This window comes from Nocardia takedensis NBRC 100417 (assembly GCF_000308695.1).
GTDB classification, from domain to species: Bacteria; Actinomycetota; Actinomycetes; order Mycobacteriales; family Mycobacteriaceae; genus Nocardia; species Nocardia takedensis.
The window spans coordinates 114793-221744 of sequence record NZ_BAGG01000123.1 but is presented as its reverse complement, the minus strand read 5'-3'; the positions used below and the strand labels follow the sequence as shown (position 1 = coordinate 221744).

General features: G+C 70.1%; 94 protein-coding genes and 1 pseudogene (1 of these 95 running past the window's edge). 47 read left to right on the top strand and 48 right to left on the bottom strand.

The window, feature by feature from the left end; all coding sequences use genetic code 11:
• Nucleotides 1-259: 259 nt before the first annotated feature.
• Nucleotides 260-673, bottom strand: coding sequence for a DUF5318 domain-containing protein (locus ON30_RS26930; RefSeq protein WP_169334950.1), 414 nt, complete (start codon nt 671-673; stop codon nt 260-262).
• Nucleotides 674-751: 78 nt separating this feature from the next.
• Here ON30_RS26930 and ON30_RS26925 point away from each other — a divergent pair, with 78 nt between their 5' ends.
• From ON30_RS26925 to ON30_RS26910, 4 genes are all read left to right on the top strand, one after another.
• Nucleotides 752-1873: a DUF1707 SHOCT-like domain-containing protein gene (locus ON30_RS26925; protein ID WP_051030015.1), complete on the top strand. Its 1122-nt coding sequence runs from the start codon at nt 752-754 to the stop codon at nt 1871-1873.
• A complete protein-coding gene (locus tag ON30_RS26920) occupies nt 1873-2664 on the top strand; it encodes a DUF1707 SHOCT-like domain-containing protein (RefSeq protein ID WP_040711337.1) in 792 nt (263 codons plus the stop codon). The genes ON30_RS26925 and ON30_RS26920 overlap by 1 nt, the downstream gene beginning before the upstream one ends.
• A 117-nt stretch (nt 2665-2781) precedes the next feature.
• Nucleotides 2782-3339, top strand: coding sequence for a PadR family transcriptional regulator (locus ON30_RS26915; protein ID WP_040711334.1), 558 nt, complete (start codon nt 2782-2784; stop codon nt 3337-3339).
• Nucleotides 3332-4432 carry an inositol-3-phosphate synthase gene (locus tag ON30_RS26910; protein ID WP_040711332.1) on the top strand — a complete coding sequence of 367 codons (1101 nt, stop codon included), beginning with the start codon at nt 3332-3334 and terminating at the stop codon, nt 4430-4432. The genes ON30_RS26915 and ON30_RS26910 overlap by 8 nt, the downstream gene beginning before the upstream one ends.
• 70 nt (nt 4433-4502) lie before the next feature.
• On the opposite strand, the gene ON30_RS26905 is transcribed toward ON30_RS26910, so the two are convergent.
• The 6 genes from ON30_RS26905 to ON30_RS26880 form a co-directional block, all read right to left on the bottom strand.
• Nucleotides 4503-4928, bottom strand: a complete 426-nt coding sequence (locus ON30_RS26905) for a GyrI-like domain-containing protein (RefSeq protein WP_040711330.1) — start codon at nt 4926-4928, stop codon at nt 4503-4505.
• 9 nt (nt 4929-4937) lie between these two features.
• Entirely contained in the window at nt 4938-5396 is a 459-nt protein-coding gene (locus ON30_RS26900) for a GyrI-like domain-containing protein (RefSeq protein WP_040711328.1), read from the bottom strand.
• A gap of 389 nt (nt 5397-5785) precedes the next feature.
• Nucleotides 5786-8080: a transglycosylase domain-containing protein gene (locus tag ON30_RS26895; protein WP_040711326.1), complete on the bottom strand. Its 2295-nt coding sequence runs from the start codon at nt 8078-8080 to the stop codon at nt 5786-5788.
• 127 nt (nt 8081-8207) lie between these two features.
• Nucleotides 8208-9092, bottom strand: coding sequence for a carbohydrate ABC transporter permease (locus tag ON30_RS26890; RefSeq protein WP_174387578.1), 885 nt, complete (start codon nt 9090-9092; stop codon nt 8208-8210).
• On the bottom strand, nt 9092-10024 hold the full coding sequence (locus tag ON30_RS26885; RefSeq protein ID WP_040711462.1) for a carbohydrate ABC transporter permease: 933 nt from the start codon (nt 10022-10024) through the stop codon (nt 9092-9094). Before ON30_RS26885 ends, ON30_RS26890 begins: the two co-directional genes overlap by 1 nt.
• Nucleotides 10025-10165: 141 nt before the next feature.
• Nucleotides 10166-11467 (bottom strand): ABC transporter substrate-binding protein, encoded by a 1302-nt coding sequence (locus ON30_RS26880; RefSeq protein ID WP_040711323.1) that lies wholly within the window; start codon nt 11465-11467, stop codon nt 10166-10168.
• Nucleotides 11468-11637: 170 nt separating this feature from the next.
• Here ON30_RS26880 and ON30_RS26875 point away from each other — a divergent pair, with 170 nt between their 5' ends.
• Complete coding sequence (locus ON30_RS26875; protein ID WP_245554231.1) at nt 11638-12480, top strand: DUF2786 domain-containing protein; 843 nt, start codon at nt 11638-11640, stop codon at nt 12478-12480.
• Nucleotides 12481-12589: 109 nt separating this feature from the next.
• Nucleotides 12590-13102: a TIGR04338 family metallohydrolase gene (locus tag ON30_RS26870; protein WP_040711459.1), complete on the top strand. Its 513-nt coding sequence runs from the start codon at nt 12590-12592 to the stop codon at nt 13100-13102.
• Nucleotides 13103-13173: 71 nt separating this feature from the next.
• Here the strand turns inward: ON30_RS26870 and ON30_RS26865 are convergent, their stop codons facing one another.
• Nucleotides 13174-14142, bottom strand: coding sequence for an o-succinylbenzoate synthase (locus ON30_RS26865; protein ID WP_040711320.1), 969 nt, complete (start codon nt 14140-14142; stop codon nt 13174-13176).
• 94 nt (nt 14143-14236) lie between these two features.
• Between ON30_RS26865 and ON30_RS26860 the strand changes: the two genes are divergently transcribed.
• Nucleotides 14237-14515, top strand: a complete 279-nt coding sequence (locus ON30_RS26860) for a hypothetical protein (RefSeq protein WP_040711318.1) — start codon at nt 14237-14239, stop codon at nt 14513-14515.
• A 2-nt stretch (nt 14516-14517) separates the two neighbouring features.
• On the opposite strand, the gene ON30_RS26855 is transcribed toward ON30_RS26860, so the two are convergent.
• Complete coding sequence (locus ON30_RS26855; RefSeq protein ID WP_040711316.1) at nt 14518-15687, bottom strand: acetyl-CoA C-acyltransferase; 1170 nt, start codon at nt 15685-15687, stop codon at nt 14518-14520.
• Nucleotides 15688-15787: 100 nt separating this feature from the next.
• Here ON30_RS26855 and ON30_RS26850 point away from each other — a divergent pair, with 100 nt between their 5' ends.
• Nucleotides 15788-16282 carry a winged helix-turn-helix transcriptional regulator gene (locus tag ON30_RS26850; protein WP_085999413.1) on the top strand — a complete coding sequence of 165 codons (495 nt, stop codon included), beginning with the start codon at nt 15788-15790 and terminating at the stop codon, nt 16280-16282.
• 31 nt (nt 16283-16313) lie between these two features.
• Here the strand turns inward: ON30_RS26850 and ON30_RS26845 are convergent, their stop codons facing one another.
• From ON30_RS26845 to ON30_RS26835, 3 genes are all read right to left on the bottom strand, one after another.
• Nucleotides 16314-17396, bottom strand: coding sequence for an ABC transporter ATP-binding protein (locus ON30_RS26845; RefSeq protein ID WP_040711314.1), 1083 nt, complete (start codon nt 17394-17396; stop codon nt 16314-16316).
• An 84-nt stretch (nt 17397-17480) separates the two neighbouring features.
• Nucleotides 17481-18707, bottom strand: a complete 1227-nt coding sequence (locus ON30_RS26840; RefSeq protein WP_040711313.1) for a serine hydrolase domain-containing protein — start codon at nt 18705-18707, stop codon at nt 17481-17483.
• Entirely contained in the window at nt 18704-19681 is a 978-nt protein-coding gene (locus ON30_RS26835; RefSeq protein WP_063719944.1) for a universal stress protein, read from the bottom strand. Before ON30_RS26835 ends, ON30_RS26840 begins: the two co-directional genes overlap by 4 nt.
• Nucleotides 19682-19837: 156 nt before the next feature.
• Between ON30_RS26835 and ON30_RS26830 the strand changes: the two are divergent.
• The 5 genes and pseudogenes from ON30_RS26830 to ON30_RS26810 all read left to right on the top strand — a co-directional run.
• Nucleotides 19838-20452, top strand: a pseudogene (locus ON30_RS26830) (LLM class F420-dependent oxidoreductase); the annotation flags it as partial.
• A gap of 163 nt (nt 20453-20615) precedes the next feature.
• Nucleotides 20616-22406 (top strand): ABC transporter substrate-binding protein/permease, encoded by a 1791-nt coding sequence (locus tag ON30_RS26825; RefSeq protein ID WP_040711311.1) that lies wholly within the window; start codon nt 20616-20618, stop codon nt 22404-22406.
• A 2-nt stretch (nt 22407-22408) separates the two neighbouring features.
• Nucleotides 22409-23161, top strand: coding sequence for an amino acid ABC transporter ATP-binding protein (locus ON30_RS26820; protein WP_040711308.1), 753 nt, complete (start codon nt 22409-22411; stop codon nt 23159-23161).
• A gap of 110 nt (nt 23162-23271) precedes the next feature.
• Nucleotides 23272-23568, top strand: coding sequence for a hypothetical protein (locus tag ON30_RS26815; RefSeq protein ID WP_040711305.1), 297 nt, complete (start codon nt 23272-23274; stop codon nt 23566-23568).
• A gap of 84 nt (nt 23569-23652) precedes the next feature.
• On the top strand, nt 23653-24492 hold the full coding sequence (locus ON30_RS26810; protein ID WP_040711303.1) for an alpha/beta fold hydrolase: 840 nt from the start codon (nt 23653-23655) through the stop codon (nt 24490-24492).
• Between the two features lie 27 nt (nt 24493-24519).
• On the opposite strand, the gene ON30_RS26805 is transcribed toward ON30_RS26810, so the two are convergent.
• The 4 genes from ON30_RS26805 to ON30_RS26790 form a co-directional block, all read right to left on the bottom strand.
• A complete protein-coding gene (locus tag ON30_RS26805; protein ID WP_051030032.1) occupies nt 24520-25746 on the bottom strand; it encodes a CHAT domain-containing protein in 1227 nt (408 codons plus the stop codon).
• Between the two features lie 149 nt (nt 25747-25895).
• On the bottom strand, nt 25896-27536 hold the full coding sequence (locus ON30_RS26800) for a tetratricopeptide repeat protein (RefSeq protein WP_051030031.1): 1641 nt from the start codon (nt 27534-27536) through the stop codon (nt 25896-25898).
• 309 nt (nt 27537-27845) lie between these two features.
• Nucleotides 27846-28832 (bottom strand): hypothetical protein, encoded by a 987-nt coding sequence (locus ON30_RS26795; RefSeq protein WP_040711300.1) that lies wholly within the window; start codon nt 28830-28832, stop codon nt 27846-27848.
• On the bottom strand, nt 28832-30202 hold the full coding sequence (locus tag ON30_RS26790) for a hypothetical protein (protein ID WP_040711297.1): 1371 nt from the start codon (nt 30200-30202) through the stop codon (nt 28832-28834). The genes ON30_RS26795 and ON30_RS26790 overlap by 1 nt, the downstream gene beginning before the upstream one ends.
• Nucleotides 30203-30354: 152 nt before the next feature.
• Between ON30_RS26790 and ON30_RS26785 the strand changes: the two genes are divergently transcribed.
• From ON30_RS26785 to ON30_RS26775, 3 genes are all read left to right on the top strand, one after another.
• Nucleotides 30355-30891 carry a lipoprotein LpqH gene (locus ON30_RS26785; protein WP_040711294.1) on the top strand — a complete coding sequence of 179 codons (537 nt, stop codon included), beginning with the start codon at nt 30355-30357 and terminating at the stop codon, nt 30889-30891.
• A 106-nt stretch (nt 30892-30997) separates the two neighbouring features.
• Nucleotides 30998-31795 (top strand): hypothetical protein, encoded by a 798-nt coding sequence (locus ON30_RS26780; protein ID WP_040711292.1) that lies wholly within the window; start codon nt 30998-31000, stop codon nt 31793-31795.
• A gap of 261 nt (nt 31796-32056) precedes the next feature.
• Nucleotides 32057-34132: a PhoX family protein gene (locus tag ON30_RS26775; RefSeq protein ID WP_040711290.1), complete on the top strand. Its 2076-nt coding sequence runs from the start codon at nt 32057-32059 to the stop codon at nt 34130-34132.
• An 86-nt stretch (nt 34133-34218) separates the two neighbouring features.
• Here the strand turns inward: ON30_RS26775 and ON30_RS26770 are convergent, their stop codons facing one another.
• Entirely contained in the window at nt 34219-35016 is a 798-nt protein-coding gene (locus ON30_RS26770; RefSeq protein ID WP_245554230.1) for a polysaccharide deacetylase family protein, read from the bottom strand.
• Between the two features lie 274 nt (nt 35017-35290).
• Complete coding sequence (locus ON30_RS26765; protein ID WP_040711287.1) at nt 35291-35986, bottom strand: SDR family oxidoreductase; 696 nt, start codon at nt 35984-35986, stop codon at nt 35291-35293.
• A gap of 237 nt (nt 35987-36223) precedes the next feature.
• Between ON30_RS26765 and ggh the strand changes: the two genes are divergently transcribed.
• On the top strand, nt 36224-37561 hold the full coding sequence (gene ggh, locus ON30_RS26760; RefSeq protein WP_040711281.1) for a glucosylglycerate hydrolase: 1338 nt from the start codon (nt 36224-36226) through the stop codon (nt 37559-37561).
• A gap of 79 nt (nt 37562-37640) precedes the next feature.
• Entirely contained in the window at nt 37641-38378 is a 738-nt protein-coding gene (locus tag ON30_RS26755; protein ID WP_040711279.1) for a glycoside hydrolase family 25 protein, read from the top strand.
• 12 nt (nt 38379-38390) lie between these two features.
• Here the strand turns inward: ON30_RS26755 and leuS are convergent, their stop codons facing one another.
• Nucleotides 38391-41237 carry a leucine--tRNA ligase gene (gene leuS, locus ON30_RS26750; RefSeq protein ID WP_040711276.1) on the bottom strand — a complete coding sequence of 949 codons (2847 nt, stop codon included), beginning with the start codon at nt 41235-41237 and terminating at the stop codon, nt 38391-38393.
• A 216-nt stretch (nt 41238-41453) separates the two neighbouring features.
• Between leuS and ON30_RS26745 the strand changes: the two genes are divergently transcribed.
• On the top strand, nt 41454-41858 hold the full coding sequence (locus ON30_RS26745; protein ID WP_040711273.1) for an SdpI family protein: 405 nt from the start codon (nt 41454-41456) through the stop codon (nt 41856-41858).
• A gap of 128 nt (nt 41859-41986) precedes the next feature.
• Here ON30_RS26745 and ON30_RS26740 read toward each other — a convergent pair whose 3' ends face one another.
• On the bottom strand, nt 41987-42715 hold the full coding sequence (locus ON30_RS26740) for a GntR family transcriptional regulator (protein ID WP_040711270.1): 729 nt from the start codon (nt 42713-42715) through the stop codon (nt 41987-41989).
• A gap of 147 nt (nt 42716-42862) precedes the next feature.
• Here ON30_RS26740 and ON30_RS26735 point away from each other — a divergent pair, with 147 nt between their 5' ends.
• The 5 genes from ON30_RS26735 (at nt 42863) to ON30_RS37820 (ending at nt 47629) form a co-directional block, all read left to right on the top strand.
• Entirely contained in the window at nt 42863-43828 is a 966-nt protein-coding gene (locus tag ON30_RS26735) for a phosphate/phosphite/phosphonate ABC transporter substrate-binding protein (RefSeq protein ID WP_040711267.1), read from the top strand.
• Between the two features lies 1 nt (nt 43829).
• Nucleotides 43830-44642, top strand: coding sequence for a phosphonate ABC transporter ATP-binding protein (gene phnC / locus ON30_RS26730; protein WP_040711264.1), 813 nt, complete (start codon nt 43830-43832; stop codon nt 44640-44642).
• Nucleotides 44639-46225 carry a phosphonate ABC transporter, permease protein PhnE gene (gene phnE, locus ON30_RS26725; protein WP_040711261.1) on the top strand — a complete coding sequence of 529 codons (1587 nt, stop codon included), beginning with the start codon at nt 44639-44641 and terminating at the stop codon, nt 46223-46225. Before phnC ends, phnE begins: the two co-directional genes overlap by 4 nt.
• A complete protein-coding gene (locus ON30_RS26720; protein ID WP_040711259.1) occupies nt 46201-47214 on the top strand; it encodes a zinc-binding dehydrogenase in 1014 nt (337 codons plus the stop codon). The genes phnE and ON30_RS26720 overlap by 25 nt, the downstream gene beginning before the upstream one ends.
• 88 nt (nt 47215-47302) lie before the next feature.
• The gene (locus tag ON30_RS37820) at nt 47303-47629 is read left to right on the top strand and encodes a hypothetical protein (protein WP_176569444.1); all 327 of its coding nucleotides are present in this window, start codon (nt 47303-47305) and stop codon (nt 47627-47629) included.
• Nucleotides 47630-47910: 281 nt separating this feature from the next.
• Here ON30_RS37820 and ON30_RS26715 read toward each other — a convergent pair whose 3' ends face one another.
• On the bottom strand, nt 47911-48312 hold the full coding sequence (locus tag ON30_RS26715) for a cupin domain-containing protein (RefSeq protein ID WP_245554229.1): 402 nt from the start codon (nt 48310-48312) through the stop codon (nt 47911-47913).
• Nucleotides 48313-48407: 95 nt separating this feature from the next.
• Here ON30_RS26715 and ON30_RS26710 point away from each other — a divergent pair, with 95 nt between their 5' ends.
• From ON30_RS26710 to ON30_RS26700, 3 genes are all read left to right on the top strand, one after another.
• Nucleotides 48408-48926, top strand: coding sequence for an EXLDI protein (locus ON30_RS26710; protein WP_040711256.1), 519 nt, complete (start codon nt 48408-48410; stop codon nt 48924-48926).
• Between the two features lie 121 nt (nt 48927-49047).
• A complete protein-coding gene (locus ON30_RS26705) occupies nt 49048-50019 on the top strand; it encodes a daunorubicin resistance protein DrrA family ABC transporter ATP-binding protein (RefSeq protein ID WP_040711254.1) in 972 nt (323 codons plus the stop codon).
• On the top strand, nt 50016-50789 hold the full coding sequence (locus ON30_RS26700; RefSeq protein ID WP_040711251.1) for an ABC transporter permease: 774 nt from the start codon (nt 50016-50018) through the stop codon (nt 50787-50789). The genes ON30_RS26705 and ON30_RS26700 overlap by 4 nt, the downstream gene beginning before the upstream one ends.
• A gap of 43 nt (nt 50790-50832) precedes the next feature.
• Here the strand turns inward: ON30_RS26700 and ON30_RS26695 are convergent, their stop codons facing one another.
• On the bottom strand, nt 50833-51477 hold the full coding sequence (locus ON30_RS26695; RefSeq protein WP_040711248.1) for a YqgE/AlgH family protein: 645 nt from the start codon (nt 51475-51477) through the stop codon (nt 50833-50835).
• 87 nt (nt 51478-51564) lie between these two features.
• Here ON30_RS26695 and ON30_RS26690 point away from each other — a divergent pair, with 87 nt between their 5' ends.
• The gene (locus ON30_RS26690; RefSeq protein WP_040711245.1) at nt 51565-52326 is read left to right on the top strand and encodes a lysophospholipid acyltransferase family protein; all 762 of its coding nucleotides are present in this window, start codon (nt 51565-51567) and stop codon (nt 52324-52326) included.
• Nucleotides 52327-52336: 10 nt separating this feature from the next.
• Here ON30_RS26690 and ON30_RS26685 read toward each other — a convergent pair whose 3' ends face one another.
• The gene (locus tag ON30_RS26685) at nt 52337-52648 is read right to left on the bottom strand and encodes a GNAT family N-acetyltransferase (RefSeq protein ID WP_040711243.1); all 312 of its coding nucleotides are present in this window, start codon (nt 52646-52648) and stop codon (nt 52337-52339) included.
• Between the two features lie 163 nt (nt 52649-52811).
• Between ON30_RS26685 and ON30_RS26680 the strand changes: the two genes are divergently transcribed.
• Entirely contained in the window at nt 52812-54434 is a 1623-nt protein-coding gene (locus ON30_RS26680) for an alpha/beta fold hydrolase (RefSeq protein WP_083911687.1), read from the top strand.
• Between the two features lie 322 nt (nt 54435-54756).
• Nucleotides 54757-55869 (top strand): glycerate kinase, encoded by a 1113-nt coding sequence (locus tag ON30_RS26675; RefSeq protein WP_040711449.1) that lies wholly within the window; start codon nt 54757-54759, stop codon nt 55867-55869.
• Between the two features lie 141 nt (nt 55870-56010).
• Here the strand turns inward: ON30_RS26675 and ON30_RS26670 are convergent, their stop codons facing one another.
• The 3 genes from ON30_RS26670 to ON30_RS26660 are packed head-to-tail and all read right to left on the bottom strand — an operon-like array spanning nt 56011 to nt 58029.
• Nucleotides 56011-56253: a helix-turn-helix transcriptional regulator gene (locus ON30_RS26670; RefSeq protein WP_040711241.1), complete on the bottom strand. Its 243-nt coding sequence runs from the start codon at nt 56251-56253 to the stop codon at nt 56011-56013.
• Complete coding sequence (locus ON30_RS26665; protein ID WP_040711239.1) at nt 56243-57109, bottom strand: ABC transporter permease; 867 nt, start codon at nt 57107-57109, stop codon at nt 56243-56245. The genes ON30_RS26670 and ON30_RS26665 overlap by 11 nt, the downstream gene beginning before the upstream one ends.
• Nucleotides 57106-58029 (bottom strand): ABC transporter ATP-binding protein, encoded by a 924-nt coding sequence (locus ON30_RS26660; protein ID WP_040711237.1) that lies wholly within the window; start codon nt 58027-58029, stop codon nt 57106-57108. The genes ON30_RS26665 and ON30_RS26660 overlap by 4 nt, the downstream gene beginning before the upstream one ends.
• 175 nt (nt 58030-58204) lie before the next feature.
• On the opposite strand from ON30_RS26660, the gene ON30_RS26655 reads away from it, so the two are divergent.
• Entirely contained in the window at nt 58205-58651 is a 447-nt protein-coding gene (locus ON30_RS26655; RefSeq protein ID WP_051030013.1) for a nitroreductase family deazaflavin-dependent oxidoreductase, read from the top strand.
• 3 nt (nt 58652-58654) lie between these two features.
• On the opposite strand, the gene aroQ is transcribed toward ON30_RS26655, so the two are convergent.
• Nucleotides 58655-59095, bottom strand: coding sequence for a type II 3-dehydroquinate dehydratase (gene aroQ / locus ON30_RS26650; protein ID WP_040711234.1), 441 nt, complete (start codon nt 59093-59095; stop codon nt 58655-58657).
• A gap of 31 nt (nt 59096-59126) precedes the next feature.
• Complete coding sequence (gene abmR / locus ON30_RS26645; protein ID WP_040711232.1) at nt 59127-59723, bottom strand: ATP-binding transcription factor AbmR; 597 nt, start codon at nt 59721-59723, stop codon at nt 59127-59129.
• A gap of 477 nt (nt 59724-60200) precedes the next feature.
• On the opposite strand from abmR, the gene ON30_RS26640 reads away from it, so the two are divergent.
• Complete coding sequence (locus tag ON30_RS26640) at nt 60201-61814, top strand: NTF2-like N-terminal transpeptidase domain-containing protein (protein ID WP_245554228.1); 1614 nt, start codon at nt 60201-60203, stop codon at nt 61812-61814.
• Between the two features lie 87 nt (nt 61815-61901).
• Here the strand turns inward: ON30_RS26640 and ON30_RS26635 are convergent, their stop codons facing one another.
• The 5 genes from ON30_RS26635 to ON30_RS26615 form a co-directional block, all read right to left on the bottom strand.
• A complete protein-coding gene (locus ON30_RS26635) occupies nt 61902-62576 on the bottom strand; it encodes a DUF1707 SHOCT-like domain-containing protein (RefSeq protein WP_040711443.1) in 675 nt (224 codons plus the stop codon).
• A gap of 152 nt (nt 62577-62728) precedes the next feature.
• The gene (locus tag ON30_RS26630; protein ID WP_040711229.1) at nt 62729-63397 is read right to left on the bottom strand and encodes a response regulator; all 669 of its coding nucleotides are present in this window, start codon (nt 63395-63397) and stop codon (nt 62729-62731) included.
• Nucleotides 63398-63463: 66 nt separating this feature from the next.
• The gene (macS, locus tag ON30_RS26625) at nt 63464-64633 is read right to left on the bottom strand and encodes a MacS family sensor histidine kinase (protein ID WP_040711227.1); all 1170 of its coding nucleotides are present in this window, start codon (nt 64631-64633) and stop codon (nt 63464-63466) included.
• Nucleotides 64634-64638: 5 nt separating this feature from the next.
• On the bottom strand, nt 64639-65985 hold the full coding sequence (locus ON30_RS26620) for an AI-2E family transporter (protein ID WP_245554227.1): 1347 nt from the start codon (nt 65983-65985) through the stop codon (nt 64639-64641).
• Nucleotides 65986-66011: 26 nt separating this feature from the next.
• A complete protein-coding gene (locus tag ON30_RS26615) occupies nt 66012-67193 on the bottom strand; it encodes a Fic family protein (protein WP_085999412.1) in 1182 nt (393 codons plus the stop codon).
• Between the two features lie 171 nt (nt 67194-67364).
• Between ON30_RS26615 and ON30_RS26610 the strand changes: the two genes are divergently transcribed.
• Genes ON30_RS26610 through ON30_RS26600 form a run of 3 tightly spaced genes read left to right on the top strand, consistent with a single transcriptional unit; the run spans nt 67365 to nt 70486 of the window.
• Complete coding sequence (locus tag ON30_RS26610; RefSeq protein ID WP_245554226.1) at nt 67365-68924, top strand: adenylate/guanylate cyclase domain-containing protein; 1560 nt, start codon at nt 67365-67367, stop codon at nt 68922-68924.
• A gap of 4 nt (nt 68925-68928) precedes the next feature.
• Nucleotides 68929-70053, top strand: a complete 1125-nt coding sequence (locus tag ON30_RS26605) for a lysylphosphatidylglycerol synthase transmembrane domain-containing protein (protein WP_174387577.1) — start codon at nt 68929-68931, stop codon at nt 70051-70053.
• Nucleotides 70054-70102: 49 nt separating this feature from the next.
• Nucleotides 70103-70486 (top strand): DUF3054 domain-containing protein, encoded by a 384-nt coding sequence (locus ON30_RS26600; protein WP_040711222.1) that lies wholly within the window; start codon nt 70103-70105, stop codon nt 70484-70486.
• Nucleotides 70487-70499: 13 nt separating this feature from the next.
• On the opposite strand, the gene ON30_RS26595 is transcribed toward ON30_RS26600, so the two are convergent.
• Nucleotides 70500-71690 carry a helix-turn-helix domain-containing protein gene (locus ON30_RS26595; protein WP_040711220.1) on the bottom strand — a complete coding sequence of 397 codons (1191 nt, stop codon included), beginning with the start codon at nt 71688-71690 and terminating at the stop codon, nt 70500-70502.
• 343 nt (nt 71691-72033) lie between these two features.
• Between ON30_RS26595 and ON30_RS26590 the strand changes: the two genes are divergently transcribed.
• Both ON30_RS26590 and ON30_RS26585 read left to right on the top strand, forming a co-directional pair.
• Nucleotides 72034-72492, top strand: a complete 459-nt coding sequence (locus ON30_RS26590; RefSeq protein ID WP_040711437.1) for a hypothetical protein — start codon at nt 72034-72036, stop codon at nt 72490-72492.
• 122 nt (nt 72493-72614) lie between these two features.
• Nucleotides 72615-74936 (top strand): DUF2339 domain-containing protein, encoded by a 2322-nt coding sequence (locus tag ON30_RS26585; RefSeq protein WP_245554225.1) that lies wholly within the window; start codon nt 72615-72617, stop codon nt 74934-74936.
• On the opposite strand, the gene ON30_RS26580 is transcribed toward ON30_RS26585, so the two are convergent.
• From ON30_RS26580 to ON30_RS26565, 4 genes are all read right to left on the bottom strand, one after another.
• Nucleotides 74902-78306, bottom strand: a complete 3405-nt coding sequence (locus tag ON30_RS26580) for an MMPL family transporter (RefSeq protein ID WP_040711218.1) — start codon at nt 78304-78306, stop codon at nt 74902-74904. The genes ON30_RS26585 and ON30_RS26580 overlap by 35 nt on opposite strands.
• A complete protein-coding gene (locus tag ON30_RS26575) occupies nt 78306-79028 on the bottom strand; it encodes an NYN domain-containing protein (RefSeq protein ID WP_040711216.1) in 723 nt (240 codons plus the stop codon). The genes ON30_RS26580 and ON30_RS26575 overlap by 1 nt, the downstream gene beginning before the upstream one ends.
• 43 nt (nt 79029-79071) lie before the next feature.
• A complete protein-coding gene (gene trmB, locus ON30_RS26570) occupies nt 79072-79875 on the bottom strand; it encodes a tRNA (guanosine(46)-N7)-methyltransferase TrmB (protein ID WP_040711214.1) in 804 nt (267 codons plus the stop codon).
• 95 nt (nt 79876-79970) lie between these two features.
• Nucleotides 79971-81302 carry a lipase family protein gene (locus ON30_RS26565; protein WP_040711212.1) on the bottom strand — a complete coding sequence of 444 codons (1332 nt, stop codon included), beginning with the start codon at nt 81300-81302 and terminating at the stop codon, nt 79971-79973.
• A gap of 158 nt (nt 81303-81460) precedes the next feature.
• On the opposite strand from ON30_RS26565, the gene ON30_RS26560 reads away from it, so the two are divergent.
• From ON30_RS26560 to ON30_RS26545, 4 genes are all read left to right on the top strand, one after another.
• The gene (locus ON30_RS26560; protein WP_040711210.1) at nt 81461-82252 is read left to right on the top strand and encodes an SDR family oxidoreductase; all 792 of its coding nucleotides are present in this window, start codon (nt 81461-81463) and stop codon (nt 82250-82252) included.
• Between the two features lie 53 nt (nt 82253-82305).
• A complete protein-coding gene (locus tag ON30_RS26555) occupies nt 82306-83448 on the top strand; it encodes a hypothetical protein (protein ID WP_051030023.1) in 1143 nt (380 codons plus the stop codon).
• Nucleotides 83449-83629: 181 nt separating this feature from the next.
• Nucleotides 83630-85267 carry a hypothetical protein gene (locus tag ON30_RS26550; protein WP_063719943.1) on the top strand — a complete coding sequence of 546 codons (1638 nt, stop codon included), beginning with the start codon at nt 83630-83632 and terminating at the stop codon, nt 85265-85267.
• A gap of 253 nt (nt 85268-85520) precedes the next feature.
• Nucleotides 85521-87353, top strand: a complete 1833-nt coding sequence (locus tag ON30_RS26545; RefSeq protein WP_040711206.1) for a phosphoenolpyruvate carboxykinase (GTP) — start codon at nt 85521-85523, stop codon at nt 87351-87353.
• 55 nt (nt 87354-87408) lie between these two features.
• Here the strand turns inward: ON30_RS26545 and ON30_RS26540 are convergent, their stop codons facing one another.
• Complete coding sequence (locus tag ON30_RS26540; protein ID WP_040711204.1) at nt 87409-88158, bottom strand: HD domain-containing protein; 750 nt, start codon at nt 88156-88158, stop codon at nt 87409-87411.
• A gap of 382 nt (nt 88159-88540) precedes the next feature.
• Between ON30_RS26540 and ON30_RS26535 the strand changes: the two genes are divergently transcribed.
• Complete coding sequence (locus ON30_RS26535; RefSeq protein ID WP_040711202.1) at nt 88541-88720, top strand: hypothetical protein; 180 nt, start codon at nt 88541-88543, stop codon at nt 88718-88720.
• 41 nt (nt 88721-88761) lie between these two features.
• Here the strand turns inward: ON30_RS26535 and ON30_RS26530 are convergent, their stop codons facing one another.
• A complete protein-coding gene (locus ON30_RS26530) occupies nt 88762-90207 on the bottom strand; it encodes an aldehyde dehydrogenase (RefSeq protein WP_040711200.1) in 1446 nt (481 codons plus the stop codon).
• Between the two features lie 220 nt (nt 90208-90427).
• Here ON30_RS26530 and ON30_RS26525 point away from each other — a divergent pair, with 220 nt between their 5' ends.
• Nucleotides 90428-90730 (top strand): hypothetical protein, encoded by a 303-nt coding sequence (locus ON30_RS26525; RefSeq protein WP_040711198.1) that lies wholly within the window; start codon nt 90428-90430, stop codon nt 90728-90730.
• Here the strand turns inward: ON30_RS26525 and ON30_RS26520 are convergent, their stop codons facing one another.
• Together ON30_RS26520 and ON30_RS39435 are read right to left on the bottom strand one after the other, a co-directional pair.
• Nucleotides 90731-91450: a class I SAM-dependent methyltransferase gene (locus tag ON30_RS26520; protein ID WP_040711432.1), complete on the bottom strand. Its 720-nt coding sequence runs from the start codon at nt 91448-91450 to the stop codon at nt 90731-90733. It lies immediately after the preceding gene.
• Between the two features lie 194 nt (nt 91451-91644).
• Nucleotides 91645-91791: a hypothetical protein gene (locus ON30_RS39435; RefSeq protein WP_157183847.1), complete on the bottom strand. Its 147-nt coding sequence runs from the start codon at nt 91789-91791 to the stop codon at nt 91645-91647.
• Between the two features lie 189 nt (nt 91792-91980).
• Between ON30_RS39435 and ON30_RS26515 the strand changes: the two genes are divergently transcribed.
• On the top strand, nt 91981-93150 hold the full coding sequence (locus tag ON30_RS26515; protein WP_040711196.1) for a glycosyltransferase family 4 protein: 1170 nt from the start codon (nt 91981-91983) through the stop codon (nt 93148-93150).
• On the opposite strand, the gene ON30_RS41310 is transcribed toward ON30_RS26515, so the two are convergent.
• Entirely contained in the window at nt 93119-95131 is a 2013-nt protein-coding gene (locus tag ON30_RS41310; protein WP_051030012.1) for an MmpA family trehalose lipid delivery protein, read from the bottom strand. The two genes, ON30_RS26515 and ON30_RS41310, sit on opposite strands and share 32 nt — an antisense overlap.
• Nucleotides 95132-95446: 315 nt before the next feature.
• Here ON30_RS41310 and ON30_RS26505 point away from each other — a divergent pair, with 315 nt between their 5' ends.
• Complete coding sequence (locus ON30_RS26505) at nt 95447-96622, top strand: polysaccharide biosynthesis protein (protein ID WP_245554233.1); 1176 nt, start codon at nt 95447-95449, stop codon at nt 96620-96622.
• A 395-nt stretch (nt 96623-97017) separates the two neighbouring features.
• Here the strand turns inward: ON30_RS26505 and pgfA are convergent, their stop codons facing one another.
• On the bottom strand, nt 97018-98139 hold the full coding sequence (gene pgfA / locus ON30_RS26500) for a cell envelope lipid trafficking protein PgfA (protein ID WP_040711190.1): 1122 nt from the start codon (nt 98137-98139) through the stop codon (nt 97018-97020).
• Nucleotides 98140-98345: 206 nt separating this feature from the next.
• On the opposite strand from pgfA, the gene ON30_RS26495 reads away from it, so the two are divergent.
• Entirely contained in the window at nt 98346-99491 is a 1146-nt protein-coding gene (locus ON30_RS26495) for an acyltransferase family protein (RefSeq protein ID WP_040711187.1), read from the top strand.
• Nucleotides 99492-99540: 49 nt separating this feature from the next.
• Here ON30_RS26495 and ON30_RS26490 read toward each other — a convergent pair whose 3' ends face one another.
• From ON30_RS26490 to ON30_RS26480, 4 genes are all read right to left on the bottom strand, one after another.
• Nucleotides 99541-103776, bottom strand: coding sequence for an alpha-(1->3)-arabinofuranosyltransferase domain-containing protein (locus ON30_RS26490; RefSeq protein WP_218006306.1), 4236 nt, complete (start codon nt 103774-103776; stop codon nt 99541-99543).
• A 4-nt stretch (nt 103777-103780) separates the two neighbouring features.
• On the bottom strand, nt 103781-103948 hold the full coding sequence (locus tag ON30_RS37815; protein WP_083911682.1) for a DUF2613 domain-containing protein: 168 nt from the start codon (nt 103946-103948) through the stop codon (nt 103781-103783).
• Nucleotides 103949-104139: 191 nt separating this feature from the next.
• Nucleotides 104140-105234 carry an isochorismate synthase gene (locus tag ON30_RS26485; protein ID WP_040711184.1) on the bottom strand — a complete coding sequence of 365 codons (1095 nt, stop codon included), beginning with the start codon at nt 105232-105234 and terminating at the stop codon, nt 104140-104142.
• A gap of 68 nt (nt 105235-105302) precedes the next feature.
• Entirely contained in the window at nt 105303-105782 is a 480-nt protein-coding gene (locus ON30_RS26480; protein WP_040711427.1) for a universal stress protein, read from the bottom strand.
• Nucleotides 105783-105910: 128 nt separating this feature from the next.
• Between ON30_RS26480 and ON30_RS26475 the strand changes: the two genes are divergently transcribed.
• Nucleotides 105911-106952 carry the 5' portion of a glycoside hydrolase family 3 N-terminal domain-containing protein gene (locus tag ON30_RS26475; protein WP_040711181.1) on the top strand. The gene runs 128 nt beyond the window's last position, so only the first 1042 of its 1170 coding nucleotides appear in the window; its start codon is at nt 105911-105913; the stop codon falls past the right edge of the window.

The following is a 106952-nucleotide window of genomic DNA, read 5'->3' as shown; positions in this document are numbered from 1 at the left end:
CGCGCCGGGCGGAGGCGGACGGTATCCGGGCGGGGGAGCCTGACGTTGTTGGTCGCGATACGGGGCGGAACCCGGTTGTGAACTTCGCTGAGCACGGCCACCGTGCGGTTCATCGCCGTAGGGGGAAGTCTCGTAGGGCGAATTCACTGACAAGATCTCCATAACTCGTATCGGACTGCGGTACGCGGTGCGGGTGGGACAGCGGCCACGGACACGTCGTGGCTCCGCATGTCATCAAGCGGGTAGATGACCAAGCACATCATTCTGCGGCGGTGCGCCGGTTGGCCCTGGCTCCGTTGGGCCGTCTGGGCGGCGCGGAACCGAGCACGTAGGACTGCACCAGGTGGTTCCAACTGCACGTCCGGCACACCTCGACCACGTGCACCGAGAACTCCTCGCGAGTCTCGGCCAGGCGTGTCAGCTCCTCGGGGGTGCGAGCCGATCCTGCCATCGATCCCAGCCCGTCGCCGTAGACCCAGGATACGAGGGTCAGTTGTTCCTTCCGGCAGATAGGGCACGTGACCTCGCTCCCCCGCCCGTGAAATTTCGCCGCACGCAGGAGGTAGGGATTCGCGTCACACACCTCGGCGACGTCGACCCGGCCCGCGTAGACATCGGCCAGCAGCGACCTGCGCCGGAGCGCGTAGTCCACCACCTGCCGCTGAATTCGCACGAGAACCAGAGTAGCGGTGTCCGATTGGGAGCGCTGCCGCGTGGCGCGTTCACGACGTCCTGCGTTTAGTATTCGTGCGTGTCCACCACGTCTTCCGGGCGCATCCGCGCGCGTGATCTCGACCGCGCGAACGCCGCGGCCGTGCTGGACGCCGCCTACGCCGAGGGGCAACTCGGCGCGGCGGAATACCACGAGCGAGCGGCGCGGGCGGCCGCGGCGCGCACCTTGGGCGAGTTGGACGGTCTGGTCGCGGATCTGCAATCGCCCACGGCCGTAACGGATCTCACCGCCGCGAAGGGCCGCGCCGGGTCGGCTGCGCGCGATTCCGCGAGCACCTCGCGAAACCCGCTGACCCGTCGCCGATTCTCGGCGGGTTATCCGGAACACACCCGCGCGCGCGACGCGGACCGCGCCGAGACCGTGCGCGCCCTGGACGCCGCCCGCGCCGACGGACAGCTCACCGCCGACGAGCACACCGCGGCCACGGAGTTGGCCGCCGAAGCCCGCACGCTGGGCGAATTGGCCGAGTTGGTGGCGGACCTACAGCGTCGCGCCGACGCCGCGCCGCCGCCGAGCAGGCCGCGCGGACGTGGAAAAGTGCTGTTCCCGGCCCTGATCGCGGTGGCGGCGGCGGTGGCCCTCGTCGGCGCGTTCACGCTCACCGCCGCCGAGGACGCGCCGCCGCTCCCGCCGCACGAGCCCTCGATCGAGGTGGCGGCCGTCGAACCGTTGGTCCTGCCGACCCCCGATCTGACCACCGCGGAGGGGCTGACGCTGTTCCGGGACCGCTACCGCGACGCCTTCGGCGACACCCTGGTGGACGAGGTGCGCTTCGACACCCACTACGTCTCGATGACGCGCGCGTCCCCCGATCTGCCCACCCGCGCGGTCCGCTACGACTATCGCGGCGGTTTCAAGAGGTCGCCCGGCGGGGCGAACGTGCCGCGTCGTCCCGGTTTCACCCCGGTCGACATGGCGACTCTCGACATCGCCGCGCTCGCGCCGGTCATCGCCGACGCGCCCGCGGCGTCGAAGGTGCCCGACGGGTCGGTGTCCTCGATCGAGTTCGACATGTCGGATGTGGGGCCGTTCGCGGGCAGGCCGACGGTGCAGATCAGTGTGCGCAACGACCGGGAGCAGTACGCCGACGTGATCACCGCGCCCGACGGCACTGTCCTGCGGGTGACGGAGGTCCGGTGATGGCGGGGGAGAGCACGCGCCTGCGGGCGCGCGACACGGACCGGGCGGATGTGTGCGGGGTGCTCGACGCCGCGCTGGCCGACGGTCAGTTGAGCGCGAGCGAACATGCCGCGCGCACCGAATCCGCGATGCGCGCGGAGTCTTTCGGCGATCTGGATCGGCTCATCACCGATCTCCAGATCCCGGGTGACCTGGTCGACGCGCCCGTGGTGCGCGGGAAGCCGCCGCGGATGCCCCGGTGGGCGCCCGCGGTCGGCGCGGTGCTGGCGGCGGCCCTGCTGGGCCTGGTCGCGGGTGGTATCGATCGCGCCACCGCCGACGGTCCGCCCGAGCCGCCGCTGCCCACCTTGACCACCGGCCCGGGTCTGGTGCACTTCCTCGACGACTACCGCGCCGCGTTCGGCGACCTGGTGTTCGATGACCTGACCGTCTACCCGGAGTACGCGCTGTTCCATCGCGCCGACCTCGATAGGACCCGCTCGCGATATTTCCGCTACGACGGGGAGTTCAGCGACTACCACAACGACGCCGCGCGTAAGCCGGACAAACCGACCGTCGATCTCGCGGGCGCGGACCTGTCGCTGTTCGCCCGCGTGCTGGCGGGGGCGCTGACCTCGCTCGAGTTGCCCGACGGCCGGGTCACCTTCGTGGAGTTCGAGTACCCGGCCAGTCCGGCCGAGGAGCCCCGGCCGTACATGTACGTGACCGCTGGCAATGCCGCGCAGCAGTCGGGCAATCTGACGGTCGCCTTGGACGGCACGGTGCTCGAGGTGCGTCCCCCCAACAGCTAGAACTTCGCGAATCCGACCGATCGCCGGGCTTCCCGCGCGCCCTGATGTATCGGCGCGATATAGTGAACCATCGCATCCATCGGTTAGATCTGTACACACGTCAGGGGGTGAAGCCCGATGCTCGAGCTGGCAATTCTCGGGCTGCTCCTCGAATCGCCCATGCACGGCTACGAGTTGCGCAAGCGGCTCACCGGCCTGCTCGGCGCGTTTCGCGCTTTCTCCTACGGTTCGCTCTATCCCACGCTGCGCCGCATGCAGACGGACGGATTGATCGCGGAGGAGATCCCCGACGGCGCGGTCACCCGCCGCGCCAGGCGGGTCTACCAGCTGACACCGGTGGGAAGGGAGCGGTTCTCCGAACTGCTCGCCGACACCGGCCCGCAGAACTACACCGACGACGGATTCGGCGTCCACCTGGCCTTCTTCAGCCGCACCCCCGCCACGGCGCGGATGCGGATCCTCGAAGGCAGGCGCAGGCAGGTCGAAGAACGCCGCGAAGGTCTGCGGGAGGCGATCAAGAAGGCGAGCGGGTCACTGGACCGCTACACACGCCAGCTACACCAGCTCGGTCTGGAATCAAGCGAGCGCGAAGTGCGCTGGCTCAACGAGTTGATTGCGGCGGAGCAGTCAACGAAGACGGCACCACAGAAAGAGGGAAACATCGGCCATGAGTGACACCAAGACGGCTGGTAACGCCACCGAAGTACGCGTGGCCATCGTTGGCGTGGGCAACTGCGCCTCCTCCCTGGTCCAGGGCGTGCAGTACTACAAGGACGCGGACGAGACCGCGACCGTGCCCGGTCTGATGCACGTCAAGTTCGGCCCGTACCACGTCCGCGACGTCAAGTTCGTCGCCGCGTTCGACGTGGACGCCAAGAAGGTCGGCTTCGATCTCGCCGAGGCGATCTTCGCCAGCGAGAACAACACCATCAAGATCTCCGACGTGCCGCCCAGCGACGTGAGCGTGCAGCGCGGCCCGACCCTCGACGGCATCGGCAAGTACTACGCCGAGACCATCGAGCTGTCCGAGGCCGAACCGGTCGACGTCGTCAAGGCGCTCAAGGACGCGAAGGTCGACGTGCTCGTGTCCTACCTGCCGGTGGGCTCGGAGGAGGCCGACAAGTTCTACGCCCAGTGCGCCATCGACGCGGGCGTCGCCTTCGTCAACGCGCTGCCGGTCTTCATCGCCTCCGATCCGGTGTGGGCGCAGAAGTTCGTCGACGCGGGCGTGCCGATCGTCGGCGACGACATCAAGAGCCAGGTCGGCGCCACCATCACCCACCGCGTGATGGCCAAGCTGTTCGAGGACCGCGGCGTGCAGCTCGACCGCACCATGCAGCTCAACGTGGGCGGCAACATGGACTTCAAGAACATGCTCGAGCGCGAGCGTCTGGAGTCGAAGAAGATCTCCAAGACCCAGGCCGTGACCAGCAACCTGAAGAAGGAACTGGGCGCGAACGACGTGCACATCGGCCCGTCCGACCACGTCGGCTGGCTCGACGATCGCAAGTGGGCCTACGTGCGCCTCGAGGGCCGCGCGTTCGGTGACGTGCCGCTGAACCTGGAGTACAAGCTCGAGGTGTGGGATTCGCCGAACTCGGCGGGCATCATCATCGACGCGGTGCGCGCCGCCAAGATCGCCCTCGATCGCGGCATCGGCGGCCCGGTCATCCCGGCTTCGGCCTACCTGATGAAGTCTCCGCCCAAGCAGCTGGCCGACGACGTGGCCCGCGCGCAGCTCGAGGCGTTCATCATCGACGCGCAGTGACCGTCATCCGCTGACGAAGCGAGCCGGCCGGAGAAATTCTCCGGCCGGCTCCGTCGTGTCAGGGGGCTGGTCAGTCCAGCGAGACGTAGACCTCGACCGAAGTCGGGCCGGTGTAGCGCTCCAGTTCGGCCGCGTGCGACCGGGTGATGATGCCCGCGCTCTCGGCCTTGGCAACCTGCGCCCACGCGGTGCGCAGCAGGTCGTAGGGCTTGTCGGAGACCACGAACCGCGCGTAGCGGCCGCGCGGGATGCGGGTCAGCACGTCGCCCGCGTCCATCTCGTCCATCGAGGCGATCTCGTAGCCGAGCACCGCGACGGCGTGATCGTTCTGACCTATGTAGGCGGCGGCGCGCGGCACGTTCTTCTCCCGCGCCAGGTAGCGGTCCCAGGTGAAGTTGACCAGGTCGAGATCGCGCGCGGCGACCTCGCGGCCCGACAGCGGGATGGTCAGTCCGGCGACCAGGCTTTCGTCCAGGGTGACGATCTCGAAGTCCACAGTCCGTTCCTACCCGTCGCTCGGTTCGTCCGCCAACGCCACGAAGACCTCCACCGTGCGGGCGTCGGGATAGTGCTCCCAGTCGCCGGTGTAGGCGCGGTGGATGCGGCCCGCCGCCTCCGCGTCCCACACCGCGCGCCAGATGGCGACGATGGTGTCGCCGAGGTCGTCGCCGCCCGCGATGAACCGGGCGAAGCGGCCCGCGGGCACCCGAGCGAGTACGTCACCGGGCAGCAGGTCGTCGAGGCTCTTGCAGCGGTAGCCGACGATGTGGGTCAGGTAGGAGTTGATCTCGGGGGCGTGGTCGACGTAGGCGGTGGTCGGCGGGCCGGGTAGGCGGTGGGCGAGCTTGTGTTTCCACGCCTCCTCCACCTTCGCGCGGCGCGGACCTTCGACCGCGAGCGCCGGGCTGCGCAGGACCGTGCCGGCCACCAGCGTCTCGGGTTGGTCAACGACATTGAAATCCACCGGCGTAGCCCCTATTTCTAGTCTGTCTTCACTGTGCGGCTGCCGGGCCCGTCGTGGCCGCGTCCGGCTCGGCGCTCGCATCTGATATCCACTCGGCGGCGGTCGCGGTCGTGCCCGTGACGCTCGCCGCGTTGTCGTCGCTCGAGCGCATATCCTCCCGCATGGCCGCGTCGTTCTCCGCATCGGCCCGATGTGACGGCCGTCTCGGTGAGTGCGGCAGCCGTCGCGAACGCGCCCCGAGGTCTCGCACCCCCGTGTGCCGCGCTCTGCATCGGCCCGATCCTCTCCACTCCGATACGCCCACTCTCGCCAAACGATGCTGCCACGTCGTGCGTTCCCCGTGGGCGCAGTAGGTCACAAGATCGACACTAGATGGCGCGCGCACGCCATCACCGCGGCACCGGGATGCTCAGGCCCGGGAAGATCTCGATCTGCTGGGGCGGCGGCTGGGTGGACGGCGGCGCGACCGCGGGCGGCGGTTCCTCGGTGGTCGGTGGCGGATTGAGGATGTCGTAGGGGCCGCCGGAGGGTCTACTGCTGGTCGGGACGGGAATGATCGCGCTCTCCGGCGCGGGGACCTCGCCCACCGGGAACTCCTCGAACGGGGTGCCGTCCAAGGCGTCGTCCATCGTCTGTTTCCAGATGTCGGCGGGCAGGCCGGACCCGTAGACGTCGCCGCCGCGCGCGGTGCGGATCGCCTGGGACCGCTCGGTGCCCACCCACACCGCCGTGGACAGCGACGGGGTGAACCCGATCATCCAGGCGTCCTTGTTCGCGTCGGTCTCACCGAGTTGGGTGGTGCCGGTCTTCGCGCCCGAGGGGCGTCCGCCCGCGAGGCCGTGTCCGTTGGAATAGGCGGCGATGGGCGTCATGGCCGCGACGGTGTTCTCCGCGATCCGGCGCGGGATGCGCTGCTCGCCCGGCGAGTTCTGCTGCCCCACCGGGTTTTCGCCGCGATCGAGCAGCACGCGCCCGTCGCCCGTCTCGACCCGCTGCACGAAATACGGCGCGTGGTACATCCCCGAGGCCGCGATCGTCGCGTAGGCCGAGGCCATGTCGATCGGGCGGACGAGATACTGGCCCAACACGATTCCGTTCAGCGGCGGCCCGCCGTCCTCGGTGAGGGTCTTGCCCGCGACACCCGGGATCTCCTTCGGGATGCCCGCCGCGTGCGCGGCGTCGGCGATCGCGCGCGGACCGTCGAACATCGACATCGTCAACCGGTAGAAGCTGGTGTTGAGCGAGCGTTTCAGCGCCTCGGCCAGCGAACAGCGCCCGCAGGATTCGCCGTCGACGTTGGTGATGGTGGTGCCGCGGTCGGTCACCGGGGAACTGTCGATCACCCGCGAGAGCGGAACGCTCTGCTGCTGGGCGGCCACCGCCGCGAACACCTTGAACGCCGACCCCGTCTGCAACGGGGCCTGCGCGAAGTCGTAGCCGATCCCGTCCGCGCCGCCGTAGTAGGCGCGCACCGCACCCGAGCGCGGATCGATCGACACCACCGCGGCCCGCAGTTGCGGCGGCTGACCTTCGAGTCGCCCGTTGACGGCGTCGACCGCGGCCTGCTGCGCCTTCGGGTCGACGGTGGTGGTGATCTTCAACGCGCCCGTGCGCAATTCCCGGTCGCCGATACCGGATTCGCGCAACTCGCGCAGGACCTGGGTGCGGATCAGCCCTTCCGGCCCGCGCGCCTCCTCGCGGGCGGGGACATCGGTGATCGGGATGATGTCGGGGAAGACGGTGGCATCCCGGTTTCCCGGGGCCAGTGTGCCCACTTCCACCATGCCGTCCAGGACGTACTGCCAGCGCTGCTTCAGTTCCGGCAGATGGGTTTCCGGGTCCAGCAGTGACGGGGTGCGCAGCAGTCCGGCCAGCATCGCGCCTTCGGAGAGCGTGAGTTCGGTGGTCGACTTGCCGAAGTAGGCGGCGGCCGCCGCGGCTATCCCGTACGCGCCACGTCCGTAGTAGACGGTGTTGAGGTAGGCGGCCAGGATGTCGTCCTTGCTCCACTGCCGCGCCATCTTCGAGGAGATGATCAGCTCGCGCATCTTGCGGGTCAGCGTGCGTTCGGAGCCGAGGAAAGCGTTCTTCACGTACTGCTGGGTGATCGTGGAGCCACCGCCCGCGTTGTCCTTGCCGAGGATGTTGTCGCGGGCCGCGCGCAGGAAGCCGGAGGTGGAGAAGCCGGGATTGGAGTAGAAGTCGCGGTCCTCGGCGGCCAGCACCGCCTCGCGCACCGGCACGGGCACCTGCGCCAGCGGGACCGGCGTCCGATTGCCTTCCGGCGGAACGACCGTCGCGAGCACGGTGGCGCCGTCGGCGGCGAACACCGTGGCGATCCGGTCGCCCGGGACCGCGTCGGGATCGGGGATCTCCGCACTCCAGTAGATCAGCGTGAACAGCAGCGACGGGAAGACCACGAACAGGATGAACAAGGCCAGCACCAGTCGCCGCCACCGTCTTCCGCGTGACCGGCGTAGTCGCTCGTCGCGTTCGGCTTTCGTCTCCGGGCCGAACCGCACGGCGGCCGGCCTGGGGCGGGGGACGGGGTCCGGTTCGTAGTCGTCGTCGGGCTCCCGCGGGCCCGCCGCGTCGGGATCGCGCGGCTTCCAGCCCGCGAGAGAGGCGTAGGGCGCGGTCCCTGGCTTCTTCTCGACATCGCGTCGCCTGCCGAAAGAGCGCACGGATCTCTCCTCCCGGAGCGTCGGTCGAACCCACCTACCACCGAGTCTTGTGGAACCGGACTCTACCCGCGCTCCCGCGCGCGGCGAAGGGTTCGCCCCGGCCGATCCGCGGGACCGGGGCGCGCGCTCAGCTCTTGACGCCGCCCGCGGTCAGACCGGAGATGATCCGACGCTGGAACAGCAACACCATGACGACCAGCGGAATCGTCACCATCGTGCCCGCCGCCATGATCGCCGCGTACGGCTGGACCAGCGGGTTGTTCCCGGAGAAGCGGGCGATCGCGACGGTGACCGGTTCGGTCGCGCCGCTGGAGAGCAGTCGGGCCAGCAGGTACTCGTTGACCGCGGCGATGAAGGCCAGGATGGCGGTGGTGAACACGGCGGGCGCGGCCAGCGGCAGCATCACCAGACGGAACGCCTGGAACTTGTTCGCGCCGTCGATGCGCGCGGCCTCCTCCAGCTCCCACGGCAGTTCGGCGAAGAACGAGGCCAGGATGTAGACCGTCATCGGCAGCACGAAGGAGATGTTCGGGATGATCATCGCCTGGTACTGCCCGATCCAGCCCAGGTTGGTGAACAGCTGGAACAGCGGGGTGACCAGCACGACCACCGGGAACATCGACGCGCTCAGGATCAGACCCGAGACCACGTACTTGCCCTTGAAGGTCAGCCGGGCCAGCGCGTAGGCGGCGAAGATGCCGACCACCAGCGCGATCAGCGTGGTCAACGACCCGATGATCAGGCTGTTGACCAGCGCCTTGCCGAAGTCGTTGCCGCGACTGGTGTCGAAGGCGTTGCGGAAGTTCTCCAACGTCACGTGGGTGGGCCACGGGGTGTTGTCGAAGGTGAAGGCCGGGTCGCGGAACGCCGTGACCGCCATCCAGTAGAACGGGGCGAGACCCCACACCAGCACGATCAGCGCGCCCAGGTACAGGCGCACCGAACCCAGCTTCTTCGTCCATGGCGTCGCGGCGCGCGCGGGGGCCTTCTCGGCCCGGATCGGGGCAGCCATCAGTGCGCCTCCCGCTGTTCTTCCTGGGTCCGAACCGCGTTCGCGCCCAAGATCTTCACCAGTACGAACGCGATCGCGAAGATCAACAGGAACGTCAGCGTCGACAACGCCGCCGCGCTGTTGGGACCCTGCCGGACCTGTTCGACCACCAGCACCGACACGGTCCGGGTGGAGGGGTTGCCGAGGGTCATGATCGCGGGCAGGTCGTACATGCGCAGCGCGTCCATGGTGCGGAACAGCACCGCGACCAGCAGGGCGGGCTTGAGCAGCGGCAGCGTGACGTGCACGAACCGCTGCCAGGCCGACGCGCCGTCGACGCGGGCGGCTTCGTAGACGTCGGCGGGAATCACCTGGAGTCCGGCCAGCAGCAGCAACGCCATGAACGGCGTGGTCTTCCAGACGTCGGCGGCGATCACCGCGAACCGGGACGGCCATTCGTCGGAGGTCCACAGGATGTGGGTCCCCAACACCCGGTTGACCACCCCGTCGTACTGGAACATGAACTCCCACAACCGCGCCGTCACCGCTGTGGGGATGGCCCACGGGATGAGCACGGCCGCGCGCAGCAGCGCGCGGCCCGCGAAGGTCTTGCCCATCACCATCGCCATGCCGAGGCCGATGGTGGCCTCCAGCGCGACCGTGACCACGGTGAAGAACAGCGTGATCCCGATCGCCGCCCAGAACTGCGACCCGAGAGTGCCGGTGGGACAGGAGATCGTCTCCCCGCCCGCCTGGCACTGCTGCAACAGCCAGTGGGTGTAGTTGGAGAATCCGGCGTTGCCGCCCTCGACGAACATGCCGGTCGCCGGGTCCAGGCCGGAGTCCTTCTGGAAGGACATCCACAGCGCCCGGACCACCGGATAGCCGATGACCACCGCCAAGGCGATCAGGACCGGCGTGACGAACAGCCACGCCTTCCCCGACTTGCGCATCTCCAGCGCGAGACGCTCACCGAAACCGCGCTTGCGCGGCAGGAACTCGTCGTTCGGCAGGCGCGTGGCCGTTCCCGAAGGATCCGACACCGTTATCTCACTCCTACGGGCTGATCGGGCCGCTGATTGCACACACCGCGGTTACGATCCGGCGGTCTCGATGCCCTTCTGCATCCCGGTGATCGCGTCGTCCACGGACTTGTTGCCCTGCAGCGCAGCATAGGCGTTGTCCTGGATCGCCTTGGACACCGCCCGATAGAACGGGGTCACCGGGCGCGGCACCGCGCCCGCGATCGAATCCTTGAGCGCGGGCAGGTACGGCATCTTCGCGATCAGGGCCGGATCGTCGTACATCGAGGCGCGCACCGAGGGCAGCGCGCCCGAGGCGACGATGTGCTGGGCGTCGTCGCTGATCAGGAAGCGCAGGAAGTCGAGCGCGGTGGCCTTGTTCTTGGAGAACGCGCTGATCGCGGCGTTGTAGCCGCCCAGCGTCGAGGCGCCGACACCGGTCTCGCCGGGCAGCGGGGCCACGCCGAACTTGTCCTTGACCGCGGAGGCCTCCGAGCCGAGGTCGCCGAAGGTCGACGGCCACGACCGCAGGAACAGCAGTTCGCCGCGGCTGAAGGCGTTGCCGGACTCCGGTTCCTTGAAGGTGATGGCCTGCTGCGGGATGTCACCGCTCTTGTAGGCCGAGACCAGGGTGTTCAGGCCGGCCCGCGCCTGCGCGCTGTCCACGGTCGGGGTCTTGCCGTCGGGGCCGACGAAGCTGCCGCCGAAGGCGTTGATCACCTCGGAGGTGTTCACCGTCAGACCCTCGTAGGGCGCGAACTGGCCCGCGTAGCAACCGATGTTGTTCTCCCGCGCCACCGGGCACTGCCCCAGCATCTCCGCCCAGGTCTTCGGCGGGGTGGGCACCAGGTCCTTGCGGTAGAACAGCAGGCCGCCGTTGGTGTTGCGCGGCGCGGCGTAGAGGGTGTTGTTGTAGGTGGCGCTGGCGACCGTGGGGGACAGCAGCGTCGAGGTGTCCAGCGCGAAGGAATCCTTCAGCGGCTGGATCCAGCCCTTGGCCGCGAACTCCGCGGTCCACGGCACGTCCAGCGCGACCACGTCGTAGCCGGACTGCTTGGAGCTCATGTGCTCGACGAGGTCGTCGTACTGCTGGGAGGCGTCGTTGGACTGCTCCTTGAACGTCACCTGCTCGTCGGGATGCGAGGCGTTCCAGCGTTCGATGAGCTGCTTGACCGCACCGGTCTCGGTGGTGTCCTTGCCCTCGACGTAGGTGATCGGGCCGCGGCCCTCGAGGTTCTGGCCGGTCGGGTTGCCCCCGGAGTCGCTCGAGCACGCGCTGGTGAACGTCGCCGTCAGCAGCGCCACCGACGCGGCCGCCAGCGCGGCTCGCGGTACGAGCGACGAACGTAGGGACGACACCTTCATCAAAGCCATCGCGGACACTCCATTGTTTACGACGTGAGCAGCGGCACACCCTGCGGTGCACAACGCAAGATACATCGTGTTCACGTGCCCCGCCGGACTACACCGTGCATTCGGTACCAGGACACAGTGCCACCCGTGTCCCACTGTGACGACGCCGGGCGGGGCTACCCTGAACGGCGATGACTTCGCCGAACGCGGTTCCCGACCGGATGCTGACCCGGATCGGCGGACTGCTGCGCAAGGCCGAGGCCACCGACAACGAGCACGAGGCCGAGGCGTTCCTGGCCGCCGCGCAACGATTGGCCACCCGTTCCTCGATCGATCTGGCGGTCGCTCGCGCGCACGTCACCGGGCGCGAGCGGCGCGCGCAGCCGACACAGCGCGTCATCGAGATCGGCGAACCGGGTCGCAAGGGCTTGCGCACCTACGTGCAGTTGTTCGTGGCGATAGCCGCCGCGAATGACGTTCGCTGCGATGTCGCGCGCACGTCCACCCAGGTGTACGCGTTCGGTTTCGCCGCCGACATCGACACCTGCGAAGCTCTCTACACCAGTCTGCTGGTGCAGATGGTCCGCGCCTCGGACCACTACATCAAGTCCGGTCGGTATCGCAGCGCCACCGTGGAGAAGATCGTCGAGGAGACTCGCTGGGGCCGCACGGTGCGCAAACGCGTGCAGGCCCCCGCCGCCGCCGTCACCGCGCGCCTCAACTTCCAGATGGCTTTCGCCGCCCGCGTCGGCCACCGCCTCGCCGAGGTGAAAGCCCAAGTCGAGACGGAAGCGGTCGACCAGGATGTCGCGCGCACCACCGGCACCGCGCTCGCGTTGCGCGACAAAGAGGTCGCCCTCACCGACTTCTACACCAGCACCTCCCAGGCCCGTGGCACTTGGCGCGGGCCGCAGACCTCCGCGGGCCACTCGGCCGGGGCCCGGCGCGCGGGCGACAACGCGGGTCGGGCCGCGCGCCTCGGCGTCTCTCCCGAACTCGACGCCGCGCGCGGCCAATTGGAACCCGGGCGCTGAGGTCGGTGACTTCCACGCGGCGTCTCCGTTGCGGGCGACTCGTCGGGCCGTCGTCCGAGCGCGGTGTGTCCGAGCGCCGAGTCGGGGTGCGTCTCGCCGTGGAGTGCGCGTGGTGACGCGCGATTCGCAGCGGGCGGCGGTGTACGACGCCGAGCGGTTGGTGCGGGTGGCCTTCGATCGCGCGGACGAGACGTCGACCCGGACCGTGGAAGTGCACGGGTCGCGGATCACCCTTCCGGTCGAAAGACGTTTCGCCTCGGTCGATTCCGTGCAGACCTACGTCGACAAGGTGCTGGCTCTCAACTGGGTCCGCGCGGGGTGGGAGCGCGCGGCTGCGCCGGTGCGGGTGCGCGCGCGAGCCGGGAACACCGCCGCCCACTACGAACCCGAGGGCGCGGTCCTGGCCGTTCCCGTCCATACCGGCGCGACCGCGTGGGCGCTGCGCGAACTGGTGGTGCTGCACGAACTGGCCCACCACCTCGAACCGACCGGCTCCACGCTCGCCGCCCACGGGCCCGAATTCTGTGCGCGCTACGTCGAATTGGTCGACGGGATCATCGGCGCGGAAGCCGCTTTCCTACTGCGCACATCCCTGCACGGATGCGGCGCGCGCGGCGCGTGATACGCGGAGAGGGCCGGTCGGGAGTGCGGCCGCGAGACAGGTCGGCGGAGGCGGCTCAGTCCCGGCCGTGATCAGTCGGCGTCGACCAGTTCGCGGACGCGGGCGTAGCGCGTCAGCCACCACTCGGTGCGCTCCGGGTCGGGGTGCCGGTAGCGCTCCAGCAGTTCCGGGTCGGGTTCGGGTGGGGTGTGGGCGACGGGGAGATAGCCGTCGACGGGTTGCGGGGACGGATCGACCACGTCGCCGGTGAACAGGGCGGCGGTGCCGAGACCGCAGGCGAAGTCGAGGCGTGGGAGCGCGCCGGCGAGGGCGAGTTGGGCGGCCAGGCCGACGCCGGTCTCCAGCGCGGAGGACACCACGCACGGCAGTCCGGCGGCCTCGGCGACGCGCAGCGCGCGCCGGACTCCGCCCAGCGGCGTGCATTTGATCACGGCGACGTCGGCCGCGCCCGCGACGGCGACCCGCAGCGGGTCCTCGGCGCGGCGGATGGATTCGTCGGCGGCGATCGGCACGTCGACACGGCGGCGCACCGCGGCGAGTTCTTCCACTGTCGGACAGGGCTGTTCGACGTATTCCAGTCCGCCCGCGGCGCGGTCGAGGCGGGTGATGCGGGCGACGGCGGTGTCGACGTCCCACACCGCGTTCGCGTCGACCCGGACGCGGCCTTTCGGACCGAGCGCGTCGCGCACGGCCTCGACGCGCGCCAGATCCTCGGACAGCGATGCGGGATGGTCGGCGACCTTGACCTTCGCCGTCGCGCACCCGGAGCGCGCGGTGATCTCGTAGGCCCGTTCCGGGTCGACCGCGGGAACGATGCAGTTGACCGGGATGCGGTCGCGGACCGGGGCGGGCCAGCCGCGGCAGGACTGTTCCAGCGCGGTCGCCAGCCAACCCGCGGCCTCGCGGTCGTCGTATTCGGGGAACGGGCAGAAATCGCCCCAGCCCAGCGGCCCTCGGATCAGCATTCCCTCGCGCACGGTGATGCCGCGGAAGCGGGTCCGCAGCGGTATCGCGTAGACGACGAGGTCGGGGTCGGTCATCGCGGTCCAGCTTACGGGTGGTGCGGGCGGCCGCGGCGGGGCATCCTGGGGTATGGGGTCGTATCGGCGGGGCGGGCTGCTCGAAATCCTGCGCGTGACACTGGGTTGTCTGCTCGCGCTGTCGTTCGGGATCTTCGTGTTCAACCTCATCCCGATCTACGAACAGGTGGATCGGGACGGGGATTCGTCGTTCGTGCTCGCCTACGCGGTGGCGACGGTCGGCGTCATCGCGGCGGCGGTGGTGGCGCTGGGCCGGATTGTGGGCCGGGTCCGCGCCGGACTGCCGGTCGGATGGGCGCCGCTGGTGGCGGTGCCCATCCTCGCGTGCACTTGGGTGCTCGGCCTGCTGATCGCGTTGGCCATCGAGGGCTGAGTTCAGATTCGTTCGATGATGGTGGCGTTGGCCAGACCGCCCGCCTCGCACATGGTCTGGAGGCCGTAGCGCGCGCCTCGCTCACCCATGGCGTGCACCAGCGTGGTCATCAACCGCGCCCCGGAGGCGCCCAGCGGATGGCCGAGGGCGATCGCCCCGCCGTTGACGTTCACCTTGGCCAGGTCGGCCCCGGTGTCCTTCGCCCAGGCCAGCACCACCGGCGAGAACGCCTCGTTGATCTCGACCAGGTCGATGTCGGAGATCGAGAGTCCGGCGCGCCGCAACACCTTTCGGGTCGCCGGGATGACGGCGGTGAGCATGAGCAACGGGTCGTCGCCCGCGACGGCGAAGCTGTGCAGTCGGGCCAGCGGGGTCAGGCCGAGTTCGCGGGCCTTCTCGCTGGTCATCAGCAGGAGTGCGGCGCTGCCGTCGCTGATCTGGCTGGCGGTGGCGGCGGTGATGCGCCAGTCGATCTCGGGAAAGCGGGCGGCCATCGCCTCGTCGTAGTAGGCCGGGCGCAGTCCCGCGAGGGTTTCCAGGGTGCCGCCGACGCGGATGCCTTCGTCGGTGTTCAGTCCGGCGATCGGGGCCAGTTCGGCGGTGAAGGACCCGTTCTTGGTGGCGAGCGCGGCCTTCTCGTGGCTGCCGAGGGCGAATTCGTCGAGTCGCGCGCGGCTCAGATCCCAGCGGGCGGCGATGAGTTCGGCGCCGATGCCCTGGGAGACGAGTCCTTCGGGGTAGCGGGCGGCGAAGCCGACGCCGGACGGGTCGGTCGTCCCGAGCAGGCTCGCGCCCATGGGGACTCGGCCCATGGATTCCACGCCCGCCGCGACGACGATGTCGTAGGCGCCGGAGATGATGCCCTGCGCGGCGAAGTGCACGGCCTGCTGGCTGCTGCCGCACTGCCGGTCGACGGTGGTGGCGGGCACCGATTCGGGATAGCCCGCGGCCAGTGCGGCGCGCCGGGTCATGTTGGCCCCTTGTTCGCCGACCTGGCTGACCACGCCGCCGATGACGTCGTCGATGAGCGCCGGGTCGATGCCGGTGCGGTCGACGATCTCGCGCAGGCTGTGCGCGAGCAGGTCGACGGCGTGGACGTCGTGCAGGGCGCCGGTGGGCTTGCCCTTGCCGATCGGAGTGCGTACCGCCGCGACGATGACCGCGTCTCTCATGGTGCTTCCTTTCGGAGCGAGCCGATCCCCTTCGATCTGACTCTCTTGTCCTGCAGTCAGGGTAACGCCTGACTATGACGAAGTGAAGTCAGAAATGGCTATGATGTGCGTCATGGCAGCCGTGATGGAAGGGCCGTTGGCCGACCTCAGTTCGTGGAAACCCACGCATTGCTCGATCGCCAAGGCGTTGGACCTGGTCGGTACCCGCTCGGCGATCCTGATCCTGCGCGAGGCGTACTACGGCACCCGCCGCTTCGACGGCTTCGCCGCCCGCGTCGGCATCACCGACGCCGCCGCCAGCGCGCAACTGCGCAAACTCACCGAGGCCGGCCTGCTCACCAAACAGCCCTACCGGGAAGAAGGACAGCGCACCCGCAACGAATACGTGCTCACCGACATGGGGCGCGATCTGCTGCCCGTGGTGTTGGCGCTGATGCAGTGGGGCGACGCCTATCTCCAGCCCGGGCCCGCGCCGCTACAAGTGATCGAGGAGGCCACGGGCGCGCCCGTGCGCGTGGAAGTGCGCAGCGCGGGCGGCGGAGAAATCGGCCTCGACGAACTGGGAATCCGACTCAATCCGGACTGGCGGCGCTGACCCGCGCCGCCGGTCCGGATCGGGGGGCGGCTCAGTTGAGCCTGCTGCCGTCCGCCGCGTCGAAGAAGTAGACGTGCTCCTGGGTGGTGGCCAGTCGCAGTCGCGCGCCGCGCGGCGGCGGATTGCGCCAGTCGGCGCGCGCCACGATCGTCTCGCCGCCGCCGTTCCACTGGCCCGGGGCCAGGGTCCGGCCGTAGACGTAGGCGTCGGAACCGAGTTCCTCCACCACGTCGACCTCCATCTCGATACCGTGCGCCCCCGCGCCGCCGATCTCGAAATGTTCGGGACGGATGCCGACCGTCACGGTGTCGGCGCGCACCGACCGCGGCAACGGCAGCGCGTAGCCGCCGAGGGCGACCCGGTCACCCTGCACCGGCAGCGTGAACATGTTCATGGCGGGCGAACCCATGAAGCCGGCGACGAACGCGTTGGCCGGATCCCGGTACAGGTCGCGCGGACTCGCGCACTGCTGCAACAGGCCGTCCTTGAGCACGGCCACCCGGTCGCCCATCGTCATCGCCTCGACCTGGTCGTGGGTGACGTAGACGGTGGTGGTGCCGAGACGACGTTGCAACTGGGCGATCTGGGTGCGGGTCTGCACGCGCAGTTTGGCGTCCAGGTTCGACAGCGGTTCGTCCATCAGGAACACCTGCGGTTGCCGCACGATCGCGCGGCCCATCGCCACACGCTGCCGCTGACCGCCCGAGAGCGCTTTGGGCTTGCGGTCGAGGAACGGTTCGAGGTCGAGCAGTTTCGCCGCCTCCAGCACCCGCTGCTGTTTCTCCGCCTTGGCCACCTTCGCCAGCTTCAGGGCGAAGCCCATGTTCTCGGCGACCGACATGTGCGGGTAGAGCGCGTAGTTCTGGAACACCATCGCGATATCGCGTTCCTTGGGTTCGGCGTTGGTGACGTCGTTCGCGCCGATCAGGATGCGCCCGCCGTTGACCTCCTCCAACCCGGCCAGCATGCGCAGCGAGGTCGATTTCCCGCAGCCCGAGGGGCCGACCAGGACGAGGAATTCCCCGTCCGCGATCTCCAGGTCCAAATGGTCGACAGCCGGTTTCGTCGCCCCCGGATAGATCCGGGTCGCGCCCTCGAAGGTCACCGTAGCCATGACAAATCCACATCCCATCCCGGCAGGAACGTGCCGGACGATCCGAGTACAGGGTTGACGCGCGATCCTAACGGGAACGGGGAGTCAGGGCGCGAGGGTGGCGGAGATCAGCTCGACCAGTCGCCAGGGGCGGTCGGTGTCGGTGGTGGCTTTGCCGCTGGTCAGGATCGCGCCCGCGAGGCGGCGCTGCGGGTCGGCCCAGCCGTATTGCGTGGTCAGCCCGCTGCGGCCGAAATGTTGACGGGTGTCGCGCCCGAATTTGGAGCGGCGTCCGCCCAGCTCGAAACCGGCGCGGCTGACGCGTCCGGCGACACCGGGGAGCCACGGGGCGGGCCGGACCGCCTCGCGCAACGCCTCCGGGGACAGGATTCGCACGCCGTCGAGTTCGCCGCCGCGCGCGAGGATCTCGTAGAAGCGGGACAGTTCGTTGGCGGTGGTGACGAGATTGCCGGAAGGCAGTTCGGCGGTGAGGAAGGCCGCCGTGGCCTCCGGGGAACGCGCCGCGCCGCCCATGCCGCCGCCGAGCGCCTTGCGCGCCAGCGCGGTCGCCACGCGGTTCGGGTCGGGGCCGGTCTTCACGCCGGGCACCACCGCCGCGACGTCGGCCGGGTCGACGCCGAAATTGGTCCAGCGGAACCCGAGCGGGGTCAACACCTGGTCGCGCAGGTGCTCGCGCATCCGTCGGCCGGTGGCCCGCCGCACGAGCAGCCGCAACACGAGTCCGCTGGTCATCGCGTGGTAGATCCGGAACCGACCGCGCGGGAAGCTCGGTTTCAGTTCCGCGAGCGCCCGCGCGGCCAGATCCTCGTCCAGGACCAGATCGAAACCGCGATACGGGCCGTTCAGGAACGGGATGCCCGCCGAATGGTCGAGGATGTCGCCGATCGTGATCCGCTGTTTGCCGTTGGCCGCGAACTCCGGGATGTGCTCGCACACCCGGTCCTCCGCCGCGAAGACGCCCTGTTCGATGAGCATCGTCATCACGGTGGCGGCCACGCCCTTGGCGGTGGAGAACCCCAGGAAGGGTGTGTCCGGGGTGGCGAGGATCTTCGGCGCGTCGGGCGGATCGGCGGGGCCGTTGCCCCAACCGTGGCCGATGGCGCGGTCGAGCACGACGTGTCCGTCGCGACGCAGGCAGATCTGGATCGCCGGGGTGGTGCCGAGCCGGTACCACTCGCGGACCGCCGACCACAGCGTGTCGACCTGCGCGGCGGTCAGCCCGGCCGCGGCCGGGTCGTCCTCGGGGCCGATCGTGGTCACCGCGTCGGTGTCGGCGGGGACGGTGACCAGGGCATCACTGGGCGTGCTCACTCCCGCGAGCTTATCGAGCCCACCTGATCGTCGGCTGAGCGTTCCCCGGGGGTTTCCTCGGCAGTCCGCTCGGGTTGGTGCACGACCATGACCGGGCAATACGCCTTCTGGACGAGTGTGGCGCTGGTCGAGCCGAGCAGGAACCGCGCGAACCGCCCGCGTCCGCGACTGCCCACCACCACCAGTCGCGCCGCCACCGACTCGTCGAGCAGGTGATCGCGCGCGCTGCCCCGCTCCACCGAGCGCTGCACCACCACCGACGGGAAGCGTTCCTGCCAGCCCGCCAACCGCTCGGCCAGCAGCGCGCGCTCCGGTGCCGCCAGATCCACCGGTTCCTCGGCGGCCGCCAGCAGTTTCGCGAACCGGCCCGCGTACGGATCGGCCCAACTGTGCACGGCCACCAGCGGTGATCCGCGCAGATCGGCCTCGCGGAAGGCAACGCCGGTGGCGGCGTCGCTGACCGGACTGCCGTCCACGCCGACCACCACCGGGCCGGTGCGCGGCAGGTCGGTCTCCCCGCGCACCACGACCACGGCGCCCTCCGCGCGGCTGACCACCGACAGCAGGATCGAGCCGAGCCGCCCGAGGCCGGGGCCGTCGTTCGGGCCGCCGAGGACGACCATGTGCGCGGTGCGCGACAAGGTGATCAGCGCGTCGGCCGGATCGCCGCGCACCAGGTCGGTGCGCACGGTCACGGTCGGGTTCGTCTGCTCGGCCAGTCGGCGGGCGTTGGCGACCAGGCGCGCGCCGATCTCCTCGACGGCCGCGCGCAATTGATCCGAGCGGGTCGCGTAGGGAGCGAGCAGCGCGTCGGTCGATTCGAGGTCCAGGCCGTGGACGACCAGTAGCTCGCGGCGGCGCGACGCGGCGGTCTCCACCGCCCAGCGCACCGCCAGATCGGACGCGGCGGTGCCGTCGACGCCGACCACCACCGGGGCGTCGGCGAGGGAGTGTCGATCCGGGGTCTCGGTCACGGGTCTACCTCCGCTGCTGGTGCGTCGGGATTTCCCCGATTCGGGATTTGCCACGATATTGCCATTGCGCCGGCTCTGCGCTCGCGGCGACACCGCGCTACGGCCCGCGCGCGGGTAGCCTCGTCGGGGAAACGCACCAGACGCGAGGAGTGCCGCATGAGTCGTCCCGTTCGGATCGGCGTCCAGCTCCAGCCCCAGCACGCACCCGAATACGGACTGATCCGCGACGCGGTGCTGCGCGCGGAGGAAGCGGGCGTGGACATCGTCTTCAACTGGGACCACTTCTATCCGCTGACCGGCGATCCCGACGGCGCGCATTTCGAATGCTGGACGATGCTGGCCGCCTTCGCCGAGCAGACCGAGCGGGTGGAGATCGGCGCGCTGGTCACCGGCGGCGGCTATCGCAACCCGGAACTGCTCGCGGATATGGCGCGCACCGTCGACCACATCAGCGCGGGCAGGCTGATCCTCGGCATCGGCGCGGGCTGGTTCCGCAAGGACTACGACCAGTACGGCTACGAATTCGGCACGGCCGGAAGCCGATTGGCGCTGCTCAAGGACAACCTCGCGCGGCTGACCGAGCGGTTGGGCAAACTCAACCCGGCCCCGACGCGGCGCATCCCGATCCTGATCGGCGGTGGCGGCGAACGCAAGACGCTGCGCCTGGTGGCCCAGTACGCCGACATCTGGCACAGCTTCGCCGATCTGGACGCGCTCGGGCACAAGAGCGCCGTACTGGCCGAGCACTGCGCCGACCTCGGCACCGATCCGGCGTAGGGAATTGCCGAGGGTCGGTCGTAGGAAATTGCCGAGGGTCGGCGTCGCCGTGCGGTGGTTTTCGACTCGAGCTGATCCGAACGCCCCGGCCAGGGTCGATGCGCCGCGCGGCGGGGTAGCCGGAGAATTGCGACGAGTCGGCGGCTAGATTCCTTGCATGGCTGGTCTGCTCGCTGTGCGGTTCCGTGCGTTGCTCGCCGTCCTGTTGATCGGCGTCGCCCTGGCCGCGACCGGCTGTGGTTCGGGGGGAGAATCCGCGGCGGGCCGCGACCTGTGCGCCCCGCCCGGCCTGTCCGCCGCCTCGGCCGCGCCGACCAATCTGGCCGACTCCGCGTCGGCGGGGCCCGACCGGTACACCACGCCGACCGCGCCCCCGCTGTCCTCGATCGACGTCTCCCGGCTGAACCTGATCACCCCGGGCACGCTCAGCGTCGGCACGCTGTCCGACGCGCCGCCGAGCATCTGCGTCGACAGCAGCGGACAGTTCACCGGCTTCGACAACCAACTGCTGGCCGCGATCGCCGCGAAACTCGGTCTGCGCGTCGAATTCTCCGGCACCGAATTCTCCGGACTGCTGGCCAATGTCGCCGGCCGCCGCTTCGACGTGGGCTCGTCCAACATCACCACCACCGACGCGCGCCGTCAGTTGGTCGACTTCACCAACGGCTACGACTTCGGGTACTTCGCGCTGGTCGTCCCGAACGGGAGCCCGATCAAGGGGTTCGCGGATCTGAAGCCGGGCAGTCGGATCGCGGTCGTGCAGGGCACCGTCCAAGACGAATACGTCGTCAACACCCTGAAACTCGATCCGGTCAAATTCCCCGACTACAACACCGCCTACGCGAATCTGAAGACCGGCCAGGTCGACGCGTGGGTCGCCCCGTCCGCGCAGGCCGAGGGCGCGATCGCGCCGGGTGACGGCACCGCGGTCGTCCAGAACGCCTTCAGCCTGGACAATTTCGCCGCATGGGCGGTCGGCAAGGGCAATCAGCCGCTGGTCGACGCGCTCAACAGCGGTCTGGACGCGGTCATCGCCGACGGCACCTACGCGCGCCTCTACACCGACTGGGTGCCGCGTCAGCTCCCGCCCGGCTGGAAGCCCGGCTCCAAGGCCGCGCCCGTCCCGGAACTGCCCGATTTCGCCGCGATCGCCGCGGCCGAAGGGCCCGCGCAGACCGAGCAGACCGCGCCGAAGTCCACGCTCCAGCAGTTGCGCGAGACCTTCTTCGACTGGTCGCTGTATCGGGAGGCGTTCCCGGACCTGCTGAAGACCGGTCTGCCGAACACGCTGATCCTGGCGGTGGTCTCCGGCGCGCTGGGTACGGTCATCGGCATGCTGCTCGCGGTCGCGGGCATCTCCCGGACCCGCTGGCTGCGCTGGCCCGCCCGCGTCTACACCGACATCTTCCGCGGTCTGCCCGCGGTGGTGATCATCCTGATCATCGGCCTCGGCGTCGGCCCCGTGGTCAAGAATCTGACCGGCAACAACCCGTACTGGCTGGGCGCGGTGGCGTTGGCGCTGCTGGCCTCGGCCTATATCGGCGAGATCTTCCGCTCGGGTATCCAGTCCGTCGAACCGGGTCAGCTCGAAGCGGCCCGCGCGATCGGATTCGGCTACACCCAGTCGATGATCCTGGTGGTGATCCCGCAGGGCGTGCGGCGGGTGCTGCCCGCGCTGATGAACCAGTTCATCGCGCTGATCAAGGATTCCTCGCTGATCTACTTTCTCGGACTGCTCGCCACCCAGCGCGAACTGTTCGCGGTCGGCCGCGATCTCAACGCCCAGACCGGCAACCTGTCCCCGCTGGTGGCGGCCGGTCTGGTGTATCTGCTGCTGACGATCCCGCTGACCCACCTGGTGAACTACATCGATCGGCGGATGCGCACCGGCCGACCGGACCGGCCCATCGATCAGCTCGAGCAGGCCACGATCACGGAAGGACGCTGATCATGAGCGAGTCGACCGGCGAATCCCGCACCGGTGCGTCGCTGACCGGGACCGGACTGCATCTGACCCTCGGCGGCAATCCCGTGCTGCGCGGCATCGACATCCAGGTGGACGCGGGCCGGACGGTGACGGTGATCGGGCCGTCCGGTTCGGGCAAGTCGACCTTGCTGCGGGTGCTGAACCGGCTGCACGAGCCCGACAGCGGCGACATCCTGCTGGACGGCGTCTCGGTGCTGAAGGAGGACCCGGACCGGCTGCGTCGCCGCATCGGCATGGTCTTCCAGCAGTTCAACCTGTTCCCGCACATGACCGTCGCGCAGAACATCGCGCTCGGCCCGCGCAAGCTGCTGGGGCTGTCGAAGGAGGCGGCGCGGGCGGCGGCGGTGGAACAGTTGGAGGTCGTCGGGCTGGCGAATCGGGCCGACGCGCGTCCGGCGAACCTGTCCGGCGGGCAGCAGCAGCGGGTGGCGATCGCGCGGGCGCTGGCCATGCGACCGGAGATCATGTTCTTCGACGAGGCCACCTCCGCGCTGGACCCCGAATTGGTCAAGGGGGTGCTCGCGCTGATGGCGGAGTTGGCCTCGGGCGGGATGTCGATGGTCGTGGTGACCCACGAGATGGGGTTCGCCCGCACCGTGTCCGACAGTGTCCTGTTCATGGACGCCGGTCAGGTGGTGGAGACGGGTGCGCCGGACGCGGTGTTCGAAGATGCCAAGACCGACCGGTTGCGTCGTTTCCTTTCCCAAGTTCTCTGAATCGTTGCGCGGACAGGTAGCACACCCTCAGCTACCTGCACTGATGCGCACCTGCTAATGTGTCGGTGTTCACAGATTCATCCGTCCCTCGGCATGGAGGAAGGCTTCTGATGACCACAGCACACGTCGAGCACACCGATCACGGACATGTCCACGGCCCCGACTGCGGCCACGTCTCGGTCCCGCACGGCGACCACGTCGACTACGTCCACGACGGACACCTGCACCGCGCCCACAACGGACACTTCGATGAGTGCGAACCGGCCGGGCACGCCGAACACACCACCCACGACCACGTGCACGGCGAAGGTTGCGGGCATGTCGCCGTCCCGCACGGCGACCATGTCGACTACATCCACGACGGTCACCGCCACGCCGCCCACGACGGGCACTACGACGAACACTGAGCGGTAACCGGCCCGGTCCGCCCGCCGAAAACGCCCCCCGGATATCCGGCGAAACGGTCGGGGGGCGCGGCTAGAGTCGGCGGGATGATCGAGGCAATCAAGGTCCCCACCGCGGCGGGCACGTTCGACGCGCTGTCCTGCGGTGCCGCCGGCGGTCGGGAAGTGCTGATGCTGCACGGCTTCCCGGAAGCGGCGATCCAGTGGGAGTTCCAACTCACCGCACTGGGCAACGGGGGCTGCCAGGTCGTCGCCCCCGATCAACGCGGCTATTCCCCCGGCGCGCGCCCCGAACACGCCGCCGACTACTGCCTCGAGGAACTGGTCGGCGACGTCGCCGCCATTGCCGACGAACTCGGCTGGGAGCGCTTCGATCTCGTCGGCCACGACTGGGGCGCCTATGTCGGCTGGGCCGCCGCTGCCGCCCTCCCCGAACGCATCCGCACCCTCACCGCGGTCTCCATGCCGCATCCCGCCGCCTACCTGCGCGCCCTCACCGAGGACGAGGACCAGGTGCAGCGCTCGCAATACCTCGACGTGCTACGCAGACCGCGGGTCGCCGAACGACTGCTGCTCGCCGACAACGCCGCCGGCGTGCGCAAGATCTTCGACCACAAGATCCCGCAGGAACGCATCGAGGACTACGTCCACCGGCTCACCCAACCCGAAGCCCTGACCGCCGCGCTCAACTGGTACCGCGCCATGCATCTGGCCGGTCCCACCCCGTCCGTGCACGTCCCCACCCTCTACGTGTGGGGCACCGAGGACGCCACCATCGGCTCCACCGCCGCCACCACCAGCGGCGACCACGTGGACGGCCCCTACCGTTTCGAGATGCTCGACGACATCTCGCACTGGGTGCCCGAACAAGCCCCCGAGGTCCTGACCATGCTGATCATGGAACACCTGCTGGCCCACAGGGGTTGAGCTCGCGGCGGTTCGGCCGTATGCGCGTCAGCCGCACAGGGTCGCGAAGGCGGACCACAGGATCGGGGAGTTCTCGATCACCGGCTCGGAACGCCAGCGCGCGAGTCGTTCTCGCTGCCAGTACGCCAACGCGGCAACCGGATCGGGTCGCTCGTGCGCGGAATCCACTGCCAGGACGGCGTCACGCAGCGGTGTGGCCGCCTCCGCGTGCGCGAGTCGGTGGAAGGCGAGGTCGGTCGGCAACGGCCAGCGGCTCGCGGTGACCAGTTCCGCGCCGCCGGTGAGCATCGCGGCGGTGAGTCCGAGCGCCTCGGAGAACCGCAGATCGCCGCCGCTCTCGCAGGCGATCAGGGCAACCCGGCTCGGCATGGGCCACAACCGGTTCCCCGCCTCCGGGGCGTCGGCCAGTGAATGCGTGCCCAGCAGCAGGTCTTTGGCCGAGAGCGGGCGGTGCGCGCGCATGGGTTCGGCGAAACCCGTCGCCTCCGCCGCGCAGGACAGATGCAGTTCGGCGTGCTCGCTGCGCCCCGAATCCGGTGCGGCGGCGGACACGTGACCGACGTAGAGCAGTCGACTCGCGCCCGCGCGCAGCGCCGCACCCAACCAGCCGCGATCCACATCGGTGCGCCGGAACACCGCGGCGGGATCGTCGGCCGCGGGCCGAAGGCGGTCCTCGGCCAGATAGCGCGCGACCCGGTCCAGCAGCGGCGAGGGCGATTCCACCCGACCCAGCACCGATCCCAGCGCCGAATCCGCCCGGAACCCGGGAATCCTGGGGTCGAGCACCGCCACGACCGGCAACTCCCGATCCGTCGCCCACCGCCGTACCGTCCGCCCGGGCGCGCCGCTGATCCCCGCCGCCGCGAGCAGCGCGATATCGGCGAGATCCACCAACCGCACCGTCGGCGCGGGCGCGAGGATCTCCCACGACACCTGCGCGACCCGAGGAGACGGTTGCACCCGCAGCAGCGGCCGTACCCCGTCGCGCGCGAACGCCGCCACCTGCTCGGCCAAGTCCTCGGGCAGCAACGCTCGCGAAAGCTCGCGCGCCAGATCGTATTCCGTCTCGCCGCGCGCGAGATCTCCCTCGGTGAGCGCATATGACAAGCCGTCCGGTGCGGCCGGATCGGGCAGCGCCCGCGTCAACCGCGCGACCGCCGCCTCCGCAGGCCCCGAGGGCACCGCGACCACTCCCGGCGCGGCGACGTCGTCAGCCCACCGCCACGACATGTACAGATTCCCCGCGTCGGCCATCCGCAGGAACACCGTCGGTCGTGCCCGGAGGTCGTCGGCGGCGCTGTGGGCGGTCACGTCGGCACGCCGGTCGGCCTCGACCGGGCGGTCGCCCGGGATGTTCCGGCTCCTGCCGTCGACCTCGGGATCGCGCTCGAATTCGGTCGCGCTCACGTCGGGACCACCAGATCGTCGCGCACCCGGCGACCGTAGCGCTGCTCGGCGGCGGCGATATAGGCGGCCAGCGCGATGTGACGATCCGAGCCGACCGCCAAGCGCGGGGGCGGCGCGACCGGAAGTCCCGCGCTCGCGGCCACTTCCGCCAGCGCGGTACCCAGTCGCAGCGCCCCGGCGGTGGCGTGCGGGTCCTCCGGAACGCGCGCTGTTCCCGCCATCAAGGTCGGTCCGTCGAATTCGGCGGAGGTTTCGGGTGCGTGGCTCGACGGCGGGCCGTCGGAGATGACCGGCGGTTCGACGAGGTCGAAGGGGAGGGAGGTCGGGGTGCCGGGGGTGGCCGGTGCGATGTTCAGGGTCGATCCCGCGCAGCGGGTTTCGATCAGATCGGCCAGCAGGGGGGCATTGCCGGCGCGATGAGCGAAACGGAAGGCCAAGTGGACGGCGGGGTCGGCGATGCCGCGGTTCCACTGGTCGCGCTGGGTGCCGTTGGCGAAGGTGTGGCGGACGGCGTCGATGGCGACGGCGGAGGTGACGGCGAGGTCGGTGGCGGCGGCGAGCAGATGCGGGTCCGGGGCGGGCAGGGCGTCCAGGACGGATTCGAGCAGCATCGCGTGCCAGTAGTCGATCTGCGCGCAGTGCAGACCGAGGCCGCGCTCGGCGTAGGCGGTGAACGCCGCCGCCAGCAGTTCTTCGCCCTCGGCGGCGCGACCGGTGCGGAAGGCGACCGTCGCCAGGCGGACGCGCACGTCGGCGGCGTCGAGGACCGCGCCGGAGGCGGTGAACCAGTCGTGGCCGCGCTGATAGTGCCGGTGGGCGGCCTCGAGGTCGTCGCGGGCTTCGGCGAGGAAACCGAGGGTCTTCCGGCCGATGCCCGCGCGATGCCCGAGTCCGGCGCGCTCGAAATACTCCTGACTGGTCAGCAGCAGCGGTTCGGCCTCGTCGGGGCGGTCCATCCGCAGCAGCATGGTGGCGGTGTTCTGCTGGGTCTCGGCGACCCCGTTGCCGTCCTGCGCGGTTTCGAACGCCGCGGCGGCCTGCCGCGCGAAGTCCACCGCGAGGTCGCGGTGACCGGTCTCGAAGTACGCGCCCGCCAGGTTCATCAGCGGATGACCCGCCAGGTGCGGCGCGAATCGCACGGCCGCGTCCAGGGATTCGGTGGCCAGCGCGATGGTGCGCTGCCATTGCCCGTGGTGGAAGGCGACCGCGCACAGCGACAGCAGGCAGGCCACTCGCAGCGACCCGAACTCCTCGCTGTCGCCGAGCAGGTCGCGCGCCTGTTCCAGTGCGGCTTGCGCGTCGGCCAGATCGCCGACGTGCTGGAGGGCCTGCGAATAGTTGATCAGCGCCGAGGCCCGCTTCTCCACCGCGTCGGCGGGCAGTTCCCGCAACGCCTCGCGATACCAGCCCAGCGCCGTCACGTGATCGCCGAGTTCGTCGGCCATGCTCGCGGCGTTGATGAGCGCGCTCTGCCGCAGCCCCCCGGTCCCCGTGCGAGCGGCGTCCTCGAAGATCCGCAGGGCTTCGGCGACCTCCCCGCGCTGGTAGGCCGTCGCCCCCTCCAACAGGATCGCGCGCGCGGCGGCGTCGTCTGCCGCGCGCGCGTCGGCTCCGGTATCGGCGGAATGTTCGGTCATCGTCCGCTCGGTTTCGCGTTGGTCGCGCATGATCGCGGCGGCCACGTCCACAATGCCGATCCGGTGTTCGCTGAGGGTGGTTTCGCGTTCGTGGCGGTTCTCGCGCTGCCCGGCCAGGCCCGGCATGCCGAGGGTGACAGCGTCAGTCCGTCTCGGGCGGCCGAGGAATGCGCGATGTCCTCGGCGCGCGCCGCCGCCAAGGCGAGTGACGGCGTCAGTTCGTCTCGGGCGGTCGTGGGGTATGCCGATGACGGCCGGGCCGTGCGCGGTTCGCCGGGACTCCGCCGCAGGGTGATCGAAGAACCCACGTCAGAAGTCCGTATCCGTCGCGGCGGCGGCGATTTCGGCGGGCAGGGGCGCGTCGAAACCGCCGGCGTCGGGGTCGGTGGCGCGGTCCAACCGGCGGCGGGCGAAGTCGCGCAGCGCACGACGGGTTCCCGTCTCGTCGCCGTCGACGGCCCATCCCACGCCGGGCACCCGCACCTCGACCCGCGTCACCGACTCGGCGGCGATCGGGCTCTCGCCGACCCAGGTGTCGCCGACCAGGTTCAGCGCGATCTCGGTGCTGTCGAGGAAAGCATGGGGCCGCAACGGGATCGGGACGTGGGCCCGGACGTCGGGGGCGGCCGCGGCGCGCACCGTGACCAGTGTCGCGCCGGTTTCGCGCGTCACCTCCCAGGAGACCGCGCGTTCGGAGGCGTCGAGCAGACCGGGCGGGCAGCGCCGCCAATCCCAGCCGCCGACGCCGCGCGCCACCGTCAGCCCGGCGCCGCCCGACTCGCCGCCCGCGGCCAGCGCGTAGTCGTCGCGACTGCCGACGGCGACGGTGACGGCGGGCGGGTCCGTCTCGGCGTCCGAGCCGTCCACGAGTTGTTCGCACGCCTCGGTGAGTTCGGCGATGTCGGCACGCAGCAGGTCGGGATCGAGGGCGGCGATGCCGTCGATGGTGGAGGCGGGCCACCAGCGACTCGCCCAGTGCGCGTAGGCGAGTCGCCACGCGTGCGAGAGGAGTTCGGGCCGTGCGGGTTCGGCGTCCACGGGACCGGGGCGCAGGTCGGCGACGGCCAGTGTCGCCGCTTCGCCGTAGAGCGCCCACAGCCAGTCGGCGGCGGCGTCCGTATCGTCCAGCACGGCGGCCGGAAGACGTTGCGCGCCGGTGAGTTCCCAGCTCAGGTGACCACCCGCGACTTCGAGGACGAGTACGCCGAGCGCTGGTGCGCCGTCGAGCACCGTGGGCGCACCCGCCGGGGCGATCACCAGTACACCGGCCGCGCGGTGGACGCGCACCTCCGTCATCAGCTGGCCCTCGATTCCGGTGCGCTCGCGACGGTTTCGGCGCTCAGGGCGTTCTTGACCCGGCTGCGATGGTCAAGGATCACCGACCGCGCGACCCCGTCGAGCAGATCCCACAGCTCGTCGGGATCGTGCACGCCGATATCGCGGGAGTCGCGCCCGTGCAGCCGCACCCACAGTCGACGCAGGTAGGGCCGCCACGGAGTGCGCAGTTCGGCGGCGATGGCCTCGAGCGGATTGTCCGGCGCGAGTTCGGCGTTCGCGTCCAGCACCAGGCGGCGCGCCTGGAGTACATACGCCTCGCGCTGCCAGCGGCTGTTGATGACCCGGCGTGCCGAGGACCCCGGCCCGTCCGGATCGGGCGGTGCGGGCAGCGCCCTGGTGGTGGTGCCGTCGACGGCGCTGAGCCGGGCGGGCGCGCCGATGGGCGCGAACCCGTCGGCCAGTGCCGCGCCCGCCGCCGCGGTGACCCGCAGCGATTCCTCCAACAACGCCCACGGCGCGCAACTGCGCGCGATCTCCGCGGTGACCAGTTCCGGGACCGGTGGCAGATCCGCGCGGTCGGTAGACCCTTGCAGGACGGTGAACACCCGCTCGTAGACGCTGCGATCGAAGGGGAGTCCGAGATTCGCGGTGGACGCGGACGCGCCGAGGGCGGGCCGCTCGGGCAGCGGATGCGCGGTGAGGCCGAGTTCGCGGGCGCTCGGCCCGGCTTCGCGCTGCCACAGCGCCAGGCCGGAATGGGTGCCCGCGTGGGCGGCGACGAGATCGTCGAGCAGGTCCTGCCCGTCGCCGCCGTCGTCGTCCCACCGCGCGTCGGCCGCCGCGTCCAACAGGTCGGCGAGGGCGGCGAGGTGGGTTCCGCTGGGGGTCTGCGCGGCCGGGCGACGCCGCCACGCCACTTCCAGCAGCGCGGTGAGTTCGCGCGCCCGACCTTCGTCGGTGACGTGCTGTTTGAGCGCCTGGGTGGTGCGGCCCGCGCTGAATTCGTGGATATCGCGCAGGTTCTCCTCGGCGACCGCGCGGTCACGGTCGGGGTCGGGCAGGCCGCGGGTGGTGGCGAGTTCGAAGCAGCGCTGGAAGTACAGGTCCTGCGGATTGCCCTCGGTGACGCGCAGCGCCCGGCGCACCTGCTTGAGCAGGGTGAACCAGTTCGCCGTGGCGCGCAGGACGTCGGCGTTGGCGTGCACGCGGGCGGTGAGCAGGGTGGCCCCGTCCTCGGTGAGTACCGCGCCCGCGCAACTCGGGTTCTGCACCGGGCGGATCACCAGCGGGTCGAGCAGCAGCTTCACGGTGCGCCGCAGCGGGCCGCCGCCGGGGCCGCTGAGCGGTTCGACTCCGTCGAGTCCGCGCCACACCTCGTCGAGCACCATGGCGCGCGGTCGTCGCATTCGACCAGGTTAACGGAGTTTTCGGGGAACGCCACCGCCGAAACCTGGGATCGGTAGGGCGCGCGCCGTTCCTACATTTCTCTCAACGGCACCGACCGAGGAGCCGCACCAACCGAAAAGACAAGGAAGACATCATGATCACCAGCACCCGCCTCGCCGCCACCACCGTCGCCGCCGCCGCCGCGCTGGCCCTGCTCGTCACCGGATGCAGCGACGACGCAGGCACGAGCGCCTCCCCGAGCTCGTCGGCCCAGCCCGGCACCTCGGCGGCTCCGGTCGCCCCCGCGGGCGGCAAGTCGGCGGCCGCGGTCGACGGCAAGGCTTTCGACGGCAAGTTCGACACCACCTGCGTCAAGCAGGGCGGCACCCTGGCGCTGGCCCTGACCGACAACGCCAACGCCACCTACGGCCAGCTCAGCGTGAGCGCCACCCTCGAGGGCGACACCGTGCAGGCGGTCGGCATCGCGGGCAGCAAGGGCGGCTCCAACGGCATGCCTTACGCGGTCGCCTTCGGCGCGGGCTCGGGCGGTTCGGCCAAGGTGGTCAAGGACGGCAACACCTACAAGGTGACCGGCGAGGGTGTCGGCGCCCCCGACATGACCAACCCGCTGGCCGGCCCCAGCACCTCCAAGTTCGACATCACCTTCGCCTGCTCGACCATCGTCGGCTGATGTCCGCTCGCCTCGAATTCCGCGCCCCGCCCGAGGAGCGCGGGGCGCGGATTCGAGTGCGACCCATTTCATCCCCACCCCTCCCCAACCCCCACCAGGAACAACCATGAAGAACACCGCCCGCTCCCTCGCCGTCGCCTTCGGCGTCCTGGCGATCGCCTACTACCTCTGGACCGGCCTGACCTACGAGGACGACTTCTTCCCCGCCTACATGGGCTGGGTGGGCTGGCAGATGTCCCTGCCGATCATCGCCCTGACCGTGGTGCCGATCGTGTTCGCCTTCACCGGCGACGGCATCATGCCCGCGCTGACCGGCCTGAACAGCACCGAATTCCGCGGCGGCCTGATGGGTCTGGGCACCGTGCGCTCGTTCCGCCACACCGGCGTCACCCTCAATGACCAGCCGCAGGTGCGCATCGAATTCAGCGTCGAGGGCGCGGACGGCAAGGTGTTCCGTTCCACGGCGCGGATGATCGTGCCGCTGACCGAACTGGCGCTGCTGCGTCCCGGCGTGGTGCTGCCGGTGCGCTACCTGCCGGACCGCACCGACAAGGTCGAGGTCGACCTGTCCGGCAACGGCGCCGAGGCGCAGCGGGCGATGAACCAGTCGATGATCCGCAAGGGGTTCACCACGCCGGAGAAGCTCGACATCGCCGAGCGCGGGGTCCGGGCCCAGGGCGTCGTGCAGGCGCTGGCGGTGCCGGGCGAGATCCGCGACGGACATTCCAAGGTCGAGGTCACGCTGATGGTGACCCGCCCGGACGGTTCGACCTTCGGCACCCGGGTGGAGAAGTTCCTCCCGCCGACCGCGGTGGGCTACGTCCAGGTCGGCCGGATCGTGCAGGTGCACTACCTGCCCGAGAACGAGCGGGAGGTCGTGCTGTCGCTTCCGGTCAATGCCTGAGCCCCGCCGCCCCCTTCGCCGTCCCGACGATCCGAATCCCGCGACCGGACTCTCCACGACCCGAATCCCCACCACCCGAGACCCGACGAGAGGGCCCCACCGGACCCGGTGCCCGCGCCCCAGCGGACACCGGGTTCCTTGCGTCCGCACCCCCTCAGCTAACTGAGGGTTACCTAATTGTCCGGTCGTTCACCCCGGCTTTTCCTACGGATAGTGTCAGGCGTTTACCGTGCGGCGCGTCGGACCTACCCGGGAGTCACCGTGAAGTCGAAACCCCTCGCCCTTTTCGTGAAACACGACGGCCAGTCCGGCCGCGCGAACCTCACGTGCGAATACAAGTGCGGCAACGCCTGTTTCCACGAGGCCCCGAACACCTCCGACGGCGCCTACTTCGGTGACATCGTCGCCTCCCTGAACCGCCGCGGCCTGATCAAGGGCGGTGCGGCCGCCGTGCTGGCCGTCGGTGTCGGCGGCGCGCTGGCCGCCTGCGGTGGCGACGACGAGTCCGCCGACGCCGTCACCCCCACCTACACGCCCGCCGGTAGCGCGGGCACCGGCACCGACTTCGCCGCCGTCGCCCCGAACAAGGACGACGCGCTGGTGGTGCCGCAGGGCTACCAGCAGTCGGTCGTCATCCGCTGGGGCGACCCGGTTTTCGCCGACGCGCCCGCCTTCGACTTCGACCGCCAGACGCCGGCCGCGCAGGCCAAGCAGTTCGGGTACAACAACGATTTCGCCGCGCTGCTGCCCATCGAGGGACAGCCCGATTCGTTCCTGCTGGTGGTCAATCACGAGTACACCACCGGTCCGCAGATGTTCAAGGGCTACAACAAGGACGCGCCCACCGACGAGCAGATCGCCATCACCAAGGTCGCGCACGGCCTGACCGTGATCGAGGTCAAGAGCGAATCCGGCAGCGGCAAGCTGACCCCGGTGTTCGGCAAGTACAACCGCCGGATCACCGCCGAGACCGAATTCGAGATCACCGGTCCGGCCGCGGGCAGCCTGTTCACCAAGACCACCGCCGACCCCTCCGGCAAGAAGGTGCTCGGTACCTTCGCCAACTGCGCGGGCGGCGTGACCCCCTGGGGCACGGTGCTTTCCGGTGAGGAGAACTTCAACGGCTACTTCGCCAACGGCGACAAGGTCAGCGATCCGCTGGACAAGCCGCGCAGCAAGCGTTACGGCTTCCCCAAGGGCGCGACCACCCCGAACCAGTGGGAGCGCACCGACAAGCGTTTCGACATGGCGCAGGAACCCAACGAGCCCAACCGGTTCGGCTACGTCGTCGAGATCGACCCGTGGGACCCCACCTCCACCCCGGTCAAGCATTCCGCGCTCGGCAGGCTCAAGCACGAGGGCGCGACCATCTACATCACCAAGAACGGCGAGGTCGTCTCCTACACCGGTGACGACGAGCGGTTCGACTACATGTACAAGTTCATCTCCTCGCGCAAGATGCAGTCGGGCGCCGGCCAGTCCGCGACCCGCCACAACATGGGCATCCTCGCGCAGGGCACCCTCTACGTGGCCAAGCTGACCGGCGATCATCCCGACAAGATCGACGGCTCCGGCACGGTGCCCTCCGACAAGGGCTTCACCGGCAAGGGCCAGTGGATTCCGCTGCTGGAGACCGGCGCGGACGGCAAGGGCAAGTCGCTGGTGGACGGGTTCTCGGCCGAGGAGGTCGCGGTGTTCACCCGGTTGGCGGCCGACAAGGTCGGCGCGACCAAGATGGACCGCCCCGAGGATTTCGAGGCCAACCCCTACACCGGCAAGGTGTATGTGGCGCTGACCAACAACGACAACCGCGGCAAGGACGAGAAGTCCGCGGGCCCCGACGAGGCCAACCCGCGCAAGCTGAACAAGAACGGTCAGATCCTGGAGATCGACGACGACCACGCGGGCACCGAGTTCACCTGGTCGCTGCTGCTGGTCTGCGGTGACCCGGCGGCCGCCGACACCTACTTCGCCGGCTACGACAAGACCAAGGTCAGCCCGATCTCCTGCCCGGACAATCTGGCTTTCGATCCGTACGGCAACCTGTGGATCTCCACCGACGGCAACGCCCTCAAGAGCAACGACGGCCTGTTCTCGGTGGTGCTCGACGGCCCGAACCGCGGTCAGACCAAGCAGTTCCTGACCGTTCCGCGCGGTGCGGAGACCTGCGGTCCGATCGTCACCGAATCGCGGGTGATCGTCTGCGTGCAGCATCCCGGCGAAGCCGATGACGCGTCCCCGGAGAACCCGCTGTCGCACTGGCCGGACGGCGGCGCTTCCCAGCCGCGTCCGTCGGTAGCGGTGGTCTGGAAGCCCAACGGCCGCATCGGCGTCTAGTCCGGCGGGAAGGGGGGCGCGTCGCTCGCGGGCGGCGCGCTCCCTTCGTTGTCGGTGGACACTGTAGTCCGACAGGTGTTCTCGGCTCAGCGCGGCGGGAGCAGGACGTCGTTCAAGGTGACCATCGACAGGTGGCGCTCGCGGATGATGTCCACGAGTTGGCCGTAGCAGTGGGTCACCGCGGGCGCGTTGGCGTGTCCGATGACGATGGTCTGCGGGGTGAAATACTCCCGAGCGCAGGCGATCAGGTATTCCTCGGTGATCACCCCGGAGTCCGACAGCGAGCCGTACCACATGGTCGGGACGGTGTAGCCGAGGTCGGCGGCGACACGGTCGACGGTGGCGTTGTGCCTGCCGAAGGGCGGCCGGAAGTAGGGGGTGCCGTCCACGCCGAAGGCGTCGCGCAGGTAGGTCTTCGCGCGTTGGAGTTGGCTCGCGACCGCGCTCGCGGAGATCGCGGTGAGGTCGGCGTGATCCCAGGTGTGGTTGGCGAGTTGGATCTGGCCGGAGTCCACCAAGGGGCGCAGCGCGTCGCGGTGCAGGTTCCAGGAGTCGTAGTAGGCGGTGACGAAGAAGGTGAACCGCGCGCCCGTGTCGCGGGCGAAGCGGATGTACGCGCCGACCACCTCCGGGCTCGCGCCGTCGTCCACGGTGAGCGCCATATTCGTGCCGGGTCCGGGCAGGGCGGTGATGGTGCCCGCCGGGATCGGGGTCCGCACGCCGGACGGTGGCGGCAGGAGCGGAGTCGTGGGGCCCGGCGCGGGCGGCAGGGGGATGTCCCCGGCGGAGCCGCTCCGGAGCGGGTCGCCCTCGGCCACCGCGCACCCGGTCAACGCCACGGCGGTACCTGCCGCCAGCAGCGTCAGCAAACGACGTCGTTCCACGATCACATACCTTCGGGGTCCGCTCGGATCGGTGTCCCGTCGCAGGTGGGAGAGCCGGGGTGTGCGACGGACGGATGAACAGGCGGCACTCTATCGGCGCATTCCGACCATTCGGTTAACCGCCGCGCACACGTGAGCGAACCGAGACATATCGGACGCTGAACGCCGAGTGACCCCGGGCTCGGGACGCGGCCGGGGTGCCTGCCGTCGCGGGCGCGCGCCGTCGCCGAGCAGTCGGTGTCGGGAACTCGGTGTCGGGAACTCGGTCGCGGCCTCAGTAGGGCCGCAGCACGATCTCGGTCGGATGCCCGTCGCGCGGAGTCTCGATCGCCTGCCGGACCGCGATGGCCACCGTCTCGGGCCGCAGGAATTCCTCGGGCCGGTAGTCGCGACCCTCGCCCGCGATGATCTCGCGCTGCATGTCGGTGTCGACGCGCCCGGGATGGATCGAGGTGACGCGCAGCGCCGGCTCCTCCTGACGTAGCGCGTCGCCGAACGCGCGCAGACCGAATTTGCTCGCGGCGTAACTCGCCCACCCCGGATGCGCGCGCAGACCCGCCCCCGAATTGATCAGCACCACATGGCCGTCGGCGGCGCGCAACGCGGGCAGCAGCACCCTGGTCAGCTCGGCGACCGCGATGAGGTTGGCCTCCACCGTGTTCCGCCACTGCTCGACCGACGAGTCCGCGATCGTGCCCAGATCCGCGATCCCCGCGTTGTGCACCAACACGTCCAGTCGTCCGATGCCCGCCGCCGCGGCGGCCACCGCGGGATAGTCGGTCAGCTCGACCGGCCACGGCGTCGCCTCCGGCAACTCCGCGAGGATCCCGCCCAGCGACTCCCGCGACCGCGCGCCGAGCAGCAATTCGTGGCAGGGGGCCAGTTCTCGGGCGATGGCCGCGCCGAGACCGCGACTCGCACCGGTGATCAGGGCGGTCGGCTTCGGCGTGCTGGTGACGGCGGAGGTCATGGGCCCACCGTAGTGGTTGCCCGTTTCGGCCGTTCCCGGAAGTCGGGACCCGGATTCCGCAACGCCGGAGCCGCCGCGAACGATGCACGCATAACGTCGGAAAGAATCTCCCACGGGACGGGGCATGCGCGAGTGAGGTCCGGATACCTGCCGATCGACCGAGGCCGGCACGAGGTGTCGTCCGCGCCACGTCCCGCTGAACGGGCGTACTTGCGGGTGTCATCGCAGAATAGGGGGATGACTCATCCGGGGTTCACCCCCACGCAGCTCGCGGCCCGCGCCGCCTACCTGCTGCGTGGCAACGATCTGGGCACCATGACCAGTGCCGCGCCCCGGCTCTACCCGCACATGTGGAGTTGGGACGCCGCCTTCGTCTCGGTCGGATTGGCGCCGCTGAGCGTGGAACGCGCCGTGATCGAGATGGACACCCTGCTCTCGGCGCAGTGGAAGAACGGCATGATCCCGCACATCGTGTTCGCCAACGGCGTCGACGGCTACTTCCCCGGCCCGGCCCGCTGGGAATGCCGCAAACTCGCGGTCAACGCCCCAGCCGGGCCGGACACCTCCGGCATCACCCAGCCGCCCGTGCACGCCATCGCCGTCCAGCGCATCCTCGACCATTCGCGCAGGCACGGCCGCGGCACCCGCGCGGTGGCCGAGGAGTTCCTGAACCGGCGCTGGCCGGATCTGGTGCGCTGGCACCGCTGGCTCGCGCACGCCCGCGACCCCAAGGAGAACGGCCGGATCACCCTCTACCACGGCTGGGAATCCGGCATGGACAACTCGCCGCGCTGGGATCGGGCCTACGCGAATGTCGTCCCGGGCGATCTGCCGCCGTACAAGCGCGAGGACACGGTCATCATCTCCGACACCTCGCAACGCCCCAGCGACCGCGAATACGACCGCTACATGTGGTTGGTCGAACAGATGCGGCGCGCGGGCTACGACGACTACCTGCTGGCCTCGAGCATGAGTTTCGCGGTCGAGGACGTGTTCGTCACCGCGATCTTCGCGTTGGCCTGCGAGGTGCTGGCCAATATCGGCGAGGAGTACAAACAGCCCAACGCCGACGTCCGCGACCTCTACGGCTGGGCCGACCGGTTCCGCGCGGGCGTCGTCGAGACGGCCGACGCCCGCACCGGCGCGGCCCGCGATTTCGACGTGCGCGCCCAGCGCTGGATCACCACCGAGACCTTGGCGGTGTTCGCGCCGCTGCTGTGCGGCGGCCTGCCCCGCGACACCGAACGCGCCCTGTTGCGGCTGTTCGAGGGGCCGCGCTACTGCGGTCATCCGGATCTGCGGTACGCGCTGCCGCCCTCGACCTCGCCGGTGTCCAGGGATTTCCGCGCCCGCGAGTACTGGCGCGGCCCGGTGTGGCCGGTGATGAGCTGGCTGTTCTCCTGGGTCTTCGCCCGTCGCGGCTGGGCCGAGCGCGCGTTCATGCTGCGCGCGGAAGGGCTGCGGCAGGCCAGCGACGGCAGTTTCGCCGAATACTACGAACCGTTCACGGGCGAACCGCTGGGCAGTATGCAGCAGTCCTGGACGGCGGCCTCGGTCCTCGACTGGCTCGGGTGAGCGCTCGGAGATAAACCGGCGATCGGTCGGCAAAGGTCGCCCTGGTCACGGTGAAAGCCATTGGCTATCGTTGGCCGGCATGAACAGGTCCCGCTGGAGATCGCTGCGCGTGCTCGCCCTGTCCGCCGCCACGCTCGGCGGCCTGCTCACCGCCACCGGCACGGCCCACACCGCGCCCGTCGGACCGGATGTCTCCTCGTGGCAGCACATCGACGGCCGGTTGATCGACTGGTTCGCGGTGCGCCGGTCCGGTCACCAGTTCGCGATGGTGAAGGCCACCGAGGGATTGAGCTACGTCAACCCGTATTTCGTGCCCGACAGTCTGCTGATGCGCGCGGCGGGCGTGGCCCGCGGCACCTACCACTACGCGCGCCCGCAGTTGCCGCCCGAACCGCAGGCCGCCCTCTACGCGGCCACCGTCCTGGGCCAGAACGGGCCGCTGGACCTGCCGCCGGTGCTCGACCTGGAACATTCCGGCGGCCTGCCGCCCGGCGCGCTCATCGACTGGACGCACCGCTATCTGAACACGGTCAGGACGCTGACCGGCCGAATGCCGATCGTCTACACCTACCCGAACTTCTGGAAGACGGCGATGGCGAACACCGACCAGTTCACCGCCTACCCGCTGTGGATCGCCGACTACCGGGGCAACGACCAACCCGAGGTCCCCGGCGGCTGGCCGACCTGGACCTTCTGGCAGATGACCGACGACGGATCGATCCCCGGCATCTTCGGCCCCACCGACGTCAACGTCTACAGCGGCGCGCAAGGCGATCTGGCCGCCTACGCGAACATGGTGGGGACGGGCAGCGGCTAGCGCCGCCCGCTCTCACGCGACGATGTTGACCAACCGGCCCGGCACCACGATCAGCTTGCGCGGGGCGGCCCCGTTCAGCAGCGCGGCGATCTTCTCCTCGGCCAGCGCCGCCGCCTCGATGGCGGCGTTGTCGGCGTCGGCGGGCACCAGGATGCGGCTGCGCACCTTGCCGTTGACCTGGATCGGGTACTCCACCGACTCCTCCACCAGCAGCGCCGGATCGGCGACGGGGAACGGGCCGTGGGCCAGGGATTCGGTGTGGCCGAGCCGTTCCCACAGTTCCTCGGCGATGTGCGGGGACAGCGGGGCCAGCATCAACACCAGCGATTCCACCACCAGGCGCGGCGCGCCGTCGGGGTAGGTCTTGGTCAGGTGGTTGGTCAGTTCGATGAGCTTGGCGCCCGCGGTGTTGTCGCGCAGCGCGGCCAGATCCTCGTCCACGCCCGCGATGGTGCGGTGCAGCAGGCGCTGGGTGGCGTCGCCCGCGACGTCCTCGGTGACCCGCAGCGCGCCTGTCTCCTCGTCGACGACCAAGCGCCAGACCCGTTGCAGGAACCGGTGCGCGCCGACGACGTCCTTGGTCGCCCACGGCCGCGAGGTGTCCAGCGGACCCATCGACATCTCGTAGAAGCGGAAGGTGTCGGCGCCGTAGAGGTCGCACATCTCGTCGGGTGAGATGGCGTTCTTCAGCGATTTGCCGATCTTGCCGTACTCCTGGCGCACTCGGATCTCCGCGCCGTTCGCGTCGGTCCAGTAGAACTGCCCGTCGCGTTCGACCACCTCGGCCGCGGGGACGTACGCGCCGCGCTCGTCGGTGTAGGCGTAGCCCTGGATGTAGCCCTGGTTGAACAGGCGGCGGTACGGTTCGCAGCCGCTCACGTCACCCAGGTCGAACAGGACCTTCTGCCAGAACCGCGCGTAGAGCAGGTGCAGCACCGCGTGTTCGACGCCGCCCACGTACAGGTCGACGCCGCCGGGGTCGGTGGGGCCGTGCTCCTCCGGACGCGGACCCAGCCAGTACGCCTCGTTCGCGGCGGCGCAGAACGCGTCGGTGTTGGTGGGGTCGGCGTAGCGCAACTGGTACCAGGAACTGCCCGCCCAGTTCGGCATGACGTTGGTGTCGCGCCGGTACTTCTGGACTCCCTCGCCCAGGTCGAGTTCGACCTCGACCCAGTCGGCGGCCTTGGCCAGCGGCGGCGACGGTTCGGAGTCGGCGTCGTCGGGATCGAAGGTGACCGGCGCGAAGTCGTCCAGTTCCGGCAGGCGCACCGGCAGCATGGATTCGGGCAGCGCGTGCGGCGCGCCGTCCTCGTCGTAGACGATCGGGAACGGCTCGCCCCAGTACCGCTGGCGGGCGAAGAGCCAGTCGCGCAACTTGTACTGGACGGTGCCCTTGCCGTGACCGTCGGCTTCCAGGCGGCCGATGACGGTGGCCTTGGCCTCCTCCACCGACAGGCCGTCGAGGTAGTCGGAGTTGACCAGCGCGCCGTCGCCGGTGTGCGCGGCCGCGGTGATGTCACCGCCCGAGATGACCTGCACGACGGGCAGTCCCAACGCGGTGGCGAATTCCCAGTCGCGCTGGTCGTGGCCGGGCACGGCCATGATGGCCCCGGTGCCGTAGCCGCTCAGGACATAGTCGGCGACGAAGACCGGCACCCGGGCCCCGTTGACGGGGTTGACCGCGTGCACGCCGAGGAACACCCCGGTCTTGTCCTTGTTCTCCTGACGTTCCAGATCCGATTTCGCCGCGATGGCGTCGCGGTAGGCGGCGACCGCCTCGCCGGGCGTGGCCGCGCCGCCGTTGGTCCAGCGCGGGTCGGTGCCCTCGGGCCACGCGGCGGCGGTCAGGGTGTCGACCAGGTCGTGTTCGGGGGCCAGCACCACGTAGGTCGCGCCGAACAGGGTGTCGGGCCGGGTGGTGAAGACCTCGATGCGCGACCCGTCGGCGTCGAAGACGACCTGCGCGCCGCGCGAGCGTCCGATCCAGTTGCGCTGCATGGACTTCACGTTGTCCGGCCAGTCCAGGCGCTCCAGATCGTCGACCAGGCGATCGGAGTAGGCGGTGATGCGCATCATCCACTGCCACAGGCGTTTGCGGAAGACCGGGAAGTTGCCGCGCTCGCTGCGCCCTTCGGCGGTGACCTCCTCGTTGGACAGCACCGTGCCCAGCCCGGGACACCAGTTGACCACCGAATCGGTCTGGTAGACCAGGCGATAGGAGTCGATGACCGCGGCGCGCTCGGAGGCCGACATCTCGGCCCAGCTGTGGCCCTCGGGCGCCGGGCGCGCACCGGAGGCGAACTGTTCCTCCAGTTCGGCGATCGGGCGGGCGCGGCCCAGTTCCAGGTCGTACCAGGCGTTGTAGATACGCAGGAAGATCCACTGCGTCCAGCGGTAGTACTCGGGATCGGTGGTGGCGAACGAGCGGCGGCGGTCGTGGCCGAGGCCGAGGCGGTCCAACTGCCGCTGCATGGTGCGGATGTTGGCCTCGGTGGTCTCGCGCGGATGCGCGCCCGTCTGCACGGCGTACTGCTCGGCGGGCAGGCCGAAGGCGTCGTACCCCAACGCGTGCAGCACATTGCGCCCGTTCATGCGGTGGTAGCGCGCGAACACGTCGGTGGCGATGTAGCCGAGCGGATGCCCGACGTGCAGGCCCGCGCCCGACGGATACGGGAACATGTCCTGGACGAACAGTTTGTCGGCGGGGGTGTCACCGGCCAGCGGGCCGGTGGGGTTGGGCGCGTGGAAGGTGCCGCGCTCCTCCCACAGCCGCTGCCACCTGCGCTCGACACGGCCCGCGAGCTCGGCGTTGTACCGGTGCTCGGGTACATCGCTTCCGGTTGCACGTGTGTCCTGCACGGTCCTGCCTTCTTGTTCTCGCCAATCCCCGACATGCTTGCCCCCTCAGGGTAGAACGTCGGGGTCGCAGGCTTGAAAAACGGGCCGACACGGTTCCGCCGCGCGGCGCGTCCGTCGGCCGCGCGCGCGTTCGGCCCGGCCGTCGGTTGTGGTTGCCCGTCGATAGCCATGGGATGTGTGGACGGTCACGGAGGGTGGGTGCGCTACCCTGCTGGGGTGTTCGTCGTAGCTCTGGTCCTGTTCCTGTCGGCCCTGGTCGCCTTGGCGACCGGCGTGCTCGGGCTGACCGGTCGCCTGCCGCGCAACCGTTTCGTCGGTGTGCACACCGAGGACGCCCTCAGCACCGAGGAGACGTTCCGCCTCGCCAACCGGGTGGCCGCGCCGACCAGCCTGATCGCCGGATTCCTGCTGTTCGCGGGCGGTCTGGTGGCTTTGTCCGCGCACTGGGCGGTCGCGCTCGGCGTCGCCGTGTCGACCATGGTCATCGCGCTGTTCACCCTGGGCGCGGGAGCCAACGCGGGCATCCGCGCCATCGCCGACCTGGTGCCCGCGCAGACCGGCGGCTGCGGTCAGTCCTGCGGCGCGTGCTCGCTGCGCGACACCTGCGCCCCCGCCAACTGAGGCCCCGGCACTGCGCTGCCGCTGATCGGGCTCGCGCTGATCGGGCCTTCGGTTGACCGGGCCTCGGCGAGCTGAGGCGTGGCCCGGTGTGCCCTGATCGGCTCTGAATTCTCGCCGACCGACCGCCCCTAGCGCGCCTCTTGTTCGGCCACCAGTGTCGAGACGAAGGTCATCCGATCGCCGCGGTAGAGCGAGCGACGGTGTTCGATCGGCACGTCGTTCTGGTCGTAGGAGATCCGGTTCATCAGGAACATCGGGGTGCGGGTGTCCACGGTGAGCAGGGCCGCCTCGCGCGCGTCGGGCAGGGTGGTCTCGATCTTGTCGAAGGTGCGGGCGAAGGCGATGCCGCGCTGTTCGATGGCCGCGTACAGCGATCCGCGGTGGTCGAAGGTGTCGAGCAGGTCGGGATAGCGTTCGGCCGGTAGTTTCGTGGTCTCCAGGCCGACCCTGGTGTCGTCGGTGGTCAGCACGCGTTCCAGTTGCAGCACGGGCACGCCGACGGCGATCGCGAGCTGGTCGGCCACGACGCTGTCGGCCTCGAATTCGCTCCAGCCGACCAGGATTCGGCTCGCGCTGCGGCCGCGCGCGAGGGCGGCCTCGGTGTAGGAGCCGATCATCAGCGGCTGCACCACTTTGGGGCGGCCGACGATGGTGGTGCGCCCGCGGCGTTCGATGCGGCCCGCGAGCAGCAGTTCGCGCAGTGCCTGGCGCACGGTTTCGCGCGCGGCGTCGAATCGTTCGGCGAGTTCGCGTTCGGCGGGAAAGGGGTCGCCGGGGACCATGTCGACCAGCAGATGTTCCAGTTCGGCGCGGATCATCTGGTGTTTGAGCACGCGTGGTTCAGCCTCGGTCGTCACCTCACGACTCTATCAATCGTTGGTCTATACCAAAAATGCGGCGGGAGTTCACCGACAGTTAACCCGATCGGGTGCTCATGGTCTATACCAAACGTCATCGTCGCTTCTGCGTTCCCGCAAGCATCACCAGAAGGACTGACGTACGTCATGAACCGCACCCTGCGCCGCACGTTGACACCCCTGTTCACCGCCGCGGCCTGCCTCACCCTCGCCCTGACCGGCTGTTCGAGTTCGGACCCCGCCACCAACGACAAGGGCTTCCCTGAGACCATCACCCTGGCCGCCGTCCCCGCCGAGAACTCCAGCGACCTGAAGGCCAGCTACGCCCCGGTCATCGCGGTCCTCGAGAAGGAGACCGGCGCGAAGGTCGAATTCGTCCAGGCCAGTGACTACGCCGGCGTCGTGGAAGGCATGATCGCGGGCAAGGTCGACCTCGCCTTCTTCGGTCCCTTCGCCTACGTGGTCGCCGGGATCAACGGCGCCGACATCAGCCCGCTCGGCGCGGTCGTCAAGGACAAGGGCGGCAAGCCCGGCTACCAGTCCTACGGGCTGGCCAAATCCGACAACGCCGCCGTCTCCTCGCTGAAGGATTTCGCGGGCAAGAAGGTCTGCTTCGTCGACCCGAGTTCCACCTCGGGCTTCCTCTACCCCTCCGCGGGGCTCATCGAGGCGGGCGTGATCAAGTCCGGCTCCGAATCCGACATCTCCGCCGGCGTCACCCCGATCTACGCGGGCAGCCACGACGCCTCCGCGCTGGCCATCGCCTCCGGAAGCTGCGACGCCGGCTTCGCCTTCGACACCATGGTCGACAAGACCATGATCGACAAAGGCGACCTGAAACCCGGTCAGCTCAAGACCGTCTGGAAGTCGGAGATGATCGCGGGTTCGGTGTTCGCGGCGAGCAACAAGCTCGGCGAGACCAATGTGCGCACACTGTCGGAGATCTTCACCCGGCAGATCAACGCCGAGAGCATGCTCGCGGCCGGCCTGTGCACGGGCGAATGCCGCATCACCGACGAACGCGCCTGGGGCGTGGCGCCCGTCGAGGATTCGGCCTACGACGGCGTCCGCAAGGTCTGTCAGGTCACCGGCTCCAAGAAGTGCAAGGGCTGACATGAGCGGCCAGGGCGCGCACACCGTCGCGGGTGACGATGTCGTCATCTCCGCGCGCGGGGTCACCAAGCGGTTCGGGCGGACCCTCGCACTCGACGAGGTCTCCCTCGATGTCCGGCGCAGCGAACTGCTGGTGCTGCTCGGACTGTCCGGATCGGGCAAATCGACCCTGCTGCGCTGTGTCAACGGATTGACCCCGCTGACCTCGGGGCGGATCGATGTCGGCGCGACCAGCGTCGGCACGGCCTCGGGGCGGCAGTTGCGCGCCCTGCGCCGCGATGTCGGCTTCGTGTTCCAGAGTTTCAACCTGGTCGGCAGACTCAGCTGCCTGGAGAACGTCCTCATCGGCGGACTCGGTCGGCTCACCTTCCCGCGCTACGGCGCGCCGACCTACCCGAAGACCATGCGCCGCGAGGCGTTCGAGCATCTGGAACGCGTGGGTCTGGCCGACTACGCGCAACGGCGCGCCGACACCCTGTCCGGTGGCCAGCAGCAGCGCGTCGCGATCGCGCGCACGCTCATGCAGCGCCCCTCGATCGTGCTGGCCGACGAACCCGTTGCCTCGCTCGATCCCGAGAACGCGAGCGTCGTCATGGATCTGCTGTTCCAGGTCTGCGTCGAGGAGAAACTCACCGTCGTGTGCACCCTGCACCAAGTCGATCTGGCGATCGGCTGGGCGCATCGCATCGTGGGCCTGCGCGGCGGCGCGAAGGTCATGGACCGGCCCGCGGTCGGCCTGACCCGCGAGGATGTCATGGGCATCTACCAGCGGGTCGATCCCGGCATCGATTCCGCGCGAACGGATCACGGATGACCGCCCTGCTGACGCGGCGCGTCGAGCGCGCCGAGCGCGACCGGGTGCGCCGCCCGTGGCTGCTGCCCGCGCTGAGCGCGGTCGCCGTCCTGGCCACCCTGATCTCGGCGTGGTCCATCGAATTCGCGCCCGCCGCGCTGCTGGAGGGCCTGGACTCGGTCGGTCGACTCCTCGAGCGGATGTTCCCGCCGCGCCTGGACGAACCCGGCCGGATCGGTGTGCTGGCCCTGGAAACCCTGCTGATGGCGGTCCTGGGCACGGTGCTCGCGGCGATCGCGTCCGTGCCGCTGGCCTTCCTCGCCGCCCGCAACACCACCCCGCACCCGGCCGTGTACGCGGTGGCGCGCGGCGTCATCACCTTCTGCCGGGCGATGCCGGACCTGCTGTTCGCCGTGCTGTTCGTGCGCGCGCTCGGCATCGGCGTACTGCCCGGCATTCTCGCGCTGGCCCTGCATTCCATCGGCATGCTGGGCAAACTGTTCGCCGACGCCATCGAACGGACCGACGCCGGACCGCGCGAGGCCGTGCGCTCGGTCGGCGGCGGCTATCTACGGGAACTGATCAATGGCGTGCTCCCGCAGGCGATCCCGTCCTGGATCGGCACCTTCGTCTACCGCGTCGACATCAACCTGCGCATCTCGGTCGTGCTCGGCTTCGTCGGCGCGGGCGGTATCGGGTTCGCGCTCCAGGACGCGCTGCGCGGACTGATCTATCCCGACGCGCTCGGCATCGTCGGCGTCATCCTGGTGCTGATCGCGGCCATGGAACTGCTCGCGATCGGGGTGCGGCGGGTCCTGCTGACACCGTCGCGCGCCGATCCGCGATGGGACCGGGCGGCTCGTCTGGCCTGCGCCGCACTGCTGATCGGGACGACCGTCGCCGCGCTGTGGCGGCTGGAGATCTCACCGCTGTCGCTGCTGACCTGGGTCGGCCCCTCCCTCGAGGTGTTCACCCGCATGGTTCCCCCCGATTTCAACGCGCTCGGGGCCGACCTGTTCACCGCCGCCGGGGAGACCGTCGCGATCGGCGTCGTCGCCACCGCGCTGGGCGCGGTGCTGTCGCTGCCGGTGGGAATCCTGGCCGCGCGCAACGTCACTCCGCACGCTGTCGTGTACTGGCTCGCGCGCGCCTGGGTCCTGGTCGTGCGCGCGGTCCCCGAACTGATCCTGGCGGTGATCTTCGTCGTCGCGCTGGGACTCGGTCCGATCGCGGGTGCGTGCGCGCTTGCCGTCGGCTCGATCGGCTTCCTCGCCAAACTCGTCGCCGACGCCGTCGAGGAGATCGACCCGGGGCCGATGGAGGCGGTGCGCGCGGTGGGCGGCGGGTGGTGGAAGACGTTGGCGGCGGCGGTGTTACCGCAGGCCATGCCCGCGATCGTCGGCTCGACCCTGTACCTGCTCGACGTCAACATCCGCACCTCGACCGTGCTCGGCATCGTCGGCGCCGGCGGTGTCGGCTTCCTGCTGTTCGAGTCGATCCGCACACTGAACTTCGAGGTCGCGGGCGCGATCGTCGCGGTGATCTTCGTGATCGTCTACGCCATCGAAAGGGTGTCCGGGTGGATACGGTCCCTGCTCGTCTGAGTCGCGCCGCGGTGTGGTCGGGCACCGGAATCGAGGTGCGGGAAGTTCCGCTGCCCCACCCCGGCCCGGGCGAACTGGTGGTGCGGGTACGGTTGGCGACGGTGTGCGGCAGCGACCTGCACACCGTCTCCGGCCGGCGCGGCGGCGCATGCCCCTCGGTGCTCGGACACGAAGCCGTCGGCGTGGTGACCGCCGCCGGGACGGGCGCGCCCGCGTCGGTGGGCGACCGGATCATCTGGTCGGTGACCGTCACGTGCGGAATCTGCGCGCGGTGTCGGACCGGGCGCACGGCCAAATGCGAACGCGTGCGCAAGATCGGTCACGAAGCCTTCACCGCCGACTGGCCGCTGTCCGGTTCCTACGCCGAACACATCGTGCTGCCCGCCGGAACCGCGGTCGCGCGGGTCCCCGACGGCGTTCCCGACGCGGTCGCCGCACCCGCCGCCTGCGCCACCGCCACCGTGATGGCCACCCTCGAAGCGGCAGGCGACCTGACCGGACGCCGGGTACTGGTGTGCGGGGCGGGCATGCTCGGCGTGACGGCGGCCGCCGCGTGCGTGTCGGCGGGCGCGCTGGTCACGGTCACCGACGTCGACCCCGCGCGGCTGCGCCTGGCCGAACGATTCGGCGGCGCAGCCGATTCCGGCGGAGCGGTCGATGTGGTCCTCGACTACTCCGGCGCGCCCGCCGCCATCGCCGCGGGCGTGGACCGCCTCGACATCGGCGGCGTGCTGGTGCTGGCCGGTTCGGTCGCGCCGGGGCCGGCGCTGCCCCTCGACCCGGAGCGCGTCGTGCGTCACCTGCTGACCGTCACAGGTGTGCACAACTACGAACCCCGCCATCTCGACCGGGCGATCGCCTTCCTCGAGCGCACCGCGAACCGCTTCCCCTGGGCGGAGGTAGTCGCCACCCCCGTGGATCTAGACGATCTCGCCGCCGTCCTCACCACGCCCGCCCCCGGAATTCTGCGAGCCGCCGTCGCGCCGTGACGATTACCCTGGCGTCGGCGATATACCGAACAGACTCGAGGGTCGAGTCGTGGCGGCGATGCGCGCCGCGTGTTCGGGGGAGGTGCACATGGGAGCCATCGTGATCCTGGTCATCGCGTTCATCGGGCTGTTCCTGATCTTCGTGGAACCCGTTGTCGGAGTCCTGGTCCTGGCGCTGGCCGTACTCGTGGCGCTCGCCGTGGCCGCGTCCCGGCGCGGCTCGCCCACCGGTGGCGCGCGTGGTGCGCGCCGGCGCTCTCGCTGGGGCGCGGGCGCGGCGGGCGGCGGCACCTATTACGGGGGCGACAGCGGGAGCAGCTGTGGCGGCGGCAGCAGTTGCGGCGGCGGAAGTAGCTGTGGTGGCGGAAGTAGCTGTGGCGGTGGAGGTGGCGGCTGCGGCGGTGGCGGCAGCTGAGTCGCACCGCCGCCTTGCTCGCAGGCCCAGCGGTCATCGGGCTCGCGGGTCCAGCGGGCTCGCGCGTCCGGCTGGTGGCTGACCCGGGAAAGGGTGCGTCCGGCGGGTTGGCCCGCCTGGGAGAGGGCGCTTCTGGCGGCTTGGCCGGATCGGCAAGCGGGCGGTTCGCGCGTCCGGCTGGTTGGCCGGGCCGGGAGAGGACGCGTCCGGCAGGTTGGCCCGCCCGGGACTGGGCGCGTCCGTCAGATCATGTGTCCGGTAATGCACGCATGTCCGGTATTTCACGCATCCGGCGGGTCGACCGCGCGTGACAGCGGTGCGCCGGCGGGATTCACGTAGAGCACGGTGATCGCGACCGGTGTGCCGCCCCGGTTGCGTGCCTCGTGCGCGTGGTGCGGGCCGCTCGGTTCCCGGAACACCCGACCGCGTCGGTAGACCACCGGTCCGCGATCGGCGTACGGGTGGTCCAGCGTGCCGCGCGTGACCAGCACGAACAGCGTGCCGTCGTGGTAGTGCCATCCGGAGCCGCCGCCGGGGTCGATCACGGTCTGCCGCACCACGATCTCGCGCGCGAACAGTCGGAATCGCAGCAGGACGCGACTGGCCGTCCCGGTGGCGGGCGGCGGATTCGGTCGGAACCGCCCGCCGGGCCGTCGGCTCACCTTCTCTTGTCCCGTGCGCACATCCCTACACGATCGCAGAAACCGGGCATGACCGCCGCGAACTGCGCAAACATTCCCCCTTGCGTGTACGTATACATCTACGTATAGTAAGTGCCATGCCCAACAAGACGATCTACGTATCCGACGAGGACCTGCCGCTGTTCCAGCGGGCCCAGGAACTGGTGGGCGGCAATCTGTCCGGTGCGGTGACGACGGCGCTGCGCCGGTTCATCGAACTGGAGGAGGGGCGGCACGAAGGCTTCGAGGAGGTCGTGCTCCGCGTCGGCCACAACGGTGTCCGTCAGGTGCGGTTCTCCGGCGCGCTGCTCGGGGAATGGAACGACCAGAACGAGACCAGGATCGAGCACGTCCGGGTGTTCCGCACCCGCAAGGGCAAGATCGCGCTGCACGCCCAGTACTCCAACTGGGAGGACTATCCGGTCGACAACAAGAACTGGCTCAACGACATCAAGAACTGGCGGCGCATGCTCGGCGTCGGCGAAACCGACTGGGGAGATTTCACTTTCGAGGTCGTCGACACCGTCGGCGAACTGAAGGGCCGCATTCCCGACAAGCTCTACGAACGCGTCGCCGATATCGCCGACCGTCCGCCGGTGGAGGATCTCGACATCTGACCCGCCCCGCCGCGTAAGCGCACCCACCCATCCGAACACCGCGCCCCCGAGGGGGCGGTGTCGATAAAACATGCATACATGCGAATTAACTGATCGGTTGAACCGTCCGGAAGGATCCCCCATGTTCGTCCAGCATCGCCCGCCCGCCATCGCGGCGCGGGGCCTGCGCAAGGCATACGGCGAGCACGTGGTGCTCGACGGAATCGACATCACCGTCCCCGAAGGCACCGTCTACTCCCTGCTCGGCCCGAACGGCGCGGGCAAGACCACCACCGTCCAGATCCTGTCCACGCTGATCGCCGCCGACGCAGGCGAGGTCACCATCGGCGGCCACGACCTGGCCACCGACAAGCGCGCCATCCGCGGCCACATCGGCGTCACCGGCCAGTTCGCCGCCGTCGACGAACTGCTCACCGGCCGCGAGAACCTGCGCCTGATGGGCGATCTGCACCACCTGCCCCGCCGCGAAGTCGAACAGACCGCCGAGGACCTGCTGCGCCGCTTCGACCTGGTCGACGCCGCCGACAAGACCGCCGCCTCCTACTCCGGCGGCATGACCCGACGCCTGGATCTCGCGATGACGCTGGTCGGGACCCCGCGGGTGATCTTCCTCGACGAGCCCACCACCGGACTCGACCCGCGCTCCCGCCGCACCATGTGGGAGATGATCCGCGGTCTCGTCGACGACGAGGGTGTCACCGTCTTCCTCACCACCCAGTACCTCGAGGAAGCCGATCAGCTCGCCGATCGGATCGCGGTGCTCGACCGCGGCCGCATCGTCGCCGACGGCACCGCCGACGAACTCAAGCGCACCGTCCCCGGCGGACACATCCGCCTGCGCTTCGCCGACCGCGATCGTCTCGACGCCGCCGCCCGCGCGCTGGGCGAGACGGCCCGTGTCGTCGGCGCCGCCGAGGAATTCACCCTCGCCGTGCCCAGCGACGGCGGGGTGGCCGCCCTGCGCGGCGTTCTGGACGATCTCGACGCCGCTCGCGTCGAGATCGACGGCCTGGCCGTGCACACCCCCACCCTCGACGACGTATTCCTCACCCTCACCGGACAATCCACCACCGAAACGGAGACCGCGGCATGAGCGCGTCCACCCACGTCCTGACCGACTCGCTGACGATGTTGCGGCGCAACATCACCCACGCCAAGCGGTATCCGGCGATGATCTTCAGCGTCGTGCTGATGCCGGTGCTGCTGCTGATCATCTTCAACTTCGTCTTCGGCGGAGCCTTGGAGAAATCCTCCGGCGGCAACTACATCGACTATCTCGCCCCCGGGATGTTGTTGATGATCCCCGCCTACATGACGGTGTCGGTGGCGGTCTCGATCGCCACCGACAAGACCAAGGGCATCGTCAACCGGTTCCGCACCATGGACATCGCCCCGTCGTCCATGCTGACCGGACATGTCATCGGCACGCTCATCCAGGCGATGCTCGGCACCGTGCTGATGATCGCGGTGGCCTTGGGGATCGGCTTCCGCCCGTCGGCCTCGCCGCTGGAATGGCTGGTCGTGTTCGGTCTGGTCGCGCTGGTCGTGCTCGCGTTCACCTGGTTCTCGGTGGCCCTGGGCCTGCTGGCGGCCACCCCGGAGAGCGCCAGCAACGCGCCTTTCCCGATCGTGCTGCTGCCTTTCCTCGGCAGCGGCCTGGTCGCCACCGACACCATGCCCGTCGGCCTGCGTCAGTTCGCCGAATACCAACCCTTCACCCCCATCACCGAAACCCTGCGCGGCCTGCTCATGGGCAGCGAGATCGGCACCAGCGCCTGGTTCACCCTGGGCTGGTGCGCCGTGATCGGCATCGGCGGCTACCTCTGGTCGGCCTCGATCTTCGCCAAGCAGACCGCGAGCTGACCCCGCCCCGCGAATCCCCGGCGCACCCGCGCCGGGGATTTCGTCAGTTGCGTTCGACTTCGATGGGGTGGGTGGCGAGCAGGGACAGGGGGAGGGGTTGGCGGCGCAGAACGTGCGCCCACAGGTCGGAGCGGCCCAGGTCGATCGGGTCGGAGGGCAGGGCGGAGACGACGATCCAGTCGTCGTTCTGGAGTTCGCCCTCCAACTGGCCGAAGGTCCACCCGGCGTACCCGGCGAAGATCCTGATGCCCTCGACCAGCGGCGCGATCTCCTCCGGGTCGGCGTCCAGGTCGACCAGCACCACCCGGCCGTCGACGCGACGCAGACCGCGCACGCCGTCGATGCTCGCGCCTACGCGCAGGGTGCCCAGGCACAGCGCGGCGTCACGTTTGACCGGGCCGCCGACGAACAGGGTCCGCGGGGTGGCGGCGATCTCGGACCACAGCGGCAGCACCTCGTGCACCGAGGTGTCGTCGGGGCGGTTCAGGACCACGCCGAGGCTGCCGCCCTCGTTGTGTTCGATGACGTAGACGACGGTGCGCCGGAAGGTCGGCTCCACCAGATCCGTGGCCGAGACCAGCAGGGAGCCCGCTCGGACCGACTGTTCGCCGTGCCTGGACTCGCGCCGCCGACGATCACCGTGCCCGCCGTGAGTCTGCCGCTCGTCCGGTTCATCTCCGCGTGCCACTCGGACATCATCGCAGCTGGATCGGGTTTGCGCACTGAGTCGTTGTCGGTCCGATGCCGACACGGTGGGCGTCGTAGGCTCGGCGTCATGCAACCCCCCGAGGTGATCCTCGACAACGCCGACACCGTCTACGACTACTATCTCGACCATCGGCAGAACCGGTTGAAGGCGATGGCGGCCTACGCGCTGCTCGGCAGGCGCTACCATCCGCGCGTCGACTACGCCGCGGGCGCGGCCGAGCGGGTGAAGGCGCTGATCAAATCGGGGCGGCCGACGATTTTCGCCATCAACCACCTCTCGCGCAACGATCCGTACACGGTGGCCGCGGCGGCGTGGCGCAGTCCGCTACGCTCGATCATCGGCCGGGTCCGGGTGCTGGCCAAGGACGAGCTGTTCGTCGAGGCGGACCAGCGCCGCAAGGTCGACATGATGGGCGGCATCCCGGTCTTCCGCGGCAAGGACCACGGCATCCGCGCGGTGAACGCGGCCGGTCAGCGCATGATGGACGTCTGCGCGCGGCGTCTGGCCCGCGGCGACCACTTGGCGATCTTCCCGGAGGGCACCTGCAACGACGTCGATCCGACGCAGGTGCAGGCGGTGGGCAGCGGGATCGGGCACATCGCCTTCCGCGCGATGAAATTGGGCGCGCCGCCCGCGCTGGTCAGTCTCGGCCTCAGCTACGGCCCGCGCGCCGATCCGACGGTGGAACCGGACCGCGAGGAGGTCGAATCGGCCAGCTTCTACTTCCGTCCGCCGATCACCGACCTGCCCGCCAAACCCGGGGAGATCGCCCGACTGGTCCGCACCGACCTCCAGGCCGCCCTCGACGGCGCGATCGCCCGCTACTAGTAGCCCGATCTCACTGGGGAAGGCCGAGGCGTTCCCTGGCCCACTGGGGCACCGAGGCGACGTACTGGTTGTGGGTCTCCACATAGTGCTTGACCATCGGGCACAGCGGCAGGATGCCGAAACCCTCGTCGCGCGAGGCGTCCAGCGCCGCGCCGACCAGCGTGCGGCCGTAACCCAGGTGTTCGTGCTGGGGGTAGATCTCGGTGTGGACGAACGCGCGTTCGGAAGCGGTGTCCTGGTACTCGGCGTAGCCGGCGAGGGCCCCGTCGACGTGGATCTCGAAGCGTTCCAGTGCGGTGTTGTTGCGGACCTCGGTCGACATGGTTCGACGCTACTCCGCGCGGGCCACCCTACCCACATCGTGCGGCGGGCGTCGCGTTGTGAATTACCCGGTTCGACTTGTCTGGCGGGAGTCGACCTGCGCAGAATGCTTTGGTCGCGGCGTGGCCGAACGGTGCGGGCCCCGGCGGAGGTACGAAACGATGATGAGGACGCTCAGTGGGGGGCCGCGGACGGCCCGATTAGTCCGGCGCGCGCTCGGCGCGGCCGCGGTCGCCGCGATGATCGGCGCGTCGACCACGACGGGTTTCGCGCACGCCGCACCGACCGCGGCCTTCGGCGACTGCCCGGACGGGTCGGTGGCCCCTGATCGCGGGGCGCGCTGTGCCATCGTCACGGTGCCGATGGACTACACCCGCCCCGACGGTCCGACGATCGAACTCACGGTTAGCCGGATCGCGGCCTCGGGAACCAGTCGCGGCGCGATCTTCACCAACCCCGGCGGTCCCGGCGCGGACGCGTTGAACTACTGGGCCGCGCGCACCGACGTCCTGCCCGCCGAATTGTTCCGCGACTACGACCTGGTGGCCGTGCAGCCGCGCGGATTGCGCTGGGGCACACCGTTGCAGTGCGCCGGGGCCACCGCGATCGCCGAGACCGACGCCAGCGGCAAACAGGTCTCCCTCGGCGGCGGCAGCCGCGACGAGATCAAGGCCGCCTGTGACGCCGCCCAACCCGGCTACCTCGACACCATCACCACCGAGAACACCGCGCGCGACATGGACGCGGTGCGCGCGGCCCTGGGACTCGAGCGCATCAGCTTCTTCGGCACCTCCTACGGCACCTACCTGGGCGCGGTCTACGCCTCGCTGTTCGCCCCACGGGTGGACCGGATGGTGTTGGACTCCAACGTGAATCCGAACTGGGTGTGGACCGAGGAGTTCGCCCGCCAGCAGGTGGCGGGCAAGCAGCGCATGGACGACCTGTTCGCCTGGATCGCCGAACACGACGCCGACTACCGCCTGGGCGGCACCGCGTTGCAGGTCTACCGCAACTGGGTGCGCCTGGTCTCGGCGCAGGGCGGCGGCTGGTACGCCAACCTGACCCCGCCGCCCGCGAGCGTCGCCGACCTGCCGGGCGAACTGCCCGCGCCGTTGGCCGAGGTCGCCCGCGACGGCGTCAACCAGACCGCCGACCAAGGCGCCCAGGTGCAGAACCTGGTGCGCACCCTGCTCTCCGGCGGCGCGTCGGCGCAGGTGCCGCTGGTCGGGGCGACGGCGGTCGCCACCTACACCCGGTCCTACTGGCCGACCTTCGCCAAGGCGATGGCCGAGGCCAACTTCGACCCGTCGAACGTGCAGCGGCTCATGGCCATCGAGGGCGCGACGGCGACCGACCCGACCGGACGTTTCGTCTTCTCCGCGATCACCTGCAACGAGAACGCGGTGGAGCCGCGACCGGAACTGCTGGCCTCGGCGGTCGCCACCATCGCCTCCGGCGGCAACGCCATGGACGCGCGCGCCGACATGGTGCGCTCGGGCACCAGTTGCGGCGGATGGCGGCCGGTGACCAAACCGGTGCCGATCACCGGCGCGGGCCTGGAGACCCGTCCGCTGTTGCTGCACAGCAGGCACGACGCGCTCACCGAATACGAGGGCGGACCGGCGCTGGCCCAAGCCCTCAACGGTTCGCTCATCACCGTCGAAGGCGGCGACCACGGCACCTTCGGCCGCGCCAACCCCACCGTCGACGACGCCGTCCTGACCTACCTGAGCACCGGTCGCGTCTCGATCGACCGCGCCGATCAAGCCCCGCTCCCGACCCGCTGACCCGCTGCCTGCCGTGCTGAGGCGCTGCCCGCCGCGGCTGACCCGCTGCCCGACGTGCTGAGGCGCTGCCTGCCGTGCTGACCCGCTGACTGCCGCGGCTGACCCGCTGCCCGACGTGCTGAGGCAGCTGCTTGCGGTGCTGAGGCGGCTGCTTGCCGCGCTGAAGCGCTGGCCGGTGTCCCGCGCTCTGGGCGCAGCCCCACCCGCTGTGCCTCGTGCCGAGGGCGTTGCCTTCTGCTGCCGGCAGGCCCGCGCGGATGGCGGCTCGAATCGGGCGTGGTCTGGCGTGCGGCGTCCGCCGGCGCGCCGCAGAATGGCGGGCATGACTCGCGTGGTGCTCGCCCCCGACAAGTTCAAGGGTTCGCTCACCGCGCCCGAGGTGGCGGCGGCACTCGCGGACGGGATCGCGCGGATGCGTCCCGACGCCGAGATCGTGCGGGTTCCGGTGGCCGACGGCGGTGACGGCACCGTGGACGCTTTCGTCGCGGCGGGCTGGGAGCGGGTCGACCTCGAGGCTCCTGGTCCCACCGGAGACCTGGCCGACACGTCCTACGCCCTGCGTGGGAAGACGGCGGTGGTGGAGTTGGCCGCGGTGGTCGGTGCGGCGAAACTGCCCGGCGCGCGGTTCGATCCGCTGGGCGCGAGCACCTACGGACTCGGTGTCGTGATCGCCGACGCGCTCGACCGCGGCGCGCGGGAGATCGTGCTGGGGTTGGGCGGCAGCGCCTCCAGCGACGGCGGCGCGGGCATGGCGCAGGCCCTCGGCGCGCGCGTCCTCGACGCGCACGGTCGGGAGGTGCCGCGCGGCGGGGCGGCCTTGGCCGAGGCGGCGACGCTGGATCGCACGGCGCTGCACCCGGCGCTGGCCGAAGCGCGGGTGAGCTTGGCCTGCGATGTCGACAACCCGTTGCTCGGCCCGCACGGCGCGGTCGAGGTGTACGGCCCCCAGAAAGGGACCGACGCCGCGCAGCGCGCACTCCTGGAGGCCGCGCTGATCACGTGGTCGCGGATCGCGGGCCCGGAATTCGTCGACAGCCCCGGCGCGGGCGCGGCGGGCGGTACGGGGTTCGGCGCGATGGCGCTCCTCGGGGCCTCGGTCCGCAGCGGAATCGGGATCATCCTGGAACTGCTGGACTTTCCCGCGCTGGTCGCGGGCGCGGATCTGGTCGTCACCGGCGAGGGCTCTTTGGATGAGCAGAGCCTGCGCGGCAAGGCCCCGCTCGGCGTCGCCGAGGCGGCGCGGGCGGCGGGGGTGCCGGTGGTCGCCGCCGTGGGCCGCACCTCGCTGAGCACGGATCGCGTCCGCGCGGCGGGCTTCGCGGACTGCTTCGCTCTCACCGACCTCGAATCCGATCCGGCCCGCTGTCTGTCGGCGGCCGCGGAACTGCTCGGTGAGGTGGGCGAACGCCTCGCGCGCGCCCACCTACCCGGCTGAGTCGGACCATGCCCCGCACCGCCCGGTGCACTTGCCCGCCCAATACCGTTCGACCTGCCCGCGTGCGCATACCCGTGGGTCCGAGCGGACCGCCTGCGGCCCCCCGGGCGGATCTCAGGTGCCCGGACCTGTCGGCGGAGGTCAGGCCGATTCGGTGCGCGACCCCAGGCGGGGGAACGGATCGGTGGAGAAGATCACCTCCACGGCGACGTCGAAGTAGGCTGCTATCCGCAGCGCCAAGTGCAGGCTGGGACTGTATTCGCCGCGTTCGAGGTAGCCGACGGTCTGGTAATGGACACCGAGGGCCTCGGCCAGTTCGCGCCGCGAGATCCCGCGTTCGGCGCGCAGCATCGCGATCCGGTTGTAGATGGCCTCAGTAGACACGCTGGAGCGCCTTCTCCCGTCGTTCCTCCATTCCGACGCCCGACTCGCGCCGGGCCATGCGCCGCAGCAGGGCGGGCGCGAAGGCCAACCCTACGACGGCCCATCCGCCGAGTACCGCGACGGTCTCCAGATGCCGCCAGGACTGGTCGATCTCCACCACCACGGCTTCCGGTGGCAGCAGCGCCGAACGCATCCCCAGACCCAGCCAGTACATCGGGAAGACCTGTCCGACCGCCTGCAACCAGCCGGGCAGGCCGGTGATCGGGTAGTAGATGCCGGAGATGCCGATCAACCCCATCAGCGGCATGGTGAGCAGGAAGGTGCTGTACGAATTGTTCAGCGTCGCACCGAGGATCGCGCCGAGCGGCAAAGTGGCGAGCAGGCCGAGGACAAGCACCCACAGCAGCGTCGCCCACGCGCCGGGATCACCGAGGGACAGTCCGCCCACGATCAGTCCGCCGAGGACCAGCAGCACCGCGATCTGCACCAGGACCGTGCCCGCGCTGGTGCCGATGCGTCCGACCAGGTAGCCGAGCATGCCGTTCGGTACGGCCTTGGCGCGCAACAGGGTTCCGTCCTCGCGGTCTAGCACCAGGTACTGCGTGATCGCGTACAGGCCGTTGAAGGCGATCACGCTGCCCAGCACGCCGGGCAGGGCCAGCGACCCCAACTTCCACGGCACGTCGCGGAAGGACCCGTCGCGCAGGAAGAACAGCGCGACGAGAATGACCGCGGGCGTGAGGAACTGGGCGAACAGGTCCTGGCCGTTGGTGTAGGTCTGGCGCAGTTCGATCGCCGCGCGCGTGAGGCCCGCGCGGAACGCGGTGCGGCGCGGGGTCGCGGTTCGCGGGCTCATCGGGAGACCTCCTCGAGGGTGCGGATATCGGTCTGGCCGGCGTCGTGGCGGCGGACCAGGGTCATGTAGGTGTCCTCCAGCGAGGCGCGGCGCACCTCGAGTTCGGCGATGCCGTCGCCGTGCTGTTCGAACAGGTCGTGCACGAATTTCGTGGATTCCACGGTGGTGTGGACGAAGCGTCGCCCGTCCCGGGTCCAGCGCACCTCGGCCTCGCCCGCGATGCGGCGGGCCAGGTCGTCGGCGGTGCCGTCGGCGATGATCCGGCCGCCCGCCAGGATGAGGATGCGGTCGGCGAGTTTGTCGGCTTCGTCCATGTCGTGGGTGGTCAGCAGCACCGTGGTGGCGTGTTCGTCGGCGAGTCGGTGCACCAGGTCGTGGAATTCGCGCCGGGCCTGCGGGTCGAGGCCCGCGGTCGGCTCGTCGAGGAACAGCACCTCGGGACGGCCGACCACCCCGATCGCGACGTCCATGCGTCGGCGCCGGCCGCCGGAGAGCGTGTTGATCCTGGCCTCGGCCTGTTCGGTGAGGCCGACCAGCGCGAGCAGTTCGCCGGTGGCCCACGGGCGCAGCGCGGTGCTGTCGGCGTAGGGGGCGTAGAAGGAGCCGAGGTGGTCGAGTAGTTCGCGCACCCGCCATTTGCCGTGGTCGCGCCAGGACTGCAATACCACGCCGACCCGGGCCCGCCACGCTTCGTCGCCTTCGGCCGGATCGACCCCGAGCACCGAAACCGTTCCCGCCGAACGTTTCCGAAAACCCTCGAGGATCTCGATCGTGGTGGTCTTGCCCGCCCCGTTGGGGCCGAGCAGGACCAGGACCTCTCCCCGATGCGCGCGCAGGCCCACCTCCTGTAGGACGTCGGTGCTCCCGTAGCGCATCCGCAGTCCGGTGACGTCGATCGTGACGCCTTCACCCACCGTCATGGTTCCCTCCCTGTTGTGGGTCGCTGATGATTCGTAGCATACCTACTACATTTAGCGGCAACAATGCTGTCGCAGCCGCAACGGGGGCGAAAGATAGAGAGCAGTGCTCTTGTTTTGCGGGCCCACCCGTGGAACACTGGTCTCAACAGAGAGCAGTGCTCACGAAGGAGAAGTCATGAACGCCGGCGCCCGCTACATCGCCCCCACGGGTATCGACCCGCTGATGAACCGGATCTTCAACTGGCTGCCCAGGATCGGGATCAGCGTGCTGGGTTCGCGCCTGCTGGCGGTGCGCGGCCGCAAGAGCGGGGAATGGCGCACCACGATGGTGAATCTGCTGGAGACCGAGGACGGCGCGCGCTACTTGGTCGCGCCGCGCGGGCACACGCAGTGGGTGAAGAACCTGCGGGCCGCGGGTACCGGGGAACTGCGCCTTGGCCGCAAGGTCGAACCGTTCGCCGCCACCGAGGTCCCCGATGCCGAGAAGGTCCCGCTGCTGCGCCTCTACCTGCGCAGATGGGGCTGGGAAGTGGGCAAGTTCTTCGAGGGCGTCACCAAGGACGCCACCGACGAGCAGTTGGCCGAGATCGCGCCGGGCTTCCCGGTGTTCCGTATCGGTTGACCGTTACCGCGTGGCCAGGAATTCCACGGCGGCGGCGTAGCCGCGGATGCCCATGCCCGCGATGACCGCCGTGGCGATCCCGGAGACGAAGGAATGGTGCCGGAACTCCTCGCGGGCGTGCACATTGCTGATGTGCACCTCCACGATCGGCGCCTCGGGGATCACCAGCGCGTCGCGCAGCGCCACCGAGGTGTGGGTCAGCCCGCCCGGATTCACCACGATGCCCGAGATCTCGCCGCGCGCCGCGTGGATCCGATCGATCAGCGCGCCTTCGGAATTGGACTGGAACGCCACGATCTCCCGGTCGAAGCGGGCGGCCGTGGACCGGCACAGGTCGACCACGTCGGCCAAGGTCTCCGCGCCGTAGACCTCCGGTTGCCGGGTGCCGAGCATGTTCAGGTTCGGCCCGTTGAGGACGAGGATCGGGGCGACGGTGGCGGCCATGGTCAAACCCTAGCCGCCCCGATCCGCGCGGTCACAGACCCTGTGGGCCCTCCGAGCGCAGGTCGTCCACCTTGCGCATGGCCGAGCGCAGTTCCTCGAGCCAGGATTCGGCGTGCTTGCCCGCCAACTTGACCGTCCAGGCCAGCGCGTCGGCGCGGGAACGCGCGACCCCGGAATCGACCAGGGTGTCGAGCACCTTGCGCTCGGGTTGGCGCAGTCGGGTCATGACCGGAACGGCCAACTGGGTGAACATGATCCGTTCGCCGTCCACCGAGACGCCCCACGCGACATTGCGTCCGTAGCGGTGCTGGGCCTCGCCCGCGATCTGCATGCGGGCGGGCCGCGTGGATTCGCGGAAGCGGGCGATCGCGCCCTCCTTGGTGGCCTTCGGCAACTGTTCGGTGGGCGCGTCGGCCTCGCCCGCGGTGGGCTTGTCGGGTTTCGGCAGCGGGAGTTCGCCGATGACGACGATCTCCTCGCGGTCGATCTCGATCAGCGGACTGCCCGCGAACCAGTCAATGGGCAACCTTCCGGCGAACCAATCGGGCACATCGGACGGATCGGGGAGATCGGCTTGCTGCCAGCCGCCGGACCTGCCGAAACGACGTCCCTTGTTGTCGTGTCCCATGGGATCACCTGCGTTCTGCTTTCCTTGTCACCGTGCCTACGACGGTGCAGTGATTACAAGATTACGTCGCTAGAAGCGCGCGTGGTTCCGCTAGGAGTGAAACGGTGCGCGAGGGGGTACCCCCAGGGGGAACCCGTGGGCGCCGCGACGGTGCGGGGCGCGAATCTCCGGACGGATTCCCGAGGTTGACGGTAATGGTCCGCCGTCGAGTCCCGACCGGTACGGTAACGGCGGCCGGTTATCGCCTTGTGACTGGACACCGTTCACGATCGACCCCTCCGCGTCGCGATCTGGGGCACAATCGAGATGCTGAGCATGGGTAACGTCCCAGCTAACGGGGCGCTTACGGGTCGATAAAGTTCAGGTACGGTGATCTTGTTGCGGAAGTGACAAGAGTGAAGAGTGGGCGACATGGATGTGTGGGGATCCCGCCGCTTTCGCCTCCGGGGCGCGTTCGCACTCACGGGGATAGCGGCTGTGGTGATAGCACTGGGATCGTGTGGATTCCAGCCGGAACCGAACGAAGCCGAGGACATCGTCGAGCGGTTCACCGAACTGATCGACGACCGTGACTACACCGAGGCCGCGGGCCTGACCTCCTACCCCAACGCCGCCGAGGCGACGCTCAAACAGATCTTCGAGGGCCTGGAACCGGGCACCGTCGACTACCGCAAGACCCAGTTCATCGGACTGGACGCCCAGCAGGGCATCTTCAGCGTCGACGTCGCCTGGAACTTCGGCGAGAACCGGAACTGGACCTACAGCCTCCAGGGCACCGTCCGCAAGCTGGCGATCGGCTGGCGAATCTCCTGGGAACCCGGGCTGATCATGCCGGACCTCGCCAACAACCGCACGGTGAAACTGGTCCGCACCATGCCCGCGCCCCCGCCGCGCGTGGTCGACATCACCGGCGCGCCGCTGATGCACGAGCAGGTCATCAACGTGATCAAACTCGATCCGACCAAGACCAACGACCCGGTCGGCTCGACCAACGCGCTCGCCGACGCCATCGAACCGGTCGCGCCGCTGATCACCGGTCCGTCGCTGATGCAGCAGTTGGCCGGTTCGCAGGGCAAGCCCGTCGTCGCGGTCAACCTGCGCGAAGGCGATTTCGAGATCCTCGAACCGCGGATGGCCCCGATTCCCGGCGTCGTCATGGAGAAACAGCCCCGGCTGATCTCCTCCGACCGCCGCGTCTGGTCCCCGCAACTCGACGCCTTGCGCAAGGTGTGGCAGGACAGCCAGGAGCAGCACTCCGGCTGGGGCGTGCAGGTCTTCGAGGCCGACGGTCGCTTCGTCAACCAGGTCGCCGGCTACCAGGGCCCGCCCGGACCCGATATCGCCGCCACCATGGACCAGCGGTTGCAGCGCGCCGCCGAGGACGCGGTGGTCAGCGTCGGCACGCCCGCCTCGATCGTCGCCATCCAGCCCTCCAGCGGCGCGGTCGTCGCCGTCGCGCAGAACAGTCAGGCCAGCGAACACGGGCCCGTCGCGTTCACCGGGCTCTACCCGGTGGGGCGCAATATCGAACTGTTCCGGGCGCTCGTCTCCGCCGCCGACAAGAAGGCCCCGCAGGACGTGTCCGTGCAGGAGGCCGCCGAAGCCGCCACCAAACTCGGCGTCGGCCTGGACTTCCAGGTCCCCGGCCTGGACGAGGTGACCGGCAGGCTCGCCATCGCGGGCCGCAGCGCCGAACAGGTCCGCCAGGGCGGCGGCGCCGACGCGGTGCTGGCCAGCCCGTTCGGGATGGCCATCGCGGCCGCCGCCATCGCGCGCGGCGGGGTGCCCGCCCCGATGATCGCCCTCGGTCATCCCGGCAGCATCGACGCCGAACTGCCGCCGCTGCCCGGCGAGGTCACCGACCGGTTGCGCACGATGCTGCGCGATTCGGCGGGCAGCCCGGAGTTCACGCCGCTGCGTCCCTACCGCGACGTCACCGGATTCGCCGCGACCGCCAACGGCGACGGATGGCTGATCGCCACCATGGGCGATCTGGCCTTCGCCATCCACATCGACGACGCCGACAGCGACAACGCGACCAGCAGGATGGCCGCGCGGATGCTGCAATCCCTCGCTTCGCCGGAACCCTGATCGACCGCGCGGCGGCGGCGCCGACTTCGCCCGCCGCCGGGGCGTCGAATCAGCCCTGGCGGGCGGTTCGCTGACGTGTGCCGGACCTCAGTGGCCGAGCAGTTTGCGCCAGTGCGCGGCGAACGGGTGCTTGGCGGTCAGCGAACCGAACCGGATGCTGCCGTGCACGACCAGGTGCAACCTGCCCAGCGGGGGGCCGGTGCGGACCTTGTTGTTGATGCTGGAGCCGACCAGGTCCACGCCGTTGAGGTCGACCGTGGCCTCCGACGGGACGATCAGCGTCAGCGAACTGCAATAGTCGTCCACGTGCAGTTCGACCACCTGGGTGGTCATCACCGCCTCGGTGAAGTCCAGCGTCACCCCGGAGAACCAGTTGTTCAGCAGCAGACTGGGCGCGACCTGCCACGGGCCGCGCCGATTCACGCCGGACATGCGCGAGCGGATGACGTTGCCAGGGGTGCCCGCCGTCGGCCGCGGCGGAGCGGGACGCGGACGCGTGAACGACTGCGCGGCGTTGCCGAACGCCTGCGCGGCGTTGACGAAGTGGGTGCGCGGCGCGGCCGTGGGCTGCCCGACCAACCGGACGCCCGGTAGATCGATGAGCACCGAGTTCAGTTCGGCGCGGGTCTTGGCCGCCAGGGCGGTGTCCATGCGCTCGGTGAACTCGCCCAGCGACAGCATGCCGAGACCGACGGCGCGTTGCAGCAGTTGTCCGACGTGTTCGCGTTCGGCGTCGGAGACGCGCAGTTCCCGATCGCCCACGGTCTCGCTGGGTGCCGAGCCGAAGGCGGCGGGTCCCGAGGGCGCGGATTCGGATTCGGGGCCGACCATGTCTTCGAGGTTACCGACGCGCGGCCGTGCGCGACATCAGGGCGAACCCGGATTCCGCGCTCGTCCTCGCGAACCACCGGAGGCTATTCGAGCCCCTGCTCGATCGCGTAGCGGGTGAGTTCCACCCGGTTGGCCAATTGTAGTTTGCGCAAGGTGGCCTGGACGTGGTTCTCGACGGTGCGGTGACTCAGATTCAGGCGAGCCGCGATCTGTTTGGCCGAGAGCCCCTTGGCGACCATCCGCAGCACCTCGGTCTCCCGGTCGGTCAACGCGGGGCGGTGCGGTTCGTCGGGTTCGGCGGGTGTGGTCGCCATGCGGCGGTATTCGCCGAGTACCAGACCGGCCAGCCCCGGGGTGAACACCGGCTGACCCGCGGCGGTGGCGCGCACCGCCTCCACCAGTTCGGCGATCGACGCGCTCTTGACCAGGTAACCGGAAGCGCCCGCCTTGATCGCGTCGAGCACGTCCTCGCGTTCGGCCGAGGCCGAGAGCACCAGCACCCGCGAATGCGGGGAGACCCGCAGCACCTCGGCGGTGGCCTGCGCGCCGTTGCCGTCGGGCAGTTGCATGTCCATGAGCACCACCGAGGGACGCACCGCGGCGGCCCTGCGGGTGGCCGCCCCGACCCCGTCGGCGGTGGCCGCGACATCGAATCCGGCCTCGGTCAGATCGCGCGAGACACCGTCGCGCCACATCGGATGGTCGTCCACGACCATCACCGAAATGGCCTGGACCGTCTCCGCGTCGGTCACCGCGCACCTCCCGTGCCGTTCTCCCGCGGCCTCCGCCGCCCGGCCCTCATCGTGCCAGATCGCCGGTCAGCCGCGCGGAAGGTGGAATTCCCATTCGACGCCCTCGCCCGCGCCCTCGGTGAGCAGTTCGGCGCGTCCGCCCAGCGCCTCGACGCGGCCGACGATCGACCGCGACACCCCCATGCGGCCCTCGGCCTCGGCCTGTTCCAGGCGGCCCGCCTCGATGCCGACGCCGTCGTCGCGCACGCTGACGATCACCTCCGCGCCGGTGTCCTCCAACAGCACATACGCTTTCGCGTCCGGTCCGGCGTGCCGGTCGACGTTGGACAGCGCGGTGGCGACGGCGGCGGCGATCTCGGTGGCCGACCACCGGCCCATCGGCACCGGGTCGCCCGGGGTGGAGACGAACACCGTCGGGGTGGCGTGCGCGGTCAGCAGCGGACGCAGGTCCACCTCCGCGCCGCCCTCGTCGGTGCGTTCGCCCTGCTCGGAGATCAGTACCCGCAGCGCCACCTCCTGCTCGCCCGCCCGCCGCGCGAGTTCCCCGGTCGGACCGCCGATCTCGGTGCCGCGGCGTTTGATGTAGGTGAGCACTTGCAGGACGCCGTCGTGCACCTCGCGGGCCAGCCGTTCGCGTTCCTCGGCGGCGGCGGTGAGCCGGACGGCGCGCTGGAGTTGTTCCTGCGCTCCGCGCGCGGTGTTGGCGGCCAGACCCAGCGCGAGTCCGATCGAGACCAGCACGGGCATCGTCGCGTCGGCCCACACGTCCTGGCCCCACTGCTCGCGCACGGTGATGATGACCAGCGAGATCAGCACCCCCGAGGCGATGCCGAGCACCGGGCCGCGCAGGATCGCCGCGGAGATCACCGCGTTGGCGGCCCACAGCGTCGTCGGCAGGGTCTGGTGGCCGTGGTACCAGTCGTAGTCGGCGACCAGCCTGGTCGCGCACACCAGCGCGATGACCACCACGTGGTCCCCGATCACCACCGAGGTGCGCACTTTCGCCACGTTGGTGACGTTCCAATGCGAGAGCAGCAGCGCGGACGCACCCGACCACACCGCCATCAACGCGATGAACACCCAGCTCAGCCGCTGGTTGCTGTAGTAGGGGACCGAGGCGATCTGCTGGCCGATCGCGTAGAGCAGGGTGACCAGTCGGAACGCCTGCACAGCCCGCCACAGCGGCGCGGTGGCCGCGTCGGACGGACTCAGTTCGGTGACCCGCGGATCGGGCATCGCGGTCAGCCGCCGCCGCGGTCGGTGTGGTCCCGGGCGGGCGATTCGCGCGGTATCGCTTGGTCGTGGCGCAGCGTGGCTACCTCGTCGTCGCGCAGCGTTGCCGCCTCGTTGTCGCGCAGCGTGGCCGCCTTGTCGTCGCGCAGCGTGGCCGTGACATCGTGGCGCAGCGTGGCCGCGACGTCGAAGCGGTCCGGATCGGGCATGCGGTCCGGTTCCGCCGAATACATCCTGCCCGCTTCGCCGGTGCGCAACTCCTCGAACGCCTCGTCGGGGTCGCCCGCCAGCAGCGAGCGCAGCGCGGTGTTCATCACCGCCACGAACGGCACCGCCAGCAGGCCGCCCGCGATCCCGCCGACCACCACGCCCGCCGTGATCGCCAGCACCACCGCCAGCGGATGGATGCTCACCGCGCGGCCGAGCAGCAGCGGTTGCAGCACATGGCTTTCCAACTGCATGACGCCGATGATGATGCCGAGCACGATCAACGCCGTCACCAGACCCTTGGTGACCAGGGCGATGAACACCGCGATGAACCCGGCCAGGAACGCGCCGATGATCGGGATGAACGCGCTGATGAACACCAGCGAGGCCAGCGGCAGCGCCAATGGCACCCCGAGGATCGCCAGGCCCGCGCCGATGCCGATGGCGTCGACGCCCGCGACCACCACCGTCGCCCGCACGAAACCGACCAGGGTGCCGAAGCCGAGTTGCCCGGCCACCCGGACCCGTTCGCGATGCGGCGTCGGCACGATCCTGGTGACGAAATGCCAGATCTGGTCGCCGCCGTAGAGGAAGAAGATCAGGATGAACAGCGTCAGGAAGGTGCCGGTCAGGATGTGGCCGATCGCGGTGGCGGTGGTGAGCGCGCCGCTGGTGACCGTGTCCTGATTGGACTGGATCATCTTGACGATCGTGTCGCCCGCGCTGCGGATCTGCTCGTTGCTCATATGCGCCGGACCGTTGATCAGCCAGTCCTGGATCTTGTGGATGCTGTCGGTGATCTCGTCGGACAACTGCGGCAGACCCGCCACGAACTGCTCGACCACGAAGGTCATGATCCCGGCCACCAGACCGAGCGAACCGACCAACGCGACGAAGACCCCCACCCAGCGCGGCACGCCGAGTCGCTGCATCCAATCCACCAGCGGGGCCAGCAGCGCCGCCGCGAGCAAGGCGATGGCCAGCGGGATCACCACCGTCGCCAGTCGCTGCACGACCATCGTCAGCACATAGATCGCGGCGAAGATCACCAGCAGCCGCCACGACCACTCCGCGGTCTGCCGGACCAGCGGATGCACCGCTTCCGCGCCGGCGGACCTCGCCGCCGACCCCTGCTTCTCCTCGCTCACCTCCGCGAGCCTAACCGGCGTGGGCGTCAACGCAGGATGATGGCGAGCACGTCCGGTGCGATGAACCGCCGACCGTAGGAGCTGTCTCCGTATCGGCTGAGGGCGCCCGCGTCGATGAGTTGCCCGACGAGCGCATTCGCGCGGGTGTAGGTCACGCCGAGATGCCTTTCGACGTTGCGGACGGTGAAGATCGGTTGCGCGAGTGCGTAATCGACCAGACGCATCGCGTTTTCGGCCCGCAGGCCCGCCGCGCGCACCTTGGCCTTCAGCTCGCGCTGAACACGGATGAGATCCGTGAGCTGTCTGGCCGTGTTGTCGGCCGAGACCGCGACCCCTTCGGCGAAGAACCTGATCCAGCTGTCCCAGTTGCCCGTCGTGCTCACTGCCAGAAGCTTGTCGTAGTACTCGGCGCGCCTGGCCTCGAACCACGGTGACACCGTCAGCGTGGGTTCCGACAGGATCCCGCAGCGGTGCAGTTGTAGAACGATCAGCAGTCGTCCGATGCGGCCGTTCCCGTCGTTGAACGGATGCAGCGTCTCGAACTGATAGTGCGCCATTCCTGCCATGACCAGCGGATCTATGGCGTCGTTGGGTCGCATGACCCATTCGACGAAGTCGCGAACTCGTGCCTCGAAGTCGATACCGGGCGGCGACGGGATGAAGCGGGCATCGTGTACTCGGGCACCCTGATGGCTTCCGATCACGACTTGGGTGGTCCGTATTCGGCCGGCCTGCGCGGTGTTCGCCGGGGTGCCGTCGACCAGGATCCCCTGCAACGACTCGAGCATCCCCACCGTGAGGGGGCGACCGTCGCCGACCCAGTGGAACGCTCGATCGGCGGCCACCACGTAGTTGAACACTTCTCGCATGGTCGCGTCGGACGGTTGCTCGTCGGTGTCCAGACCCAGGACATCTTCCAGCGGCGCGAAAGTTCCTTCCAACGCGGAGGTGCTCTGCGCCTCTTGGCGGAGCGTTGGTTGCCGAAGCAGCGCGGGGTTGGGCAACTGACGTGCGGAAGCATCGAGTGCCGCGAGTGCCGCTCGCGCCTTCGCGACGACGTTGAACGTCGGTACGGTCAGTTCGGGAGTGACTTGGGGTAGGGGATCGGGGACGAACGCCACGTGCGACCACTCACCCCACCGGGGGTCGGTGCCGCTGATCGGCACAAGAGCACCTGTCGAGCTGTTCACGAACATTTCCGAGCGCACAATGTAAGTCTACGGTATCTTTGCTTACATTCTTGCGGGCTTTCGGTCGCGCAATGCAAGCCATCGAGACTGCTGTCCCCCGGGTCTCCGTGCACTCGTTCTCGCCGAAGGGCAGGTGGGCGGGGCCGACTGGCGTCGACACCGTGCCCATGAGACCGAAACGCTAAATTGATGTCTGTGTCAGCGCCCTTGGAAGCGGTCAAACAGACCATGCGAACGCGCTGGCCGCTGTACCTGACATCGATGCTGTTGGCCAATGCCTTCGGCGCGGTGCTGGTGTGGGCGTTCATCCAGTATGGGCTCCCGGTTCCGGAAGGGGAGGCGGCCGGCGGACGAAGCGTCGGCCTGATCGTGCCCGCCCTGGTGTTCATCACCGGCGGGCTGCTGAGTCTGGCCGCTTCCGCGTGGATGCTGCGACCGGTCATGCGCTGGCAGATGCGTGGCGGCCCGCCGAGCCGCCAGGAACAGATGGCCACCCTGCACGCCCCGCTGCGGCAGTCGATCGTGCACCTGGTGCTGTGGCTGGTCGGCGGCGCGGTGCTGGCCACGCTCATCATCTCCGATACGCCGGAACTGGCGGGCGCGGTGATCGTCACCGAATGCATGGCCGCCACCATCGTGTTCGGTTTCACCTACATGCTGGGCGAACGCATCCTGCGCCCGGTCGCCGCCGAGGCGCTGACCTCGGGCACCTTCGACCACACGCTGACACCCGGCGTCGGCACCCGCATGGGGATGACCTGGGGTATGGGCACTTTCGCCCCCGTCATCGCGATCGTGCTGCTGTGCGTCACCCAGATCACCTCGGACGTGAAATTCTCCGCGCAGTCGCTGGCGATCTCGATCCTGCTGCTCTCGGGCGTGGTCATCATGCAGGCGCTGGCGCTGTCGATGCTGACCGCCTCCAGCATCTCCGACCCGGTGCGCCAGCTCAGCCAGGCCATCGACCGGGTGCAGGAAGGCGCGCGCGACGTCCAGGTCGAGGTGTTCGACGGCAGTGAGATCGGCCTGCTCCAGGTCGGTTTCAACCGGATGATGGAGGAGGCGGCCAAGCGCCGCCAGTTGCAGGAACTGTTCGGTCAGCACGTGGGCGAGGAGGTCGCCCAGCGGGCGCTGGACTACGGCACCGAACTCGGCGGCGAGACCCGCTTCGTCGCGGTGCTGTTCGTCGACATGGTCGGCTCCACCGCGACCGCGGCCGAACGCCCGCCCACCGAGGTGGTCAGCCTGCTCAACGAGTTCTTCCGCATCGTGGTCGACGTCATCGACCGGCACCACGGGTTCGTCAACAAATTCGTCGGCGACGCTGCGCTGGCCATCTTCGGCGCGCCGCTGGACCGCCCCGACGCGCCCACCGCCGCACTGGCCGCGGGCCGCGAACTGCGCGAGGCGCTGCGCGAGGTCCCCGGCCTCGACATCGGTATCGGCGTCTCGGCCGGACTGGCCGTCGCCGGGAACATCGGCGCGGCCAACCGCTTCGAGTACACGGTGATCGGCGACCCGGTCAACGAGGCGTCGCGGCTCACCGAACTCGCCAAGGACCAGCCGGGTCGGGTTCTGGCCTCGGGCAGCGCGCTGTATTTCGCCGACGAGAGCGAGCAGGAACTGTGGATCCCCGGTGAGGAGGTCCAACTGCGCGGGCGACGCCGCAAGACCCGTCTGGCGTGGCCGAAGGACGGCGGCGGGCGGGCCGAGGGTGCGGACGCCGAAACGATCGGTTCGTTAGGCTGACCGCGTGACGGCCAACGGTGAGACGACGGGTGAATCCCTGCCGTCGGACTCGTCGGCGTCCGAACTCCCGGTCTCGTCGCCGCCTTCGAAGCGCGGGCGCGGCCGATTCCGCTGGGTCAAATGGGTTCTCGGCTTCGCGCTGGCCGCCGTCCTGATCGGCGAGGGCTTCTACCTGTGGCCGCGACTGCACGAATCCTGGCAGAGCCTCACCGAGATCCACTGGGGCTGGATCGCGCTGTGCGTCTGGTTGCAGGCCCTGTCGATGAGCGGCTTCGGCCGCGTGCAGAAACAACTCCTGCGGGCGGGCGGCGTTGACGTCAGCCAGCGCAAGTCGGTGGCGGTCGTCTACGGCGCGACGGCGATGTCGGTCACCCTGCCCGCCGGTCAGGTGTTCTCCACGGCGTTCACCTACCGCCAGACCCGGCGGTGGGGCGCGAGCCCGATCGTGGCCTCCTGGCAGTTGGTCATCTCCGGTGTGATCGCCACCGCCGGACTGGCCCTGCTCGGCGTCGGCGGCGCGCTGCTGGTCGGCAATCGGGTCGGCCCGTTCAAACTCGTGCTCACCCTGGCGGGCGTGGCGGCCGCGATCTGGGCGGGCAACTACGTCTCCCACAATCCCGGCTCGCTCGAGGCCGTCCTGCGCCGGATCCTCGCGCTGGTCAACCGCGTCCGCAAACGCCCGCCGACCCAGGGTATGGACAAGGTGCGCGAGATCCTCGGCCAACTGGAATCGGTGGACCTCGGCAAACGCGACGGCGTCCTGGTCGGGTTCTGGGCGCTGGTGCACCGGTTCAGCGACGTCGCCTGCCTCGGCGCGGCCTGCTACGCGATCGGCGCGGAACCCAAGCTGTCCGGCGTGCTGCTGGCCTTCGCCGCGGGCAAGGCGGTCGGCTCCATCCCGTTCGCGCCCGGCGGCATCGTCTACGTCGACGCCACCCTCATCTACGGACTGACCGTCGCCGCCGGACTGCCCGCCGCCCAGGCCGTCGCCGCGGCCTTCGTCTACCGGTTGGTCAGCTTCATCCTGGTCGCGATCATCGGGTGGATCGTGTTCGCGTTCCTGTTCCGCGTCCGGCAGGCCGACGAGGTCGAATACGAGAAGGAATTCGAGTCGCGCCGCCTTCCGTGACGGCCGTGGCGTGCCCGGGGACCGACGCGCCGGTGACTAGGCTGGTCGGGTGAAGAAAGTCGCCCCGTTCGCCGCCGACCTCGCCCTGGTGATCCTGTTCTGCGCCATCGGCAGGCGCAGCCACGACGAGGCGGTGCTCACGGGTCTGGCGAAAACCGCGTGGCCGTTCGCGACCGGGCTGCTGCTCGGGTGGGCGGTGGCCTATGCGCTGCACCGCGGCCGGTCCGCCGACGTCGCCTTCGACGGGCGCGCGCTGTGGCCGACGGGCGTGGTCATCTGGGCGCTGACGCTGATCGGCGGCATGCTGCTGCGCGTCGTCGCCTCGCAGGGCACCGCGGTGAGTTTCGTCATCGTCGCCGCCACCGTGCTCGCGCTGTTCCTGCTGGGTTGGCGGGCCGCCGTCGCGGCGCTGCCGCGCAGCCTGAGCCGCTAGCCCACCACGCGCCTCAGTCGTTGACGCCGATCCGGCGGGCGAAGGCGCGCAACGGAACCCGGCGGTCGTGGTCGAGCAATTCGGTCACGATGTGACGGGGCAGGGTCTGGTACTTCATCCAGTCCGCGCCACCCACCCGCTCGGCGTTGAGCAGGGCGTCCAACGCGCGCTGATGCTGACCGGTGCGGGTCAGCGCGACCGCGGTGTCGGCGAGGTGGCGGGCCCGCGACGCCTGCGGGAGACCGACCGTCACCGGCATCGCCTTGGCGGCGGTCAGCGCCTCGGGATAGCGCTCGGAGGAGACGTTCACGTCCACCGTCTGCATGACCACCTGCGAAGGGCCGAAATAGGTCTCGTAGTCCTGCCGGTCGCAGCCGATCCGCAGCGCGACCTCGCCCGCCGCCTCCACCAGCGACAGCGCCTCGCCCACGTTCTGCGCGCGACCCGCCGCCGTCGCCCCTTGCAGCACCAGCGACCCGTACGCGGACAGATGCGCTTGGCTCTCCTCGCCCGCGGGTTCCAGGCCCGCCGCCGCGCGCAGCGCGACCTTGCGCGATTCGTCGTAGCGGCCCTGCACCAACAACTGCCAGGCCACCGAACCGCGAATCGTGGCCAGCAGCAACGGATCGTCGCCGTTCTCGGCCGCGCCGAGGGCCTGCCGGATCGCCAGGAACGCCGGATCGGTCTGGCCGAGATGGACCAGGGTGCAACCGGTCACCCAGTACATCCGCGCCAGCAGTTCGTTGGCCGGAGCCACCGAACCGTTGCGCGCGGCGTGGACGGTGGCGCGCAACTGGGTCAGTCCGAGCGGCAGGATGGAGGTGAGCAATTCGTACCGCCCGGCCCAGTACGCGCCCCACGCGTAGTCCACCGAACGGCCGCCCTCGTCGAGAGTGACGGCGGATTCCTCGGGTTCCTCGCCGAGCAGGTCGTCGACCGGTGTGAGCGCCCTGCGAATGGCGACGATCCCGGCGTCGGGGTTGCTGGACGGTATCCCGTGGCGTTTGCCCACCAGATCCGAGATGTCGACATCCAGTGCGCGCGCGAGTTTCTGCAAGCTCGCGATGGAGGCGGTCTGGCGTCCGCCCTGCTCGAGCTTGCGCACGAGATCGACACTCACCCCGGCCTGATCGGCAAGCTGACGTTGCGTCAGCGCTTTGCCACGGAAGCGCCGGATCCGCACCCCGATCGACGTATCGTCCATGTACCCAAGTCCTTTGTTACATCCGGGTTTCAGAGTACGACGCTAAGCGATCGCGGTCACGCGAAGTGGGACATTACGTACGACTCGTTCCCGGCCGGTTGGAATACCGTTGCCTTTCTGCAACTTTGAGAACGCAAAGGGCGGCGGCGATGAACAACTTGCCGAACACCACGCACAGGCCCCGACGCGCTGATCGCGCGACCGGACCGGCGGCACATCCCGAACGAGGAGCGCGTGAGACCCGCGACGCCACTCGATCGGGATCGCGACTAGCTCCGCGGCTCCACCTCAGTGCCCAGTTCACCGAAGTCCTGTCCACCGAATACGGCGAGGGATGAAAGCCATGTTCGAGAGCTGTCACACCCCCGACGAGATCCAGCGGTTGCTGCGCGACGTATACGGCCTGCCCGTCCAGTTGCTCGCGGGCCGCCCGATGATCGTCACCGGATCGATCCTCGGTGCCATCACCATGCCCTCCGACCTGGGGCGCAAAGTGCTCGGCACCCTCGACCGCGGGTACACCGCCCCCGTCGTCGCCGATCCGGGCGAACGCACCTGGACCTTCCTGGTCGCCCCGCCCAGCCCCGCCACCCCGGTCGAGATCGCGGTCCGGCGCTACCTCGGCGGCCACGACGTCACCGTCGTGCCCGGCGGCCGTCAAGTGCTGTTGCCCACCACCGATTCCCCGCTGGGCTGGCACTGGGCGGGCGAACCCGCGCCCGGCGTGCTGCGGATGCCGCCGCGCGCGGCCGTCATCGCCGCCGTCCACCAGGTGACCGGCGTCCGCGCACCCGCCCAGTAGAGACCGCCCGGCGATTCCGGCCCTCATCCGTCCAGCGGGTGGGGGCCGGTCGCGTAGTAACCGACCGCCGCCCGCGTGTTTCTACTCATGTCCCGCACGCCCCCGGAACCGACCATGGTCCTATGACGACCTCTCTCGACCCGGCGCTGATCGCACGCCTCTCCGGTCAGTTCACCACCCTGGGCACCCAGATGGACGTCCTCGGACGTGAACTGGACCTGCTCTACACCCAGGTCCGCGCCGAAGTCCGCGCGCCCCTGCCCGAAACCGGCCCCGCACGGCCCGCGACCGGCGAGACCTCGGCCGCGAAGACCGGTTCTGCTCGGGGCGAGGACGCGACGCCTCCGTTGCCCGGATCGCCGGGGAGCCCCGGTCATGAACCGGCGCAGCGCGTTTCCGCGCCCGGGATCGCGGCGACCAGTGCGGCGGGTCACCGAGAAAGCGGGTCGCCAGGACCGGGCAGCGTCCCCGCGCCCGGGATCGCGGCGTCGACCGCGGCGGCACCGGAACAGGCGACGGGTGCGCCGCCGCCTCCGCCGCCACCCCCGGTGCCGGACGCGCCGGTCACGGGCGCGGTGTGGCCCGGCGGTCCTTATCCCGCCGCTCCGCAACCGGCCGGTTCCTATCCCGCCGCTCCGCCGCAGGCCGGTTCGTATCCGGGCGCGCCTTTCGCTGGGCAGCCCGGCCAGTACCCGGGTGGCCGATTCGCGGGAGGCGTTCCCCCGCGCGGGGTTCCGATGCCGCCGCCCGGTCCGGGGCAGGCGCCGCGGTGGGGTGGGCCCGCGCCCGCGTGGCCGATGCCGGTGCCGCCGCGGCGTCCGGTCGAGCCGCGCACCCCGTGGTGGCAGCGCGAAGGCGTGATCAGCCGGGTGCTCGCGGTGGCGGGCGTCGGAGTGACGTTGATCGGTGTGGTGATGCTGCTGGTGCTGGCCGCGCAGGCCGGGATCTTCGGACCGGTGCCGAGAGTGCTGGCAGGAGCGGTGTTCTCGGCCGCGCTGGTCGGTGCGGGCGTGCGGGTCGCGGGCCGCAGCGGCGGCCGGGTCGGCGGTATCGCGTTGACCGCCACCGGTATCGCGGGCGCGTACCTGGATGTGGTCGCGGTGACCGCGCTCTACCACTGGCTGCACCCGGTGCTCGGGCTCGCGGTGGCGTTGGGTGTGGCGGCGGGTGGCGTCGCGCTGGCGATGAAATGGCAGTCGCAACCGTTGGCGGTGCTGGTGGTCGCGGGCGTCGCGCTGCTCTCCCCCGGCGTGAGTTCCGGCCTCGTCCTGCTGGGATTCCTGATCGTGTTGCAACTGGTCTGCCTGCCCGTGCACTGGGCGCGTGACTGGCCGGTGCTGCACGTGGTGCGCACGGTGCCCGCGATGGCGGCCGCGCTCGCGCTGATCCTGCTCGCGACCCTCGACAGCGTCGAGGGCGCGCAGATCCACCAGTTGCTCGCCGGGTGCGTGGCGATCGCGGCGGTCGGCGTCGTCGGCACCCTCGTCGTGGTGCGCCGCAGGGCGAACGACCTCACCGCGACGGTGTCGCTGGCCATGTCGCTGACGCCGCTGCTGGTCGTCCCGGTGCTCTACGACCGGATGCCCGCGAACCTCGTCGCCGGCGTCACGGCGGCGGTGCTGCTCGCGCTCGGCGCGCAGTACCTGGCGCCGAGAACGCGCGAGTTCGTCGGCATTCCGGGCCACACCGCCACCGTCGCGGCGGTCGCGGGATCGTTCGCGCTGCTGGAACTGTGCTTCGGGGTGACCGACGCGCGGACCGCGCCCGCCGCTCTGCTGCTGGTCGCCATCGGCTACCTCGCGGTCGCCGGACAGCGCCGTTCGGGCGTGGCGGCGATCCTCGGCGCGGGTTTCGGACTGCTCGGCGGGATGGGCTTCCTCTCGCACGCGTCGCCGGAGAACCTCGCCGTGCAACGGCTTGCCCAGGAACAGCTCGACCTGTCGACCGTGCTGGCCGCCGTGGTGCTGGTGGCGGCCGTGGCGGTGGCGATGTGGAGCGCTCGGAGCGTGCCGTCGCTGTCGGCGGGCGGGTCGGAGCAGTCGGTGCTGTGGATCGGCGCGAGCGCGGTCGGACTGTACGCGCTCACCGCGGCGACGGTTTCGCTGGGCGTGGTGTCCGGCGCCGCCGACGGATTCGTCCTCGGCCACAGCGTCGCGACCATCCTGTGGATGGTCGCGGCTACCGGCGCGCTGTTCTACGGGCTGCGCAACCTGGCGACCTCGCCCTCGGTGGCGAAGGTCGCGCTGGGGTCCGGCCTGCTGGTCACCGCGGCGGCGCTGGCGAAGCTGTTCCTGTTCGACCTGGCGACCCTCGACGGCTTGGTGCGCGTCGCGGCCTTCCTGGTGGTCGGCGTGCTGCTGTTGGTGGCGGGCACCCGCTACGCGCGGGCGTTCGCCGAGGCCAACACCGCTACTCGTGGTCCCGGCGACGAAGCAACTCGTTGACGCTGACCGTGCGACCGTCGTTGCCGCTGTGCCGACCCTCGTCACCCGTCTCGACGCGCCGTCGGGAGGACCGCAGTTCCGCCATCCAGTTCTCGATGCTGCTGCGGTTCTCCTCCGGCGTCTCCTCGACGTCGGGGGACTGGGCGTGATGGGTCGGGCGATGCGGTTCGGCGGCCGGGGTGGACGCCTCGGGAGCGTGGTCGGCCTCGCGGGTCGGCCCCGACTCGCGAGGCGTTGCGCCGTTCTCCGGCCCGCGCACGCCGCCGAATCCGGTGACACCGTGGGATTCACCCGGCGTGCCTGCGGTACCGGGGTCGCCGATCGCCGCGTCGTCGCGACGCGAGAACCCGGAGCCCACGTCGGCACGCGGGAAGCCCGCACCGGAATCACCGCCGGGAGAGAACCGGTCGGCAGGGGACGCCGTGTTCTCGGACGGCGCGTTCCGGGGGGACTCGGCGTTCGGCGCGGGCGCGGTGCGGCCCGGATCGGCATCGCCCGCGGGCGCTGTCCGCGGACGGTCGACGGCCGGCGGGGTGCGCGAGAAATCCGCGCCGCCGTCACCGACGGTCCGCGGCGGTTCGGCGAACCCACGGAACGATCCCGCCGATTCACCCCGGCGATCGTCGGACCCGCCGGGCAGGCCGAACGGCATCTCACCGGGCAGAACGCCGCGGGCGGGTTCGGCGGACGCCGGGGTCGCGTCGCGCCCCGTCGCCGAGGTGTCCGCGCGCAGGGCGTCCGGCGGCGTCGAACCGCCGTTGCGGATGTCGCCGAGCACGCCGTGGTCGCGCGGGGCCGGACGCGACACCGCGGGGGCGGGTTCGGTCGGGGGCAGCGCGGGCGAGAGTGGATGCGAGCCCGCACCGGTGCGCCCGGCCTCCGCGCCGGACGCGGTCGGCGGGACGGCACGCGGCCGGGTCGGATCGGCGGGCGAGCGCATCGGGGTGGCGCGCGGCCGGGTGGGTTCGGCGGGAGCCGGGCGCGGCGGCGCGGATTCGGCCGACGTCTTGGTCTGGTTCGCCCGTGACGCGCTGCGCCCGAGGCTGCCGATCCGGGCGGTGGGCGCCTCGGCCTCGATCTCTTCGACCGTGCGCGGACGGCGCGGCGAGCGCCGCAGTTTGCCGCCGTCGACGGCGGGCATCTGCATGGTCACCGGGTCGGTGACGGGCGTGGTCTTGACCAAGTCCACGACTTCGCCGCCGCCCGGACGCTCGTTCTCCAGGGTGACCTCGCCGAGGCCGACGCGTTCCTGGATGCGCTTCATCCACGCGGGCGCCCACCAGCAGTCGTCACCGAGGAGTTTCATGGTGGCGGGCACCAGCAGCATGCGCAGAATGGTGGCGTCGATGAACAGCGCCGCGATCAGGCCGTAGGCGATGTACTGCATCATCACCAGGTCGGAGAAGGCGAACGCGCCGACGACCACCAGCAGGATCAGCGCGGCGGCGGTGATGATCCGCCCGGTCTGCGCGGTGCCGATGCGCACGGCCTCGGTGGTGGACGCGCCCTGCGCGCGCGCCTCCACCATCCGGGACAGCAGGAACACCTCGTAGTCGGTGGACAGGCCGTAGATGACGGCGATGATCAACACCAGCACCGGTGACATGATCGGCTGCGGGGTGAAGTTCAACAGTTTCGCACCGTGGCCGTCGACGAAGATCCAGGTCAGGATGCCGAGTGTCGAGCCGAGACCCAGCGCGCTCATCAGCGCGGCCTTGATGGGCAGCACCAGTGAACCGAAGGTCAGGAACATCAGCACCGTGGTCACCAGCAGCACCAACGCGATCATCAACGGCATGCGGTCGAGCAGCGCGTCGATCGAGTCCTTCTGGATGGTCGGCTGCCCGCCCACGTACATCTGGACGCCGTCGGGAATCTCCAGGGAGCGCAGGTAGTCGATGGTGGGTTCGGCGTTCTCCGAATCCTCGAGGGTCGCGCTGGTGCGGTAGACGGTCTGGTAGGTGTTGGAGCGGCTGGGCACCTCGAAGTTGCCGGTCAGGCCGGGCGCCTCGTTGGCCTGCTTCCACAGCGTGCCGACCGAACCGCTGTCCTCGGAGACGAAGACCAACTGGACCGGGTCGGTCTTCTTCAGCGGGAAGATCTGATAGAACTCCTCGAGCGCGGTGCGCGTCGGGTTGTCCGGGGGCAGATAGCGCTCGTTGATGCCGCCGAAGGCCAGGTTCTTCACCGGGATGATCAGCAGCAACAGCAGCACGCAGATCGGCACCGCGATCTTGAGCGGATGCTTCATCACCCACTGGGTGCTGCGGCCCCAGATGCCGTTCTCGATCTCCTCCGCGGTCTTGGTCTTGCGGAACCGCTTGAGGCCGAGCGCGTCCACGCGCGGGCCGAGGATCGCCAGGGCCGCGGGCAGGATGGTGATGGAGGTCAGCGCCGCGAGCGAGACGGTGGCGATGGTGCCGAAGGCCACCGATTTCAGGAAGCCCTGCGGGAACAGCAGGATGCCGCCGAGGCTGGCGATGATCATGGTGGCGGAGAACACGACCGTGCGGCCCGCCGTCATGACGGTGCGGCGCACGGCGGCCGGGGTGTCGTAGCCCTCGGCGACCTCTTCGCGGAACCGGCTCACGATGAACAGGCCGTAGTCGATCGCCAGACCGAGTCCGATCATCGACACGACGCCGCCGACGAACGAGTTCACCTCGGTGAACCGGGTCAGGAACATGACGATGCCGTTGGCGCCGATGATCGTCAGGCCGCCGATCATCAGCGGCAGCGCGGCGGCGACCACGCCGCCGAAGATGAAGAACAGCAGGATCGCGACGGCGGGGATGGCCAGCATCTCCATGCGCTTGGAATCGCTGGCGATGGTGTCGTTGAGCGTGCCCGACACCGCTTGCAGGCCCGTGACCTGCACGTCCACACCCGGAATGAAGAAGGCGTCCTTCACCTTCCGGTAGTTGCGGACCATGTCGGTGTCGTTGTCGCCGACGATGGCCAACGAGGCGAAGGTGTAGCGCTTGTCCTTGGAGCCGAAGGTCAACGGCACGCCGGGACCGGTCTCGGTCTGCCAGTAGGCGCCGTTGACCTTGGCGATCTCGTTCGGGAATTCGCGCGGCAGCTTGTTGAGACTGTCGACCACCTGCTGCCGGAACTGCGGGTCGTCGATGGTCTTGCCCTCGGGCGCGGTGTAGAGCACGATCACGTCGCTGGTGTGATCGCGCCCGAACGCGCCGTCGGCGATGCGCGCCGCCTTGGCGGATTCGGAGGTGGGGTCGTCCCACCCGCTGGAGCTGAGGTGGTCCTCGAGGCCGAGGCCGTACCCGCCCAGACCCAATAGGGCGGCCACGACCACGCCGATGACGGCGAAGCGCAGCCGATAGACCAGATCGCCCCAGCGTGTGAACACTAAGCGACTCCTTGAGCGGGGCGCGAGGCGAGCAGCGCCGACAGCGGCCGGAACGGCTGCAACCAAGCGCCCTCGTCGGGCAGTGAGTCGAGGCTCACCCTCGGCAGCGGTTCACGGAACACGCCGGGGATGTCCTCGAGGTCGATGAATTCGAGAGTATCGGATGTGACGGCCCAACTCGCGTGCTCGCGGAACCCGAGCACCTGGACCGGGATCCCGTGCGCGGCCAGCGACTCCAGCGGTTCGCGGAAAGCCTGGCCGTCGGCCGAGGCCACCATGATCCCGGCCAGTCCGGCGCCGCGAACGCGCATGTCGATGTGCGCGAGCATGTCGGCGTCGACGTCGGAGTCCTCGTCGATCTTGGGTTTGGCGAACACCGCGTAGCCGACGTTGCGCAGCGCCTCCACCCACGGCCGGACCACGTCGGCGGTGCCGGGGGCGATATTGGTGAACACGGTGGCTTCCGGTTCGACCCTGGTCTTGCTGCCGACCGACAGTTCGGCGGTGCGCGCGAGCAGCCAGCGGCCCAGTGCGTCGAAGCGCGGCCGGTAGGCGGCGGTGGGCCTGCCGCCGAGGATCGCGCCGAGGCCCATGTCGAGGTTCGGCGCGTCCCACACCAGCAGCACCCGGCGCACGTCGGAGGCGGCGCCGCCGAGACTCTCGGGCCCTTGCGCGCGGCCCGCCACGTCCACGACCTCGTGCGCCATCTCGCTGACGTTCATGATCGGGACTCGGGGGTGCCGCGCCGCGGGCTTGGCTCGCTCATCATTCGATCTTGCCCCATATGAACTCCGTGATGGCGCTACCGGCGCGATGCGCCTTTCCTTCGAACTTGGTGACGGGGCGATCGAAGCCGATGGGCGCGTCGGCCGCAAGGGCTCCCGCGCCGGTGGTCTCGTTCAACCCGACCAGTCGCGGTTCGCCCGCGCCGACTTCGGCGATGTGCTCGGCGTAGTCGGCGTGGTCGGTGGCGACGTGCAGGACGCCGCCGGTCTTCAGCCTGCTCGCGATCAGCGCGAGGGTGGCCGGTTGCAGCAGTCGCCGCTTGTGGTGGCGGGCTTTGGGCCACGGGTCCGGGAAGAACACCCGCACGCCCGTCAGCGATCCTTCGGCGATCATGTGCTCGAGCACGTCGACGGCGTCGCCGCGCAACAGGCGGATGTTGGCGATGTCCTCGCGTTCCACGCGCTGCACCAACTGGGCCAGACCGGGCTGGTAGACCTCGATCCCGATCAGGTTCACCCCCGGTTCGGCCTGCGCCATGACGGCGGTGGCCGTGCCGGTTCCGCAGCCGATCTCGATGACCAGCGGCGCGTCCCGGCCGAACCAGGCCGCCGCGTCCAGCGGTTCGTCACCGACTTCGCGACCGATCTTCGGCCACATGCGGTCCCAGGACTGCTGCTGGTTGGGCGTCAGTGCGCCCCGGCGGGACCGGAAACTGGTCACCCTCGGGTACAGTCGCGAGCCGGTCGGGGAGCGTCGGCCCGCTTCCAGCGGGGCCGTGGATGTGGACGGCCGGCCAGGAACCGACTCGGCTGTGGGGTTGGCGGCGTCGTTCACGGGGTCCATTGTCCAGCATCGGGTGAGCAGCCCGGCAATCGAACCCCCGGGGCGGTGGTCACGGCGGGCTCAGCCGGGCAATCTGCCTGTGTCGAGCGGTGTCATCAAGCGGCGCGTTCGCTGGGGATCGGCGGCGGCGGCGTCCGCGGGCGGCCCAGCGGCCGACCGAGCAGGACCTTGGCCGTGGTGGCGGCCATGTCGACCATGCCGCGCAGCCCCGCCCGCGAGGCCAGCACCGACCAGACCGTGACGTCGGCGTCCGGGGTGTCCGGTTCGCCCGCCAGTCGGTCGGCTAGCCATTCCAGGCTCGGCGGGGCCGCCAACACCAGCATGGAGAAGTGCTCGCTGAGCCGATCGAGCACGTAGGTGACCCGCGCGCCACCTTCCCGGTACCGCGCGACCTGGCCGTCCACACCGTCCCGGTGGATGACCTGGTCGTGCACCGGTTGGATCACCAGCAGCGGGCAGGTGGGGATCGAGTGACCCAGGCGCAGGTCGTCGAACATCGTCCGGAACTCGTGAGTGGCGAGGATCTCGGTGATGCGCCGGGTGCGCAGGTGGTCGTCGAAGCGACTGCCCGCCAGCGACAGGATCGCCCACAGCGGGTTGGCGCGTTCGGCGTGCGCGACCATGCGCTGTCCGGCGGGGGTCAATTCGGCCTCGAGCAGCGCGTCCAGCGCGGGATAGAGCCTGCGCAGCGCGGCGATGACGATGGCGGGCAACCCCGCGTAGTGGGTGCCGTCGAGGCGCTCGAAGACCTGCCCGGGATCACCGACCGGCGCCCCGAGCGCCGCGCCGACGATGCGCAGTTCCGGCGCGTAGGTCGGGGCCATCTCGACCGCCCAGGAGGCCGCCATGCCGCCGCCGGAGTAGCCCCAGACGCCGATCGGGGTGTCCGGACGCAGGTCGAGCGGGTCGAAGGACAGGGCGGCGCGCAGGCCGTCGAGGACGCGGTAGCCGGGTTCGCGCGGTGCGCCGAAGTTGCCGTTCGGCCCCTCGTGGTCGGCCAGCGAGACCGTCCACCCGCGACGCAGCGCGTCGGCCACCAGCAGCCACTCGAACTGGGTCACCGAGCCGAGCGCCCGCGCTCCGCGACGCAGCGCGTAGGACGGGGAGCAGCGTTCGGAGACGGCGTCCATCGCGGTCTGGAAGGCGAGCAGCGGACGGGCGGGGTCGGCGTTCGCGGGGAGCAGGACGGTGGTGACCGCGACTTCGGGGCTGCCGTGCAGATCACAGCTGCGGTAGAGCAATTGCCAGGCCGTGACCTGCTGCGGGACCAGGCCGAACAGCGCGAGTTCGACGCGGCGACTGCGCAGGACCGTCCCCGGCGCGGTGACGGCGAATCCGCGCGGCGGCCGGTGGAAGGGATCGGCGCTGGGTAGCTGCGGGCGGGTGTCGATCCGTGCACCGACGACCCCGATGACCTCGGCGTTCATCGCGACCTCCTGGGCGGGTTCCGGCGTATCCGGCCGGTTTCGCTCGAAAGGCGAAGTTGCGCACCGATATCGATGCCGACCTGGATCGAGGGTAGGGGATGGGAGGGTGTCTGTGAACCCCGGTTATAGCGCCGAGCGGCGCGACTACACTGCCGGACATGAACTCACCGACGGTGTTCATCACCGGTGCGGCGGCCGGAATCGGACGGGCGACGGCCCTGCGTTACGCCGCTCACGGCTATCACGTCGGCGGGTACGACATCGACGAGGTCGGCCTGTCCCGGCTGGCCGCCGACATCACCGCGGCGGGCGGAACGGCCACCACCGGCGTCCTCGATGTGACCGACGACACGCACTGGGCCGAGCGACTGGCCGAGTTCCACACCGCCACCGGGCGACTCGACATCCTGGTCAACAACGCGGGCATCCTGCGCGCGGGCCCCTTCGAGGAGATGGACCTGTCCGCCCACCGCGCGATCGTCGCGGTCAACCTCGGCGGCGTGCTGACCGGCACGCACGCGGCCTTCCGCTACCTGCGCGACACCCCCGGCGCGCAAGTGGTCAACCTGTGCTCGGCCTCGGCCATCTACGGCCAACCCGAACTCGCCACCTACGGCGCCACCAAATCCGCGGTCAAGAGCCTCACCGAGGCACTGGATCTGGAATGGGAACGCCACGACATCCGGGTCCTCGCGGTCTGGCCGCTGTTCGTCGCCACCGCCATGGTCGACGGCGTCGACACCGCCTCCACCCGCTCGCTCGGCGTCCACCTCACCGCCGAGGACGTCGCCCGCGGCATCCACGAGATCACCTCCCGCCGCGGCCGACTCCCGCGCGTGCACTACGAGATCGGCGCACGCACCAAAGCGCTGGCCCTCGCCGCCAAATACGCCCCCGGCTGGGCCGTGCGTACGGTCAACAAATACGTGAGCGGGAGCACCGCACACTGAGCGGTCGGTCGCCGCCTTCTGACAGAATCGCAGCGACACGAGGGGGAGTGACCATGTCGACAGCCACCGGATTCCAAGGCAGGCCACGCGAACGCGGAGTGCCGACGCCGACCAGGGAACGGGACCAACTCGACCGACTGCTGGCCGACCTGCGCGACGCGGCGGGGGCCGACACCGGGATCGGCTATCACGCGAGCGTCGCCGTCAACGTGTGGCACCGCCCGCCGCGCATCCAGGTCGCGGGCCGCGCGCACACCGGTCGGACCACCGTGCTGCACGCGCTGGCGCTGATGTCGGCCGCCGAGACCGGCCCGGTCGACGAACCCGGCTCGCCCGACCCCGAACTCGACGCCGACATCGTCGTCTACGTGCTGTCCGGCTCGCCGTCGCCCGCCGACCGCCGGGTACTGGCCACGCTCGAGCCCTCGCGCACCGTGGTCGTGCTGAACAAGGCCGACGCGATCGGCTCGCGGTGGGGCGACGCGGTCGTGGCCGCCGACCAGTACAGCCGCGAACTGGGCGTCCTCACCCTGCCGGTGGTGGCCTCGCTGGCGGCGCGCACGCGGGCGGGCGCGATCACCGAGGAGGACATGGCGACCCTGCGTCGCCTGGCCGCCTCCGCCGACCCGTCACTGACGTTGTCACCGGACCTGTTCGTCTCCCCGGCGGCCGGTCCCGATGTCGCCGAACGCGAGACGCTGCTGCACCGCTGGGATCTCTACGGCGTGGCCTGCGCGTTGACCGCCCTGCGCGCCGATCCGTCGCTCGGGCCGCACGCGATCCTGCAACTGATGCACGCGGCCGCCGGGATCGACCCGCTGCACCGCCTCCTGCACCGCCGCTACGAGCAGGTCTCCGCGCAACGCGGCGGACGCCTGCTCGACGAACTGGCCCGGTTGGCCGCCCGCGCGCTGCCCGCCGACGGCGGCGCGCGCGACGTGTTGGAGAACTACCTCTACGGCGACGACGCGATGTGGCTGGGATTGTGCGCGGGCCTGGCCGATCCGTCGGTCGCGCACCTGGCCGCCGGCTACCCGTCACCCGCGCCCGCCGACGCCGACGACGCACTCCAGCGCGCGGTCCGCTGGCGGGCCGTCGTCGGCAGCGATATGCCGCCACGAGCCCGCCGCGCCGCCCTGCGAGTGCACAACGGCTACATCAGGCTGTGGGAGCGGATGAGCAGTGCCGGACTCTGATCCGGCACGACGAACCTCCGGCGAGGCGGCCTCTCGGGAGTCGGCGGATCTTCCTCGGGAGTCGACGGGCCGTCCCGGTGGGCGAGCCGATCTCGCCAGGAGCGCAGCGGCTGACCCGCCTGGGGACGCGGCGGCTGAACTCCGTCGGGAGGCGGCGGATCTTCCTCGGGAAGCGGCGGCCGTGGTGGCCCGCTGGAATCCGCAGGGCGCGGCGCTGCTGACCGCCGTGCGCGGTGCGGGCGCGGCGGCGAAGGTCGCGCTGATCGGCCCGGACGACGCCAACACCGCGCTGCTGCGCACCGAACTCGCGCGCTTCGAGCCCCGTGCGGACCTGACCGAGCCGATGTCCGACATCACCGCCCACCGACCGGTTGGCGGCACGCCCACAAGGCACGAGACCACCACGGCCGCATCCGGCGCGCCGTCCGTTCGCCCCGAAGCCATCTGGGGCGCATCCGGTGCTCCGCTTCCGCGGCCCGAGGCGACCGCCGGTGCTCCGCTCATGCGGCCCGACGCGACCGCGGGCCCGCCCGGCACTCCGCTTCTGCGGTCCGAAGCGAGTTCCGGTGTGGTCGGCGTGCCCGTGCCGGTCGCGCTGATCCTGCTGGATGCGGGAAGTGCCCTCGGGGCGGACACCTTGCGTCTGCTGACCGGGTTGCGCGGTGAGGGCACGCGCGTGCTGCTGGCGATGAACGGCATCCACGCCTACGCCGACTGGCGATCGGTGCGTGAGCGCAATCTGGAACTGCTGGCCGTGCACGGCTTGGGCGAGGCGGACCTGTTCGCGGTCTCGGCCCGGTTGGCCGCCGCGGCCCGCGCGAGCGGCGACCCGGCGCTGCTGGACCGGTCCGGTCTGAGCGCGCTGCACGCGGCGTTGACCGCGGCGGCGGGTGCGGCGGCGGGCGACCCGCATCGACAGGCCATCCTGACCGGACGCGTGCTGGCCGAGACTCGCGAGCGGATCGCGGCGCAGGTGAGCACGCTGCGCTCGGGCGCGGAGACGACGCGCTTGCGTGCCGAGCGCGCGGAACTGATCGCGGGTCGCGACAGCGGTCGCGCCACGGCCATGTCGACGTTGCGCGGTCACCTGCATCTGGCCAGGGTGGATCTGCTGACCGAGGTCGGCGGGCAGGTCAGGGCCTTGCACGTGGCGGCGCGCGCCGAGTTGGATCGGCTGCCTCCCGCCGAATTCGAGGACTATCCCGCGCGTCTGCAACACGCCGTCACCGAATTGACCGGTGCCGTCGATCAGGGCATCGACCGGCGCTTCGCGGATCTGCTCACCCGCCTGGCCGCCACCGACGTCGGCGCGATCACCGTGCCGCAGCGGCGGCGCGATCCGGCGCCGCGGGTCGGCCCGGAACCCGAGCCGAGGCACCGGGGTGTCGAAGATCACCTCATGATCGCGTTGGGCGCGTCGGCGGGCGTCGGATTGGGTCGGCTGCTGGTCTCGCCGCTGGCGCTGGTGCCCGCTCTGGACGTCGCCAGCATCCCTGTGACACTCCTGCTCGGCGCGCTCGTCGCTTGGTGGGTGGTGCGGGCCCGGCGGCAGGTGGCCGACCGCGCACACGTGCGGCAGTGGCTCGCCGAGGCGTTGGTGAACGTGAAAGCCCAGCTCGAGCAGCGGGTCGCGACGGCGTTGGTGGGAGCCGAGACCGAATGGTCGGATCGGGTGGTGCGCGCGAGCGCGGCCCGAATCCTCGACACGGACCGGAGAGTCGCGGAATTGGAGACGCGGATCCGGCGAGCAGTGGCCGAGCAACCTGCCCAACTCGCGGCCTGTGAGCGCGATATCGCCGTGATCGATCGGTTCGGCTGATTTGTTGGATTGGTAACTAAACGGGTATTCGATAAGTACCCGGTGCCGTACGGACCGTCACATCGCGTTAACCTCTATGGCAGGAACCTGGGCGTCCGCTTCGTCCAAGTACGCCGTCCAGCCGGGGCGCGCATTCGACTGGTCGTAGCGGGTGCCTACCCGCCAACGGTGGCGCTTGATGTGTTCGCGCTGGTCATGGGCCTCGGGCCAGAGTGGCGAAGCATCGACGCACCGCCAATCTCAGGAGAGTTTCATGACCTCAGCGACCATTCCTGGTCTTCGTGGATCCGACGGCAAAGCGCCGACCGAGCATAGCGAACTACTCGCCTGGGTACAGGAAGTTGCAGAACTCACTCAGCCCGACCGGGTGGTGTGGGCGGACGGTTCCGAGGAGGAATGGGAGCGGCTGACCGACCAGCTCGTCGCGGCGGGCACCTTCCAGCGCCTCGACCCCAAGAAGAAGCCGAACTCCTTCCTCGCCCTGTCGGACCCCTCCGACGTGGCGCGGGTGGAATCGCGCACCTACATCTGTTCGGAGTCCGAGGCGGACGCGGGCCCGACCAACAACTGGGTCGACCCGGCCGAGATGCGCGCCACCATGACCGAGCTGTACCGCGGTGCGATGAAGGGCCGCACGATGTACGTGGTCCCGTTCTGCATGGGCCCGCTCGGCGCGGCCGACCCGAAGCTCGGCGTGGAGATCACCGACTCCGAGTACGTGGTCGTGTCGATGCGCGTGATGACCCGCATGGGCGCGGCGGCGCTGGAGAAGCTGGGCGCGGATCGCCCCTTCGTCAAGGCGCTGCACTCGGTGGGCGCTCCGCTGGCCGAGGGTCAGGCCGACGTGCCGTGGCCGTGCAACGACACCAAGTACATCACCCACTTCCCCGAGGCCCGCGAGATCTGGTCCTACGGGTCCGGCTACGGCGGCAACGCGCTGCTCGGCAAGAAGTGCTACTCGCTGCGGATCGCCTCGGCGATGGCCCACGACGAGGGCTGGCTGGCCGAGCACATGCTCATCCTCAAGCTGATCTCCCCGGAGAACAAGGCGTACTACATCGCGGCGGCGTTCCCGAGCGCCTGCGGCAAGACCAACCTCGCGATGATCCAGCCGACGGTTCCCGGCTGGCGCGCGGAGACCCTGGGCGACGACATCGCCTGGATGCGTTTCGGCGAGGACGGTCGCCTGTACGCGGTGAACCCGGAATTCGGTTTCTTCGGCGTCGCGCCCGGCACCAACCGCAGCTCCAACCCGAACGCCATGGCCACCATGGAGGCGGGCAACACCGTCTACACCAACGTCGCCAAGACCGACAACAACGACGTCTGGTGGGAGGGTTTGGAGGGCGAGCCCGATCACCTGATCGACTGGAAGGGCAACGACTGGTACCTGCGGGAGACCGAAACCCTTGCCGCGCACCCGAACTCGCGCTACTGCACGCCGATGTCGCAGTGCCCGATCCTGGCGCCGGAATGGGACGACCCGCAGGGTGTGCCGATCTCGGCGATCCTGTTCGGCGGACGCCGCAAGACCACCGTCCCGCTGGTGACCGAGTCCTTCGACTGGCAGCACGGCGTGTTCATGGGCGCCACGCTGTCCTCGGAGCAGACCGCCGCCGCGGAGGGCAAGGTCGGCACCGTGCGTCGCGACCCGATGGCGATGATCCCGTTCATGGGCTACCACGTCGGTGACTACCTGAACCACTGGATCAACGTCGGCAAGAACGCGGACGCGGGCAAGCTGCCGAAGATCTTCTACGTCAACTGGTTCCGTCGCGGCGACGACGGCCGCTTCCTGTGGCCCGGATTCGGCGAGAACTCCCGCGTGCTGGAGTGGATCGTCGGCCGCATCGAGGGTTCGGCGGAGGCCGAGTCCACCGCGATCGGGCACGTCCCCACCGCCGCCCAGATGGATCTGGAAGGTCTGGACGTGGAAGCCGCCGACGTCGACGAGGCCCTGAAGGTCGACGCCGAGGAATGGCGCAAGGAGATCCCGCTGATCGAGGAATGGTTCCAGTTCGTCGGGGACAAACTCCCCTCCGGAGTCCGCGACGAATTCGAGGCCCTCAAACAGCGCCTCGCCTGATTCCCCACTCGAAGCCGCCCGCATTCCTCGGAGGTGCGGGCGGTTCCGCGTTTCGCTATTCGGGGAAGGGGGCGAGGCGGACGGTGAGGTTGAAGCCGGCGGTGAGCATCAGGGCCACGCGGCCCGCGGGGACGGCGGCGGCTTCGGCGCGGAAAGCGGCGACCAGGTGACGTTTGAGTTCGTGTCGGGGGTGGCGGGTGAGCAGGTCGGCGACCCAGGCGCGGTCGAGTTCGCCCAGGCGCGCGCCGACCACGTCGACGGCCGCGCCCGCCGAGACGAATCCGCCGGGGTCGGTGAGGTCGCCCGCCACACCCGGCGTGACGTGGGCCGCGATGGCCGCGCCGATGGCGGTGGCGCGTTCGGCGGGCGCGCCGTTGTCCAGGGCGAAGGCGGCGGCCCGTTCACCGCCCACGACCGCGAAACAGCGCCCGGCCGTGGGGTTCTCGAGGTTCAGGTCGTGCAGTAGGCAGGCCACGTAGACGAGTTCGTCGTCGTAGCGCGCGCCGTCGAGGTCGGCCAGCACCCGTCCGAAGAAATAGGTGCGGTAGGAATGTTCGAGCATCGCCGCGGACAGCGTTTCCCGCGCTTTCTCCTCCGTGGCACGGGCGAGACTCGAATCCGGTACGCGCAAGCCGTCGAATTCCAGCCGTCCCCGCCCCCGTTTCGCGGACCATGCCGCGCGGGTCGCGAGCAGGGCCGGGATCTCCCGCGCCAGCGCGCCGCGCAACCGCCACCGCTGCCCCGCCGACAGCGTCCCGCCGGTCCGCGTCGCCCAGTCCCAGCCGAATCCCTCGGGCCCAGCCATGATTTCCCCTCTCCGGGATGAATTCCTATCCGCGCCCGAGGTTTCGGGAGGTGTCCGAGACCGTACCCGCCGGGTCCGCTTCGTGGGTGGAGACGGGACAGGTCGGGTCGGTGTCTCCGGGTCGACGTCGGGAGTGGGTTCGGTCATTCCGACGAGCTCATCCGTTCGAAGTCGACGCCGTTGGGAATTCAACCAACAGGGTCGGCATTCGCCCTGTACAGGAGACGGTTTCGAGGAAAGTGAACCGGGCATTCAGGGGCTGTCCATTAAGCTGAAGCCGCGCGGAGTTCCACTGTTCACTCAGCCCTCGGCTGACTGCTTCCCCTATCGGCGGTCGCGACGACGTCGCGGTCGGCATCGACACGTGAGAGGTGGTTGGGATATGACCGATCTGGAGTCGGTGCCCGCCTCACCCGAGGTGAGTACGGCGTTGTGCCGGGCCGCGGGCCGGTTGCAGACCGTGTTGCCGCCGGGGTGGAGCGTCGAGGTGGCGATGGAACCGGGCGAACCGGGCGAACGCTGCGAACCGATCCTGCGGGTCTGCGACTCGGGACAGCACTGAGGGGCGAGAACCGCAGTTCTCGCCCCTCGCGCGTGGAAGTCCTAGCCGGTCCAGCCCAGCGGCATGAGCAGCGACTTCTGCTCGCAGAACGAGTCGAGCCCCTCGGGGCCGTTCTCCCGGCCGAGACCGGAGTTCTTGTAGCCGCCGAACGGCGAGGTCGGGTCGAAGGCGTACCAGTTGATCGCGAAGGTGCCGGTGCGGACGCGGCCCGCGATCTCGGCGCCGTGCTCGATGTCGGTGGTCCACACCGAACCGGCCAACCCGTAGACCGAGTCGTTGGCGATCGCGACGGCCTCGTCCTCGGTGTCGTAGGGGATCACCGACAGCACCGGGCCGAAGATCTCCTCCTGCGCGATCGTCGACTTGTTGTCGACGTCGGCGAAGATGGTCGGTTCGACGAACCAGCCGCGGTCCAGGCCCTCGGGGCGTCCGCCGCCCAGGACCAGGCGCGCGCCTTCTTCCTTGCCCTTGGCGATGTATCCCTCGACGCGCTCGCGCTGCTTCTCGGAGATCAGCGGGCCGAGTTGGGTGCTGGGGTCGTCGGGCATGCCGACCTTCATGGTCTTCACGTGGTCGACCAGCGCGTCCAGGATCTCGTCGTAGCGGCCGCGTGGTGCGAGGATGCGGGTCTGGGCGACGCAGCCCTGGCCGCTGTTCATCAGGCCGGAGAAGGCGAGCACGGGGATGCTCGCGGCGATGTCCAGGTCCGGGAGCAGGATCGCGGCGGATTTGCCGCCGAGTTCGAGCGAGACGCTCTTGAGCTGTTCGGTGGCGATGGCCCCGATCTTGCGGCCGACGGCGGTGCTGCCGGTGAAGGTGACCTTGTCGACGCCCGGGTGCGAGATCAGGTATTCGGCGACGTCGGCTTCGGCGGGCAGCACCGAGATCACGCCTTCGGGCACGCCCGCCTCGGCGAAGATCTCGGCGACGATGTTGGCCGAGATCGGGGTGAGCGGCGCGGGTTTGAGCACGAGGGTACAGCCGGCCAGCAACGCGGGGGCGAGTTTGTTGACGGCCAGGAACAGCGGAACGTTCCACGCGGTGACGGCGGCGACGACGCCGCGCGGTTCGCGGGTGACCCGCGAGGTGCCGAACGCGCCGACCCGGGTCTCGCTCCACGGGAAGGTCTCGGCGAGGGCGGCGTAGGCGTCGAGCGCCGCGGTGGCGGGGAGCTGGTTCAGCGTCATACTCGCCATGCCGGGGGCGCCGACTTCGGCGGTGAGCGCGGCGAGCAGGTCGGCCGAGCGCTGTTCGATGAGCCGTGCGGCGCGGCTGAGCAGGGCCGCGCGTTTGGCGGGCGGGGTTTTCGGCCACGGGCCGTTGTCGAAGGCGTGACGCGCGGCGGCGACCGCGGCGTCGACGTCGGCACGGACGACGACAGGAACGCTGCCCACCGACTCGACCGTGGCGGGGGAGATGACCTCGAGGCGCTCGGAGGAGGTGGGCGGAGTCCACTGGCCGCCGATGAACAAGCTGTCGTAGTGCATGAGAACACGTTACAGTTTTGTCGTCCGGTTGTCTGTAACATGTTTCAGTTTTGCCGCGCGTCACCGCGTTGAGCTGGGCAAATGCCGACCCGTTGGTATCGTTTTTCCGCAAACGCACTATTGCGTTCCGGGGGGCGACGGAGGATGCTGTAGCTACTGATCAGCTGCTCGATTTTGAACCGATTCTGCATTGATCCGATACCGCAGGGGTGAACCGAACATGGCGGTGCAAGTGATCGGTCGATCGCTGATGACCAGCGACCAGACCGAGCATCAGGCGAAGAGCGTGGGCCACGGGGGATGGGTGGTTTCTTTCCTCCCGGGTCGCACGCTGACCATCGAACAGGCGACGGCGGCCATGCAGGCCGCGGAGGCGGTCGCCAGTGTGCACGCGCTGGCCGACCAGGTCGGGCTCACGACCTTGGAGACGGTGGGGCTGGCGATGCAGGAATCGCCGTGGGGGCAACCGCTACCGGGCGCGTGCGGTCCGCGCGGGTGGCGGCGGGGTTGGCTGGAGAAGTAGTCACTTGGTCGCGACGACGACCAGGTTGCTGACCAGCAATTCCCGCACCACCGGAACGCGCACCAGCCACCACGCCCACGCGGGGTGGTACCGGGGAAAGACCGTGTGCACGCGCGCTGACGTGCGGCCCGCCCAGCGCAGGCCGTCGGCGGCGCGCACCGCGAACAGCGAGGTCCCGAAGCGGTTCTTGGGTTCGCGGCCGTGCTTGCGGCGGTACCGGCGCGCGGCGTACTCGCCGCCCAGGTAGTGCCACGGACCGGTCTCGTGCCCGCCGAACGGGCCGTGCCACACGGTGTAGGAGAGCACGATCAGGCCGCCGGGGCGGGTCACGCGCACCATCTCCTCGGCCATCAGCCACGGATCGGCGATGTGCTCGGCGACATTGGAGGAGAAACAGATGTCGACCGAATCGTCACGGAACGGCAGGGCCGTACCCGATCCGCGCACCGCGCCCGGGACGGTGAGCCCGGCGGCGTGCATCTCGGAGGGGTCCGGTTCGACCGGGATGTAGCGCGCGCCCGCGCGGGCGAATTCGTCGGCGAAATAGCCGGGGCCACCGCCGACGTCGAGAATCGTCGAGCCGCGCAGGTCGCGGCCGGTGACGTCGAGGTGGAAATCGCCGATCATGGCGGCGCTGTCGTGGGCGATCCCGCCGTAGAAGCGGGCGGGGTCGGTCTGCTCGAACCGGAAACTGCCGAGCAGGCGCAGCGATCGGCGCAGGGTCGCGCGGCGGGCGAAGCGGGACGCGGTGTTCCGGGCGGCCGGCGCGACCTGCGGGGCCGCGGTGGCGACGGGCGGCGTCTCGGTTCTCGGCACGGCGGCCAGTTTCGCACAGTGCCCGCGTCGTGTCGGACACGGTGTCGGACATGCCACCGGCCCGGCGCCGCGCGCGCCGGGCCGGTGTGTCCTTCGGGCTAGCCGAGGCCGCTGCTGGCGCCGCTGCCGGTGGACAGCGACGAGCCGAGCAGGCCGAGCAGCAGGGTCAGCACGCCGCCGAGGTCGCCGTCCGTGGTACCTCCGCCCGTGCCGCCGCCGGTCCTGGTCCTGGGTGTCACCTTCATTTGCCACTCCTCATCGTGATGGTGAACATCGAGGCGGACGCTATCGGAGTCGACTGTGAAATGTGTACGTTTCAAAAAATTCCTGAGGATCGATGCCGGGCGGCCCTTCGCGACCGGGTGCGCAAGTTATGGTGTAGCCCGATATCCGAGTTCCCGCCCGGGACCAGACGAAGCGAGAGAAGCTCCACTGTGCGCGAAGTCCTCCTGCTCTGCTGGCGTGACACCGGGCACCCGCAGGGGGGCGGCAGCGAACGCTACCTGGAGCAGGTCGGCGCCCAACTCGCCGCGCGCGGTGTCAAGGTCACCCTGCGCACCGCGCGCTACCGCGGCGCGGCCCGCCGCGAACACGTGGACGGCATCGACATCAGCCGCGGCGGCGGCCGCTACACCGTCTACCCTCGGGCCCTCGCCGCGATCGCCTTGGGCCGATTCGGCGTCGGCAGCCTGCGCGGCGTGCGCCCCGACGCCGTCATCGACACCCAGAACGGCATCCCCTTCTTCGCCGGACTCGTCGCCGACGCGCCCTCGGTGGTGCTCGTGCACCACGGCCACCGGGAACAGTGGCCGGTCGCGGGCAAGCTCATCGGACGGGTCGGCTGGTGGATCGAATCCCGGCTGTCCCCCCGCGTGCACCGCGACAACCAGTACCTGACCGTCTCGCTGCCCTCCGCGGAGGAACTGGCCACCCTCGGGGTGAATCGTTCCCGCATCGCTGTGGTCCGCAACGGAGCCGAACCCGTCCCCGACGGAGCGCCCACCGGCACCACGCACACCCGCGACCCGCAACCGCGCGTGGTCGTGCTGTCCCGCCTGGTCCCGCACAAGCAGATCGAGGACGCGCTCGTCGCCGTCGCCCGCCTGCGCGAGCGTGTGCCGAACGTGCACCTCGACGTCGTCGGCGGCGGTTGGTGGGCCGACAATCTGCGCGAATACGCCGCCGACCTGCGCATCGCCGACGCCGTCACCTTCCACGGTCACGTCGACGAACAGCGCAAGCACGAACTGCTCGCCCGCGCCTGGGTGCACGTCATGCCCTCGCGCAAGGAAGGCTGGGGCCTGGCCGTCATCGAAGCCGCCCAGCACGGCGTGCCCACCATCGGCTACCGCAGTTCGCGCGGACTCACCGATTCCATCGTCGACGGTGTCACCGGACTGCTCGTCGATGACGTCGCCCACCTGACCGAAGCCGTCGGCGACCTGCTCGACGACGACTCCACGCGGGCGATGATGGGCGAGAAGGCCCGCGCCCGCGCGAGCGAGTTCTCCTGGGAGCAGACCGGGAACGGGGTCTACGAAGTGCTCGCGGCCGCCGCCGACGGCAGGCACGTCACCGGACTGGTCGCTCCGGCCGCCGACTGACCGTCTCGCGCGGAGCCGGAGCGGCCACCGCCAGACCGCCCACCAACAGGATCAGCCACAGCGCGTGCGCGGTGATCGCGAGAGTTCTTTGCGCGCCGAGGGATTCGACGTCGCGATCGCGGGCGTCGGGGACACGGTAGAGCGCGAGACGCGCGTCCCCGTAGACGGGTTCCAGCGTCGCCAGGGTCTCGGCCGATCGGCCCAGCGGGCCGGGGGTGTCGCGTTCCACCAGCACCCACCCGACGCCGAGATCGGCCAGCTTGCGCGCCGAACCGCCTTGCAGCAGCGTCGATTCCACCTGGCGGGCGCGCGCGCCCTCGCCGGCGACCACGACTCCGCGCACCGGCAGTTCCCCGGTCTGCAAGACATCGCCGGGCAGCATCCGCGGCGCGGGATCGAGCACGGGCGCGTCGCCGCTGTAGGTGAACCGGCGGAACATCCCCCCGGGCAACACCGCCACGTCACCCGGGCCGTCGACCTTTTCGGCGACTCGCTGCCACGCGATCGGGTAGTGCACCGGCCGCAACGCCCCGCCCACACCCCACGCCAGGTCCAGCAGCGGGACGACCAGGACCGCGATACAGGCTGCGGCGGTGAGGGTGTATCTCGACGTGGTTGTGACTGCGCGCGGTGGGCGTGATCCCGTAGTCGCACCGGCCGAAGTCGACCGACGGTCGCTCGCGGAATCGACCCGGCCCGAGGACATCTCAGCGATCGCTCGGCAGCCCGCGGCGGCGCACAGCGCGTAGGCGGGGACGGCCAGCGCGACGTACTTCTGGGTGTCGCGCAGCAGACCCGCACCGGGGACGTGCACCACCAACCACTCCATGACCGCCATGCCCCATCCCGTCGCGGCCAGTGCGGGCAGGACCACCGCCACACCCGCCAGGACGAGCAGCGCGCGTCGGATACGCAGTCCGTCGCGGTCGGCGGAATCGCTCGTCCAGACCGCGCGCACGCCGAACGCCACGAGAATCAGCAGCAGCGCGGTACCCAACGCCGCGACCGGCGTCGTGCGCGAAGCCGGAACCGCGTCGCCGTTCCAGATCCCGCCCATGCCGGCCAACGACCCGAGTGTTCCCAACCACGGCTCGGCGCGGGCGGCGAACGCGGTGATCCCGGTCGGGTCCGAGGGTTCGGCCCCCGCGCCGGACAACGCGGTCGCCACCGTCCAGGGGGCCGACACCGCCACGATCAACAGCAGCGTCGCGGGAAGACGGCGACGCCCGACCGTCACCAGGGCGACGCACCCCGCCAGCAAGGCCCCCGTCGGAGTGAGTCCGGCGGCGGCCAGGCAGGCCACCAGCGCCCCCCACGCCCCGACAGCGGGAGTCGGGCGGAGGCGCGCGACCATCGCCGAACGCGAGCGGACCCCGGTGGATCGCGCAGGGTCGTCCGGCGTGCCGACGGTGGGATCGATCTCCGCGGCGACCAGGTCTGCCGACGCCGTGGTCGGGCGGGGGCGCTCGACCGGGGGCGGTGCGATCGGTGAACGTGCCGTGCCCGGATCGACGCACGCGCGCAGGCGACGGGCGGCCAGGACCGTCCACGGCAAGGCCGCGTACCCGGTGAGCAGGCTCCAATGACCTTGCAGCAGGCGTTCGGCGACGTAGGGATTCCAGATCGCGACGGTAGCCGCGACCAATTGCGGACCGATCGGGACGCGCAGCAACTCACGGGCCGAGAGGGCGGCTCCGTAGCCCGCCGCCCACAGCGCGACCAACAGAATGGCCTTCACCAGGACGCCACCGTCGACCACCGGGGTCAGCAGAGCGAGCAGGGCGTCCTGGGGGACTGCGCGCGGTGCGGCGTCACCGAGGCCGAGCGCGGAATCCGTCGGATAGGAACGCGGGGTGCTGACGGCATCGCGGAGCAGCAGATATCCGGGGCCGAGCAGCGGGCCCGCCACCAAGGCGGTGAGGACCGCGCTGTACGCGGCCGGAATCGTTCCGGCCCATCGTGCGTCCCGTCCCTCGCTCACGGACCCACACCCTACGGACCCGCCACGCGCGCCCCCACCCGGCTACGCGGATCAGCGCGCTGGGCGCGCCCGGTGCGGATCGGCGGCGGGACGGTTCCGCGCGTGTTGTCGGCGGTCTCGGGTTTCGGGCGCTGGACGCGACCGGTGCGGACCAGGGGCGGGACGACCTCCGCGCGGGTCCTGGACCAGTCCGGGTTTCGGCGCGCTCGGCTGCCCTGGTGGCGGCGTCGGGGGGCTGAGGTGCGACGATGGGGTGTGCTCGCCGTCCGTCGTCTCCCCGTGGTGGCCGATCTGACGTTGGTGACCGCGGGCGCGATGACCGCCAATGTGGCGGGTTATCTGTTGCAACTGCTGGCCGGGCGCTGGCTCGGCGTCGCGGGATACAGCGAATTCGCCAGTCTGCTCGCGGTGCAGTTGTTGTGCGCGGTGCCCGCGCTGGCGTTGCAGAACGTCGTCGCCCGCGAGGCGGTGCGCGGTGCGAGCGTGGCGGCGCTGCGCGGGTTGCGGTGGCGCTGCGCGGTGATCGTCGCCGTGGTGGCGGCGGCGCTGATCCCGGTGGTGACGGTCGCGCTGCAAGTGAGCGCGGCGGCGTGTGCGGCGGCCTTGGGCGCGGCCCCCGCGTTGGTGCTGCTGTCCGGTGAGCAGGGAATTCTCCAAGGTGCCAGGCGGTTCCGCGGTTTGGCGGTGGTGTTGGGGACGGCCGGGATCGCGCGCGTCGCGCCCGCGCTGGTGGTGTTGGCCCTGGGCGGTGGCGCCGCCGCCGCGCTGCTGGCCGCCGCGCTGGGCATCGCGGTCGCCGCCCTGTTCGCCCGCCGTGTGGCGGGCACGCCCGAGATCGCCGCCGCGGCCGCCGAACCGATGCCCGTGGGTGTGGTGCCGGTGCTGCGGGCGGCCCAGGTGCAGGCCGCGCTGATGGCGCTGTCCTCCGCCGATCTGATAGTGGTCCGCATGGTGCTCGACGAACCCGACGCCAGTCGCTACGCCCTGGGCACCATCGCCGCGAAGATCGCGTTCTGGCTGCCGCAGGCGGTCGGTGTGGTGCTCTACCCCCGGATGGCCCAGCCCGCGCATTCGGCGCGGGCCATCCGCGACGCGCTGGGCGTGCTGTCCGGAATAGGCGTGGCCGCGGTGGCCGTGGCGGCGCTCGCCGCGCCCGTCGCCCCGGTGCTGGCCGGTCAGGACTACGCGCCGATCCAAGGTCTGCTGTGGGTGTTCGCCCTGCACGGGGCGATCCTCGCGGTCCTGCAAGGCGCGGTGCTGTCCGCGATCGCCGTCGACCGCACCGCCTTGGCCGCGCTCACCTGGCTCGGCCTGGCCGTCGAGGTCACCCTGATGCTCGTCTTCGCCCGCAGCGTCACCGCGCTGATCGGCACCGCCGTCTCGGTCGCCGCCGTGACGACGCTGATCGTCGCGCTGGTCGTCCTGCGCTCCGCGCGCCGCACCGCCCTCGACGCCCCCGTCCGCGTGGGAGCCCCCGAACCTCAGCTCTGAGCGCTCAGGCCCTCGACCGCAGATCGCCGTAGTGGGTGTGCGCCTCGGCCGCGAGCGTCCGCGGCGAACCTGCGTCGGTGACGGAGGCGGGGCGGAACGCCATTTCCAGGACGAAGGGTCGATTCCGATTCATTGTGCCTGCCCCGGGCGGTGTCGCGGTTTCGATGTCCCTATAGCGGCCGACGAACACCGGGACCAGCGTCGGCGCAGCGAATTCCCGCGCACCAGATGACAATTCGTGCCGATCACGGCCGGATTTCAAGGAGGTTTCGGCGCATCGCGGAACGTTTGCCGGAATAACCGGCCGTGCGATTTTCGTCGCGTACAAAAGAATTCGGCTCCCCGGTGAGGAGGCCGGGGAGCCGAATTCGAGGTTGCTCGCGTCGAGCGGCGGATCAGAGACCCTTGCGGATATCGATCTGCTCGGTGGGCGAATCGTCGGGGCGCGGGCCGCCGACGGGGGAGCGGTAGCCGCCCGGGCCCGCGGGAGCGGTGTTGCCGCCGCCGCGCAGGCCGAGGACGACGCCCGCGATGACGGCGATCACGCCGAGGATGCCGAGGATGATCGGCATGGTGCGGCCGTACAGCGACAGCTTGTCGATGTTGTCCTTGGCGATCGAGATCTGGGACTCGACGGTGTTCTCGTCGAAGATCAGGTTCGACTTCAGCGCGGTCACTTCCGGCTTGTCGGCCGTGCGCGAGTAGTACAGGTGCAGTTGCTCGCCACCCTTGATGATGGTGCCGGTCTGCGGCTCCACCCACACGTCGCGGGTGTTGGTGTAGTAGCGCGACATGGTGACGTCGCCTTCACCGGGAACGCCCCACTTGGCGGCGGGCAGGGTCAGGCGGTTGGTGGGGGCCTGCACGACGTCCCACAGGTTGGTGGCGGGCACCGACTGCTGGAAGTGGTAGACCTTCATGCTGTTGATCTCGGTCTCTTCGATGAAGTTGATGTCGAAGGTCGCGCGCGCGTTGAGATCGAAGTAGGGGTAGGTCTTCTTCTCGGTGCCGATCGGGAACCGGTACTGCAAGCCGGTGTGCTGCACCGGGTCGGCGATGCTCTCACCGGCGGTGTTGGTGCTGACCGCGATCGAGCCGTTGGGCTCGGTGTCGACGGGCATGCCGTCCTTGCGGTCGATGGTGACCCGGTCCACGCTGGCGGTCAGCAGGCCGGTGTCGCCCTGCTTGTCGATGCGGCGCAGGGTCTGACCGGCCTGGACGGTCATCTCGCTCGCGCCGGACGGTTCCTCGACCGTGACGAAGCGCTGCGAGATCAGCGGCACGTTGGTGTCGATCTTGGCCGACCCCTCCGGCGCGGTCAGCGACTTGGAGTCGAGTACCAGGCTTTCTTCGCCCGCCTTGTTGTTCGCGATCGTGGTGATCTCGAGGTCGAGCGGAGTTTTCGCCAGTTTGCCGACGGTGTAGGTCGGGATCAGCAGCGCCATCACGATGAGTAACGCGCCGAGACCCACGAGTAGGCAGGCCACCGTCCTTCTGGTACCGGCACTCAGTGCCATGCAAACTCTCCTCGTCGTAGAACACAGGTCCATCCGGCGAGTACTGCGAGCAGGCCGCGGCACTCGTGAGCCCCGACACTAACAGTCCGATGTCGTACCATGCGGTGCCGAGGCCGGATTTCGACCAGAAATCGACCGAGTTTAGCGCGAGAAGTGAAACGAGTGGTTCTCAACCCGGGGAATCGGGAAGGCAGATCGGTGATCCGATGACGGTGACTCTTTCCGCCACGAACGCGCCGCCGCGTGCGCGCGGTTTCGTACCCGCATTGGAGGGAATGCGCGCGATGGCGGCACTGGGTGTGCTGCTCACCCACGTCGCGTTCCAGACCGGCGCCGCGGGCACACCGGTGCTCGGCCGGGTGTGGGGTCGCTTCGACATGGCCGTGGCGGTCTTCTTCGGTCTGTCCGGATTCCTGCTGTGGCGACCGCACGCGGGTGCGGCCCGCGGGTTCGGCGACGCGCCGAACGCCGGACGCTATTTCCTGCATCGCTTCGCCCGGATCGTGCCCGCCTACTGGGCGGTGGTGTGCGCGGTGCTGCTGCTGTTGCCCAACGCCGCCGACACCGCGGGCTTCCGGGTGTGGCTGTCCAATCTCGCGCTGCTCCAGGTGTTCATCCCCCTTACGCTCACCGACGGCCTGACCCAGATGTGGAGCCTGTCGGTCGAGGTGGCGTTCTATCTCGCGCTGCCGCTGTTCGCCTGGGCGCTGGTGGGTCTGCGCGGACGGGCCGTGCGCTGGCGGATACCGGTGATCCTGGGCGTCGGCCTGCTGTGCCTGGGCTGGAACTTCCTGCCGGTGCCGACCCCGGACGCCATCCACGCCGACAACTGGCTGCCCGCCTATATCCCGTGGTTCGCGGGCGGGATGCTGCTGGCCGAGTTGGTCGACAAACCCGACGTCCCCGCGCGGTGGCGGCGAATTCTCGGCAGCCAACCGCTGATGTGGACGATCGCGGCCGCCGCTTTCCTGCTCTCGGCCACCGATCTGGCGGGCCCGCCCGGACTCACCAGGGCCGAACCGTGGCAGTACGTGCTGAAGATGGTCTTCGGCGCGGTCATCGGATTCGGTCTGCTGGCCCCGTTGGTACTCGGCGAAGGCCGTCACCGCTGGCTGACCTCCCCGGTGGCGGCCATGCTCGGCCGCTGGTCCTACGGCATCTTCCTGTGGCATCTGGCGGTGCTGTCGATCATCTTCCCGGTGTTCGGAATCCTGCCGTTCCAGGGCGATTTCGGCTACATCCTGCTGCTCACGGTCGCCCTGACGCTGCCGTTGGCCGCCGCGAGCTACGCGCTCATCGAGGACCCCGCCCGCCGTTTCGCCCGGCGCTTCGACAAGTCCGCGCGCCACTGACGCCGCGCGGCCCCGGCGGATTCGGCGGCGCGCGTCCGTCGCGCGCGGATCAGTCGCCGGTATCCGGACCCTTCGGCCGCTGCCGTCTCGTGACGGGTAGCGCCGCGAGGCCGACGGCGACCACCGCGACGACCGCGGGCAACTGCACCCAGATCGAGTTGCCGACATAACCGCCGGGCGATCGCCACGGCCCGGTCGACAGCGCGGCCAGCGACACCATCGTCGCCACGCCCGCGACCCCGGCGAGCCAGTTCACGCGCACCCGTGGCGCGAACCAATACATCGCCGCGAGGCCGGCGACGGTCAGGGCCGCGCCGACGACACCCGCGATCACCGTGGCCGCGGCGAGCACACCGAGCACGGCGAGAACGCGTGAGTTCCAGGTCCGCGGCGGGTCGTGCGGTGTCACGCGGGGACCGCGCGGGACGGCGAGCGCGAACAGCGGCAGCAGGAGCAGCAGTCCGCCGAAGATGCCCAGGCGATACCAGCGGTCGGCGGGGAAGGAGACGGTGACCGGTCCGGCGGCCTCGGCGTCGGCGGGGAGCAGCCACCCTTGCTGCCAACCGTCGACCACCACCGGGTCGAGGGCGGTTCCGTCGCCGGTGTGCGCCTCCCAGCCGACGTTGGTGCTCAACGGCAGGACCAGCAATCGCTGCGAGGTCGGCGCGGGAGCCGGGGGCGGATCGGTGCGGTCGAGGCGCAGGCGGTCGACCGAGAAGACGTCGGTGGGGCCGACTTCCACGCTCGCCCGGCCGGGCAGCAGCACCAGTTCCGGCGGCGTCTCGGCCGGACCGGAGTCATCGAGCGCGCAGACGCGCGCCGGAACCGGCGCGCCGGAGCGCAGGTCCTCGACGGTCGCGGTGATCGTGGTCCGCATCGCGATGCCGTCGACGCTGACCGACGGGCCGAGCGCGCACGGCACCGTAATCAGGCGGTCGAGGCCGGCCGGTTCGGGGTAGTCGGGGCCGAGTACGGCGATCTCGGCGAGCCCGGCCGGTTGGGTCTGGGCGAAGCCGAGCGCCGTGCGGTCCAGCACCGGTTTCCACGACTGGATGCTCACCTCGACGCGATCGGTGACCGTGGGATACAACTCGATGCGCGCGGGCGTGCCCGGTTCGCGGTCCGGGTCGAGTTCGCGCACCTGCGGGCCGTTGCCCAGGTTGACCGACACCGAGGTGGCCTCGGCGGGCAGTTCACCGAGCGAAGTGGTCAGGTCGAGACCGGTGACGAGTGCCGGTTCGGGCAGTTCGACGGTGAGGGTCGGTTTCGCGCCCACCACGTCGCGGGCGGTGTCCTCGGGGGCGGTCCAACTGGTGCGCGGGTCGCCGTCGGTGGCCGCGAACGCCGACCCGCGCAGGTCGCCGACATCGGCCTTGCCGCGCGCCACCGGACGATCCGGATCGGTGAGCAGCGCCTCCAGGGCCGGACCCTGGCGGGTGCGCACGGTCAGATCCGGCGTGACGCGCAGCGGTTCCGGCACCGACAGCGTGCGTTCGAAGTGGCCCGGTTCCTCCGGGGCCAGCCCGAGGCCCTTGCCGCAGCGGACCCGGTCGGGTGCGTCGAAACAAGCGCCGCGGCCGGGGAATTCCTGGCCCAGATCCCACCCGATGACCGGCGTGCCGGACGGGACGGGCGGCAGCACGGTGCGATGGGTGATGTCCACGCGGTGCGGCGCGTTCCGGTCGCTGTAGTCGTCCAGCGACAGTTCGCTGATGCCGAATTGTCCGCCGCGCCCGCCGCCTTCGGTGCGGATCGCGGTGACCTTCAGCCAATCGGTCTTCCCGACCGGCAGCGAGATCGTCACCGACGCACCGGGTTCGGTGACGCGCGCGGACACGCTGCCGTTGGCGGTGCGGACCTCCACCCACTTCACCGGGTCGCCGATCGCGGCCGGACTCGTGGTCAACCGCAGCAGTCCGTTGCTGATCGGTTGGTCCAGGTCCAGCCGAATCCATTGGCCGACCGCGTGCTCAAGGCCGCCGCTGAACCACGACGTCGACGGGTCGCCGTCGATCACGGCGGCGGTGGAACTGCCCGGCGCGGCCCCGCCGATCTGGGTGGCGTCGGCGGCCGAACTCGACGCGGTGATCGTCGCGCCGGACCATTCGCCCCGGACCAGGTCGGTGTCGGCCACGGGATAGTCGGGGACGAGGTTGTGGGTGCGCCGCGGATCCTCGGGGGCGCGCAGCGCGGAGTTGTGGTTGTCGACGCGGCCGACGTCGGTCTCCCGGTCCATCGGGGTGTCGGTGATCAGCGTCGGTCGGGCGGGCAGACCGGCGCGGGCGGCGTCGGCGGCGAGCACGGCCGGCGCCTCGGGGTGGTCGGGGTCGCGGCGCAGGCGTTCGAGCACTTCGGGGCCGCCCGCGACGGTCGGTACGGCGTCCAGGTCGACGGTGTACGCGCCCGGCACCCGCGGCGGTGCGCCCACGCCGCTCTCGAACTGCGTCGGAGTGCCCGGCGGGGCGGCGTCCACCCGGTAGATCTCGACCGCGCGGTAGGCGGGACGGAGATCGCCGTCCACGACCAGACCTTCGGCGATGGCGGGGGCGACGATCGGATTGCCGAAAGCCGCCACCTTCGTCAAGCCGGGTGAACCTTCGATGGCGCGATGCGCCAGCAGCGGACGCGTCGACCGCGAGGTCTCCGGGTCGAGATCGTTGCGCAGCACCAGGACGCCGATGCCCTGACCGGCCAGCGCCGCCGCCAATCCGGCCGACGGACGTCCGTCGGCGATCAGGCGCTGCACCGAATCCATCGCGCGGATGGTCCCCGGCGGGTTCAGCGGGACGGCGTCGCGCACCGCCCAGGGTGTGGTGGCCAGGGCCTGCAACGGTTCGTCGCGGGTCAGACCCCACACCTGACTGCCGAACGGCGCGCCCGGCACCACCAACGCGCGCGTGTCTGAGGCGTTGTCGGCCAGCCACCGCGCGGTCTGGGTCCAGTACTCGGGGACCTCGTCGTAGGCGCCGCGCGGCGCGAGTTTGCCGGTCCAGGCCAGCGAGGTCGACAGCGCCAGCGCGGTCAGCACCAGCGCGGCCACCGCCACCGTCCGGTCGCGTTCGGGATGGGCGAACGCGCCCGCCCACTCGCGCATCGGCGCGGCGGCGGGCAGCGGAACCCGGCCGAGCAGATGCGCGACGCCGAGCACCAGCGGCAACCGGATCAGCGGTTCCAACTTGTGGACGTTGCGCAGCGGCGCGCCGCCGGAATCCAGGAACAGGCGCACCGATTCGGCGAACGGACCGCTGAGCTCACCGACATAGCCCGCGCAGATGCCGACCAACCCGACCAGCAGGATCAGCGCCAGCCGACCCCGATGCGGCATCGACCGCATCGCCAGACCCGCCATGCCCGCCGCCGCGAGCAGACCCGTCGCCAGCACCGCGCCCGGTTGGGTGACCAGCACCGCGCCCGCGATGCGCTCCGGGGAGACGAACGGCGTCCAACTGTCGGTGCCGCGCAACACCTCGGCCAGCGAGGCCCACTGCGTCGTAACGCCCGAGGATTCGATGTAGTCCAGAAATGGCGGACTGACCCGCCCGAGCAGCAGCAGCGGCACCGCCCACCACAGCGTCGCCATGGCCAGCAGCGGAATCCAGGCCAGCGTGAACCGCCGCCAACTCCGGTTCGGACGCATCGACGCCCACCACAGCAGGGCGGGCAGGAAGGCCGCGACCGTCGCCACGGCGTTGACCGCCCCCATCAACGCCAGGGCCACCGCGCTGCCCGCCGGGGAGGCCGCGCCGCCGCGCCGCCGTCGTCGACAGGCGGTGCCCAGCGCGGCGGGCGCGAGCAGCACCCACGGCGCGAGCATCATCGGCAGCGTCTCCGAGGAGATCGAGCCGAGGGTGGTCAGCACGCGCGGGGACAGCGCGAACGCGACGGCCGCGATCACCCGCGACCCGCGATTGCCGATGCCGAGGACCTCGTACAGTCGGACGATGCCCCAGAATCCGGCGAGCAGCAGCAGCGCCCACCAGATCCGCTGGGTCACCCAGGCGGGCAGCCCCAGGACGTGACCGGCGGAGAAGAACGCGCCGTGCGGGAAGAAATAGCCGTAGGCCTGGTTCTGCACCTGGCCCATGGGGGCCTGACTGCTCCACAGGTGGGACGCGCGGTCCAGGAAACCCAACGGGTTCTGCGCCAGGTCGTATTTGGTGTCGGCGACCGTGAGGCCGGGGGCCTGGAGGAAGGTGAGCAGGAACGCCACGACCACGGTCGCGGCGAACCACCGTCTACCCAGTGGCGCGACATCGGGACCTGCCGGTGCCGCGACGGAGGTCAGTGGCTCAGCGTGAGCCGTACTCAACGTTGTTGAGCAGCGAGGAGCTCGGATCGCCGTGATCGAGTTCCGGGCGAGAGTTCTGCTGCACCGCGGCGGTGATCACGAACACCGCGATCGCGCCCAGGACCGCGCCCGCGACCGCACTGGCAACACCGGGGACAGCAAATTTCATCGCGGGACTCCAATACTTCGCAGCAGGCACATTCCGGGTCAACCTAGCAGGCGGATCGGCTCCGGGGTGCCATCAGCCCGCGATTCGGCATGCCGACCGTCCGGATCGTCCGCAATGGTCGGTCCTCCCGCCGGCCGGTCCGACCCGGCTCTCGATGGGTGCGGGTCGAGGTGGGGCCGTTCCCGGGGGGCTCAGCGTTCCGGTGGCGGACAGTCCAACGCGCGCAGGAACGTGCCGAGTTTCGCCGTGGTCTCGTCGAGTTCGACCACCGGATCGGAGGCGGCCACGATCCCGCCGCCCGCGAACGCGCGCAGCGTGCGCCGGTCGGGGGCGAGTTCGGCGCAGCGGATCGCCACAAGCCACGAGCCGTCACCCGCGGCGTCGCACCAGCCGACCGCGCCGCCGTAGCAGCCGCGGTCGCCTTCGTCGCGGGTGATCGTCTCGAGGGCGAGCGCGGTCGGGGTGCCGCAGACCGCAGGGGTGGGATGCAGCAGGACGGCCAGGTCCAGCGCCGTGGTCGACGGGTCGCGCAACGTCGCGGTGATCGGCGTCGCCAGGTGCCAGACCTCCGGCGTCCGCGCCAGTTCCGGCTCCTCCGGGACGGACAACTCCGCGCACAGCGGGTCGAGCCGTTCGCGGATCCAGTCGATGACGTAGGCGTGTTCGGCGCGGTTCTTGGCGTCGGCGCGCAGGTCGCGGGCGCGGGCCGCGTCCTCGTCCGGGTCGGCCGCGCGCGCCGCCGTCCCCGCCAAGGGCCGCAGCGACACCGTGTTCCCGTGCCGGGTGACCAGCACCTCCGGGGTCGCCCCGACCAGCGTGGACGCGCCGCGCCCGGCGGGCGAGAGGTCCACCGCGTAGACGTTCGCGCGCGGGTGACGGGTGAGTAGATGCGCCGCGATCACCTCGGCGTCGAGATCTCCCTCGGCCCGCAGCAGCACCGACCGCGCGGCGACGACCTTGCGCAGCGGTTGCGACGGATCGTTCAACGTGTCGACCAGTTTGCGGACCCGCGCGATGTGTTCGGCGGGATCGGGGATCTGTTCGATCACCCGCACCGACGGCAGCGGGGGCACCGCCGCGGGCCGCCACGGCCCCGCCGTGTGGGTGAACTCGGCGGGCTCGAACAGCGCGGCGGGCGCGTGCGGGTCGAACGGCAGCGCCCCGACGACCGGACCGGTCGACCCGCCGCGCAGCGCGGCGATCGCGGCGGCGGGCTCGGTGAAGATCCGCCGGTGGCCGCGGGCCCGCAGGACGCCGTCGGGCCTGGCGAGCAGGAATTCGTCCATGATTCCTCGACCCTAGCCCCGGATCGGCGTCACTCCCGCCGAGTGCGACGGGGATCTCGGGCTCTCGGTCAGGGACGGGGTTCGCGACCGGGCGGGACCAGCAGCACCGGCCGGTGACAGTGTTTGAGCACCGCGTCGGCGACACTGCTGTGCAGCAGCGCGCGAACCCCGGTGGCCCCGCGGGTGCCGGCCACGATGATGTCGACGTCGAGTTCGTCGGCGCAGTTCACGATGGCGTTCCAGATGCCGGTGACGCATTCTGCGGTGCGGGCCTCGGCGTTGAGTCCGGCCAGTTTCGCCAACCGGACGCCTTCGATGTTGATATTCCGGGCGTCGACGTAGGCGATGTCCTCGATCTCGTCGTCGGGGACCCATTCGGGCTGCATCACCCCGGACAGTCCGGACAGTCGCGCGGCCTGGCGGACCATCGGCTCCCAGGCGGTCAGGACGACGGCGCGTTCGGCGGAGAGGAAACGACCCGCGTATTCGACCGCCCGCTTGGCGTTCTCCGAACCGTCGTAGGCGATGAGCATCAGATCGCAGGCCACGATGACCTCCTCCACGGGGCGTCGCACGGCTGTTTTCCCAGATTACCCCCGGAATCGATGGCCTCGGGCCGGGCGCGCCCACCCCACCCGGGGGCAGCCGCCGTTCGGCCGCGCACTACCGTTGAGCCATGCGGAAGACGCCTCTCGTTCTGCTCGCAGTCCTGACCGCGGTGACCGCCTCCTGCTCCGGCGGCGACTCCGAACCGGTCGCCGCCACCTCGACCACGACGGTGGCGGCGGGCCCGACCGGTCAGGTCACCGGTTCGCCCTCCGACACCCCCGCCCAGCAGGACTGCTCGACGGCCTATCTGGCGAAGTTCACCCAGCGCCAGAAGCTCGCGCAACTGCTGACCGTCGGCGTCACCGGCGGGGCGGACGCGCTCGAGACGGTGCAGTCCGAGCAGGTCGGCGGCATCTTCGTCGGCGGCTGGACCGACAAGACGATGCTGACCGACGGCGAGTTGGACCGCATCCAGACCGCCGCCATCGTGCCGATGATGGTCACCATCGACGAGGAGGGCGGCCGCGTCTCCCGCGTGGGCGATCTGATCGGCACCGCCCCGTCGGCGCGGGTGACGGCCCAGACGATGACGCCCGAGGAGTTCTACGAGGCCACCGTGACCCGGGGGCGCAAGTTGAAGGCCCTGGGTGTGACGGTCGATTTCGCCCCCGACGTGGACGTCAGCGATCAGCCCGACAATTCGGTGATCGGAGACCGGTCCTTCTCCGACGACCCGCAGGTCGTCAGCCGCTACGCCGACGCATACATCCGGGCCATGAACGAAATCGGTCTCGGTTCGGTGATGAAGCACTTCCCCGGTCACGGGTCGGGGTCGGGTGATTCGCACACCGGCGCGGTGCGCACGCCGCCGCTGGATCAGTTGCAGACCGTGGACCTGGTGCCGTTCCGTGAGTTGATCGGTTCGGGCGCGGCGGTGATGGTCGGTCACCTGGACGTGCCGGGGCTGACCGCGCCGGAGGTGCCCGCCAGCATCAGTCCGGCGGCGATGTCGCTGCTGCGCGACGGAACCGGTTACGGCGCCGCGCCTTTCGACGGGGTCATCTTCACCGACGATCTGAGCGGCATGGCCGCGATCACCGACCGTCTCGGCATCGAGGCCGCGGTGGAGGCGGCGTTGGCGGCGGGGGCGGACAACGCGCTGTGGATCA

Coding starts and splice junctions, on each gene's coding strand:
- ON30_RS26590 (WP_040711437.1), top strand. CDS start 72,034: ATGTTCGAGAGCTGTCACACCCCCGACGAGATCCAGCGGTTGCTGCGC.
- phnE (WP_040711261.1), top strand. CDS start 44,639: ATGACCGCCCTGCTGACGCGGCGCGTCGAGCGCGCCGAGCGCGACCGG.
- ON30_RS26680 (WP_083911687.1), top strand. CDS start 52,812: ATGAGGACGCTCAGTGGGGGGCCGCGGACGGCCCGATTAGTCCGGCGC.
- ON30_RS26495 (WP_040711187.1), top strand. CDS start 98,346: ATGACGGTGACTCTTTCCGCCACGAACGCGCCGCCGCGTGCGCGCGGT.
- ON30_RS26865 (WP_040711320.1), bottom strand. CDS start 14,142: ATGACCGACCCCGACCTCGTCGTCTACGCGATACCGCTGCGGACCCGC.
- ON30_RS26800 (WP_051030031.1), bottom strand. CDS start 27,536: ATGACCGAACATTCCGCCGATACCGGAGCCGACGCGCGCGCGGCAGAC.
- ON30_RS26575 (WP_040711216.1), bottom strand. CDS start 79,028: ATGAACGTCAGCGAGATGGCGCACGAGGTCGTGGACGTGGCGGGCCGC.
- ON30_RS26610 (WP_245554226.1), top strand. CDS start 67,365: ATGTCTGTGTCAGCGCCCTTGGAAGCGGTCAAACAGACCATGCGAACG.
- ON30_RS26595 (WP_040711220.1), bottom strand. CDS start 71,690: ATGGACGATACGTCGATCGGGGTGCGGATCCGGCGCTTCCGTGGCAAA.
- ON30_RS39435 (WP_157183847.1), bottom strand. CDS start 91,791: ATGAAGGTGACACCCAGGACCAGGACCGGCGGCGGCACGGGCGGAGGT.
- ON30_RS26530 (WP_040711200.1), bottom strand. CDS start 90,207: ATGCACTACGACAGCTTGTTCATCGGCGGCCAGTGGACTCCGCCCACC.
- ggh (WP_040711281.1), top strand. CDS start 36,224: ATGACTCATCCGGGGTTCACCCCCACGCAGCTCGCGGCCCGCGCCGCC.
- aroQ (WP_040711234.1), bottom strand. CDS start 59,095: ATGGCCGCCACCGTCGCCCCGATCCTCGTCCTCAACGGGCCGAACCTG.
- ON30_RS26825 (WP_040711311.1), top strand. CDS start 20,616: ATGGCTGGTCTGCTCGCTGTGCGGTTCCGTGCGTTGCTCGCCGTCCTG.
- ON30_RS26910 (WP_040711332.1), top strand. CDS start 3,332: ATGAGTGACACCAAGACGGCTGGTAACGCCACCGAAGTACGCGTGGCC.
- ON30_RS26685 (WP_040711243.1), bottom strand. CDS start 52,648: ATGTCGACCGAGGTCCGCAACAACACCGCACTGGAACGCTTCGAGATC.
- ON30_RS26700 (WP_040711251.1), top strand. CDS start 50,016: ATGAGCGCGTCCACCCACGTCCTGACCGACTCGCTGACGATGTTGCGG.
- ON30_RS26705 (WP_040711254.1), top strand. CDS start 49,048: ATGTTCGTCCAGCATCGCCCGCCCGCCATCGCGGCGCGGGGCCTGCGC.
- ON30_RS26675 (WP_040711449.1), top strand. CDS start 54,757: ATGACTCGCGTGGTGCTCGCCCCCGACAAGTTCAAGGGTTCGCTCACC.
- abmR (WP_040711232.1), bottom strand. CDS start 59,723: ATGGGACACGACAACAAGGGACGTCGTTTCGGCAGGTCCGGCGGCTGG.
- ON30_RS26505 (WP_245554233.1), top strand. CDS start 95,447: ATGACCGCCAATGTGGCGGGTTATCTGTTGCAACTGCTGGCCGGGCGC.
- ON30_RS26850 (WP_085999413.1), top strand. CDS start 15,788: ATGATGTGCGTCATGGCAGCCGTGATGGAAGGGCCGTTGGCCGACCTC.
- ON30_RS37815 (WP_083911682.1), bottom strand. CDS start 103,948: ATGAAATTTGCTGTCCCCGGTGTTGCCAGTGCGGTCGCGGGCGCGGTC.
- ON30_RS26765 (WP_040711287.1), bottom strand. CDS start 35,986: ATGACCTCCGCCGTCACCAGCACGCCGAAGCCGACCGCCCTGATCACC.
- ON30_RS26920 (WP_040711337.1), top strand. CDS start 1,873: ATGGCGGGGGAGAGCACGCGCCTGCGGGCGCGCGACACGGACCGGGCG.
- ON30_RS26585 (WP_245554225.1), top strand. CDS start 72,615: ATGACGACCTCTCTCGACCCGGCGCTGATCGCACGCCTCTCCGGTCAG.
- ON30_RS26560 (WP_040711210.1), top strand. CDS start 81,461: ATGAACTCACCGACGGTGTTCATCACCGGTGCGGCGGCCGGAATCGGA.
- macS (WP_040711227.1), bottom strand. CDS start 64,633: ATGCCCGATCCGCGGGTCACCGAACTGAGTCCGTCCGACGCGGCCACC.
- ON30_RS26795 (WP_040711300.1), bottom strand. CDS start 28,832: ATGACGGAGGTGCGCGTCCACCGCGCGGCCGGTGTACTGGTGATCGCC.
- ON30_RS26525 (WP_040711198.1), top strand. CDS start 90,428: ATGGCGGTGCAAGTGATCGGTCGATCGCTGATGACCAGCGACCAGACC.
- trmB (WP_040711214.1), bottom strand. CDS start 79,875: ATGGACCCCGTGAACGACGCCGCCAACCCCACAGCCGAGTCGGTTCCT.
- ON30_RS26780 (WP_040711292.1), top strand. CDS start 30,998: ATGAAGAACACCGCCCGCTCCCTCGCCGTCGCCTTCGGCGTCCTGGCG.
- ON30_RS26565 (WP_040711212.1), bottom strand. CDS start 81,302: ATGAACGCCGAGGTCATCGGGGTCGTCGGTGCACGGATCGACACCCGC.
- ON30_RS26845 (WP_040711314.1), bottom strand. CDS start 17,396: ATGGCTACGGTGACCTTCGAGGGCGCGACCCGGATCTATCCGGGGGCG.
- ON30_RS26810 (WP_040711303.1), top strand. CDS start 23,653: ATGATCGAGGCAATCAAGGTCCCCACCGCGGCGGGCACGTTCGACGCG.
- ON30_RS26880 (WP_040711323.1), bottom strand. CDS start 11,467: ATGGCTTTGATGAAGGTGTCGTCCCTACGTTCGTCGCTCGTACCGCGA.
- ON30_RS26535 (WP_040711202.1), top strand. CDS start 88,541: ATGACCGATCTGGAGTCGGTGCCCGCCTCACCCGAGGTGAGTACGGCG.
- ON30_RS26555 (WP_051030023.1), top strand. CDS start 82,306: ATGTCGACAGCCACCGGATTCCAAGGCAGGCCACGCGAACGCGGAGTG.
- ON30_RS26885 (WP_040711462.1), bottom strand. CDS start 10,024: ATGCGCAAGTCGGGGAAGGCGTGGCTGTTCGTCACGCCGGTCCTGATC.
- ON30_RS26855 (WP_040711316.1), bottom strand. CDS start 15,687: ATGAGAGACGCGGTCATCGTCGCGGCGGTACGCACTCCGATCGGCAAG.
- ON30_RS26790 (WP_040711297.1), bottom strand. CDS start 30,202: ATGGTGCTCGACGAGGTGTGGCGCGGACTCGACGGAGTCGAACCGCTC.
- ON30_RS26735 (WP_040711267.1), top strand. CDS start 42,863: ATGAACCGCACCCTGCGCCGCACGTTGACACCCCTGTTCACCGCCGCG.
- phnC (WP_040711264.1), top strand. CDS start 43,830: ATGAGCGGCCAGGGCGCGCACACCGTCGCGGGTGACGATGTCGTCATC.
- ON30_RS26540 (WP_040711204.1), bottom strand. CDS start 88,158: ATGGCTGGGCCCGAGGGATTCGGCTGGGACTGGGCGACGCGGACCGGC.
- ON30_RS26820 (WP_040711308.1), top strand. CDS start 22,409: ATGAGCGAGTCGACCGGCGAATCCCGCACCGGTGCGTCGCTGACCGGG.
- pgfA (WP_040711190.1), bottom strand. CDS start 98,139: ATGGCACTGAGTGCCGGTACCAGAAGGACGGTGGCCTGCCTACTCGTG.
- ON30_RS26875 (WP_245554231.1), top strand. CDS start 11,638: ATGACTTCGCCGAACGCGGTTCCCGACCGGATGCTGACCCGGATCGGC.
- ON30_RS26755 (WP_040711279.1), top strand. CDS start 37,641: ATGAACAGGTCCCGCTGGAGATCGCTGCGCGTGCTCGCCCTGTCCGCC.
- ON30_RS26915 (WP_040711334.1), top strand. CDS start 2,782: ATGCTCGAGCTGGCAATTCTCGGGCTGCTCCTCGAATCGCCCATGCAC.
- ON30_RS26660 (WP_040711237.1), bottom strand. CDS start 58,029: ATGACGGTGGGTGAAGGCGTCACGATCGACGTCACCGGACTGCGGATG.
- ON30_RS26815 (WP_040711305.1), top strand. CDS start 23,272: ATGACCACAGCACACGTCGAGCACACCGATCACGGACATGTCCACGGC.
- ON30_RS26655 (WP_051030013.1), top strand. CDS start 58,205: ATGAACGCCGGCGCCCGCTACATCGCCCCCACGGGTATCGACCCGCTG.
- ON30_RS26785 (WP_040711294.1), top strand. CDS start 30,355: ATGATCACCAGCACCCGCCTCGCCGCCACCACCGTCGCCGCCGCCGCC.
- ON30_RS37820 (WP_176569444.1), top strand. CDS start 47,303: ATGGGAGCCATCGTGATCCTGGTCATCGCGTTCATCGGGCTGTTCCTG.
- ON30_RS26545 (WP_040711206.1), top strand. CDS start 85,521: ATGACCTCAGCGACCATTCCTGGTCTTCGTGGATCCGACGGCAAAGCG.
- ON30_RS26805 (WP_051030032.1), bottom strand. CDS start 25,746: ATGGCCGACGCGGGGAATCTGTACATGTCGTGGCGGTGGGCTGACGAC.
- ON30_RS26710 (WP_040711256.1), top strand. CDS start 48,408: ATGCCCAACAAGACGATCTACGTATCCGACGAGGACCTGCCGCTGTTC.
- ON30_RS26890 (WP_174387578.1), bottom strand. CDS start 9,092: ATGGCTGCCCCGATCCGGGCCGAGAAGGCCCCCGCGCGCGCCGCGACG.
- ON30_RS26665 (WP_040711239.1), bottom strand. CDS start 57,109: ATGAGCCCGCGAACCGCGACCCCGCGCCGCACCGCGTTCCGCGCGGGC.
- ON30_RS26485 (WP_040711184.1), bottom strand. CDS start 105,234: ATGGACGAATTCCTGCTCGCCAGGCCCGACGGCGTCCTGCGGGCCCGC.
- ON30_RS26690 (WP_040711245.1), top strand. CDS start 51,565: ATGCAACCCCCCGAGGTGATCCTCGACAACGCCGACACCGTCTACGAC.